We start from the raw sequence: 114,170 nt of genomic DNA, 5'->3' as shown, positions 1-114,170 counted from the left end.
CAGCCCTCGCCCTCCAGCTCGCCCTCCGTCTCCAGGAAGATCTCGCGGAGCGCTTCGATCGCGGCCGGATCGGGCTCGGCCCACATGCCGCGCGACTCCGCCTCCAGGAGGCGCTCGGCGATCCCGTGCAGCGCCCAGGGGTTGGCCTCCTGGAGGAACGCGCGGTTCTCCGGGTCCAGCACGTAGGCCTGGGTGAGCTTGTCGTACATCCAGTCGGCGACCACGCCGGTGGTGGCGTCGTACCCGAAGAGGTAGTCGACCGTCGCGGCGAGCTCGAAGGCGCCCTTGTAGCCGTGGCGGCGCATCGCCTCGATCCACTTGGGGTTCACGACCCGCGCCCTGAAGACGCGCGAGGTCTCCTCCACGAGGGTGCGCGTACGCACCGTCTCAGGGCGGGTGGAGTCGCCGATGTACGCCTCGGGGGCCGTGCCCCGCAGCGCCCGTACGGTGGCGACCATGCCGCCGTGGTACTGGAAGTAGTCGTCGGAGTCCGCGATGTCGTGCTCGCGGGTGTCGGTGTTCTTCGCGGCGACGGCGATGCGCTTGTACGCCGTCTCCATCTCCTCGCGGGCCGAACGGCCGTCCAGACCACGGCCGTACGCGTAGCCGCCCCACACCGTGTAGACCTCCGCGAGGTCGGCGTCGGTGCGCCAGTCGCGCGAGTCGATCAGCTGGAGCAGGCCCGCGCCGTACGTCCCCGGGCGGGAGCCGAAGATACGGGTGGTGGCGCGGCGTTCGTCACCGTGCTCGGCGAGGTCGGCCTGGGCGTGTGCGCGTACGAAGTTCTGCTCGGCGGGCTCGTCGAGGCCCGCGACCAGGCGTACCGCGTCGTCCAGCAGGCCGATGGTGTGCGGGAAGGCGTCCCGGAAGAAGCCGGAGATGCGCAGCGTGACGTCGATGCGGGGCCGGTTCAGCTCGTCGAGCGGGACGGGCTCCAGGCCGGTGACGCGGCGGGAGGCGTCGTCCCACACGGGGCGGACGCCGAGCAGCGCGAGGGCCTCGGCGACGTCGTCACCGGCGGTGCGCATCGCGCTCGTACCCCACAGGGACAGGCCGACGGAGGTGGGCCAGTCGCCGTTATCGGTGCGGTAGCGCTCCAGGAGGGAGTCGGCCAGGGCCTGGCCGGTCTCCCAGGCGAGGCGCGAGGGCACGGCCTTGGGGTCGACCGAGTAGAAGTTGCGGCCGGTCGGCAGGACGTTGACCAGCCCTCGGAGAGGCGAGCCGGACGGGCCCGCCGGTACGAAGCCGCCCTTCAGGGCGTGCACGACGTGGTCGAGCTCGGCCGTCGTGCCGGCCAGGCGCGGGACGACCTCGCGGGCGGCGAAGTCGAGGATGTCGGCGACCTGCTGACCGTGGTCCGCCGCGACGTCCGCCACCGCTGCCGGGTCCCAGCCTGCGTCCTCCATCGCCTGGACCAGCGCGCGGGCCTGCTCCTCGGCGGCGTCCGCGGTCGTACGGGTCGCCGCCGACTCGTCCAGGCCGAGCGCCTCGCGCAGGCCGGGCAGGGCGGAGGTACCGCCCCAGATCTGGCGGGCGCGGAGAATCGCGAGGACCAGGTCGACGCGCGGGGCGCCGGTCGGCGCGCCGCCGAGCACGTGCAGGCCGTCACGGATCTGCGCGTCCTTGACCTCGCACAGCCAGCCGTCGACGTGCAGCAGGAAGTCGTCGAAGCCGTCGTCGTCCGGGCGGTCCTCCATGCCCAGGTCGTGGTCGAGCTTGGCGGCCTGGATCAGCGTCCAGATCTGCGCGCGGATGGCGGGCAGCTTGGCCGGGTCCATGGCGGAGATCTGCGCGTACTCGTCGAGCAGCTGCTCCAGGCGCGCGATGTCGCCGTAGGAGTCGGCGCGGGCCATCGGCGGGACGAGGTGGTCGACGAGGGTGGCGTGGACGCGGCGCTTGGCCTGGGTGCCCTCGCCCGGGTCGTTGACCAGGAACGGGTAGATGAGCGGCAGGTCGCCGAGGGCGGCGTCGGGGCCGCAGGCGGCGGAGAGGCCCGCGTTCTTGCCGGGCAGCCACTCCAGGTTGCCGTGCTTGCCCAGGTGGATCATGGCGTCCGCGCCGAAACCGCCGTCGTCCTGGGTGGCCGCGATCCAGCGGTACGCGGCCAGATAGTGGTGCGAGGGCGGCAGATCGGGGTCGTGGTAGATCGCGATCGGGTTCTCGCCGAAGCCGCGCGGCGGCTGGATGAGGATCAGCAGGTTGCCGCGGCGCAGGGCGGCCAGCACGATGTCGCCCTCGGGGTCGCCGCCCTGGCTCACGCGGCTGCGGTCGAGGAACATCTCGCCGGGCGCCGGGCCCCAGTGCTCCTCGACGGCCTTGCGCAGCTCGGCGGGGAGCGTCGCGTACCAGCGCTTGTAGTCGGCGGCCGGGATGCGGACGGGGTTACGGGCGAGCTGCTCCTCGGTGAGCCAGTCCTGGTCGTGGCCGCCGGCCTCGATGAGCGCGCGGATCAGCTCGTCGCCGTCGCCCGAGACCAGGCCCGGGATCTCCTCCTCGGGCCCGAAGTCGTACCCCTCCTCCCGGAGGCGGCGCAGCAGCTCGACGGCGGAGGCCGGGGTGTCCAGGCCGACCGCGTTGCCGATGCGCGAGTGCTTGGTCGGGTACGCGGACAGCACGAGCGCCACACGCTTGTCGGCGGGCGCGATGTGGCGCAGCCGGGCGTGGCGTACGGCGGTGCCGGCGACCCGCGCCGCCCGCTCGGGGTCGGCGACGTACGCCGGGAGGCCGTCCTCGTCGATCTCCTTGAAGGAGAACGGGACGGTGATCAGACGGCCGTCGAACTCGGGCACGGCGATCTGGCTGGCCGCGTCCAGCGGCGAGACGCCCTCGTCGTTCTCCTCCCAGTCGGCGCGCGAACCGGTCAGGCAGAGCGCCTGCAGAACCGGTACGTCGAGGCCGGTGAGGGCGCCCGCGTCCCAGGACTCGTCGTCGCCGCCGGCCGAGGCCGTGGCGGGCTTGGTGCCGCCCGCCGCGAGCACCGTGGTGACGATCACGTCGGCGGCGCGCAGCTCGTCGATCAGCTCCGGCTCGGGGGCGCGCAGCGAGGCGACGTACAGCGGCATCGGGCGGCCGCCCGCCTCTTCGACGGCGCCGCACAGCGCGTCCACGAAGGCGGTGTTGCCGCTCATGTGGTGGGCGCGGTAGTAGAGCACCGCCACTGTGGGGGCGTCCGCGGCGACGTCCTCACGGGCCGTGCGCTCCAGCGGCCCCCAGGAGGGCGCGGCGGCGGGCGGCTCGAAGCCGTGGCCGGTGAGCAGCACGGTGTCGGAGAGGAAGCGGGCCAGCTGCTCCAGGTTGGCCGGGCCGCCGTGCGCGAGGTAGGCGTGCGCCTCGGCGGCGATGCCGACCGGGACGGTCGAGGCGGCCATCAGCTGGGCGTCGGGGGCCTGTTCGCCGGTGAGCACGACGACCGGGCGGCCGTCGGCGAGCAGCTGGTCCAGGCCCTCCTGCCAGGCGCGGATGCCGCCGAGGAGGCGTACGACGACCAGGTCGCAGCCGTCCAGCAGGGCGGGCAGCTCGTCGAGGTCGAGCCGGGCGGGGTTGGCGAAGCGGTACCCGACCGGGCCGCCGGCCGCGCGTGCGCTGAGCAGGTCGGTGTCGGAGGTCGACAGGAGCAGGATCTGACGGGGAGCGGCCTCCCCGGACTGCGGATCTCCGGACTGCGAGTTCCCGGTCTGCGGGACGGTCTCGCCGGACTGGGGGGCGTTCTCCCCGGACGTGGGCAGCATGCGGCGTCGGGCCTTCCTCGGGGTCCGCGCCCCGGGCGGTGTCGGAATGGATCTCCCCTGCTCAGGCGGGCCGAGAGCAAAGGAAAGGGAGTTCCTGGCTCACCCGGCCGCCGGGGCCGGGCTCACAGTGGCGGGACCGCGCCGGATTCGCACCGGGCTTCCTCCCCTTGTCGCCGTCGCCGGCGATGGTGACGGACCGGATGGTCCGCCGTGAGCATAGTAAGGGCCACCTCCCTGGCGTGGGGCGGACGGCCGGGACGGGGTCGGTATGCTCGCCGCCATGCCCACGGCGACCAACCCACCATCCCGGGACGAACCCCCCATACGGGTTCGCGGTGACGCCTGCCCGGGCACGCTGCGGCTGCACGCCGCGGACGACGGCGCGCTGGCCCGCGTGCGCATCCCCGGAGGCGTGCTGACCGCCGGTCAGGCGGACGCGCTCGCGGTGGCGGCGGAGCGCCTCGGTGACGGCGCACTGCACCTCACCTCGCGCGGGAACGTGCAGGTGCGAGGCCTGGACGGCGACTGTGGCGGGGATCTCGCCGCGCTGCTCGACGCGGCCGGACTGCTCCCTTCGTACCGCCATGAACGGGTCCGCAACATCGTGGCCACGCCGCTCTCCGGGCTGGACGGATCGGGCCGTACGGACGTCCAGCCGTGGCTTCGGGAGCTGGACCGGCTGCTCTGCGCGAGCGAGGCCGCGACCGGGCTGTCCGGGCGCTTCCTGTTCGCCCTGGACGACGGCCGCGGTGACGTTTCCGCGCTCGGCCCGGATGTGACATTGGTCGCCCTGGCCGGCGGGGACGCACTGCTCTTCGTCTGGCAGGCCCCGGCGGCACTGCGGGTGACCGGCGCGTACGCGGCCCGGGCCGCGCTGACGGCCGCCGAGACCTTCCTGGAAGCGGCGGCGGCGAGCGGCACGAAGGCGTGGCGGGTGAGCGATCTGCCTGGAGGCGGTGACGCCTTCGGGAGCGATGGCTTCGGGAGCGGTGGCTTCGGGAGCGCGGGGTCGCTGCTCCGGGAGACGGCTCGGCGCCTGGAGGCGGCCGGCGTCCCCGTGACGCATCCGGTCGCGGCGGGCCTCCCCTCGGGGCCCGCGCCCGCCCCGGGGACGGTGCACGGCCCCGGTGGCACGGCGGCCCTCTCCGTGGTCGCCCCGCTGGGGCGGCTCACGGTGGCGCAGTGGCGGCACCTGGTGGCCGCGGCCCGCGAGGACGGCAGCGGCGAACTGCGGCTCACCCCCTGGCGCGGCGCGGTCCTGCCCGGCTTCGGCCGCGCCCGCGCCGCTGACCGGCTCGCCGGGCTGGCGGCCGCCGGGCTGATCACCGACCCGGCGTCGCCCTGGTACGGCGTCGGTGCGTGCATCGGCCGCCCCGGGTGCGCCAAGTCACTGGCCGACGTACGGGCGGACGCCGCCACCGCGCTGGGTGCGGGTGGCGGCCGGGCCGTCCACTGGTCCGGTTGCGAGCGCCGCTGCGGCCACCCTCAGGGTGAGTGGGTGGACGTCGTCGCCACCGGAGACGGGTACCAGGTATCGCTGCGCGGTGAGGGGCTGCGTACTGTCGTGGACGGCGCCCCTCACATGAACGAGTCTTCACACGTCAACGGGTCACCGGGTCGCGTGGCGGAGCCGGAGGACGTGGCGGGGGCCGACGACCTTGCCGTCGCCGTGGCGGCAGCGCGCACGACCACAGCGACCACAGCGACGAGATGAGCGAGAGCACAGTGTTCGACTACGAGAAGGACGGGGCGGAGATCTACCGCCAGTCCTTTGCCACCATTCGCGCGGAGGCGGACCTCGCGGGGCTGCCCGCCGACGTCTCCCAGGTCGCGGTGCGGATGATCCACGCCTGCGGCATGACCGACCTCGTGCGCGACCTCGCCTTCAGCCCGGAGGTCATCGGCCGGGCCCGGGCCGCGCTGCGGGCCGGCGCGCCCGTCCTGTGCGATGCGCAGATGGTCGCCAGCGGCGTGACCCGCAAGCGGCTGCCCGCCGACAACGACGTGGTGTGCACCCTGTCGGACCCGGCCGTACCGGAGCTGGCCGCCAAGCTGGACACCACGCGCAGCGCCGCCGCGCTGGAACTGTGGCGCGACCGGGGCCTGCTGGAGGGCTCGGTGGTGGCTGTGGGCAACGCGCCGACCGCCCTGTTCCGCCTGCTGGAGATGGTCGCGGAGGGCGCGCCGCGCCCGGCGGCCGTCCTCGGCATACCGGTGGGCTTCATCGGCGCCGCCGAGTCGAAGGACGCCCTGGCGGCGAACGCGCTGGGCCTGGACTACCTGGTGGTGCGGGGCGGCGCGGCGGCGGCAGCGCGATGGCCGCGGCCGCCGTCAACGCGATTGCGAGCACCGCGGAATGAGCACCCCGACGGAAGGCGCCGCCATGAGCACCGGGGCCGCCGGGCACATCGAGAACAGCGGGGGCACCGAGGCCGCTGAGAGGGCCGTGGGCGCCGGGAAGCTGTACGGGGTCGGGCTGGGTCCCGGCGACCCGTCCCTGCTGACCCTGCGGGCCGTGGAGGTCATCTCGGAGGCGGACGTGGTGGCGTACCACAGCGCCCGGCACGGCCGGTCCCGCGCCCGGGCGATCGCCGAGCGGTACCTGCGGCCCGACCACATCGAGGAGCTGCTGCGCTACCCGGTCACGGTCGAGACGACGGATCACCCCGGCGGCTACCGGGGCGCCCTGAACGACTTCTACGAGGAGGCCGCGGCCCGGCTGGCGGCGCACCTCGAAGCGGGCCGCACGGTCGCCGTACTCGCCGAGGGCGACCCGCTGTTCTACGGCTCGTACCAGCACATGCACAAGCGGCTCGCGCACCGCTACCCGACCGAGGTCGTCCCCGGGATCACCTCGGTGAGCGCCTCGGCGGCCCGGCTCGGCACGCCGCTCGTCGAGGCCGAGGAGACCCTGACGATCGTGCCCGGCACGCTGCCCGAGGACGAGCTGACGGCCCGGCTGGCCGCCGCCGACTCGGCGGTCGTGATGAAGCTCGGCCGTACGTTCCCGACCGTGCGCCGCGCCCTGGAGCGCGCGGGCCGGCTGGCGGACGCGCGGTACGTGGAGCGGGCCTACATGGACGGCGAGCGCACCGCGGCGCTGGCGGACGTGGACCCGGAGTCGGTGCCGTACTTCTCGGTGGCCGTGCTGCCGTCGCGCGTGGACACGGGGCCCGCGGTCCCGGCCCCTGAGGGCGGCGAGGTGACGGTCGTCGGTACCGGACCGGCCGGCGCCCCCTGGCTGACGCCCGAGTCGCGCGGCGCCCTGGACAACGCCACCGACCTGGTCGGCTACACGACCTACCTGGACCGGGTACCGGTACGGGCGGGCCAGCTGCGGCACGGTTCGGACAACAAGGTCGAGTCCGAGCGTGCCGAGTTCGCCCTGGACCTGGCGCGGCGGGGGCGGCGGGTGGCCGTCGTCTCGGGCGGTGACCCCGGGGTGTTCGCCATGGCGACCGCCGTCCTGGAGGTGGCCGCACAACCGGAGTACGCGGACGTGCCCGTACGGGTGCTGCCCGGGGTGACCGCCGCGAACGCCGCGGCCGCCCGCGCGGGCGCCCCGCTCGGCCACGACTACGCGACGATCTCGCTGTCGGACCGGCTCAAGCCCTGGGAGGTCATCGCCGAACGGCTGGGCGCCGCGGCCTCGGCCGACCTGGTGCTGGCGCTCTACAACCCCGGCTCGCGCAGCCGGACCTGGCAGGTCGGCAAGGCCCGCGAACTGCTCCTGGAGCACCGGGCGCCGGACACCCCGGTGGTACTCGGCCGCGACATCGGCGGCCCCGAGGAGAGCGTCCGCATCGTACGGCTGGCCGACCTGGACCCGGCCGAGGTCGACATGCGCACGCTCCTGATCGTCGGCTCCTCGCAGACGCAGGCCGTACGGCGCGGGAACGGCGAGCAGCTCGTCTGGACGCCGCGGCGGTACCCGGAGGGCTGACGGCGCTGCCGCCGCGCTCCGGGGCCGGGGCCGCGCGCCTCACGCCTCCGTACGGAAGGCCCCGCCCAGGTGCTCCGCCAGCCAGTGGGCGGCCTGTCCGGGGTCGTCCACCACGGGGACGCCGGCCGGGGCCGCCGGGCGGCGGACGACGACCACCGGGACACCGGCCTCACGGGCGGCGGTGAGCTTGGGCGCGGTGGCCGCTCCCCCGCTGTCCTTGGTGACCACGACGTCGATCCGGTGCTCGCGGAGCAGCGCCCGCTCGCCCTCCAGGGTGAACGGGCCGCGGTCGAGCAGCACCTCCATGCGGGGCGGGCACGGCCCTTCGGGCGCGTCGACGGACCGCATGAGGAACCACAGGTCCGTGAGGTCCGCGAAGGCGCCCAGCCCCATCCGGCCGGTGGTGAGGAAGACCCGCCGGCCCAGCTCCGGGAGGAGTGCGGCGGCTTCCTGGAGTGATCCGGCCGGGTGCCAGTCGTCGCCGTCCCCGGGGACCCAGCCGGGCCGGCGCAGCGCCAAGAGGGGAACATGGGCCATGCCCGCGGCCGTCGCCGCGTTGAAACTGATCGTTCCGGCGAAAGGATGGGTGGCGTCGATGAGCACGTCCACCTGGTGCGCGCGCAGCCACTGGGCCAGCCCCTGCGCACCCCCGAAGCCGCCGATGCGTACTTCGCCCGGCGGCAGCACGGGGCGGGCGACGCGGCCCGCGAGGGAGGTCGTCACGCGTACGCCGCCGGCGAGCGGGCCGTCGGCCAGCACCGCGGCGAGACGGCGGGCCTCTGTCGTACCGCCGAGGATCAGTACGTGCGTCGCGGTGTGCATCGGGTCCTTCCATGAGTGAGGCGAGTGGCGGGCGCAGCGCCCAACTCAAGCACACCGGTCTGCGGCCCGGCTGGACGACCGGTGCCTGCGCCACGGCGGCGGCCACCGCCGCCTACACCGCGCTGCTGACCGGCGACTTCCCCGACCCGGTGACGATCACGCTGCCCAAGGGCCAGACCCCGGCCTTCGCGCTGGCGGTCGAGGAGCTCACCGAGGACCGGCCCGGGGAGGCGCCCGGAGGGCCTTCCGGCGGGCCGTCCGGGCGGCGTGCCACGGCGGGCGTGGTCAAGGACGCGGGGGACGACCCCGACGTCACCCACGGCGCACTCGTCCGCGTCACCGCACGCGCCCTGCCGCCCGGCTCCGGTGTCGTCTTCAAGGCCGGGCCCGGCGTGGGAACGGTGACCCGTCCCGGGCTCCCCCTGGACGTCGGAGAGCCCGCCGTCAATCCGGTGCCGCGCCAGATGATGCGCGACCACCTGGCGCAGGTCGCCGCGCGTCACGGGAGCGGCGCTGCGGACGTCGAGCTCACCGTGTCGGTGGACCACGGCGAGGAGATCGCCCGCTCCACCTGGAACCCGCGGCTCGGCATCCTGGGCGGCCTGTCGATCCTCGGGACGACCGGCATCGTCGTGCCGTACTCGTGCTCGGCGTGGATCGACTCGATCCGGCGCGGCGTGGACGTGGCCAGGGCGGCCGGGCGTACGCACGTGGCCGGCTGCACCGGCTCGACGTCCGAGAAGACGGTGGTGGCCGAGTACGGCCTGCCCGAGGACGCCCTGCTGGACATGGGCGACTTCGCGGGCGCGGTACTGAAGTACGTCCGACGGCACCCGGTCGACCGGCTGACGGTGTGCGGCGGCTTCGCCAAACTCTCCAAGCTGGCCGCCGGCCATCTGGACCTGCACTCGGCGCGCTCCCAGGTCGACAAGGGCTTCCTCGCCGAACTGGCCCGCCGCGGCGGCGCGGACGAGGCGCTGGCCACGGAGGTGGCCGCCGCCAACACCGGGCTCGCCGCGCTGCACCTGTGTACGGCGGCCGGGGTCCCGCTGGGCGACCTGGTGGCGGCCACCGCCCGGGACCAGGCCCTCGAAGTGCTGCGCGGCGCCCCCGTGGTGGTCGACGTCCTCTGCATCGACCGCGCGGGCAACGTGGTGGGGCGCAGCACTCCCCGCTGAGGCTCGGCACACGTGGCGGCTCGGCACACGTAACGGCTCAGCACACGTGGCGGTCGCGCTCCGGCGAGTACAGGTGGCTGTCCCGGAACTGCTCGGCGCCGAGCGTGCGGCCGACGATGATGACGGCCGTACGGACGATCCCCGCGGCCTTCACCTGGCCGGCGATGTCCTCCAGGGTGCCGCGCAGCACGACCTCGTCGGGCCGGCTGGCCATCGCGACCACCGCGGCCGGACAGTCCGCCCCGTAGTGCGGCAGCAGCTCCTCGACGACGCGGTCGGCGTACCGGGCGGCCAGGTGCAGCACCAGAAGGGCGCCGCTGCGCCCGAGAGTGGCGAGGTCCTCGCCCTCGGGCATCGCGGTCGCCTGCTGCGCGATACGGGTGAGGATCACCGTCTGGCCGACCGTGGGCACGGTCAGCTCCCGCTTGAGCGCCGCGGCGGCCGCCGCGAACGCCGGGACGCCGGGCACCACCTCGTACGGCACCCCCGCCGCGTCCAGCCGTCGCATCTGCTCGGCGACGGCGGAGAAGACCGACGGGTCGCCGGAGTGCAGCCGGGCCACGTCGTGCCCGGCCTCGTGCGCACGGAGCACCTCGGCGGTGATCTCGTCGAGGTTCAGCTGCGCGGTGTCCACCAGGCGTGCGTCCGGCGGGCACTCGGCGAGCAGTTCGCGCGGCACGAGGCTGCCCGCGTACAGGCAGACCTGGCAGGCGGCGAGCGTACGGGCACCGCGCACCGTGATCAGGTCGGCCGCACCGGGGCCCGCGCCGATGAAGTACACGGTCATCTGTCGTCTCCTGGAAGTGCTTCGTAGTCGTCGGTGCCGTCAGGTCCTTCGGGGCCTTCGGTGCCTTGGGCACCCGCGGCTCCTCCGGACCCACGGCCGGGCCCGGCCGCCGTCCGGGGAGCGCCACCGGCCCCCGCCGGTTCGGCCCAGGTCCCTGCCGCAGGGACGCCGGCGTCCCGGGCCGGCCCCGGAGCCTTGCGTACGGCCCACTGCGTGACCGGCATGGCCTGCCGCCAGCCGGTGAAGCCGCCCACCGGCACGGCGTGCGCGACGGCCAGCCGTACCAGCTCGCCGCCGTGCCGCCGGTACCAGTCGGCGAGCAGCGCCTCGGACTCCAGCGTCACGGTGTTGGCGACCAGCCGGCCGCCCGGCGGCAGCGCCGCCCAGCAGGCCGCGAGCAGCCCGGGACTGGTCAGCCCGCCACCGATGAAGACCGCGTCCGGGCTCGGCAGCTCGGCCAGCGCCTCGGGAGCGGAACCGGTGACGACCCGCAGGGCCGGTACGCCGAGCCGGTCGGCGTTGCGCCCGATGCGCTCGGCCCGTACGGGGTCGCGCTCGACGCAGACGGCGCGGCACGAGCGGTGCGTCCGCATCCACTCGATGGCGATCGAACCGGAGCCGCCGCCGATGTCCCACAGCAGCTCACCCGGCTCCGGCGCGAGCGCGCCCAGAGTGGCGGCACGAACATGACGCTTCGTCAGCTGTCCGTCGCTCTCGTACGCGTCGTCGGGCAGTCCCGGTACGGCGCCCAGCCGCAGTGCGTCCGGGGCGCGGCGGCACTCCAGGGCGATGACGTTCAGCGCGTCCCCGGGCGGGTGCTGCCAGTCCTCAGCGGTACCGGCGACGACGCGCTCCCGCTCGCCGCCGAGCTGTTCGAGCACCCGCATCCGGGTCGGCCCGAAGCCCTGCTCACCCAGCAGCCGGGCGACCTCGGCCGGGGTGCCGGGGCCGGCGCTGAGGACGAGCACCCGCCGGCCGTCGTGCAGGGCGGCGGTCAGCTGCGCGGCCGGCCGGCCGACGAGCGTGACGACCTCGGTCTCCTCCACCGGCCAGCCCAGCCGGGCGCAGGCGTAGGAGACGGAGGAGGGGTGCGGCAGGATGCGCAGCGCGTCGGTCCCGACGGCTCCGTCGCCGAGCACTTCGGTGAGCGTCCGCCCGATGCCGTAGAACATGGGGTCGCCGCTGGCCAGCACCGCGACCTTGCGGCCGGCGTGCGCCGCGAGCAGCCCGGGCACGGCGGGCCGCAGCGGGGTCGGCCAGGGCACCCGCCGCCCCGCGCATTCCGCCGGCAGCAGGTCCAGCTGGCGCGGCCCGCCGATGAGCACGTCCGCGTCCCGCAGGACGTCCCGTGACGCGTCGGGGATGCCGGCCCACCCGTCGGCTCCGATCCCGACGACGGTCACGACCGGTGGCGTGGGGGGTGGGGACGTGGCGGGGGTCACAGCCGGCTACCTCGGAGTTCGAGCGGATTCGGAGCCGCACTCTACTGGCCGCGCACGGCGGGCCGGTGGCCGCCTCCGGCCGGATCGCGGACGGTACGGCTGACATGCCCGTGACGAGAGTTTTCCACAGGCGAACAGGCAGCCCGGCGGGATGTCCCACGCCGGGCGCAGAATGGGTCGCATGACTGACGAGACCACTGCCACCACCGAGTCCATGCCGGACTGGGAGAAGCGCTTCCGGGCCCCCCGCGTCGGGCTGCCCGAGTGGGCCGAGGACGCCCCCGAGCGCTCCCTGTTCGTGTCGAACGCCACCGGCACCTTCGAGCTGTACGCGTGGGACCGGACCAGCGGTGCGCAGCGCCAGGTCACGGACCGGCCGAACGGCACGACGGACGGGACGCTCACTCCCGACGGCGAGTGGATCTGGTGGTTCTCGGACACCGACGGCGACGAGTTCGGCATCTGGATGCGCCAGCCGTTCGGCGGCGGCGAGGACGAGCCCGCCGCGCCCGGCCTCGCCCCCTCCTACCCCGGCGGGCTCGCCCTCGGCCGGGACGGCACGGCCGTCATCGGCCGCTCCACCGACGAGGAAGGCTCGACGATCCACGTCGTCCGGCCCGGCCAGGACCCGGTGGAGATCTACCGCCACCGCGAGTCGGCCGGCGTCGGCGCCCTCTCCCACGACGGCTCCCTGATCGCCATCGAACACACCGAGCACGGTGACGCGATGCACTCCGCGATCCGCGTCGTGCGCCCCGACGGCTCCACCGTCGCCGAGCTGGACGACACCAAGGGCGGCACCGAGGAGCTGGGCCTGTCGGTGATGGGCTTCGCGCCGGTCGACGGCGACGCCCGGCTGCTCGTCGGCCACCAGCGCCGCGGCCGCTGGGAGCCGATGATCTGGAACCCGCTGACCGGCGAGGAGACCCCGCTCGCCCTCGAACTGCCCGGCGACGTCGGCGCCGACTGGTACCCGGACGGATCGGCCCTGCTGGTGGAGCACGAGTTCCAGGCCCGCGGCGAGCTGTGGCGGTACGCGCCGGAGGACGGCGAACTGACCCGCGTCGAGACCCCGACGGGCACGGTCTCGGGCGCCACGCCCCGCCCCGACGGCACGGTGGAGTTCCTCTGGTCCTCCGCGGCCCAGCCCCCGGAGGTCCGCTCCACGAGCGGCGCGGTCGTCCTCGACCCGCCCGGGATGAAGGCCCCGGGCTCCGTCCCGGTGACGGACGCCTGGGTCGAGGGTCCCGGCGGCCGCATCCACGCCCTGGTCCAGAAGCCCGCCGGCGAGGGCCCCTTCCCGACCGTCTTCGACATCCACGGCGGCCCGACCTGGCACGACAGCGACGCCTTCGCCTCGGCGCCGGCCGCCTGGGTGGACCACGGCTTCGCGGTCGTACGGGTCAACTACCGCGGCTCGACGGGGTACGGCCGGGAGTGGACGGACGCGCTCAAGCACCGCGTCGGCCTGATCGAACTGGAGGACATCGCCGCGGTCCGCGACTGGGCGGTGGAGTCCGGCCTCGCGGACCCGGCCAAGCTCGTCCTCTCCGGCGGCTCCTGGGGCGGGTACCTCACCCTCCTCGGCCTCGGCACCCAGCCCGACTCCTGGGCCCTCGGCCTGGCCGCCGTCCCCGTCGCCGACTACGTCACGGCGTACCACGACGAGATGGAGGCCCTGAAGGCGATGGACCGCACGCTCCTCGGCGGCACGCCCGAGGAGGTGCCGGAGCGCTTCGAGGCGTCCTCCCCGCTGACGTACGTGGACGCGGTGCGCGCCCCCGTGTACATCTCCGCCGGGGTGAACGACCCGCGCTGCCCCATCCGCCAGGTGGAGAACTACGTCGACCGCCTCAAGGACCGCGGCCACCCGCACGAGGTCTACCGCTACGACGCGGGCCACGGCTCCCTCGTGGTGGAGGAGCGCATCAAGCAGCTCCGCCTGGAACTGGACTTCGCCCGCCGCCACCTGGAGGCCATCTGACCAGCACCTGAGAAACCACGAGCACGCTGCACCGCGGCCTGAGACGCCACGGCCGCGGTGCGGGCGGCCGGAGCTGCGGAACGGTGATCAGGGCTGAGGCGCGAGACCGCCGCCTCCAGCCCACGGTCCGAGCTGAGCTTCAGTGGAGGGGTGGGAGGGGTGGGGGCGGGGGGGGAGGCCCCCGGGAGGCCCCCGGGAAGGCGAGGACGCTTCCCTCAGGACCGCGAGGTGACGCCCGGCTCAGCCGCCCCCGTCGTCTCCCCTCCGACCTGAGTGTCCGATCCCACCTGAGTGCCCGATCCCACCTGAGTGCCCGATCCCACCTGAGTGCCCGATCCCACCTGAGTGCCCGGGCGCGTTGCCGGGCCGCCCGGTTCATCCGTCGGGATGCCCGGTTCATCCGTCGGGATGCCCAGGGCCGCGTCGCGGGCGGCTTCGGATTCGCGGCGGAAGAGGCGGAACCACATGAAGAGCACGAAGCCCGCGAAGACGAACCACTCGCCGGTGTAGCCGAGGTTCTGGAACGCCTTGAGGTCCAGCCCGCTGCCCTCGGCCGCGGTCGGCGGTACGGCCTTCAGCGGGGCCTGGGCGTCGGAGACGGTGACCCACGCGTCGTACACGTCGTACGGCACGATGTTGACCAGCGACGCCGCGCTGATCATGCCGAGCTGGCCCTTCGGCAGGCCGCCGCCCGTCTGCGCGCCCTGCGTGCCCTGGTTCTCCGAGGCCTGCAGCGCGCCGGTGACGGTCACCTCACCGCGCGGCGGCGCCGGCACCTTCGCCGCGTCGGCCTTCGCGTCCGCGTCGCCCGGCAGCCAGCCGCGTACGACCGGCAGCGCCTTGCCGCCGTCCGTACGCAGCATGGTCAGCACGTAGAAGCCGGTCCGTTCGCCGAGCTTCCGGTCCGGGACGAGCAGCTGATGACCGGTGTCGTAGTGCCCGGTCGCGGTGGCGCGCCGGCCCGAGGTGTTCTTGTCGACGGGCAGTAGCTCGGTCACCGGGCGGGCGGCCGCGGCCTCGGCGTCGGCCGCCCGGTGTTCCTGCTGCTGGTGCGTGTCGACTCGGTCCTCGAAGCGGCTCAGCTGCCAGCTGCCCATGAAGACGCACACGGGGATCGCCAGCAGGACGAAGACGTTGATTCCCCACCATCGCGGGGTGAGCAGGAACCGGTACACACCATCAAAGGTACGGGCACGTGCCTCGTACCCGGACGGCGGGCCCGTATCCGCCGGGCCTCGCGGCTCGTGCACCGCACCGCCCGCGTTCGCCTGCTGCCGCCCCGGCAGGGCGCCGGCTACTGCCCCGGCAGGGCGCCGGTCCGGTAGATCGTGCCGGCACACGCGTCGTTGATCGTGGTGGATGCCGCGGACGGCTCGCCGGCCTCCGGGGTGTGGCTGACCGCCACGCTGGCCGCCTGCGTACCGCCGTCTCCGGGGCCCTCGCTGCCGCTGCCCGCCTGGTCGCCGCCGCCCTCGGCGGAGGAGGTGTTGCTCGGCTCACCGGAGCCCGTCCCCTCCGACGTGCCGGGCGTCGGGGTACCGGGGGTCGCGCAGCCCGAAGGGCCGCCGCCCTCCGCCGGGATCCAGGCGAACTTCACCTCGTACGCCTCGCCGGGCTTGAGCACGATCCGGCCGGGCACCGCGGCCGGGTCGGGCAGGCCGGAGGCGGCGTCGCCCGTGGTGTGGTCGACGACCTGGACGCGCGTCGGGTCGGCGCTGCCCTGGGCTGCCGCGGTCACGCTGCCGCCGCCGTCGACGGAGCAGGTCGTGGCGGAGACGTTGACGATCCGGAGGGCGCCGTAGACGCGGCCCTCGGCGTCGGGCGCGGCGGAGCTGGCGCTGCCGTTGCCGAGCTGTGCGCGCAGGCAGGCCGGGGAGGTGACGTCCATCGTCGCGGCCGGGTCGGCGGCGGGGCCGCCGGACTGCTCGGATGCGCCGTCCTCCGCCTTGTCCTTGTCCTTGCCGGTCTTCTCGCCGTCCTTGTCGTCCTTCTTGCCGTCCTTGCCGGCCGGGCGGTCGCTGGGGTGCCGGGCGGTGCCGCCGTGCGTGCCGCCGGTCGTGACGTGCGCCCGGGAACTGCTGGCGGCGTTGGCCTGGCGGCCGGAGGTGTCGTCCCCGCCGTTCGCGACGTGCAGCATGGCGGGCATCGCCGTACCGCCGAAGAGCAGTACGGCCGCGGCGCCGACCACGGCGTGCCGGCGGCGCCTGCGCCGGGCGGGCACCGCGCGGCGCAGGTGGTCGAGGGAGTCGGGGGACGGCTCCAGGTCCCGGACGGCGGACTGCAGGAGGTTACGCAGCTCCTCCTCGCCCGGCCCGCCGAGACCGCCACCGGGCCCACCGGGCTCACCGGTCCCACTGAACCCACCGGGCTCACCGAACCCACCGGGCTCATTCGGGGAACCGGACCCGGCGGGAACGGACCCACTCGCGGAACCGATCCCGGCGGAACCGGCCCCGCCATCTGCGGAACCGTCACCCCCCGCCCCCGGGCCGTCGTCCCGCTCGGAGCCCTCCATGGCACCGTTGTCATTCGGCGCGCCCGTGTCCTGGGGTGTGTGCTGCTGCGGCTGCCCGTCCTCCGGGCGCGCCGTTCCGTGCGGGCCCGTCGAGCCGTCGGAGCCGGGCTCGTACGGGCCGTACTGCTTGCTGGTCATGCCGGAGCCTCCATGGCGACGCGCAGCGCCGCGATACCCCGTGAGCCGTACGCCTTCACCGAGCCGAGCGATATGCCCAGCGTCTCGGCGACCTGTGCCTCGGTCATGTCAGCGAAGTAACGCAGCACGAGGACCTCGCGCTGGCGCCGCTGCAGACCACGCATCGCCTTGATCAATTGGTCCCGCTCCAGCTGTTCGTACGCGCCCTCCTCGGCGCTCGCCATGTCGGGCATCGGCTTGGACAGCAGCTTCAGCCCGAGGATGCGGCGGCGCAGAGCGGAGCGGGAGAGGTTGACGACCGTCTGCCGCAGATAGGCGAGGGTCTTCTCCGGGTCGCGTACGCGTCCGCGCGCCGAGTGCACGCGGATGAACGCCTCTTGGACGACGTCCTCACAGGACGCGGTGTCGTCCAGGAGCAGCGCGGCGAGACCGAGCAGGGAGCGGTAGTGCGCTCTGTAGGTCTCGGTGAGGTGGTCGACTGTGGTGCCCGCTGCCATCGCCTCGTCAGCGTTCCCGTGCGGGGACGGCGCCTGCGAGGGGCGCGCGGCGGGCCAGGGCGCGATCACCGGCATGCCACCGGGGATGCGAGTACGCGACGGCCGCGCCACAGCTGTGCCGCCTGTGCCCCCTGGGCCGATCGCGATGCCGAGTACCTCTGCCACGCCTGTTGGACACGCTTCCCCCCGTCAGGGTTGTACGCGCAAGGCACCGTTTTTGGCGATGCGTTGAATGCCCTCATGCGTACCAGCTCTTCCTTGATGCCCCATATTGCCCGTGCCCATAAGGGCGGTATTACGCACTTACCGCGGCCCTCGTGAGGCCTTCGCCGTACGCCGTGAGGGCGCGTCGCCGAACCGTGCCGTGCCGAACGCCCAGGAAGGGCGGCGACAAAGACGCTCCCCGCGCGGCTGCGGTTGCAGCACGACGGGGAGCGAATAGTCGAACAGGACATCGACCCAGACCAAGCGACCAGGGCCGACGGACCGCTCACAGGACTTTCACAAGTAGTCCTCGAATTATTACCCACCCGGCGCGGACTTGGGGAGTGGGTTCCTTAAGTCTTCAAGCACCGCCGGCCGGTACACCGCCAACCGGTACGCGGCCGAACACCGCCGGCGGACGAGACGTGGAACTCCGGCCGACCGCTCAGCCGCCCGCCAGCTCCGCCGCGACCACCTCGGCGATCTGGGCGGTGTTCAGCGCCGCGCCCTTGCGGAGGTTGTCGCCGCACACGAAGAGCTCCAGCGCGAGCGGGTCGTCCAGGGACCTGCGTACCCGGCCGACCCAGGTCGGGTCCGTGCCGACCACGTCGGCCGGTGTGGGGAACTCGCCCTCCTCCGGGTCGTCGCACAGCACGACACCGGGCGCGGCGGCCAGGATCTCGTGCGCCCCGGCCACCGTGACCTCACGCTCGAAGCGCGCGTGCACGGTCAGCGAGTGCGTGGTGATCACCGGTACGCGGACGCAGGTCGCGGTCACCCGCAGCTCGGGCAGGCCGAGGATCTTGCGGGACTCGTCGCGGACCTTCAGCTCCTCGGAGGACCAGCCGTCCTCCCGCAGGGAACCGGCCCACGGCACGACGTTCAGCGCGACCGGCGCGGGGAACGGCCCGAGGTCGTCACCGACGGCCCGCCGCACGTCCCCGGGCGTCGTGCCCAGCTCCGTACCGGACGTCGCGGAGAGCTGGCTGCGCAGGACGTCGACGCCGGCCTTGCCCGCTCCGGAAACCGCTTGGTACGAGGAGACGATCAGCTCGCTCAGCCCGTACTCGGCGTGCAGCGCGCCCAGCGCGACGATCATCGAGAGGGTCGTGCAGTTCGGGTTGGCGATGATGCCGCGCGGCCGTGCGCGGGCGGCGCGCGCGTTGACCTCCGGCACGACCAGCGGGACGTCGGGGTCCATCCGGAAGGCGGCGGAGTTGTCGACGACCACCGCGCCCTTGGCGGCGGCGACCGGCACCCACGTCGCCGAGACCTCGTCCGGCACGTCGAAGAGCGCGATGTCGATGTCGTCGAAGACCTCTTCGGCGAGCGCGAGGACCTCGGTCTCCGCGCCCCGTACGGTCAGCTTGCGCCCTGCCGAGCGGGGCGAGGCGATCAGCCGTACCTCACCCCAGATGTCGGCACGCTCGGAGAGGATGCCGAGCAGTACGCCGCCGACGGCGCCGGTCGCGCCGACCACGGCGAGGTTCGGCTTACGGGCCGCACGGTCGTCCGCGCGGCCCGCGCGGGCCGCCGCCGTCGGGATACCGTCCGCCGGCGGCGCCCCATGGGCCGGTGCCGGCAGCCCGTCGGCCGCCGGCATCAGCCCATCAGACGGTGTCATCGGCCGGTGCCGCCATAGACCACGGCTTCGTCGGAATCGGTGTCGAGACCGAACGCGCTGTGGACGGCCTGCACGGCCTCGTTGACGTCGTCGGCGCGGGTGACGACCGAGATGCGGATCTCGGAGGTCGAGATGAGCTCGATGTTCACACCCGCGTTGGACAGCGCCTCGAAGAAGCCGGCGGTGACGCCGGGGTTGGTCTTCATGCCGGCGCCGACCAGCGAGATCTTCGCGATCTGGTCGTCGTAGCGGAGCGAGTCGAAGCCGACCGACGGCTTGGTCTTCTCCAGCGCCGCGATGGCCTTGCGGCCCTCGGTCTTCGGCAGCGTGAAGGAGATGTCGGTCAGGCCCGTCGACGCGGCCGAGACGTTCTGCACGACCATGTCGATGTTGATCTCGGCGTCCGCGATGGCCCGGAAGATCGTCGCGGCCTCGCCCGGCTTGTCCGGTACGCCGACGACCGTGACCTTCGCCTCGGAGGTGTCGTGCGCGACGCCCGAGATGATCGCCTGCTCCATCGGCTGGTCCCCTTGCGGTTCGTTGCTGACCCACGTACCCCGAAGCCCCGAGAACGAGGACCGGACGTGGATCGGGATGTTGTAACGGCGTGCGTACTCGACGCAACGGTGCAGCAGCACCTTGGAACCGGAGCTGGCCAGCTCCAGCATGTCCTCGAACGAGATCCAGTCGATCTTGCGGGCCTTCTTCACGACCCGCGGGTCGGCGGTGAAGACGCCGTCGACGTCGGTGTAGATCTCGCAGACGTCCGCATCCAGGGCTGCGGCCAGCGCGACGGCGGTCGTGTCCGAGCCGCCGCGGCCCAGCGTGGTGATGTCCTTCTTGTCCTGGGACACACCCTGGAAGCCGGCGACGATCGCGATGTTGCCCTCGTCGACGGACGTCTTGATCCGGCCCGGCGTCACGTCGATGATCCGTGCCTTGTTGTGCACGGAGTCCGTTATGACGCCGGCCTGGCTGCCCGTGAAGGACTGCGCCTCGTGACCGAGGTTTTTGATCGCCATCGCCAGCAGGGCCATGGAGATCCGCTCTCCGGCGGTCAGCAGCATGTCGAACTCGCGGCCCGAAGGCATCGGGGAGACTTCCCCCGCGAGATCGATCAGCTCGTCCGTCGTGTCGCCCATCGCGGAGACCACTACGACAACCTGGTTGCCGTTCTTCTTGGCCTCGACGATTCGCTTGGCAACGCGCTTGATGCCCTCGGCATCCGCAACGGATGAGCCGCCGTACTTCTGCACGACAAGGCCCACGTGTGCTCGCTCCTCGCAACTGTCTGTCGGATCCCCGTGGCCTGCGGATGCCGCAGGTCTGCGGGCGTTTCCGGACCCCTGGGTTCAGGGGCCATGCGGTCGGCTCAGTCTATCGAGCAGGCGGAATCCGCCTCGCCAATACCACATCGTGAGACACATTGCTCGCTACCTGATCGAAACGGTCAGCGTGACGGTCGTGTCCGACCGCAGCGCCCACCGCCCTGACCCGGTACGAGCCGTCCCGTGTCCTTCTTCCGAGTATCTCCCGAAACGGCCGGCGTGGCGCCCCGTCGCGCCCGCTCGGCTGGCCACCTGCCCGCTCCGGGCAAGAGCACACGGAAACCACCCGGAAACGTAAGCCAGCTCACAGGGCGTGCGGCGTTACGCACCGACGCCCGAGGGCACGCCGGGCCGCACGTGCCCGCACTGACGACCGGACTCCGGCGCCTGGCGCTCAGGCCTCGGCGCCTGGCGCTCAGCCCTGACGCAGGCCGAGCGGCCCGGCGATCTCCGCCGCCATGACCTTCCCGGCCTCTTCCTCCAGGTCACCCCCGCCGTCGACGCCCGTGTCGGTGTCCAGGCCGTCCAGCTCGTCCAGCGGCTGGTCCAGGCGGACGTGCGCGACCAGCGACTGCAGGGCGCGCAGCGCGGCACTCGCGGTGGGCCCCCAGTTGGACAGGTACGAGAACTGCCACCACCACAGCGCCTCGGTGATCCGCCCGGCACGGTAGTGCGCGAGGCCGTGCCGCAGGTCGGTGATGATGTCGGCGAGGTCGTCGGAGATCCGGCAGGCCACCGGCGCGCTGCGCGGTACGTACGGGTCGAACAGCTCGTTGTAGACGTCCACCGGGTCCAGCAGCGCAGCGAACCGCTCCCGCAGCTCGTCCACGTCCGGCTCGGGGCCGATGTCCGGCTCGTACCGCTCCTCCGGGACGATGTCCTCGTGGGCGCCCAGCCGGCCGCCGGTCAGCAGCAGCTGCGAGATCTCCAGCAGCAGGAAGGGCACGGCGCTGCCCGGCTCGTCTCCGCGGGCCACTTCCGTGACCGCCACGATGAAGCTGTCGATCGAGTCGGCGACCTGTACGGCGAAGTCGTCCGGGTTCTGCGAGGCGTTGTGCAGCGTGGGATCAGACATCGAGAAGTCTCCGTCCTTCGAAGGCCCGCCCGAGCGTGACCTCGTCGGCATACTCCAGATCGCCCCCGACCGGCAGGCCGCTGGCCAGGCGCGTCACCTTCAGACCCATGGGCTTGATCATGCGCGCGAGGTACGTGGCGGTGGCCTCGCCTTCCAGGTTCGGGTCGGTGGCCAGGATCAGCTCGCCGACGGTGCCGTCGGCGAGCCGGGCCAGCAGCTCCCTGATCCGCAGGTCGTCCGGGCCCACGCCCTCGATGGGGCTGATCGCCCCGCCCAGTACGTGGTACCGGCCGCGGAATTCCCGCGTCCGCTCGATCGCGACGACGTCCTTGGGCTCCTCGACGACGCAGATGACCGAGGGGTCCCGGCGCGGGTCACGGCAGACCTGGCACTGCTCGTCCTGCGCGACATTGCCGCACACGGCACAGAACCGGACCTTGGCCTTGACCTCCATCAGCGCGTTCGCCAGCCGGCGGACGTCGGTCGGCTCGGCCTGGAGGACGTGGAAGGCGATCCGCTGCGCGCTCTTGGGACCGACGCCGGGCAGCCGCCCCAGCTCGTCGATCAGGTCCTGGACCACGCCTTCGTACACGGAACGCTCTCTCCCTTGTCCGCCCTGCTCCGTACGCTAGTTGCCCTCCCGCCCGAAGGGGAGGTCTCGGTCCCCCGGAGAGGGGACCTGCCGGAACTCTTGGCCTGCCGGCCTTCCGGTCTTCTTCCGTTCTTCCCCGGCGGAGCCTTCGCCCCCGGCGGAGTCTTCGCCCCCGGCGGAGCCTTCGATTCCGGCTCTCGGGAAGCGGGCCGGCTCCCCGCTGGGGGAATCGGCCCGGCTGTCCGTCGGAAGGGGAGGCCTCAGAAGGGCAGGCCGGGGATGCCGCTGCCGCCGCCGAGGCCCTGCGCGAGCGGTCCCAGCTTGTCCTGCTGGAGCTTCGCGGCCGCGGCGTTGGCGTCCTGGACGGCGGCGATCACGAGGTCGGCGAGGGTCTCGGCCGTCTCCTCGGGCGACGCCGCCTCCGGGTCCACCGCCTTGGGGTCGATCTCCAGGCCCTTGAGCTCGCCGGCGCCGGTCACCGTCGCCTTGACGAGACCACCGCCCGCCGACCCCGACACGGGCGTCTGCGCCAGCTCCTGCTGGGCCGCCGCGAGGTCCTGCTGCATCTTCTGGGCCTGCTGGAGCAGCTGCTGCATATCGGGCTGACCACCGGGGATCACTGCGGACTCCTGCCGTACGACTACAAATGGGTGCGGTAGCCCGAGCCTACGTGCTCCGGCAGCGTGACGCCCTACGTCGCGGGGAGGAGCACGGGTGTACGTCTCCGCCGCGCCCCCGGGACGCTGCGGCGATTACGGAAAGCGACACATCGGGGCACAACCGTTACGTTCCGTACGGCGGGCCGGGCGCCTGTGCAGCGGCCGGTCAGTGCCTCATCCGCCTCGTCCTCGTCCTCATCCGCCTCGTCCTCGTCCTCATCCGCCTCGTCCTCATCCGTCTCGTCCTCAGCGCCTCATTCGTTGTTGTACTCCTCTATGACCGTCGCGCCCAGCTCGCGGACGATGAGGTCATAGCCGCTGAGGGCGGAGTCGACGAGGTCGGCGTCGTCCTCGGCCGGCATGTCGTCCTCGATGGACACCGGCGGAGGCTCCGGCTCGCGGTACGCGGGCTCCGCGGCAGGGCTGCTCTGCGCCTGCTGCGCCCCGGCCGAGGCGGCCACGGCCTGCCGCGCCCGCTGCGCGCCCTGGCCGCCGCCCTGGTCGGGCGTGCCCTGCGCGGGCGGCGCAGGAGCCGCTGCGGGCTGTGGCGGCGCGGCCGGGGCGCCGCCACCGGCGTATCCACCGCCGCCGCTGCCTCCGCCGAAGCCCCCGCCGGGGCCTCCGGTGCCGCTGCCGCCGAAGCCACCACCACCGCGCGGGGCCGGACCGCCGCTCGGCGGGTTGGCACCGCCCGACGGGTCGATGATCGCCTCGACCCGCCACTGCACGCCGAACCGCTCGGCCAGCGCCTCCCGCAGTACGTCCTCACTGCCGCCGTTCGCGAAGCTGTCGCGCGCACCGGCGTTGGGGAAGCCGACCTGGAGGGTCGTGCCGTCGAACCCGGCCACCTGGGCGTTCTGGCTGAGCAGGATCCAGGTGAAGCGCCGCTTGCCCTTCACCGCCTCCAGGATGTCCGGCCACATCGCCCGTACCTGCTGCGTCCCCTGGGCATTGCTCTGCCCGCCGCCACCCGGCGCGCCCCCGCCCTGCTGGGCCGCGGGCTGCTGCGGCGCCGCCTGCTGCGGGGCGGACGCCTGCCGGCCGTACGACGGCTGGTCGCCGGGCTGCCGGCCGGGCGCGCCGCCCTGGCCTGCCTGGCTCCCGGGCGCGGCCGCGGTCGGCCAGCTGCCGGGCCGGCGACCACCGGCAGCGCCGTTCTCGCCTCCGTCCCCGGCAGGCCCGGCGGCACCACCGGAGCCGCCCGCTCCAGCAGCTCCACCCGGTCCGCCCGCACCGCCCGGTCCGCTCGCGCCACCGGGCCAGGCACCCGGCCGCCGCGCCCCGGCACCGGCCTCCTCACCGGTCCCGGTGGCCCGCGCGCCGTCACCCGGCGTACGGCCCGGCTGCTGCGTACCCGTAGGCCATGCGCCCGCCGGAGCGCCGCCACCGCCCTGCTGGGCGGGCCCCGCCGCCGCGTCGGAGGCATCACCGGGCCCGGCTCCGGCACCGGCACCCGCGCCGGGCATCCCGCCGGCCGCCGGCCGGCCGGCCCCGGCGTCCGCGCCGACTCCAGCGCCCGGGGGGCCACCGGCCGGGCCACCTGCCCCACCACCGGCCGGGCCGGCCCCCTGGCCGCCGCCCGCACCGCTCATCGCGCCGCGCACCGCTGCCCGCGCCGCCGCGGGCCCGCTCGGCCCCGCCGGCACGCCCGGCGCCGCATGGGCGTCGGGCCCGGGCACGTACCCCGCAGCGGGCTCGCCGCCGGACTGCACGACCGGCATTCCGGCCGCTCCGGGAGCGCCATCCGGCATGCCGCCGCCGAGCGCCGCCACCCCGACGCCGCGCTCCAGGCGGTCCAGCCGCGCCTGCACCGAACGCTCGTCGTCGTACGCGGCGGGCAGCAGCACCCGCGCACAGATCAGCTCCAGCTGGAGCCGCGGCGAGGTCGCCCCGCGCATCTCCGTCAGCCCGGAATTGACCAGATCGGCCGCGCGGCTGAGCTCCGCCGCGCCGAAGACGGACGCCTGGGCCTCCATCCGCTCCACGACATCGGCCGGGGCGTCGATCAGCCCCTTCTCCGCCGCGTCCGGCACCGCCGCCAGGATCACCAGGTCGCGCAGCCGCTCCAGCAGGTCGGCAACGAACCGCCGCGGATCGTTCCCGCCCTCGATCACCCGGTCGACGACCTCGAAGGCCGCCGCCCCGTCGCCCGAGGCGAACGCCTCCACGATCGAGTCGAGCAGCGACCCGTCCGTATAGCCGAGCAGAGCCGTGGCCATGGCGTATGTCACACCGTCGGCACCGGCCCCCGCCAGCAGCTGGTCCATCACCGACATCGAGTCACGCACCGACCCGGCACCGGCCCGCACGACCAGCGGGAGCACACCCTCCTCGACCGGGATGTCCTCCCGGCCGCACACCTCGCCCAGGTAGTCCCGCAGCGTCCCCGGCGGCACCAGCCGGAACGGGTAGTGGTGCGTACGCGACCGGATCGTCCCGATGACCTTCTCGGGCTCGGTGGTCGCGAAGATGAACTTCAGATGCTCCGGCGGCTCCTCGACCACCTTCAGCAGGGCGTTGAAGCCCGCCGAGGTGACCATGTGGGCCTCGTCGATGATGTAGATCTTGTACCGGCTGCTCGCGGGCCCGAAGAAGGCCTTCTCGCGCAGCTCACGCGCGTCGTCCACACCACCGTGCGACGCGGCGTCGATCTCGATGACATCGATCGACCCCCGCCCGTTACGGGCGAGATCGACACAGCTCTGGCACTCCCCGCACGGCGTCGGAGTGGGACCTTGCTCACAGTTGAGGCAGCGCGCCAGGATCCGCGCGCTGGTCGTCTTGCCGCAGCCGCGCGGTCCGCTGAAGAGATACGCGTGGTTGACGCGGTTGTTCCGCAGGGCCTGCTGCAGCGGGTCGGTCACGTGCTCTTGCCCGATGACCTCGGCGAAGGTCTCGGGGCGGTAGCGGCGGTACAGCGCAAGGGATGACACGCATACGACGATATCGGCCCGCACCGACAACGGGCCCCGCCGACGGAACCCGGCGGGCAGGGACCAGCCGCCCCGGAAACGCGAACGCCCCCCACGCACCCGCCAGAGCCGACCTACCCTTGCTGCCTTCCGGCCCTGGGGGAGTTCAGTCAGATAGCGCCACGTGAGGGGCTGCGCCCACAGTACCTGATCCGGCACCCCGGAAACGACCCTCACCCCCCACCCGGACCCCCGGCCGATCACCACCCGGGGATCGAGTTCGCGAGCACTCCCCCACGTCATGTAATGTCTTCCGCGGAGGATTCGCCTAGAGGCCTAGGGCGCACGCTTGGAAAGCGTGTTGGGGGCAACCCCTCACGAGTTCGAATCTCGTATCCTCCGCCAGTGCCTCACCGGGCACGCATCGAAGGGCCCCACCGTTCGCGGTGGGGCCCTTCGACGTTCATGGCGACGTTCCCGGCCCGCCGCGATGTTCCCGGCCCGCCGGTCCGCTCCCGAAGTGGCGTTTGGCGCGTTGCTCCCGGGGCACGCAGCCAGGGCGTTTCGGTGATGCTGCAGAACCACCGAAATGTAGGCGCCGGGTGGTTGAGCCGACAGCTACCCGGTGCCGCCGCAGCGGACCGCGCACGGCAGCACGGCCCTCGGCCCGGTGCCGTCCGTGCACCGGGCACGTGTCCGCACCGTCTCCCCGGACCGCCGTCCCACGAGAGAGCCGACACCGCACCAGGGGCACCGGGCAGGGCGCTGTACTCCGGTGTGGACGCTGCGGCCCGAAGAAGATGCGGTCGTTCGTGCGCGTCGTTCCGGGGTCAGCGGGCGCGCCGGCAGCGGGCAGGCCGCCGAACCCGCTGGTGAGCGGCGCCGGGCCCGAAGAGAGGTACCGGCACACGGGCACGCCGCAGGGAACGGGCGACGCCGCCCGTCCCGGAAGCCGCTACCGGAAGGCAGTCTGCGTCTTCGGAGCGGCGTGGGCTTGCGCGCTTCCGGGCGGGTATGGGGCACACACCCCGGGCGAACCGGGGCCCGGTCGGTCGTTCAGAGGGGGAACTCAGGATGACAACACCGCCTGGAGATTGTGTCGTACTCGACATTCCGCAGGGTCTGCGGCTGGATCTGCTGGGACTCGTCGTCGAGGTCGGCCGAGTCCGGATCGTCGCTGACCGGTCAGGTCTGCTCGGCAACCTCATCGCCTCCCTGACCTGTGGCGGTGCGGGCGCCGCACAGAGCCTCGAGGCGATGGCCCACATGCTCCGGTCCCTGCCGGACGGGCCGGCCGGCGAGGCGGGCGCCCGACGCAGTACACCCGAGGAGCAGCCCGCCAGGCCCGAGGAGCAGCCGGGCTGACCGCTTCCCGGAAAGCAGCACGGGGGCAGAAATGTTCGACGCGGCGGCCGGGATTTCGAGCCTGCCGCCGAGAATTCCGGCAATATTTCCGGGCTCCGGCGGAACCCCCGTGCTACGGTTGCCGGCAGTTGCAGTTGTGGTTCCCAAATACTTCAAGTGCCCTCGCCGTCCCAGTACGGCGGGAGCACTTTTGTATTTCTCCGGCATGTTTCCGGGCGGGGCATCATCGCGGCGACGCGGAGCCCGCGCAGTGTGGGCTCCGGGCACTGCACCCGAAGGAGATATGACATGGCCACCGGTACCGTGAAGTGGTTCAACGCGGAGAAGGGCTTCGGCTTCATCCAGCAGGACGGCGGCGGCGCCGACGTCTTCGCCCACTACTCGAACATCGCCACCCAGGGCTTCCGCGAGCTGCAGGAAGGCCAGCAGGTGACCTTCGACGTCACGCAGGGCCAGAAGGGCCTGCAGGCGGAGAACATCCTCCCCGCCTGACGCCGACGCGCACGGCGAAGCCGGGACCGCACCGAGGTGCGGGTCCCGGCTTCCGCGCTTTCCTGGCACCATTGCGTGCATGCGCTGCGGTGACGACCGCCGCAGCAACAGCGCGCTGAAGACGGCGAAAAGCAGCTCCACTCGCATGCCCGGCGATGTCCGCCTTTTTCGAAGCAGTGGCTTTATTCACGCACGCTTCCGCCTTCTGTCGCCAGTCCTCCGAACATCCTCCGGCCTCCCGGAATTCGCGTCGGTCGGCGTGCCGTTCGGCCGTACGTCGCGTAGCGCGTCGCCGAGGAGTGTGATGCCTTCGGTGAGGGCGGACGTGGTGGCGGCGGCGTATCCCATCACCAGCCCGGGGCGGTACGCGCGTTGCCGGTGCCAGGACAGGGGGTGGACCTTGACGCCACGGGCGAGCGCGGCGGCGGCGAGGTCGGTGTCCCTGAAGTCCGGGCCGCCGTCGAAGGTGACCATCAGGTGCAGGCCCGCCGCCGCGCCGTGTACGACCGCGCCCGGCAGCCGTGACCTGATCGCCTCGATCATCGCGTCCCGGCGGCGGCGGTGGCGTCTGCGCAGCAGCCGCAGGTGCCGTTCCAGTTCGCCCGACTCCATCAGCCGGGCCAGTACCAGTTGCGGCAGTGCGGCGTTGCCGAGGTCGGCGAACCGCTTGGCGTCCACCAGCGCGTCCCGGTACCGCGTCGGCGCGAGCATCCAGCCGACCCGCAGTGCGGGTGCCAGCAGTTTGGACACGCTCCCGGCGTAGCAGACGTGTTCCGGGAGCATCGCCCGCAGCGCGGGTGCCGGAGGCCGGTCGTAACGGTGCTCGGCGTCGTAGTCGTCCTCGATGATCAGCCCGCCTTCGGTGGCCCAGCTCATGAGTTCCCGGCGCCGCTCGCCGCCGAGCACCACTCCGGTCGGGAACTGGTGCGCCGGGGTCAGCAGTACCGCCCGGGCGCCGGTGGCGCGGAGCGCGTCGACGCGGATGCCGTCGGCGTCGACCGGGACGGGCGGCGTCGCCAGCCGGCCGTCCCGCAGGTGCTGGCGGGCCCCGAGCGAGCCGGGGTCCTCCACCGCCACCTCGTGGCTGCCGTCGTCGCGGAGCACCTGCCGGAGCAGGCCGAACGCCTGGGCGGTGCCCGCGACGACGAGGACGTCGCCGGGGTCGGCACGGATGCCGCGGTTGCGGGCCAGCCAGTCCGCGACGGCCCGGCGCAGGGCCGGGGTGCCGCGCGGATCGCCGTATCCGAAGGCCGCGGCGGAGAGACCGCTCAGCACGGACCGCTCGGCGCGCAGCCACGCCGCGCGGGGGAACGCGGTCAGGTCCGGCAGGCCGGGCGTGAGGTCGACGCGCGCCGGAGCCCCGCGCAGCGCGTCGAAGACGTCCGCACCGGGGGCGTCGGTGAACAAGCCGGCGGGGTACGAACTGCCGGTGGCCGTACTGCCGGTGGCCGTACTGCCGGCAGTCGGGTCACCCGTCGACGAGCTGCCCGAAGCCCGGTCAGCAGGGAAGGGAGCCGCGGACGAGGGCGCCGCGGATGAGGGCGTCGTGGCGGGCTGGACGCCCACCGGGGCCGCCACCACGACCGTGCCGCCGCGCCCCCGTCCCTCGACGTGCCCGTCCTCGCTCAGCCGTCGGTACGCCTCCGTGACCACGCCCCGGGAGACCCGCAGGTCGGCGGCGAGTACGCGGGTGGCGGGGAGTCTGCAGCCCACCGGCAGCCGGCCGTCGGCCACGGCCTGCCGCAGCCGCCCGGCCAGCCACTCCGACAGCCCGCCGGGCGGCGCCTCGCCGATGTCGAGCTGCAGGAAGTCGGCGCCCGGACGCCCGGGTTCGCGGGCTGCGCCATCGCCCGTTACGGACCGGTCAGGTACTCCCCCATTGGACCTGTGCATCGGTCCATTGTCCGACGAGGGTGAGGACGTCAACGGATCACGGATCACAGATCACAGATCACGGATGACTGATGACGGATGCCACGGAGAAGGAGGCGGACCGTGACCACGGTCGAGGAACGCGCTTACGTCCACGGGTACTCGGAGCGCGAGGCCCGGCGGCTGACCGACCAGGCGGAGGTGCTGGCGGCCCTGCTGCACCACGGGACGGCGTATCCGGCGGGCAGCCGGGTGCTGGAGGCCGGCTGCGGTACCGGCGCGCAGACCGTGCACCTGGTCACCCACAGTCCGGGGGCCCGCATCGTCGCCGTCGACCGGTCCGCTGACTCCCTCGCCCAGGCCCGGGCCCGCCTCGCGGCCCGGGCACCGACGGCGGCGGTGCAGTGGCGGCGCGCCGACCTGCACCGCCTTCCGTTCGCCGACGGCGCCTTCGACCACGTCTTCGTCTGCTTCGTGCTGGAGCACCTGGCCGACCCGGCGCGCGTGCTGGCCGGGCTGCGCCGCGTGCTGCGTCCCGGCGGCACGCTCACCGTGATCGAGGGGGACCACGGCTCCGCGGTCCTCCACCCCGACAGCCCGCGTGCCCGCGCGGCGATCGACCAGCAGGCACGGCTCCAGGCCATAGCCGGCGGCAACGCGCTGATCGGCCGTCAGCTGGCCGCACTGCTGGCGGCGTCCGGGTACGAGGGCATCGACGTCGAGCCTCGTACGGTCTACGCGGACCACACGCGTCCCGCCCTCGTGGAGGGGTTCACCCGCAACACCTTCATCGCGCTGTTCGACGCCGCACGTGACCAGGCGGTGGCCACCGGGCTCAGCACGGCCGAGGAATGGGACCGGGCCATGGCCGACCTGCGCCGGGTCGCGGACGACGGCGGCAGCCTGCTCTACACGTTCTTCAAGGCCACCGCCTTCGCCCCCGCCGCCTCGGGTGATTGCAGGAGTGCCGCCGTCACCGGGTGCTGAGGGGCGGTGAGGAGCTGTTCCGTGGGGCCTTGTTCCGCGAGGCGGCCGGTGTCCAGGACGGCGGTGTGGGTGGCGAGGGCTGCGGTGTCGCGGTCGTGGGTGATCAGGATCAGGGCCAGGTCGGGGCGGGTGCGGAGGAGGTCGGTGAGGAGGGTGAGGAGGGCCCGGCGGGTGAGGGTGTCCAGGCCTGAGGTGATCTCGTCGCAGATCAGTACGCGGGGGTGGGCGAGGAGGGCGCGGGCCAGGGCCGCGCGCTGGAGTTCGCCACCGGAGAGCTGCTGGGGGTGGCGGCGTACGAGTGCGGCGGGGAGGCCGAGCGTCGCGAGGGTGTGCTCCGCCTCGGTGCGGGCCGCCGCGGTGGGTAGGCCGCGCAGCCGGACGGCGGTACGGGCCACCTGGTCCAGGACGGGCCGGTGTTCGTCGAAGGCGGCGCGGGCGTCCTGGAAGACGTACTGGACGGCGGCCAGTTGCTCACGGGTGCGGGCCCGGAGGCTGCGCGGGAGGGCCGTGCCGTCGAGCAGTATCTCGCCGTCGTAGGCCCGGTGGAGGCCGGCCACGCAGCGGCCGAGGGTCGTCTTGCCGCTGCCCGACCGGCCGACCACGGCCAGGCACTCGCCGGCGCTGAGGGTGAGGCCGGGGAGGTGGAGGACGGGGGTGCGGTGGTGGCGGGCGGTCAGGGAGCGGATGCGGAGGAGGGGGGGCGTCGGGGGGCAGGGGGCCCTCGGCGGCTTGCCGGGCTGCGGAATCATCGTCGGGGGTACTGACAGCCGCGGGTGTGCTCTCCGGGGGCGGTGCTTCGGACGTGAAAAGGTCGCGGATCCAGGGGTGCTGGGGTGCGAGGCGGAGCTGGTCCGCCGGGCCGGATTCCAGGACGCGGCCGGCGCGCATGACGTGGATGTCGTCGGCGAGGGCGCGGACGACGTCCAGGTCGTGGCTGAGGAGGAGAACGGCGATGCCCTGGCGGGCCAGCGCGGCGAGCTGTTCGACGATGCGGCGCTTGGTGAGCGCGTCCTGGCCGGTGGTCGGTTCGTCGGCGACCACCACCCGGGCCCCGGTCAGGAGGGCCTGGGCGAGGACGAAACGCTGCTGCTGACCGCCGGAGAGCTGGTGCGGGTACCGGCGCAGCAGGGTCTCGGCGTCACCGAGCTGGGCATCGGCGCAGGCGCGCAGGATGCGTTCGGTGACGGCCGTGCGGCGGTCCCTGCGGGGCAGGTCGCGTACCTGTGCGCGGGCGATGTCGCGGAGGAGGGCGTCGACGCGGCGGGCGGGGTTGAGGGCCGCGGCGGGGTGCTGGGGGACGTAGCCGACGAGGCCGTCCGGTACGCGTACCTCGCCGGTCACCCGGGCTCCCTGCGGATACTCGCCCAGCAGCGCCAGCCCGGTGGTCGTCTTGCCGCTGCCGGAGGCGCCGACGAGTGCGGTGATCCGGCCGGGGTGGAGGCGGAGGCTGACGCCGTCGACGAGGGGGCGGCCGGTGCCGTCCGCACCGGTTCCGTTCCCCGGGTCGTCGATCACCACCCGCAGGTCCACGATCTCCGCGACCGGTGCGTCCGCGGCGTACAGCGAGGTGGGCGTGGCGCCGTTCACGAGCGGTTCTCCTTCCGTGCCGGCCACCGTCTGCGGCGGGCCGCCGTGCCACGCGCCCGTCCGGTCAGTGCCGCGTCGAAGAGCAGGTTGCCGCCCATGGTCAGGGCGACGATCAGGAGGGCGGGCAGGACGACGGCCCAGGGCTGGACGAAGAGGCCCGTGCGGTTGCGGTCGACCATGACCGCCCAGTCGGCGGCGTCCGGGGCCACGCCGACGCCGAGGAAGGCGGCGGTGGCGACGAGGTACAGGACGCCGGTCAGCCGGGTACCGGCGTCGGCGGCGAGGGTGCGCAGGGCCGAGCGGCCGACGTAGCCCACGGCCATCCGCCACCACGTCTCGCCCTGCATCCGCAGCGCCTCGACGGCGGGGCGGGCCGCCGCCTCGGCCGCGGTGGCGCGGATGATGCGTGCCGCGTCCGGGATGTTGACCAGGGCGACGAGCAGCGCGAGCCCCACGGCACCCGGTGCGAAGACGGCCGCGACGAGGAGGATGAGCAGCAGGGACGGGATCGCGAGGAGCACGTCCAGGGGGCGCATCAGGAGGTCTTCGAGCCAGCCGCGGTGGGTCAGCGCGCTGATCAGGCCGAGCGGCAGGGCCACCGCGTACGCCAGGGCCGTCGCGGAGAGCGCGGTGAGGACGACGGTGCGGCCGCCGAGCAGTACCTGCCGCCAGACGTCCCGGCCGACGAAGTCGGTGCCGGCCCAGTGCCCGCCGCCGAGGGTGAAGGAGGCGGCGCGGGGGCCCGGTTCACCCGCGACCAGCGGACCGAGGAGGGCGATCAGCAGGGGGACGGCGACAAGGAGGAGGCCGAGGAGGAACCGCCCCGGGCGGGGCACGCGCGCGAGGCGCCGGGCGGGAGCCGGTGTACGTACGGAGGAACTCACGCGGCCACCCCCGCGCGCGGGGCGAAGCGGCGGGCCACCAGGTCGGCGGCGAGGTTCAGGACGACGGCGGTGAGACCGAAGACCACCGCCAGGCCCTGGATGACGGGGACGTCGCGCTCCGCGACGGCGTTCATCAGGACCGTGCCCAGGCCGGGTATCACGAAGAGGGCCTCCACGACGATGACGCCGCACAGCAGCCAGTCGATGGTGCGCGCGAGCTGCTGGGCGGCGGGCGCGACGGCGTTGGGAAGGGCGTGCAGGTACCGGATGCGGGCGCCTGCGATGCCGTACCGGCGGGCCTGTGCGGCGTACGGGGACGCCAGCGCGTCGATCATGCCGGCGCGCACCAGCCGGGCCAGCGAGCAGACCGGCCGGGCGAGCAGCACCAGGACCGGCAGGACCAGCGCCTCGGGGTGCGCGAGCAGGTCGCTGCCGTAGCCGACGGCGGTCGGCGGCAGCCAGCCCAGGCGCAGCGCGAAGACCGTGACGAGGAGGACGCCGAAGGCGAACTCCGGTACCGCGTAGACGCCCAGCGTCACCGAGCTGACGAGGCGGTCGGCGAACCGGCCCTCGTGGCGCGCGGCGAGGACGCCGAGGCCGACGGAGACCGGTACGAGCAGGGCGACGGTGAGGGCGGCGAGCAGCACGGTCGGACCGACGCCGTTCGCGAGGTACGTGACGACGGGGCGCCCTGAGGTGAGGGAGGTGCCGAGGTCGCCGTGGAGGAGGCCGCCCGCCCAGGCGGCGAGGCGTTCGTGGGCCGGCCGGTCCAGGTGCAGGGCCTCGCGGATCGCCGCGATGCGCGCCGGGTCGGGCTGGTCGCCGGCGAGGGCGACGGCGGCGTCGCCCGGCAGCGCCTCGGTGAGGGCGAAGACCAGCAGGACGACGGCCACGGTCTGGCCGGCGCCGAGCAGCAGCCTGCGGACCACCCAGGACCGCAGGCCGGTGCCGCGCGCGCCCTTGAGGGCGCGCGCGGCTTCGGGGGCTCCGACGGCGGTCACGCCAGCCACACCTTGTCGAAGCGGGCCCAGTGCAGGGTGTTGGCGGGGGCCTGGTGCGTGACGCCGCGGACGTTCCTGGCCGTGCCGAGGATCCAGTCGGCGAAGCCCCAGACCAGGAAGCCGCCCTCGGCGTACAGGCGGCGCTGCATCCGCTCGTAGACGGCGGCCCGCTCCTTCTTGTCCTTGGTCGACTGGGCCTGCTGGTAGAGGGCGTCGAAGTCCTTGTGGTGCCACTGGGTGGCGTTGGTGGTGGAGTCGGTGAGGAGGCGCTGGGAGATGTGGGACTCGATGGGCATGGCGCCGGAGCGGTAGCTGGCGAGCGTCCCGGAGTCCAGGGTGTCGGCCCAGTAGGTGTCCTTGCTGCCCGTCCGCACCTTCACGTGCACCCCGGCCTTGGCCGCCTGGTCGCGGAAGATGGACGCGGCTTCGGTGAAGCCGGCGGCGACGTCGGAGGTGTCCAGGGTGACCTTCAGGCCGTCGGCACCCGCCTTCTTCAGCAGGTGGCGGGCCTTGTCCAGGTCCTGGGTGCGCTGCGGCAGGCCGTCGGCGTAGTACTCGTAGCCCTTGCCGAACAGGTCGTTGCCGATCTCGCCGGCGCCGGACAGGGCGCCCTCGACCAGCTCCTTGCGGTCGGCGATGAGGAAGAACGCCTCGCGGACCCGCTCGTCGTCGAACGGCGCCCGGTCGGTCTTCATGGCGAACGCCTGCATGGCGCTGTTGCGCAGCCGGACGATCTCTATCTGCCCCTTGCCCTCATGGGCGCGGGCGGTGGTCGGGGTCAGTTCGTGTGCGTACTCGACCTGGCCGCCGAGGAGGGAGTTGACGCGGGCCGACTCTTCGTTGGCGACCACGAACTCCAGGCGGTCCAGGTACGGCGCGCCGTCCCAGTGGTCGTCGTACCGCTCGACGACGGTGGAGCGGCCGGGCTTGAAGGAGACGAAGCGGAACGGGCCGCTGCCCACCGGCTTCTTGTCGAACTCACGCGCGCCCTCGGGGACGATGTACGCGCCGAACGCCGCCATCACGTTGGGGAATTCGGCGGTGGGGCGCTTCAGGACGAACTCGACCGTGCGGTCGTCGACGGCCCGGCTGGCCTTGAGGTCGATGGGTTCCAGGGACGCCTTGGCGCGGAAACCCTCCTTGGGGTCGGCGATGCGGCGGTAGCTGTAGAGGACGTCGGCGGCGGTCACCGGCTTCCCGTCGTGGAAGGTGGCCTTGCGCAGCTTCACCCGCCAGCGGCTCAGGCCGTCGTCGGGCTCCCAGGAGGCGGCCAGCCGGGGCTGCGCCGAGAGGTCGTTCCCGTAGTCGGCGAGCTTGTCGAAGAGGGCCTTGGCTCTGGCGGCGTCGGCGAAGAGGTTGGTGCGGTGCGGGTCGAGGGTCTCGCTCGCGCCGCCGCCGGCGAACGCGGCCCGCAGCGTGCCGCCGCGCCGGGGCCTGCCGCCGCCCGCGGCGGCACCGGAGCCGCCGGGGCCGCCGCAGCCGGCCAGCGCGAGCGCGCCGAGCCCGGCCACGCCGCCGGCGGCTGCGAGGAATCCCCGGCGGCGCAGGCCGGGGAAGCGGGAGTCGTCGAGGGGAGCAGGGGGCATGGCGGTGTCCTTCGGGTACGGGGTACGCGGTACGAACGGGTTCGGTCAGGCGGTGTGCGTCAGCCGGGCGACGACGTGCAGCCGGTCGGCGTCCAGGCACCTCCCGGGGTCGTCGCCCTCCTGCCAGGCGGGCTCCGTGCGCGGTCCCGGTCCGTCGTGCAGGTCCAGTACCTCGAAGCCGTGCGCGGCGAGGACGTGGCGCAGCTCCTGGGGGAAGAGCAGCCGCCACGCGGAGCGCTGCTCGTGCGGCGGGGTGCCGTCGTCTGCGGTCCACACGCGGGTACGGCGCAGCAGCTGCGCGGCGCGGTCGACGGTGAGGGTGGTGGTCGCGGTCCAGGTGGTGCCCTGCCAGGTGAAGCCGCTGGTGGTCGGCGCGTCGAGGAGTTCGGTACGGCCGAGGAAGAACGCGCCGTTGCGCATCTCCGCGACGAGCAGTCCGCCCGGTGTGAGGCTCCGCCGGCAGGACGCGAGGAAGCCGTCGAGGTCGTCGTTGGTGTGGCAGTACAGCAGGGCGCTGTCCAGGCAGACGACGGCGTCGAAGGACCGCTCGGGGAAGCGGAAGCGGCGCAGGTCGGCCCGTACGTACGAGGGCCCGGGGTGGTGCGTGCGCGCGTACGCCAGCATCGCTTCGGAGAGGTCGGCGCCGACGACGGAACGGCCCACGCGGTACAGGTACGCGGCGTCCCGCCCGGTGCCGCAGCCGATGTCCAGGACGCGCGGCCCGGCGCCGTGGCGGAGCAGGCAGTCCTCGGCCCAGCGGCCGGCCAGCCGTTCGTCGTCGGGGAACCGGGCCTCGTACAGCTCGGGGTTGTCGGTCAGGAGGTTGCGGGCCGACGGGTCGTCGACCGGTCGGGTGCCGCTGTGCACGGCGGTTCCTCTCATGAGCGTCACGCCGCCACCCCCACGGCTCCGGCGGGCGTACGGTCCGGCAGTCCGCGCAGCCGGTGCAGCCAGGCCACCCCCGCGGCGGACAGCAGCCCGAACGCCAGGCAGCACGCCCACGGCAGCCAGGCGGCGCCGGTGTGCCCGCCGGTGTCCATGGCCCAGCCGACGACGGTGTTGCCGACGGCGGCGGCGATGCCCGAGACGACGTAGAAGAGGCCGAAATAGGTACCGGTCAGCTCGGCGCGGCCGAAGTCGGGGATCAGTTCCATCACGAACGGCTGGGCGATCATGACGCCGAGGTAGAGCAGCAGCGCCCCGGCCAGTACGGGCAGTGCGCGCAGCACGGCGACGCCTACGCTCCCCGGCGGCCCGGTCAGGCCCGCGACGGCCATCGGCGGGACGAACGCCAGACCCATCAGGCCGAGTCCGGCGGCGACCCAGCGGGCCCGGCTGCCACGCGCCTTCAGGGCGCGGGTCAGGCGCAGCTGGAGGGTGAGGTTGGCGACGGTGCCGACGAGGAAGACGAGGCCGGCCGCGCCGTCGAAGCCGGTGGCCCGGCGGGCGCCGTCGGGCAGCAGCAGGTACAGCTGGTTCTCCATGGTGAACATCCCGACCATGGCCAGCGCGAAGGCCAGGAAGACACGGTTGCCGACGACCTCGCGCCAGTCACCGAGGACGGAGTTCTTCGTGGGCACGACGGAGCGGGCGGGCAGCACGGCGGCCTGGGCCGCGGTCAGTACGGCGAAGATCGCGGCGGCGGTGAGCGCGGAGGCCCGGAAGTCGACCAGCAGCAGGGCGCTGCCGAGCAGCGGGCCGACCAGCGCGCCGGTGGTCGCGAAGACGTTGAACAGCGCGAACGCCTCGGCCTTCCGCTCCCCCGCCTCCTGCGCGAGGTAGGCCCGTACGGCCGGGTTGAACAGCGCACCCGCCAGTCCGCTGAGGACGGAGGCGGCGAGCAGGACGGCCAGTCCGTCGCCGAGCGCGAAGAGCGCGAAGCCGACGGTGCGCAGGGCGCAGCCCGCGATGATGACGCCGCGGGCGCCGAGCCGGTCGGCGGCCGAGCCGCCGATGAGGAACAGGCCCTGCTGGCTGAGGTTGCGGACGCCGAGGACGATGCCGACGACCGCCGCCGACATCCCCAGGTCCTCGCCCAGGTGCACGGCGAGGTACGGGATGAGCAGGTAGAAGCCGGTGTTGACGCCGAGCTGGTTGACCAGCAGGAGGCGGATGGCGAGCGGGAAGCCGCGCATCTCGTGCCAGATCTTCGTCACCGGGGCACCTCCGCGGCGGGACCGGCCGGGTCGGGTGCCGGGTGCGGCAGGTCGGCGCCGGGTACCGGGCGTACGCCCAGGCCCGGTCCGCGGCCGGCCCGTACGGTGCCGTCGGTGCCGCCGATGCCGGTCCAGGGGTCGTGGGCGAGCAGCAGGTGGCCGTCGAGGTCGGCCCAGCGGGCGCGGTCGGCGAGGTGGACGGCGGGGGCGAGCCCGAGCGAGCTGGCGGTCAGGCAGCCCAGCATCAGGTCGGTGCCGCTGCCCGCGAGCAGTCCGGCGATGCGCAGGGCGGCGTGCACGCCGCCGCACTTGGCGAGCTTGACGTTGATGCCGTGCACCCGCCCGGCCAGCCGCCGGGCGTCCTCGAAGCCGACCGCGTCCTCATCGGCGACGACCGGCAGCGGGGAGCGCTCGGCGAGCCGGGCCAGCGCCTCCGGGTCGCCGGGCGCGAGCGGCTGCTCGACGGCCTCGACACCCAGCTCGGCGTACCGGGGCAGCAGCGCGGTGGCTTGTGCGGTGGTCCAGGCGCCGTTGGGGTCGAGCAGCAGCCGGGCGTACGGCGCGGCTTCGCGCACCGCGCGCACGCGCTCCAGGTCGTCCTCGGGGTCGGGCGAACCGGCCTTGACCTTGATGACGGAGAAGCCGTGCCGGGCCAGCCGGCCGGCCTCCTCCCCGGCGGCGCGGCGGGAGCCGATGCCGATGGTGCGCGCGGTCGCGGCCCGCGGCGCTTCGTGGGTGCCGAGGAGCCGGTGCACGGGGGTGTCGGCGCGCTTGCCGACGAGGTCCAGCAGGGCCGACTCGACGGCGGCGGTCACGGCGGGCGGGGTGCCCGGGGCCGGCAGCTCCCCGGCGCGGAGCGCGTCGAGCGCCGCTTCTGGGCCGTCGAAGCGGGCGAGCTCCAGCGCGGTCTCGCTGAGCAGCCGGCCGATGGTGTCGGCGTCCAGGCCGTAGTAGACGCTGGCCACGGCCTCGCCGTAGCCGCGCTGTCCTTGGTGTTCGACGGCGAGCCAGACGGCGTCGCGGGCCGCCATCGTCGAGCGGGAGATGCGCAGCGGCTCGGTGAGCCGGAGCCGTACGGTGCGCTGGCTGAGCTTCACGGGGTCCCTTCCCAGGGGGTGGTGCGGGTGGGGGTCGGGGCGGGGGACGGGGCGGCGAGCGGGTCGGTGACCGTCCGGCAGCGCGTCCATCCGGTGGCCTCGGCGGCCCGCGGGTGCGGGATCTCGACGGGGCGGGTGGCGGCGGTGGCCAGGTCGAGTCCGTGCGCGGTGGCGAAGTCGTCGTCGTAGACGGTGCCGAGATAGCGCTGCGGCCCGTCGGGGAAGACGGTGGCGACGACCGCGCCCGGGTGGACGCGCGCCGCCCAGGCGGCGACCAGGGCGACCGCGCCGGTGCTCCAGCCGCCGCTGACGAAGTTGCCGGCGGCCAGCCGGCGGCAGGCGTCGGCGGACTCGGCCGGGCCGACCCAGTGCACTTCGTCGAACGCGTCGTAGGCGACGTTGCGCGGGTGGATGCTGCTGCCGAGGCCGCGCATCAGGCGGGGCCTGGCGGGCTGTCCGAAGATCGTGGAGCCGGTGGCGTCCACGCCGATCAGCCGCAGGTCCGGCCAGTGCCGGCGCAGCGGGCCGACGATGCCCGCGCTGTGGCCGCCGGTGCCGACGCTGCACACCAGGACGTCGAGATGGTCCAGGTCGGCGGCGATCTCGGCGGCCAGCGAGGCGTACCCGGCGACGTTGTCGGGGTTGTTGTACTGGTCGGGCCAGTACGCGTCGGGCAGTTCGGCCCGCAGGGCACGCAGCCGGTCCAGCCGCGCGGCCTGCCAGCCGCCCTCGGCCGCCGGGCGGTCCACCAGCTCCAGCCGGACGCCGTACGTACGCAGCAACTGCCGCATCGACGGCTCCAGTTCGGTGTCCCCGACCAGGACGACGGGGTGACCGAGGGCCTGTCCCGCGAAGGCCAGGCCGATGCCGAGGGTGCCGGAGGTGGACTCCACGACCGGGGCGCCGGGCCGGAGTTCGCCGCGCTCCTTGGCGCCCAGCAGCATCGACACGGCGGCGCGCGCCTTCATGCCGCCCGCGGCGAGCCCTTCGAGCTTGGCCCAGAAGCCGGGGTGCGGGCAGGGCAGGCCGGTGGTGATCCGGGCGAGCGGGGAGCGGCCGAGCAGGCCGAGCAGGTGCGGGTTGGCGGTGGTGGGCAGGACGGCCGTGGTCATGCGGCGGCTCCGGAGGCGGCGGCGCGGCGGTCGGCGGCGGCCGTCGTGCCGGCGTACCGGTGGACGGTCCCCGGCCCGCCGTCCAGCCAGAAGAACGGGTACGGCTCGGCGCACACCGCACTCACCCCGGCCCCGAGGAACCGCGGCAGTACGGCACTTCCGGTCTGCGCGAACATCACGAGCGGTGTGCCGTGCGCGGCGGCGTGCGCGCGCAGCGCCTCGAAACTGCCGTTGCCCAGCGTCATGCCGGACGCGAGCACCGCGTCGCAGCGGTCCAGCTCGGCGAGCGCGTCGGTGACGACCGGCTCGCCCCACTCCGTCGTCCCGCCCTTGAGGTCGCACGGCACGTACGCCAGGCCGCGCTCGCGCAGCGCCTCCAGCAGCGAGTTGACGACGCCGACGACCAGGACGCGCGCGCCGGGCGGCGCGTCGATCAGCTCGACGACGGCCCGCGCCCGGGCCCGGGACTTCTCCAGCGAGCTGCCGGCGGGCAGCGGGAAGGGCCGGGCGCCGCTCGCGGACTCGTGCGGCAGGACGTGCATCAGGTACGCGTCCAGCGCCGCCACCCGTACGGGCAGCAGCTCGTGGCCCAGCAGCGTGGCCACGTCGGCGCCGACGCAGGCCTCGACGGCCGCGTCGGTCAGCGCGCCGGGCTCCACCGCGCAGGAGCCGACCGCCGCGCCCAGCCGGAGGCTGAGCACCTCGTTGCGGTAGCCGCCGCTGCGCCCGGCGTGGCGTACGGCCTGCCGGGTGCTGAAGGCCACGGAGATCCGCAGGCCTGCGGGGTCGGGCCCGTACGCACCGGCCAGGACACCGGCCACCAGGTCGTCGTAGGAGGCGGCGGTACAGGGACCGTCGGCCGCGGGGCTCATCGGGCCGCCACCCGCGGGCGCAGCCCGGAGAGCAGCTCCTCGACGCGGGCACGGGCGCCCGGCCCGTCCGGGTCCCCGGCCATGACGTGGCCCAGGTACTCGTTGTTGCTGCCCGCCGCCTTCACGGCCTTCCCCGGCTCGGCGAGCTGGAGTTCCAGCACGCCGTCCGCCTCCCGTACGGCGTCGCCGCCGTCGACACCGTCCAGCACGCCCGCTTCCTCCGGTACGAGGAAGCCGATCGCGGCGCTGCGCAGTCCGGTGTCCCGTACGGTCAGGTCGGGCCGGTCACCGAGCGCGACGTCCACGCAGGCCGCGGCCACGTCGATGCCGGAGACATGGCGGATCAGTTCGGTGATGCGGTTGCCGGCCGGGCGCGGGTTGACCTCGACGACGCGCGGGCCGCCGGGCGTCAGCTTGATCTCGGTGTGCCCGACGACGCCGTCCAGACCGAGGGCCTTGAGCGCCTGCACGGCCGTGTCGGCCGCCGCCTCCGCGTCGGCGGCGGAGAGCGCAGCGGGGAACATGTGCCCGGTCTCGATGAAGGCCGGCGCGCCGCCCACGCTCTTGTCCGTGACCCCGACGACGTGCGTGCTGCCGCCGTGCGTCACGGTCTCCACGCTGACTTCGGGACCGGTCAGCAGCTCTTCGAGCAGGACGACGGGTGCCCGGCGCTGGCCGCGCGCGTTGACGGGGAAGTCCTCGACCGCGCGGTAGGCGCGCTGCAGCTCCGCCTCGTCCGCAACCTGGCGTACGAGCATCCCGGCGCACAGGTCCACGGGCTTGAGCACCAGCGGGTAGCCGATGTCCGCCGCGGCGGCGGCCGCTTCGGTCCGGTCGGCGCAGACCGCGAACCGCGGCTGGGGCAGTCCGGCCTCCGCGAGCACGCGGCGGGTGGCGTCCTTGCGGCAGGCGTTCTCGACCGCTTCCGGGGCCGGACCCGGCAGGCCGAGATGGCCGGCGATCCGGGCGACGGTCGGCAGGTAGTAGTCGCAGGACGTGATCACGCCGTCGAAGCCCAGCGCGGCGTGCAGCCGCTCGGCGTACGGCAGCAGCGTGTCCAGGTCGTTGGTGTCGGCGGTCAGCACGTTGCGGGCGCCGAGCAGCGGGTGGGCGGTGCCCTCGGGCGCGCTGCGCAGGTAGTGGTGCAGGTCGCGGGTGAGGAAGGTGAACTCGTGCCCGCCCTCGCGGATCGCGCGCGGCAACAGCCTGCTCATCGCTCCGACCCAGCTCTCGACCATCAGCAGATGAGCCACGATTCCCCTTTTCCAGCGGTGAGTTGCGGTCGTCGGCCGTGCCGGACCCCCGTGCTCGGAAGAGCCGTCCGGCTTGACCGCCCCACACTGTAAACGATAATCGTTTTCAAGTCACCCGATTGCGCGGTGTCCCCGCCACTGCCCTGAATGCGAGATCTGTGACCACCGTCGTCCGCCGATCCGGCCTGCTGTGCGCCCTCGCGGCCACCGCCGCCGCGGTCCTGCCCGCCGCCCCCGCGCATGCCGCCCCGCCCCGGCCGCCCGGCCTGCACTTCGGCGCCTGCCCCGACTCCGTACCGGACCCGCCGGCCCCCGACCGCGTCGAGTGCGGCGAGCTGAGCGTGCCGCTGGACCACGACCACCCCGAGGGCCGGCACATACGCATCGCCGTCTCGCGCGTACCGGCCTCAGGCCCGGCCGCCGAGCGGCGTGGCGTCCTGCTGGTGAACCCGGGCGGCCCGGGCGGCTCCGGCCTCCCGTACGCCGTCACCAAGCGCGCCAAGCTCCCCGAGAGCGTGCGCCGTTCGTACGACGTGATCGGATTCGACCCGCGCGGCACGGGGCGCAGCGCGCCCGCCGACTGCGGCCCGATGGGCGGTCTCTTCGACGCGCCCGGCCAGGACCCGGTGCCGACGGACCCGGCCGCCGAGCGCGGCTACCTCGACTCCCTCCGGCGCACCGCCGGCGACTGCGCCACCGGGGTCGGCGACGCCCTCCCGCACCTCTCGACCACCGAGACCGCCCGCGACATGGACGCGATCCGCGCGGCCCTCGGCAAGCGGAAGATCGGCTACCTGGGCGTGTCCTACGGGACGTACCTCGGCGCCGCCTATGCCGCCCGATTCCCGCACCGGGTCGGCCGGATGGTGCTCGACAGCGTCGTCGGACCCGAGGACTGGTACGACTTCGACCTCCGGCAGAGCCGGGCCCTGCTGCGGCAGCGCGACACCTTCTTCGGCTGGGCCGCCGGACACGGCAAGCGCTTCGGACTGGGCGGCAGCGCCACCGAGGTACGCGCCGCCTACCAGCGCGCCCGCGACGGCCTCGCCGCCCGCCCCGTGGCCGGCTTCGGCGCCGCGGAGTTCGACCGGGCCGTGTACCGGGCGCTCGGCCGTACCGAACGCTGGGCGGGCCTCGCCGACGGCATCCGCGGCTACCTGCGGGACGGGGACGTCGAGGCGCTCCGCCCGGCCGAACCCTTCGACGGCGCCGACTCACGCACCTACGAGGCCGCCAACCGCACCGTCAAGTGCGCCGACGGCCCCGGGCCCACGCCCGCGCGCGTGCTCACCGACCTGCGCCGGATGCGGCGGCTGGACCCGCAGCCGGTACTCACCGGAATGGAGGCACCGGTGTGCGCGTACTGGCACCACCGGCCCACCCACCGCACCGCGCTCGGCAGCCCCGCGGCACCGCCCGTCCTCCTGGTCGCCTCCGAGCACGACCCCGTCACGCCGATCGCGGGCGCCCGCGCGATGCAGCGGCGGCTGCCCGGCTCCCGGCTGGTCACCCTGCACGACGACTACTCCCATGGGGTGTTCGCCAGCCGGGGCAACGCCTGCGTGGACGGCGCGGCTGCCGCGTACCTGGTGGCCGGGACCGTACCGTCGGCCGACGTGCACTGCACCGGCCCCGGCCTCCCGACGCCCTGACCCCCGGAAAGCACGGAAACTCATGACTGTCACCGACAACCGGCGCGCCGCGGCGCCCGGCGCCTCCCCGTACACCATCCGGGCCGCCACCCCCGCCGATGTCGCGGGCGCCCGCCGCGTCATGCTCGACACGCTCTACCGGGAATTCGACTACGGCTACGTGCCCCAGTGGCACCACGACATCGTCGACATCCACGCGACCTACCTCGACGACCCGCGCCACCTGCTGCTCGTCGCCGTGCACGAGGGCGAGGTGGTCGGCACCACCGGCATCCGGTCGGCGGGCCCCGCCCATCCGCCGCACCCCCGCTGGCTCGCCGACCGCTACCCGTCCGGCTCCACCGCCCAGCTCGTCCGCGTCTACGTCGACCCGGCCCACCGGCGGCACGGACTGGCCCGCACCATGGTCCGGCAGGCCTGCGCCTTCGTGGCCGACACCCCCGGATACGCCCGTATCTACCTGCACACCAACGTCAAGGTCGAGGGCAGCGGCGCCTTCTGGCGCAGCCTGGCGGACGAGGTCTTCGACGCCCGCGCGACGGGCGAGCACGGGCCGGGTGTCGAGACGGTCCACTTCGAGATCCCGATGCCGGCCCGGACGCCGGTGACCGCCGAAGGCTGACGCCCTCCCGCTTCCCCTCCCGTGTCGCCCGCCGGCTCCGGTCCGGGGCGGTCGGGAGGGGGCGAAACCGGCGTCCGTTGGACAGACAAGTGGTGCAGTGTGCACTGGAGTTGACCAATCCCGGTCGGTTGCCGCCGCTTCTCCGGGGAATGCCGACCGGCCGGTACCGTGGGCCAGGGCCGGAGCGGTGGAGTCAGGTGTACCTGCACCGGCCGGTCACCGATGCCCGTACCCCGCCCCGCGGGGCAGGCCGGCGGCCTCCGGAGGCGAGGCCCCGGAGGTCCACTTCGGAGGCGGGGCTCATGCGGGAGTCGGAGTACTCGGAGTACAGCGGGCCGGACACGCTCACCGGGCGGCACGCGGCGCTGACAGAGGTCGACGCACTGCTGCGCCGCACACGACTGGTGACCGTGACAGGCCCGGGCGGCGTGGGGAAGAGCGCACTCGCCGGGGCGCTGGCACGGCGCTCGGCGCTCGTCCCGGAGGCGGTCGTGGGCCGTACCGACCTGACGGCGCTCGACGGTCCCGAACTGCTGCCGCACTGGCTGGCCCGCGCGCTGCGACGCGACGGCCACCCCGGGAAGCCGCAGCTCGCGGCGCTGGCCGAGTCGCTGGGCGACGGCCTGGCGCTGCTGGTCGTGGACACCTGCGAACGCCTGGCCGGACCGTGCACCGAGATCTTCGCCGAACTGGTCGACGCCTGCCCCGGCCTGCACGTACTGGCCACCAGCCGCATCCCGCTGGAGACTCCCGGACGGTACCCGCTGCCCCCCGTCCCGCCGGAAGTCGCGGCCGGGCTGTTCACCGCGTACGCCCGGCAGCTGGGCGCCCGGGGGGAGACGGCGCCCGGCACGGTCCGGCGCATCTGCGCGCTGCTGGACGGCCTGCCGCTCGCCGTACTGATCGCGGCGGGCCGCCTGGCCCACTCCCCGGCCGACGACGTCCTCTCCTGCTTCGCCCGGGCCGAGAACATCCTCGACCTGCCCGCCACCGTCCCCGGTCTGCCCGGCCGCCACCGGACGCTGCGCGACTCGCTCAGCTGGAGCCGCCGGCTCTGCACCGCCGACGAGCGGCTGCTCTGGGCACGGTGCAGCGTCTTCCCCGGCGGCTTCGAGCTCGCGCACGTACTGGAGGTGTGCGGCGACGGCCTGCTGCCGGCCGGCCCGCTCGCCGGGGCCCTCACCGGACTGTCGCGGCAGTCGCTGATCGAGCCGGTGCCGGAAACCGGGGGCACCGCCTTCCGGATGCCGCGCGCCACCCGGGCGTACGGGCGGCAGCAGCTGGGCCGGTCGGGCGAGGAACGCGAGTTCGTGAACCGCTTCCTGACATGGTCGCTGCGCCATTCCTGAGCCGGCCGCGCGGCCCGCGGAGCTTCCGGAGTGTCCAGTTCCTGATCACCGGTGCACTTCTGCGACGTGCTTCTTTCCGAGAGAATTCGCGATATGCACACCCTGTGCATCGTCCGGTCACTAGGCTGTTCGACTTCAGCGCAGCCAGCGGGCAGGCCTTGTCATGCCGAAGCTTCCTCCGGCCGGACGCGCCCACACCGGCGTACCGGCCGCACCACCGCCCGGCACACGCCTGAGGCTGCTTCGAGGAACGTTTCCGCTGTTGCTGGCCGCCCTGTGCGCCACGCTGGGACGGACGCTGGACCTCGAACTGTTCCTCCTCCCCCTGATGCCCGCCGTCGCCGCACTGCCCGCGATCGGCCGGCCGAGCATGCGCGCCGTGCCGGCCGCCGGGGCCGCCGCGCTCGCGGGCGTCGGGGTGCTGGGCTGGGGAGCCCGACCGGTGAACGTGGTCGCGGCGCTGGCCGGCGTGCTGGCGGTGACCGCGCTGGTCCGTACCGCCGCCCGCCGCAGCCGCCGCCAGGAGACCAAGATCGCCCGGCTCGGCCGGCTCGCCCAGGTGACCCAGGCGGCGGTGCTGCCCCGGCCGCCCGAGTCGGTGGGCGGGGTCCGGCTGGACGCGCGGTATCTGGCGGCCACCCCCGGCGCCACGGTCGGCGGGGACATCTGCGGCGCCGAGCGCACCCCCTTCGGCGTACGGCTGCTCATCGGCGACGTGTCGGGCAAAGGGCTGGACGTGGTCGCGACGGCAGCCGAGACCCTGCACATCTGGCGGGAGCTCGCGCACCACGAGGCCAGCCTGGCGGGCATCGCGCTGCGCATGGACACCTCCGTCACCCGCATCCACCACCACGACGGCTTCGTCACCGCGCTGCTGATCAACGTGTACGACGACGGCCGGGTCGAGCTGCTCAGCTGCGGCCATCCGCCGCCCCTCCTGGTACGCGGCGGCCGCGCTTCCTGGCTCTCCGGGCTGGACGCGACGGCCCCGCTGGGGCTGATGCGGATGGTGGAGGACCGGTGCCCCACCGCGGTCGTCCACCCGGCGCCCGGCGACTGGCTGCTGCTGTGCACGGACGGGGTGGCCGAATGCCGCAACCCGGACGGCGAGTTCTATCCGCTCGCCGAACGCCTCACGTCCCTCTGCGGCCGCGAGCCGACCGTCGTCCTGGACGCCCTCGAAGCCGACCTGGCGCGCTACCGGGACACCGGCTCCCGCGACGACGCGATGATGCTCCTCATCCGGCCACCGAACCGGCAGCCCTCCGCGTGAGTCACGGGCACCGGCCTCCCGGCGCGCATCAGCCGGTCTCCGGCGGCGGTGCGGGGCGGGCGCCCCGGCCGGGCACGGTCAGCCGGTCTCCGGCGGCGGGGGCGGAGTGGGCGCCCCGGCCGGCGGGGCGATCTTCGGGTAACCGGCCGTGGCGACCGGAGCCGCCTCGGCGGGCACCGCGGCACGGGGCAGCACGGCGTCCCGGCGGGCGCCCGGGTCCCAGCCGGTCTCCACCACCCGCCTCTGCACCAGCACGGCACCGGCCAGCACCACCGCACCGACGGCCAGCATCAGCACGACGGCACCGGCACCGCCCACCTCGGCCGCGTTGCCGATCAACGCGCCGAACCAGCCGAAGTCGGCGTCGCCGAAGGTGGTGTTCTCCTCGCCGAACGCGCCGAGCACCTTCAGGAGCAGCGCGGGCAGGAAAGTGATCAGGACACCGTTGACGAAGGCACCGAGGGCCGCGCCGCGCCGGCCGCCCGTCGCGTTCCCGTACACGCCGGCCGCGCCACCGGTGAAGAAGTGCGGCACCAGCCCCGGCAGGACCAGCGCCAGGCCGAACCACGGGTGGAAGAGCGCGGAGAGCAGCCCGAGGCTGACCAGACCGCCGAGGAAGCTGCAGAGGAAGCCGATGAGGACGGCGTTCTGGGCGTACGGGAAGACGATCGGCGCGTCCAGGGAGGGCACCGCACCGGGCACGACCTTCTTGGCGATGCCCTGGAACGCCGGGACCAGCTCGCCGAGGATCGTCCGCACGCCGAACAGGATGACCGCGACCGCGATGCCGAACTGCAGGCCCTGCATGACGGACTGCATGAGGTAGTTGCCGAGGCCGGTGGCCACCGCCCCGCCGTCGGTCGCGAAGGCCTTGAACGCGGTGACCCGGCCCGCCTTGGCCAGGAAGAGGACCGCCAGGATCACGTAGATCAGGACCATGGACAGCGCCGTGGCCACCATCGAGTCACGCAGGAAGCGCAGCCCCTCGGGCAGCTTCATGTCCTCCGTGCTGCGGCTGCGCCTGCCGACCAGCTGCCCGGTCGCGCCCGCCGCGATGTACCCGGCGGTGCCGAAGTGGCCGACGGCGATGGTGTTGTCACCGGTGACGCGCTTGGTCCACGGGTGCGCGAAGGCCGGCATGGCGACCAGCAGGATGCCGAGCAGCACGCCGCCGACCAGCACCACCACCACGGAGGACTGCTTCGCGGTGGCCAGCACCACCGTCAGCAGGGTGGCCATGAACAGCATGTGGTGGCCGGTCAGGAAGACGTACCGGAGCGGGGTGAAACGGGCCAGCAGCAGACTGACCCCGAAGCCGACGATCATCAGCCAGGCCACCCGGGCGCCGAACTGCGCCTGTGCGATGCCGACGATCGCCTCGTTGGTCGGGATCACGCCGTGCGCGCCGGTCGCGCCCTGGATCATCTCGCCCAGCGGAGCGAGGGCCGCGACGACCAGGTCGGCGCCGGCCCCGATCAGCAGGAAGCCCAGCGTGGCCTTGATGGCGCCGCCGACGATCTGCCCGGCGGACTTCTTCAGGGCGATCAGGCCGGTGGCCGTGATCAGGCCGACCAGATACGCCGGCTGGCTGAGGACCTCGTTGACGAGGAACTCGGCGATCGACACGAGCCAGTGCATGAAAGAAGCACCCTTCGTTACTGGACGTCGTAGGTGTCGCGGAGGATGCGGTCGACCTCACCCGTACTGGTGAAGTTCTCGACGACCTTCACGGGGACGCCGACATCGCCGAGCGTCCTGGCGATCTCGCCCGAGGTGAGGATGGCGACGGCCTCGCCCGCCTTGCCCTTCGCGGAGATGGTGTCGGTCGCCTCGACGCTGACGTACTTCGACCAGCCCCAGCGGTCGAGCACCTGCTCCAGGGTGTTCTTCAGGAAGAGGCTGGTGCCCAGGCCGTTGCCGCAGACGGTGAGGATCTTGTGCACGGAGGTGCTGCCGCCGGCCGACTGCCGCTCCGGCGACTGGCCGGTCTCCGCCGACCGTCCGGGTCCCTGCGACCGTCCGGGCTCCTGCGACCGTCCGGGCCCCGGCGACCGTCCGGGCTCCGCCTCGTACTCCGGCGTCTCCGCTGACGGCGAGGGCCGCTCGGGGGTTTCCGGTCCTGCCAGTACCGCGCGCAGCGCCTCCGGTGTCCGCGCCGCGCGCAGCGCCCGCTCGGTCTCCGGGTCACCCAGCAACCTCGCCAGCGCGGCCATCGCCTCGGTGTGCGCCCCGGAGTCCCGCGCCGCGAGCCCGACGACCAGGCTCACCGGATCGTTCGACTCGTGACCGAACTCCACCGGCTCGGCCAGCCGCACCCACGACATACCGGTCTCCAGTACCGCAGGCGAGGGGCGGGCGTGCGCGAAGGCGAAACCGGGAGCGATGACGATGTACGGCCCGTTCTCCTCGACGTTCTCGATCATTTCCGTGGTGTACTCGCCGGTGGCGGCACCCGTCGCGACCATCAGGTCACCGGCCGCCCGCACCGCCTCCCGCCAGTCCGCCACCGTCACGTCCAGCCGCACGGCATCGGCAGGGATCAGTTCGCTCAGTGTCGGCATGGACGGGATCGTCGCACGAAAACGCTTGCCCGGATATGCGGTGCACGGCGCCGGAAGGGATCATCGGAACATGAACGTGAGGATGCGGGTCGCGCAGCAGGAGGAAGCCGACGAACTGCTCGGTCGCAGTCCGCTCGCCGCTCTGGTGGGCATGCTGCTGGACCAGCAGGTCCCGATGGAGTGGGCGTTCACCGGCCCGTACACCATCGCCCGGCGGATGGACGGCGACGACCTGGACGCGCACGCGATCGCGGCCCAGGACCCGGAGGCTTTCGAGGAGCTGCTGGCCCGCAAGCCGGCCGTGCACCGCTACCCGCGGTCCATGGCCAAACGGGTGCAGCAGCTGTGCCAGTACCTCGTCGAGCACTACGACGGCGACGCGGAAGCGGTCTGGCGGGACGCCGGGAGCGGCGCCGAGCTGCTGAAACGCCTCAACGAGCTGCCCGGCTTCGGCAAGCAGAAGGCCCAGATCTTCCTGGCCCTCCTCGGCAAGCAGTTCGGCGTGCGCCCCGAGGGCTGGCGCGAGGCAGCCGGCCCGTACGGCGAGGAGGACGCCCGCCGCTCGGTGGCCGACATCACGGGCCCCGCATCCCTCGCCGAGGTCCGCGCCTACAAGCAGGAGATGAAGCGGGCGGCCAAGAAGGCGGCCGGCAAGTAGCCGGCCGCCCGGGGGCCGGCGGGCCTGGGGCCGGCCGCGGTTCAGGCTTCGGGGGTGGCCGCCGCCCGGGCCGCCCAGCGCTGCTCGACCCCGGACAGCCGCCAGTAGGCGATCGCCGCCGCCCAGACGACGACGAAGATGCCGACGATGAGATAACCGACGTTGTCCAGGTTCAGCCCGGAGATCCAGTCGGTGACCGCGTCCGTGAGCCCGAGCTTGTCGTGCAGCACGCTCACCAGCTCGATGGTGCCGATGAAGAAGGCCACCACGATCGACAGCCCGGTGATGGTGAGGTTGTAGTAGACCTTGCGCACCGGGTTGGCGAACGCCCACTGGTAGGCGAAGTTCATGAACGTGCCGTCGAGCGTGTCGAACAGGCTCATGCCGGCCGCGAACAGCAGTGGCAGGCACAGGATCGCGTACCAGGGCAGACCTGTTGCGGCCCCGCTGCCGGCCATCACCATCAGCGTGACCTCGGTCGCGGTGTCGAAGCCGAGGCCGAAGAGGAAGCCGAGCGGGTACATCTGCCCCGGGCGGGAGATCGACTTGGTGAAGCGGCCCAGTACGCGGTTCATGAAGCCGCGCGAGTCCAGCTGCCGCTCCAGCTCGGCCTCGTCGTACGTCCCGGCCCGCATGGACCGGAACACCCGCCAGATGCCGGCCAGCGCGACGAGGTTCAGGGCCGCGATGAGGTACAGGAACCCGCCGGAGACGGTGGTGCCGACCGTGCCGAGCACCTGGTGCGTGCGGGAACCGTCGTCCAGCAGCGTCCCCGCGATCGCCGCGCCGCCCGCCACCAGGGCGGCCATCACGACGACCACGCTGGAGTGCCCCAGCGCGAACCAGAAGCCCACCGACACCGGCCGCTTCCCGTCGGCCATGAGCTTGCGGGTGGTGTTGTCGATCGCGGCGATGTGATCGGCGTCGAAGGCGTGCCGCATGCCGAGGGTGTACGCGGTGACGCCGAGGCCGACGCCGTAGACCTGGGTGCCGATCGTGTAGTGGTTCGGCACCACCAGCAGGAGCAGCACGCCGAAGGCGATGACGTGCAAGCCGGCTATGACGGCCAGCAGACCGGCCGTGCGGACCGTGTCCCGCCGCTGCCAGCGGAACTGCCGCAGCTCGGGGGGCGTGGGGGTTGTGGGGGTATGAGTGGGCACGGTCATGCGGCCGTCACGCTCCAGCACCTCGTGGAATCCGTTCGTGAGATGCCGTGGCCGGTCTCCTGGCTTACGGGGTACCTCCGTGCTCGTCGAGACGCTTCTCGCCGAGAGCCGGAGGAGGGCGCGTCCGGCCCGGCCTTCCCGTCCGCGCCCGGCGGACAGTGGCCCCCACGCGCACAGGTCACCCGGCGCGCGGGAAGGGTCGGAAACTCCCCGATCACAGTGGCGAGGGCCGCTCCGGAATCGGACCCGAAGGTCTTCACCGGTCTTCCCGAACACCACGGCCGGGTCACTCTAACCCCGCTGTTCTCCGGGGGCCCCCTTCCCCCCCACCCCCCACCCCCGCCCTCCCCGCGCTGCGTGCCCGGCTCAGCCCCCCGCGTCCTGTCGCTCGGCGGTGTCCTCGCTCACCGGGGCCCGGTCCGCCGGCCCCTCCGCTGCCCAGCTCCCGAGCAGCCGCAGCGACTCCGCCGAGGCCGAACCGGGCTCCGCGTTGTAGACGATCAGCTGCTGGTCCGGGTCGGCGGGCAGCCGCAGCGTCTCGTACGACAGCGTCAGCGGGCCGACCACCGGGTGGTGCAGCCGCTTCACACCGAACCCCTTGTCCTGCACGTCGTGCGCGGCCCAGAGCTGCCGGAACTCCTCGCTCTTGACCGACAGCTCCCCGATCAGCGAGGCGAGCTGAGGATCGTCGGGGTGACAGCCCGCGTCCATCCGCAGAAAGGCGACGATGTCGGCGGCCTTGCTGTCCCAGTCGACGAAGAGGTCCCGGGACTCGGGGTCCAGGAAGACCTGCCGGGCGATGTTGCGCCGCTCCGGCGGCATCGCGGCGTAGTCCCCGAGCAGCGCGCACGCCATGCGGTTCCACCCGATGACGTCCAGGCGGCGGCCCGCGACGTACGCCGGTATGCCCTCCATCGCGTCCAGCAGCTGCTGCAGCGCGGGCCGCACCCGCTGCGGGCGCCCGGCGCCGCGCGAGCGCTTGGCCTTCGGCTTGACCAGGTGGTTGAGGTGCGCCCGCTCCGCGCTGTTGAGCCGGAGCGCGCCGGATATGGCGTCGAGGACGGCGGTGGAGACGTTCTCCCCGTGGCCCTGCTCCAGGCGTACGTAGTACGCCACGCTCACTCCAGCCAGCTGCGCCAGCTCCTCCCTCCGCAGCCCCGGCACCCGGCGCCGCCCGCCGTGCCGCGGCAGTCCCACGTCCTCGGGCTGCAGGCGTGCGCGGCGGGTGCGCAGAAACTCGCTCAATTCGGTGCGCTGGTCCATATGGCCAGTATCCGCGTCCGGCCGACAACCCGTGGTGGCCTGTGGACAACTCTGCGAAACCGCAGGTCGCGAAGGTGACACTGCCATTGGTACCAACGGCGTTCGTACGTAAACGGGGGGTCTGGCTCCGCTTCTGCTCCTCACGCAGGCTCGATGTCATGACACACACCTCTGTCACCGCGTATGCAGCACCCGCGCCCAAGGCACCCCTGGAGCGCACCACCATTCCGCGCCGTGAGCTCGGCGCGCACGACATCCTCATCGAGATCAAGTACGCGGGGATCTGCCACTCCGACATCCACCAGGTCGACTCGGACTGGGGTCCGGGCACCTTCCCGATGGTCCCGGGCCACGAGATCGCCGGCGTGGTCGCCGCGGTCGGCCCGGAGGTCACCCGCCACCAGGTGGGCGACCGGGTCGGCGTCGGCTGCATGGTCGACTCCTGCCGGGAGTGCGACAACTGCAAGGCCGGATTCGAGCAGCACTGCACCGGCGCGCTCGGCCCCGTGATGACGTACAACGCCACGGGCCGCGACGGCGAGCCCACCTACGGCGGCTACTCCACCCACGTGGTGGTCACCGAGGACTTCGCCGTCCGCATCCCCGACGGCCTCGCGCTGGACGTGGCCGCGCCCCTGCTGTGCGCCGGCATCACCGTGTACTCGCCGCTCGCCCGCTGGGGCGCGGCCCCCGGCAAGAAGGTCGCGGTCGTCGGGCTCGGCGGCCTCGGCCACATGGCCGTGCAGATCGCCCGCGCCAAGGGCGCCGAGGTGACCGTCCTCAGCCAGTCGCTGCGCAAGAAGGAGGACGGCCTGAAGCTGGGCGCCTCCGACTACCGCGCCACCTCCGACGCGGCCACCTTCGAGGAGCTGGCCAACAGCTTCGACCTGATCATCAACACCGTCTCGGCGGACCTGGACCTGGGCGCCTACCTGGGCCTGCTCCGCACGAACGGCACGCTGGTCCAGGTCGGCGCGCCCGAGCAGCCGCTCCGCGTACCGCCCTTCTCGCTGATCCAGAACAACCGGGCGATGGCCGGCTCGTCCATCGGCGGTATCCCCGAGACCCAGGAGATGCTGGACTTCTGCGCGGCGCACGGCATCGGCGCGCAGATCGAGGTGATCTCCGCCGAGGAGATCAACGACGCCTACCGGCGGGTGCAGGCGAGCGACGTCCGCTACCGCTTCGTGATCGACGTCTCGACGATGTGACCCGCCGGGGCCTGGTGACCGGCGACTGGTAACCGGTGACCGGCGATCGGTGACCGATCGGTGACCGGGTGCTCGCGTCCGGCCCGCCGTGTCCGCCGTGTCCGCCGCGACCGCCGCGTACGTACGGAGCCGGGTGGCTGCTCGACAGCTGCCCGGCTTCGTCGCATTTGGGGGTGGATAGGAGGCGTTAGCCGGACGTTAGCGGACCAATAGCGCCACCGGACAGAGTGGATGTCGTACCGGGCGGACCGGCCCGGTACGCAGCACCACAGCCACCCATCAGGTACCGCAGACACCGAACACGGGGGAATCACCATGCCGAAGAAGACCGTCAAGGCCGCCGTCGCCTCGCTCCTCGCCGTCGGCGCCCTGGCAGCGGCCGCCGGCCCGGCCCTGGCGCAGACCGCCCGCCCGGCGCCCGCCGCCAGGATCGCGCCCTGCACCGCGTCGGCGCTGAAGCTGGAGGCCGGCACGGTCAGCCGTCCGATCAACCACGTCCTGATCACGGCCACCAACACCTCGAAGAAGACCTGCGACTTCTCCGCCGAGACCTACCCGCTCCTGCGGCTCCACAAGGACCAGCAGGCGGTCACGCCGGTCGTCGAGGACTCCCAGCCGCAGGCCGTGGTCACCCTCGCCCCTGGCGAGAAGGCCTACGCGGGTCTCACGCTCTCCGCCGCCGACTCGCCGGAGAAGGGCTTCAAGACCGGCAGGATCGAGGTTGCCGTGGCCAAGGACACCGCCCTCGAGCCCGTCACCGTCAAGGGTGGCCCGGTGTTCATCCAGCCCGCCGTCGCCCAGGTGACGTACTGGCAGGACAACCCGGCCGACGCCCTGGTCTGGTGACGCCCTCCCGGCCGGGGAACCTCCCCCGATCCCCGGCCGGACCCCGTAACACCGCGCCCCGGCGGCCCGGTTCGCGGCGGGTCCCGCTCCGCCGCACTCGGGTGACACCGGGGCTTTGGTCCCCTGGCGCCGGTTAAGACTGGTTCGTACCCGTGCGACATGGCTGCGCCCGAGGCCGGGTGACCGGTAGGCTTTCCGTGTGATCTTCAAGCGCATCGGAAATGGGCGGCCGTACCCCGATCACGGCCGGGAGAGCACCCGCCAGTGGGCGGATGTGGCCCCGCGCCCGGTACGCCTTGACCAGTTGGTCACCACCAAGCAGCAGCTCGACCTGGAGACGCTGCTCGCGGAGGACTCGACCTTCTACGGCGACCTGTTCGCGCACGTCGTGAAGTGGCAGGGCGATCTGTACCTGGAGGACGGGCTGCACCGCGCGGTACGGGCGGCGCTCCAGCAGCGCCAGGTGCTGCACGCCCGCGTCCTCGAACTGGACTGACGGCCCGTTCTCAGCACCGCCCCGACGGGCCTGTCCGCGATCCGGACGGACGGCCTCGGCAATCGGCGCCGACCTCGGCCCTGAGCCTTACGGTGCGTGGCATCGGCGCCCGGTATTAGCCCTTTCGGGTCAGCTCTCGCGCCACGAACAGATCATTTAATAGGCAGAGCGCCATGGCCGCACTACGCTGCGGCCATGAGCATGCTGACGCCCCCCGGCATGGGCGGTAAGAAGTACCGCATCACGGGCGACAGGTATCCGAGGATGCGCCGTCCCCGTCGTGATCGCAGGATCGTTATGGCGGTCGTGGCCTCGACCTGCGTGCTGGGCGTCGGCGCCTGGGGTGCCGTGCAGCTCATCGACGTCTTCACCGGCAACAGCGCCAGCGCGCAGGCCGCCCAGGAGAAGCCGAAGTGCCCGCCCGGCCAGGACGGCGGCAAGCCGCGGAGCACCGCGAAGCCGCTGCCCGAGCCCAAGGCCGTCAAGGTCAACGTGCTCAACGCGACGACCCGCAGCGGGCTCGCCAAGAGCACCGCCGACGCGCTCAAGAAGCGCAGCTTCACGATCGGCGACGTGGGCAACGCGCCCGCCGCCTACGACAAGAAGGTCAAGGGCACCGGCGTACTGCTCGGCGCCCCGGCCGCCACGGACAGCTCCTTCAAGGTGCTGGGCACGCAGGTGGCCGGGGTCGAGCGGAAGACCGACACCCGTAAGGGCGGCGAGATCGACCTGATCATCGGCGACAAGTTCAAGGCCCTGGCGAAGGAGAAGGACGCCAAGGCCGCGCTCGCCGCACTGACCGCCCCGCCGAAGGAGAAGCCGGGGACGCCCAAGTGCTGAGCGCGGGCGGCTCGGCCGCCTGCCCCTTCGGGGCCGGCGGGCTCAGCGGGCTCAGCGGGACGACTGCCCCGCCGGGATCAGCAGGTCGACCGCCCCGTCGGGACCGGCCCGTTCGTACGACCAACCCGTTCGTACAACCAGCGCGTTCATAGGTCAGCGCGTCGTACGCTCAGCGCGTCGTACGCTCAGCCGGCCGTTCCGTACATGCGGTCGCCCGCGTCGCCCAGGCCCGGGACGATGTAGCGGTCCTCGTTCAGCCGCTCGTCGACCGCGGCCGTGACCAGCGTCACCGGCGTACCGGCCAGCTCCCGCTCCATGACCTCGACGCCCTCGGGCGCGGCCAGCAGGCACAGCGCGGTCACGTCGTCGGCACCGCGCTGGATCAGCTCCTTGATCGCCGCGACCAGCGTGCCGCCGGTGGCGAGCATCGGGTCCACGACGTAGATCTGCCGGCCGGAGAGGTCCTCCGGCATACGGGTGGCGTACGTCTGCGCCTCGTACGTCTCCTCGTTGCGGACCATGCCCATGAAGCCGACCTCGGCCGTCGGCAGCAGCCGCACCATGCCGTCCAGCATGCCGAGCCCGGCCCGCAGGATCGGCACCACCATCGGGCGGGGATGGGAGAGCCGGACGCCGGTGGTCGCCGTCACCGGGGTCTCGATGTCGACCTGTTCGGTGCGCACATCGCGGGTCGCCTCGTACGCGAGCAGGGTGACCAGCTCGTCGGCGAGACGCCGGAAAGTGGGGGAATCGGTGCGCTTGTCGCGCAGAGTGGTGAGTTTGTGCGCCACCAGCGGGTGGTCGACGACGTGGATCCGCATGACATCGACACTAACCGAGGCCAGGCCCCCGGGCGCCCGCCGGTGGCCGCTCGGCACCGGACGCACCGTGCTCCGGGAGCTCGTACGGACCCGGACGGATCACCGTACGAAGATCGGCCGGCCACGGCCGGCCCCTCGGCCAACGTCAAACGATTCGCATCAACCCACCACTTCGGGGGAAAGTGGGCACAGACGCCCGGATCGCCGGCCGGCCTCCGGGCGAGGACCTCGGCCCGAGGCGGTGTCGCTCATGCCCGACCAGAAGAACCGTCAGGACGTACGGCAGAACCGTCAGCCCCGTCAGCCCCGCCAGGACGCACGGCCCGAAGGCACCACGGCCCCGTCCAGCCCTCCCGGGGGCTCCTCCCGCCCCCCACGCCCGGCCGCACGCAGGCCCGGAGCCGCGCGCGGCGCGGCGAGAGGCGAGGGCGGCGGCACCAGACCCGACCGTCCCGCGGGGCGGGCCACGGGCGGCGGCCGGGAGACCGGACCGCCGGGCGGGGCGGGGGACCCGGAGGCCCCTGAGAACCCGGCGGACACCACGGAACCCCGCCTCGACGACACGGCGCAGAAGGTGGCCATGGACGCGCGGACGGCCGGCGGGGAGGCCGAACCGGACGCGGCGCGCCGCCGCCGGCGTGCGCAGTTCCTCCGCGAGCTGAACGAGGCCAAGGAGCTGCGCGACCGCGTACAGCCGCGCCGCGCCCGTGCCGCCCGGATGCGGCAGGCGATGCGCATGCGCACGTTCCGCTGGTAGCGCAATCGCGCGGGCGGCGCCTTACGGATCACGGCCGCGCCCTTCCGCACGCTTCACCTCAGCGTGCGCCACCGCCCGTTCCGCGGCCTTCGGCTCACCGTCCGGCGCGCTCATCCGCCCGCCGTCCGGCCCGGTCACCGGCCTGTCTGCGCGGCGCGCCGTGCCCCGCACATGCTCCGTACGTGCCGCATACGGGCCACTTAGGGACTGCATTCGGGCCACGCGCACACCGGCGTCCCGGGCCGCGCAGACACCGCGCCCGCGGCCCCGTACCGATCGGCCCCTGACCCCCGCGCCCGCCCCGTACACGGCCCGTAGGAGGCAGATCCGGTCCCGCGGCGGCACCCGTACGGCCCCCGTACGGACCGGATCTCGCAGAACCAGGCCACGACGCAGCGTCGAAGACCCCGCGCGAACGCGTTGTTTCTGCCACGATTCCGATGGGGCGGGGACCCCGGGCGCATGCGCGTCCGCCCTCGCCCGGCCCGGATACGCCTCTGACCAGTGGGAGAGTCACGGTGTACTTCGCCGCACTGCTCGCGCGCACCGAAGACGGGTGGGAAGCGAGCGATACAGAGCTCGACGATGTGGAGACGCTTGCCGACCTGGCCGACCTGGCCCGGCAAGCGGCGGTCGACGACGACACGGTGGTGGCGTTCATCGAGCAGGAGGGCGCGTGGTTCGGCGTCGTCCGGGTGGACGGCGAGGAAGACCCGCGCGTCTTCGTGTCGAACGCCGCCGCCGCGTCCCGCAGCTCGTACGGCGCCATGCTGACCGACGAGCTGACCGGCAGCGACGAGGAAGCCCCGGAGGACCTCGACGATCTGACCAACCTGGACGGTACGGAAGACGGTGAGCCCGAGGGCGCCGAGGACGACACGGAGGCCGCCGCCGACGACCCGGTACCCGCCGGGCCGCTCGGCGACGTCGACCTCCTCGACGACCTCGGCGTCACCGGCAAGGACCTGCTCACCTTCGACAGCAACGGTGACGCGCTGGGCGAGATCGCCGACGCGCTGGGCTGCACGGACGTGCTCGAGGCGGTGCGGTGACGACCGGGGAGCGGCGCACCACGGGCCGCTCCCCCGTCCACCCACCGCGGGGCCGTCGCGGGCCTGTGCCCGCCTGCCCTGAGCCCGCCGGCCCTGTGTCCCTCCGCCCCGGGCCGGCCTCCGCCTACCCCCGGTGCGGGTGCCGGCACCGGCACCGACTCCGGCATGGTCACCGACACTGTTGTCATGACCGACGCACAGCCCGCCCCGGCCCCGGTGGCCCCCGCACCCGATCCGTTGCGCGACCCGTGGGCCGCGCCCATGCGGCAGGCCCTGGGCGAGGCCGCGCTCGCCCCCGGGACCGGAGACGTCCCGGTGGGCGCCGTCGTGCTGTCCGCTGACGGCCGGGTGATCGGTACCGGCCACAACGCACGCGAGGCCACCGGCGACCCGACGGCCCATGCCGAGGTACTCGCCATCCGGGCAGCGGCCCGCACGCTCCAGGAGGAGGCGCGCGCGGCCGGTACCGGCGAGGGGCGCCGCGGTACCGACTGGCGGCTGACCGGCTGCACCCTCGTGGTCACGCTCGAGCCGTGCACGATGTGCGCGGGCGCGATCGTGCTGTCCCGGGTCGACCGGGTGGTCTACGGCGCCCGCGACGAGAAGGCGGGCGCGGCCGGCTCCCTCTGGGACGTGGTACGTGACCGGCGCCTCAACCACCGCCCCGAAGTGATCACCGACGTCCTGGCCGACGACTGCGCGGCGCTCCTCACCGACTTCTTCCGGCACCGCTGAGGGCGCCGCTGAGGACGCCACTGATAGCGCCACTGAGGGCGCCGCTGAGAGCGTGACCACGCCCCCGTGGAGCGCGATTCTCCGGGGCTGCACCCCCGCCACCCCGAACCGATTTCGGCGCACGGCCCCTCATGGGCTAGGCTCTGCCTCGGTAGCGTGTCCGAGCGGCCGAAGGAGCGCGCCTCGAAAGCGCGTGAGGGGGCAACTCCTCCGTGGGTTCAAATCCCACCGCTACCGCTCGCACGAAGGGCCCGACTCTCGGAGTCGGGCCCTTCGCCGTTTCCGGGCCCCATGGCCCGCACCGCTGCCGGGAGGAGCGCGGTGCGAACCCCGCAGCGGGGCCCGGTCCCCACCCCGCGGACTCCTGCCAGATCCGCCGGGCTTCACCGTCCAGCCTGCGGCCGCGCCCCCGCTCAACGGGCCGCCGAACGGCCCCGATCGGGAGGACTTTCGTCCCTGACGCCACCCGCAGGATCCCGCGGGGCCGCCCCTGAGGGAGCGGAGGTGGCCTGGACACGGCTGCTGCCGTGGGGCCGGTGTGGTTAAACTCGCCCGACCGCACCGGGCGGGAACCGCCGGTGAAAGCCGTAGGGGAGACGGGACGAATGGTGGAAACGAAGAAGATCGCGCTGTATGTGGTCGTCGTCTTCGTCCTGTACACGATCGTCACGTCCCCCACCCGGGCCGCCGATCTCGTCCAGATAGGGTTCGAGGGCATCTCGGACGCCGCCCAGGGCGTCGGCCAGTTCATGACCTCACTGATCCAGTAGCCGGCCTACGGACGCAGGCCGCAGCCCCCCCCCCCCGCAGCCCGCACCCCACAGCCAGTCGGCAGTCAGCCGGCAGTCAGCTGGCAGTCAGCCGGCAGGAACGACCCAGCGGCCCTCGGGGCCCCGTCCGGCGCTCCGCAGCGCCCGCGGTACTCCGCCGCCCCCGGAGCTCCCCCTCTGCCCGCACACGCCCCGCACGCCCGCGCGCCGCAGCATGGCCCGCACGCCCGTACGACGCACCCACGGAGGTCCGCCCATGATCCGCCACCTGGTCCTGTTCAAGCTCAACGAAGGTGTCGAGCGCGACGAGCCGCGGGTCGCGGCCGGCGTGAAGGCCTTCCAGGAGCTCGGTGACCTCATCCCCGACCTGGAGTTCTGGGAGTGCGGCTGGAACGTCACCGACCGCCCGATCGCGTACGACTTCGCGATCAACTCGGCCGTCGCCGACAAGGACGCCCTCACGCGCTATCTGGAGCACCCCGCCCACCAGGCGGGTGTCCGCCAGTGGGCGGAGTTCGCCACCTGGGTGATCGCCGACTACGAAATCTGACCCCCGGCCCGAAGCGTCCCGGAGACGCCCGGAGCCGCCCGCAGCGGCCCGGAGACACCCGGACCGCGACACCGCAGGGCCGGAGCCCCGGTGGCGTCTCCCGCGCCCCGCTCCGGCCCGACAGCGCCCCTCGTCCTTACAGGCGGGGGGTTTCTTCATGCCCGGCCTCCCACCGAGGGCCCCGGCAGGAGGCCGGTGGGCGCCCCGTACCGCCCCGCCCGCCGTCAACGCACCACCCGACCGTCCCCCGCTCACCGACCGCACGCCCCGCCAACTGCCGCCCAACACGGCGATATGCGGTGCTTGCACACAGTGCACATGTCTTGTGATGCTATGACCGCTTTTGCCGGATGAGTCCGTTACCGCAAAGCCCAGAGCCCAGTCCGACACAAGCCCAGTCCTGCCAAGGGGAGGCGTGAACCGTGACGGCCCGTACTGCGCCGAAGGCGCCATCCCGCCAGAGCAGGAGTGCGGACACCCGGGCGCTCACGCAAGTCCTCTTCGCCGAGCTGGCCGGGCTGGAGCCGGGCACCCCCGAGCACGCCCGGGTGCGGGACGCACTGATCGAGGCCAACCTCCCCCTGGTCCGTTACGCGGCCGCGCGCTTCCGCAGCCGTAACGAACCCATGGAGGACGTGGTCCAGGTCGGCACCATCGGGCTCATCAACGCGATCGACCGGTTCGACCCGGACCGCGGCGTACAGTTCCCCACCTTCGCCATGCCGACCGTCGTCGGCGAGATCAAGCGGTACTTCCGGGACAACGTCCGCACGGTCCACGTACCGCGCCGCCTGCACGAGCTGTGGGTACAGGTGAACGGCGCCACCGAGGACCTGACCGTGCTGCACGGCCGGTCCCCCACCACCGCCGAGATCGCCGAGCGCCTGAAGATCGGCGAGGAGGAGGTCCTGGCATGCCTGGAGGCGGGCCGCTCGTACCACGCGACGTCCCTCGAAGCCGCCCAGGAGGGCGACGGGCTCCCCGGCCTCCTCGACCGCCTCGGATACGAGGACCCGGAGCTGGCCGGCGTGGAACACCGCGACCTCGTACGCCACCTCCTGGTCCAGCTTCCGGAACGCGAGCAGCGCATCCTCCTGCTGCGCTACTACAGCAACCTCACCCAGTCGCAGATCAGTGCGGAACTGGGCGTGTCCCAGATGCACGTCTCCCGGCTGCTCTCCCGGAGCTTCGCCCGGTTGAGATCCGCAAACAGGATCGACGCCTAACCAGGACGAGGTACGGTCACCCCGGCAGCACCACTCCTTCCTGCAGGGATATGTCGACATGGCGCTACAGCGTGTTGCCGACATGTGACATTCTGCAGGAACCGCGTTTGCCGTGGCGCCGCCTCCGGTATTCAGGTGGAGGCTGAACTCTTCGCTCCGCATGGGGCAGAGGAGGCGCAGCGGCGACCCGACCGCGACCTCAAGGGGGTGGCATGTCCGTAGAACTGGGCAGCTCGAAGGTGCTCCCCGCACCAGCACCGGAAGTGCATGACGACGACGCCCTCAACACCCGTACGCTTTCCCGCTCCCTCTTCCTGCGGCTTGCCACACTCGACAAGGACAGCGTGGAGCGTACGTACGTCCGCGACACGCTCATCGAGCTGAACCTCCCGCTGGTGCGCTACGCGGCTGCCCGCTTCCGCAGCCGTAACGAACCCATGGAGGACATCGTCCAGGTCGGCACCATCGGCCTGATCAAGGCGATCGACCGGTTCGACTGCGAACGGGGCGTGGAGTTCCCGACGTTCGCCATGCCCACCGTCGTCGGCGAGATCAAGCGCTTCTTCCGTGACACGTCCTGGTCGGTACGGGTCCCGCGCCGCCTCCAGGAGCTGCGCCTGGCCCTCACGAAGGCCAGCGACGAGCTGTCCCAGAAGCTCGACCGCTCCCCCACCGTCGCCGAACTGGCCGCCTGCCTCGGCGTATCGGAGGAGGACGTCGTCGACGGCCTCGCGGTGGGCAACGCCTACACCGCCTCCTCGCTCGACTCGCCGTCCCCCGAGGACGACGGCACCGAGGGCTCCCTCGCGGACCGCCTCGGCTACGAGGACAGCGCCCTGGAGGGCGTCGAGTACCGCGAGTCCCTCAAGCCCCTCCTGGCCAAACTCCCGCCGCGGGAACGCCAGATCATCATGCTCCGCTTCTTCGCGAACATGACGCAGTCCCAGATCGGCGAAGAGGTCGGCATCTCCCAGATGCACGTCTCCCGCCTCCTCACCCGCACCCTCGCCCAACTCCGCGACGGCCTGACCACGGACTGAAGACGCGACGCCCCCCGGGCACCAGGGACCCGTCCCGGCCCGGGGCACAGACATGCCCGCACACCCTCCCAGGAACGGCCGCACCCCATCCCACCCGACGCCCCGTCAGCCACACTGGCCCGATGCGACGGACGACATGGGGCGCGTCGGCGGGCATGTTGCTGTTACCGGGAGCCCTGGTGGCCACCGGCGGCGGCCACGATGACGCCCAGGGCTACGTCACAACGGGCCCGGCGGACGGCCACGACTCCCCGACGAAGCCGTACCCCCACCGGCGACGTCCCGCTGCCCCCCTTGGACACCCCTCGGACGGCACCACCGCCCGCGTGAGTTCGCTGCGGAGGTCATCGAGCGCGGGGAGTTCGAGTACGCGTGGGGGCAAGCGGCTCGGCCGGACCGAATGACGGTCGAGTAGGGGCGGTTGACGAGCGCTCCGCTGGTGCGCTCGTATCCGCTGTGCGTGTGGCAGCAGCGGGGTGTCAGCCGTACCAGGTGATGTTGCAGATGTAGATGCACTCGTGGCGGGGTACGGCGAGGAAGCTGATGAAACCGCGGCCACCCAGGATGTCGAACTCCCGCAAGCCGCCCTCGCGGTCGATCGGCCTGCCTACCTTGACCGCGTCGCGCCCCAGCGCGGCTAGTTCAGTCGCCAGGCGCTCCACCTCCGCTGTCGCAGCGAGCGGCAGTCCTCCGGCGACGTAGTCCTTGCTCGGGTTGTAGTCCCACGTCCAGTCGCCGTGGGTCATAGCCCGGCCTCTTTCTCCGCCGCCTCGCGGATCCGGTGGATCTCGGCGATGGCCTCTGTGGGGTCCTGATCCCCCGCATCGACGATCCGCTCCAGATCACGGAGACGGGCGGCACGTTCGGGGTACCGCTCGATCGCGATGAAGACGGCCCAGGAGTGGACGAAGGCGCGGAGAGGGGCGAGGCTCTGCGCCTGCTGAGCGTTCGTCGTCGCCTCGAAGAGGTGCTGGGTGAGGGCAGGCACCCTGCTCGGCGCGATGCGGGACACGGCGGCCCGCAGAGCGTCGGGCGTGAGGTCAGGCATCGGGATCAGCGGCCCGTGCGGGCCGTCGGGCTGCGCGCTCACGGTGTCCTCCAGTGCGGCGGGTGCGTCCATACGTTAGCGGTCGGGCCGGCGGCCCGGGCCTGGAGCGGAACACCGACGAGCCGAGGCGCGCACGGCTTGCCCCTCGGACGGTGCGCCGGCACGGTGGCGTCCCGGCTCAGATGGCGGTTACTCACGGGCGGCGGGCCTGCCCTCCTCGCACCAGTTCTTGGCTACGAAGGAGCCCATGCCGGGCGTTGTGACGATGAGGGCCTCGGCGCGCAGAGCTGCGGTGACCTAGCGGACGGTTACCCGGGCGATGCCGAACTCTCGCTCCAGTTGGACCTAGGAGATGCGGTAGTGATGCGGGTACTGACCGCTGGTGATCCGCTGTCGTAGCGCTTCGGTGATCTGTACCCACTCGGGGCGGGTCGGGTCGAACTGGGGTGGGGGTGGTCACACGTTCGTCGGCTCGCCCGTGAGGTCTTCCGGGAGGGGCTGCGAGACGAAGGAGCCCGCACCGTGCCGTGTGTGGATCAGCCCCTCGGCTCGTAGGCCTCGGTGCACCTTCCGCGAGGTGGTGGTGGCGATGCCGAACTCCGCCGACAGGTCGAGTACGGATGGCACGCGTGTGCCGGGGGCGTAAGCGCCGTCCGCGATGCGTCGGCGGATCACATCGGCGACCTGCCGCCAGCGGGGGCGGTCCGGTGCGAAGTCCATCACGGGCTGGACGGTACTTCTTCAAGGTGCACGGAAGCGTTTCTTCAGAGCGACCTTCACCCGTCGTGGGGACTCTTGGCCAGCTTCTCCTTCGCGTCCTTCGTCACGAAGGAGCCCATGCCGACCTGTGTCTGGATCAGCCCCTCCGCACGCAGTCCGCGGTGGACCTTCTGGCCGGTGGACGTGGCGATGCCGAATTCCCCCAGCATCTCGGCCACTGACGGCACTCGCGTACCGGGTGGGTAGGTGCCGTCCTCTATGCGCGCGCGGATGATCCTTGCCACTTGGCGCCATCGCGGCTCGTCCGGTGCAAACTCCATCACCGGACCAAGGTAAGCAGTCGCGCCATACCACGCGATACGTAGCTACGGTGCCTAGGCAACCTAGGGGTAGCAGACTGCACTAGAGCTGAGCACTCAAAGCCCCGGCGGTCGCGGCAACGACCCCGGGGCGTGGTCAACGCCACCCCTGAAGAGGAGCGCCGACATGCGTCACCGTATCGTCCGGGCCGTCGCGTGGCTGGGAGAACTGTTCTCCCGGCCCGTTACGGCGGCCAGCCACTCCCGTACGGCTTCCCGTAGCGGAGGAACGACCAGCACCCCTCCCCGACCGTCGCCCCCACCTCGCCCGCTCGATGAGGTCATCGACGGGGACGAGTCCCGGCTCGTGCGGCCGTATCTCGTGGCCTGTGAGTGGCACGCTCGGGAGCGGGCCTCGCGCCTCTTCGCAGTCGATGGCGGCTTCTCGGTGTACGCGTCATGAGCGCGCCGGAGCGATTGCGGCTGTTGCCGTGGGCCGGGGCCGACGGGCAGCCCTGTTATCTGGCGGGCGCGGCGGATCGCAGTGGGTACGTGGCGCGGCTGGCCGATGAGATGGAGGCCGTGCAGCTCAGGGTCGGGATGCGGCTGACGGAGCGGGCCGAGGAGTTGCTCGGGGAGCCTGGTTCCGCCGTCCGGCCCGAGGTGCGCCCCGGCGAGGTGCGAGCGCTTGCGTACGCGCTCAGGGAGGCGCTGCGGGATGCGTTGCGGATCGCGGAGAGCCGGGGTGGGCGCGGAGCCCCGTGACCACACCAGCGTTCCGAGGGGATTGAAGAAGGGCTTCTCCCGGAGCAGGTGCCGGTGGCCGGCAGGCGTCCGGGAGAAGCCCTGAGTCGTACGGGAGCGGAGAGGGGACGGGGCGAGGGGGCCGTGCCCCCTCGAGAGGAGGGCCTCAGCCCAGGGCCAGCCACGCCGCGGCTGCGACGATCACGATGGCGACGACCACGCCGATGATGATGCCCGCGCGGGGACCCGAGGAGGACTGCTGGGCGGCCGCGGCGGCGCGGCGGGACTGGGGGGCGCCCTCGTCGACGAAGGCGCGGAACATCTGGGTGCTGCCGGCCGGGTCGTAGTTGCCGTTGCCGTCGGGCGTCTGCGGGTTGTTCGCCATAGGGCGAGACCCTAGCGAACCGGCGGGTAGGGGGTCACCCCCTACCGTTCAGGAGGCACTGGTGTCCTCGGGGCGGCGGACGGCGAGGGGCAGCCGGTCGGAGCGCCGCAGAGCCCCCGCGGGGGCGCGAGGGGGCGCGTATGCCCTTGCGAAGGTGCCCGCACACCCGTCTGACCTGCGCTTTTGCCCGCCATAGCCGCATCCTTGACTCGTGCACGGTACATCTTTTTGGTTTCCTTTACCCCGTGAACCCCAGATTCGTTTGCCTGTGGCAACCAAATGATCCTATGGTTGCCTCAAGCAACAAAAGATGTGTGGAGGTGCCCATGGCAGCGCAGGGTCAGTACCAGGAGCTGGCCAGGCAACTCACCGCCATCGGCGCTGTGAAACGCGAACTCGGGCGCATCCTGCCTCACGACTGCCCGCCCGCCTCGGTAGGCGTGCTCACGATCCTCGACCGGTACGGCGAGATGCGGATGAGCAAGCTGGCCGAGCTGTTGATGATCGACATGTCGGTGACCAGCCGGCACGTCGCCCACATCGCGGAGCGCGGCTGGATCGAGCGGGAGCCCGACCCCCTGGACAAGCGCTCCAGGCTGCTGCGACTGACACCCCGTGGACGGGAGCTCCTCGCCGAGCTGGCCGTCCGCTACACAGACTCCCTCGCCCGGTACCTCGACGACTGGTCCGACGACGACGTCGGCCGGCTGAACGAGCTGCTCGCGAAGTTGCACGAGAGCTTCGGCGACTGCCGCACCCGGGCGGGACACGACCACACCACCCGTACATCAGCAGGATGAGAAGGAATTACATGGCTACAACCACACCAGCCGGTGTGCGGGGCGGCCACGCCAAGCACGGAGGCGGCGCGGACGCCTCCGCCGGAGCCGCCATGACGCACCGTCAGATCATGGAGGCGCTGTCCGGGCTGCTGCTCGGTATGTTCGTCGCCATTCTTTCTTCGACGATCGTGTCGAACGCGCTGCCGCAGATCATCCACGATCTGAACGGCGGGCAGAGTGCCTACACGTGGGTCGTGACGGCCTCGCTGCTGGCCATGACGGCGACCACCCCGCTGTGGGGCAAGCTGTCCGACCTGTTCAGCAAGAAGCTGCTGGTGCAGCTCTCGCTGATCATCTACGTCGGCGGCTCGGTCGTCGCCGGTCTCTCGCAGAACAGCGGCATGCTGATCGCCTGCCGTGTCGTGCAGGGCATAGGCGTGGGCGGTCTGTCCGCCCTGGCCCAGATCGTGATGGCCGCGATGATCTCCCCGCGTGAGCGGGGACGGTACAGCGGTTACCTGGGGGCTGTTTTCGCCGTCGCCACTGTGGGTGGGCCGCTGCTCGGTGGTGTCATCACCGACACCTCGTGGCTCGGGTGGCGCTGGTGCTTCTACGTCGGCGTGCCCTTCGCGGTGATCGCGCTGATCGTGCTGCAGAAGACCCTGAAGCTCCCCGTCATCAAGCGCGAGGGCGTCAAGGTCGACTGGGCGGGTGCCTTCTTCATCAGCGCGGCGGTCTGCCTGCTGCTGGTGTGGGTGACCCTGGCCGGTGACAAGTACGACTGGATGTCCTGGCAGACCGGTGCCATGGTCGGCGGTGCCGTCGTACTCGCGCTGATCTTCATCCTGGTCGAGACGAAGGCGGCCGAGCCGATCATCCCGCTGCGGCTGTTCCGCAACAAAACGATCACCCTGGCCTCGCTGGCCTCGCTGTTCGTCGGTATCGCGATGTTCTCCGGCACCGTGTTCTTCAGCCAGTACTTCCAGCTGGCGCGCGGCAAGTCGCCGACGATGTCCGGCGTGATGACCATCCCGATGATCGCGGGTCTGTTCATCTCCTCCACCGTGTCGGGCCAGGTCATCACCAAGACCGGCAAGTGGAAGGCGTGGCTGGTCTCCGGTGGCGTGCTCGTGACCGCGGGTCTCGGCCTGCTGGGCACGATCCGGTACGACACCGAGTACTGGCACGTCGCGATCTTCATGGCCCTGATGGGTCTCGGCATCGGCATGATGATGCAGAACCTGGTCCTCTGCACGCAGAACCAGGTGGCCCCGCAGGACCTCGGCTCCGCCTCGTCCGTCGTCACCTTCTTCCGCTCCCTCGGCGGTGCGGTCGGTGTCTCGGCGCTCGGCGCGGTGCTGGCAACCCGAGTCACGCACTACGTCAAGGACGGCCTGGCCGACCTCGGGCCGGCCGGCGCCAAGGCGGCGGCCCAGGGCGGTACCGGTGGCGGGGGCATCCCGGACCTGGACGCCCTCCCGGCGCCCCTCCGGACGGTCATGGAGAGTGCCTACGGGCACGCTGTCGCCGACATCTTCCTGATCGCCGCCCCCTGCGCGCTGCTCGCCTTCCTTCTGACGCTTTTCATCAAGGAGGTCGCCTTGAAGACCAAGGGTGGACTGGCACAGTCCTCCGACGACGGCTCGGACGCCTCGGCGCCCGAGAGCACGACGGCCGCCGCCACGCCGGCCGCCGCCGCGGCCCCGGCCGCCGCTTCGGCCGCCTCGACCGAGGAGCTGGAGCCGGCCCTGGTCGGCGCCCCGTCCGTCGCCCCGGACGAGCACGCCCCGTCCTGGGCCCAGGCCCAGCCGGCCGCGGCCGCCCAGGCCCAGCCGCTGGCTGCGTACGCCTCCGCCGGTGGCACCGGCACCCCGGAGGGCCCGGCCATCACCGGCTTCGTCCGGAACGCCGACGGCCAGCCGGTGGCGCGCTCCGCCGTCACGCTGATCTCGCTCAGCGGTCGTCAGCTGGGCCGCTCGGTGGCCCAGGCCAACGGCTCGTACGTGCTGAACGCCCCCGGCGCCGGCTCGTACGTCCTGATCGCGGCCGCCGACGGCCACCAGCCGCAGGCGTCCACGGTCGTCGTCGGCGACCAGCCGCTCGGCTACGACATCCTGCTCAGCGGCACCAGCGGCCTGCGCGGCCAGGTCCGCAGCGTGGTCACCGGCGAGCCGGTGGACGGCGCGATGGTCGTGGTCACGGACATCCGCGGTGAGGTGCTGGCGACCGGCAAGACCGGCGGCGAGGGCACCTTCGCCTTCGACGAGCTGGCCGCCGGTACGTACACCGTCGCGGTGAACGCCACCGACTTCCGGCCGACCGCACAGCCGGTCGAGGTCAGCGGCCAGGGCATCACCCGCGTCGAGATCGCACTGCAGTCCGGCGCCCGCGTCCAGGGCGTCGTACGGGCCGGTGCGGACCGCCGTCCGCTGCCGGACGCGCGGGTCACGCTGGTCGACGCGGCCGGCAACGTGATCGCCACCTCCACGACCGGTGAGGACGGCGCGTACGCCTTCACCGACCTGGACACCGGCGACTACACGGTGATCGCCAGCGGGTACCCGCCGGTGGCCAATGCGCTGTCGGTGGACGCGAGCGGGATCGACGGCTACGACGTCGAGCTCGCCCACCCGGGCGACTGACACCGCTACGGCGGTAGAGCCAACGGGGGCCGGGGCATCTCGCCCTGAGAGCACAGCCCCGGCCGGGGGCGCGCGTTGAGCGGAGACGCGCCCCGGGCCGGACCACGGGCCCCGGCGGCGGCGGGCATTCAAAGGCAGGGGACGGCCTGCCCGCCGCCGGCCGGGGCCCACATGTACCAAGCACGACATCGGGAGTGGGTATGAGTTCGACAGGCGCGGGCGTTCGGGCACAGGTCCGGACACGCGACGGCTGGGCGGTCAAGCACGCGGTGCTGACGGTCACGGACATGACGGGCACGCAGGTCCTGCGCGCCACGGCCGACGAGGAAGGCGTCGTGCGGGACGCGACGCCGCTCCAGCCCGGCCCGTACACGGTGATCGTGACGGCCGTGGGCTACGCGCCGGTCGCCTCGACCTCCATCGTGACGGCGAGCGGCCGGATGGACGTCGGCAACGTGACGATGGCCCGCCAGGGCGGGGCCGAACTGCCGCCGCCCGGACCGTGGACGATCGACCCGATGCACTCCTCCGTGGCCGCGGCCGCGCAGCACCTGGGGATCTCCAGCGTGCGCGGGCGGTTCACCGAGTTCGCGGGCCGCATCGACATCGCGGAGGACGTCGAGAAGTCGCGCGTCGAGGCGGTCATCAAGGCTTCGTCGATCGACACCGGCAACGGCATGCGCGACAGTCACCTGCGCAACTCCGACTTCCTCGACGTGGAGACCTACCCGGAGCTGACCTACCGGTCCACGGGTCTCGAGGCGGCCGGCCCGGACCGCTGGACCGTGCACGGCGACCTCTCGCTGCACGGCGTCTCGCGGCCGGTGGACCTGAACCTCTCGTACCTGGGTACGGGGCCGGACCCGTGGGGCGGCACGCGGGCGGCGTTCAGCGCCACCGCCGAGCTGCACCGCGAGGACTTCAAGATGAACTACAACCAGGTCGTCGCGGCGGGCATCGCCGCCATCGGCACCACCCTGCGGGTGGAGCTGGACATCCAGGCGGTGCAGGGGGACTCGCTGCCGATGGCGGGCTGAGCGCCCGCGCGCACCGCTCCGGCCGGTCGATCACTCCCGACGGCCGGCCGGGTACGAACAGGGGAAAACGGGCGGCGGCCGCTCCTTCGCGAGCGACCGCCGCCCTTTCGTGTGCGGGCCCTTCCTGTACGAGCCTGTACGAGCCCTTCCTGTGCGGGCCCTTCCTGTACGGGGTCCTTCGTATGCGGCCGGGGCCGCCTGAGAGACGGCCCCGTCAGGGCGTGCGGCCCCGGTCGCGCATCGCCTCGATTCCGGCGATCTGCACGTCCAGCGCGAAGGCGAAGTCGCGCTCGCGCATCTCGCGTACGCCGACGCCCTGCTGCAGCTCCAGCGACCTGGCGGACATCTCCATGGTCTCGGCGAACTCGGGGCGGTGCTGGACCGCCCCGATGACCTCCTGGAACTGCTCGTCCAGCGTCTTGCCGGTCTCCTGGCTGCGCTGCTCGTGCAGCCCCTCGATCGTGCTGAAGCCGTAGACGAACTGGAAGATCGCGCCCAGCGCGCCGGAGGTCTGCTCCGGGCTCAGCCCGCTGCCCTGCATGACCCGCAGCGTCGCGTTGGAGAACGCGATCGCGTGCGGGCCCACGTTCAGGTACTCCCCCAGCAGCCGCGGCGCCCAGCGGTGGGTGACCAGCACCTTGCGGTACTCGGCGGCGAGGTGGCGCAGATGGTCCCGCCAGTCCCGCTCCGGGTCGCTCTCGTCCGGCAGCTCGATCTCGCCGGCCACCGCGTCGATGGCCAGCTCCAGCAGGTCGTCCTTGGTGTCGACGTACCAGTAGACCGACATCGCCGTGACGCCGAGCGCGGCGGCCAGCCGGCGCATCGAGAACTTCGCGAGCCCCTCCGCGTCCAGCAGCCGGACCGTGGTCTGAACGATCTTGTCCAGGTCCAGTCCGGCCGGCTGGTCCGCCTTCCGCTTCAGCGGAGGACGTTCGGTCAGCCAGACACTCTTACGCGGCTTGCCGGCGCGTTTGCCCGTCGCTGCCATGGCCCGCCCTCCCTCTTCGCTGAACTGGTCATGCGCGGTCCTGCCGCCTCGATGCTATTCCGCTTCGGCACGGGGGCGCCCCGCGCGTCCGCCGGTCTCCGGCGCGGCACCCGGAGCCGGTACCGCGGCCTCTCCGGCCACCGGGGCGGCAGTGGCGTCCGGCGTCATGGGCTGCTGCGCGGCGGCCCGTTCGGCGCGCTCGGCACGGCCGAGCAGGACGCCGGCGACCACACCGCCCGCGAACACGGCCACGGCGCCGACCAGTTGGCTGGTCTGGATGCCGGATGCGAAGGCGTCGCGGACGACGGCGCGGTCGGCATCCGTACGGGCTGCCGCAAGGGCGGCGGGCAGCGAGCCCGCACCGGCCGCGACCGCCGGGAGCAGCGCGGTGAAGCGGGAGTTGAGGACCGCGCCGAGCACGGCGACGCCCAGCCCCTGGCCGCACTCCATGAGCGTGCCGTTGACGCCGGCGCCGACGCCCGCCTTGGCGGGCGGGATCGCGGACATGATGGCGTTGGCCATGGCGGGCATCGAGAGCGCGACGCCGATGCCCATGACGATCAGTCCGGCGAGCATGCCGGAGTAGGAGTGGGCGCCCAGCAGCGAGACGGCCGCGAGACCGCCCGCGAGCAGCGTCATGCCGACGGCTATGGTGCGCGGCGTCCCCATCCTGACCATCAGCTTCCCGGCGATGCCGGAGAAGTTCAGGACGACGGCGGTCAGGGCGAGCGGCGCGGTACGCAGCCCGGCCTCCAGCGGCTCGTACCCGAGTACCAGCTGGAGGTGCTGGGTGAGCAGGAAGATCGAGCCGCCCATGCCGAACGCGACGAGGATGCCGCCCGCGACGGCGCCGACGAACTTGCGGTCGCGGAAGAAGTGCATGTCCAGCATGGGGTGCGGGGTGTGCAGTTCCCAGCGGGCGAAGGCGGCGAGCGCGAGGACGCCGATGACGGCGGAGCCCAGTACGCGGGCGGAGAGCCAGCCGTGGTCGGGCCCGGAGATGATCGCGAAGACCACGCAGACCATGCCGATCATGGACAGCAGGGCGCCGGGCAGGTCGGGGCGGTCACCGGAGGGGTTCTTGGACTCCGGTACCAGCTTCAGCACGGCGATCAGGCCGAGCACCGCGACCGGGAGGTTGATCAGGAAGATTGAGCCCCACCAGAAGTGGTTCAGCAGCGAGCCGCCGAGGAGCGGCCCGGCGGCGAAGCCGAGGGAGTTGACCGCGCCCCAGATGCCGATCGCCTTGGGCCGCTCCTCGTCGTCGAAGATCTGGACGACGACGGCGAGGGTGGTGGTCAGCAGCAGCGCGCCGCCGATGCCCATGCCGGCCCGGGCGGCGATCAGCTGGCCCGCGGACTGCGCGAAGCCCGCGCAGACCGAGCCGAGGCCGAAGAGCACCAGGCCTGCGGCGAGCATCTTCTTGCGGCCGTAGCGGTCGGCGGCGTTGCCCGCCGTGAGCAGCAGGCCGGACTGGACCAGCGAATAGGCGTTGATCATCCACTGGATGTCGGCGGTGGTCGCGCCCAGTTCCTTGTTGAGGGAGGGGACGGCGACGTTGAGGACGGTGTTGTCGAGGACGACGGTGAGCTGGGCGAGGCAGATGACGCCGAGGATGATCCAGCGCGCGGGATGGCGCGGCGGGCTCTCGGCGGTGGCGGCAGCGGAGGCCACGGAGGACATGCAGGCTCCCTGTACGGATGTGAGCGGGTGGCTTACACCGTACAGGGACCTCTTATACGCCGTACATTTCCTGTCCGGGCGGCCGGGTCCGGAGCACCGGCCGCCCCTCAGCCGTTACTTCTTCGGGCTGGTCAGGTCGTACAGCGTGGTACTGCCGACGGTGACCTTCTCGTAGTTCTTCTCGACCCACGAGGTGATCTTCGAGGAGGTGCCGGAGTTGCCGCCCGGGCCGCCCATGCCACCGCCCAGGAAGTAGTGAATCTTCCCTTCCTTCACGTACTGCTCGAACTGCGCGAGCGTCGGGGACGGGTCGCTGCCGTTGAACCCGCCGACGGCCATGACCGGCTTCTCGGTCGCCAGCTGGTAGCTCGCCGCGTTCTGCGAGCCGACGGAAGCGGCGACCCAGGTGTACTCGTCGGCGTCGGCCAGCAGCCTCGCCTCCACCTCCGCGCTGACCTGGGCGCCGTTGAGCAGGCCGCCCATGCCGCCACCGCCTTGCATGCGGCCGCGCTCGGCGCCGCCCGCGCCGCCGGGGCCGGGCCGCTGGTTCGCGCCACCGGGGAACGGCTTCATGCCACCGGGCTGCTGCCCACCAGGTTGCCGGCCGCCGGGCCCGGCCTTGGCGTTGCCCTGTCCGCCCGGCATCCCCGGAGGCCCGCCCTTGCCACCGCCGGGGCGGCCGCCGCCCGGGCCGCCCATGCCGCCCGAGACCGACGGGCCGGCCGTGATGATCGAGCCGGTGTGCGGGGTCGTCACCGTGTTCAGCGTGTACGCGACCGGCCCGGCCAGCGACGTCACGAGGCCCAGCCCCGCGGCGCCCACCGCCAGCCGCCGGCCGGCGCCGGACGTCCCGCGGCCGAAGACCGCCAGCGCCACCGCCGCGAACAGCCCGCCGATCAGGACGGTCCAGCGCAGCCACGGCAGCCAGGCCGGCGACCGGTCGAGCAGGACGTACGACCAGACCGCCGTGACCGCGGCCGTCAGCGCGAGCACCGACGTGGCGGCCCCGGCAGGCCGGGCGTGCCGCCGCTGCCACAGCACCGCGGCGCCCATGCCCACCAGCGCCGCGATGTACGGAGCCAGGGCGATGTTGTAGTACTGGTGGAAGATCCCGGACATGAAGCTGAAGGTCGCGAAGGTCATCAGCAGGGCGCCGCCCCAGACCCAGAACGCGTTCCGCTGCTGCGCGGCCAGGTCGTCCGTCGCGCGACGGGCCTTCCCCAGCACGACCAGCCCGGCGATCAGCAGCAGGAACGCCGCGGGCAGCAGCCAGGAGATCTGGCCGCCCATGTCGGAGGAGAAGAGCCGGCCGATGCCGGTCGCACCCCAGCCGCCACCGCCACCGGGGCCGCCGCCACCGCCGACGCTGCCGGTCTCGTTGCCGTTGATCCGGCCCAGGCCGTTGTAGCCGAAGGTCAGCTCCAGGAAGCTGTTGTTCTGCGAGCCGCCGATGTACGGGCGGGAGGACGCCGGCCACAGCTCGACGATCGCCACCCACCAGCCGGCGGAGACGACCAGCGCGAGCCCGGCCAGCAGTGTCTGGCCGATCCGCCTGCGGACGGTCGTGGGCGCGCAGGGCAGGTACACCAGCGCCAGCGGCGGCAGGATCAGCCAGGCCTGGAGCGTCTTGACGAGGAAGGCGAAGCCGAAGCAGAGCCCGGCCAGCACCAGCCACTTGGTGCGCGCGTCCTCCAGGGCGCGCAGCACGCAGGCGATCGCGCAGACCATCAGCAGGCACAGCAGCGCGTCGGGGTTGTTGAAGCGGAACATCAGCGCGGCGACCGGGGTGACCGCCAGCGCGCCGCCCGCGAGGAGCCCGGCGCCCGCGCCGAAGCGGCGGCGTACGGCCGCGTACAGCACGCCGACCGTCGCGACGCCCATCAGCGCCTCGGGCACCAGGATCTGCCAGGCGCCGAGGCCGAAGAGCTTCACCGACAGGGCCATCGGCCACAGCGCGGCCGGCGGCTTGTCCACGGTGATGGCGTTCGCGGCGTCCGAGGAGCCGAAGAAGAACGCCTTCCAGCTCTCGCTGCCGGCCTGGACGGCCGCCGAGTAGAAGGAGTTGGCGTACCCGGAGGCGCCCAGGTCCCACAGGTGGAGCACGGCGGCGACCGCCAGCAGGAGCAGCAGCCCGGGCCGGGCCCAGCGCGGGTCGCCACGTCTGGCCTGGTCGGTACGCGGCTCGTGCGGCGCGTCCGTCCGCGGAGCCTCGTACAGGGATGAGGCGGTCATCGGGAGCTCCCGGATTCGGTGCCGGCGTCGTGCGCGGGCGTGGTGGTGCCCGGGAAGACCCAGGCGCGGAAGAGGAGGAAGCGGAGGACGGTCGCCGCGAGGTTCGCGGCGATCAGCACGGCCAGCTCGGTGCCGTGCGAGGGGGTGCCGGACGCGGCGTTCAGGGCCGCCAGTGAGCCGCTGGTCAGCGCGAGGCCGATGGCGAAGACGACCAGGCCCTGCGCCTGGTGGCGGACCGCGCGGTCGCGGCCCCGCACGCCGAAGGTGAGCCGCCGGTTGGCGGCGGTGTTGCCGAACGCGGAGACCAGCAGGGCCAGCGCGTTGGCGGCCTGCGGCCCGACGCCGAGCCGGAAGAGCGAGTACAGCAGGAGGTACGCGACGGTGCTGAGCGCGCCGACGACGCAGAAGCCGACCAGCTGGCGGGCGAGCCCGCCCGGTACGCCGGTCAGCTGCCGGTCGCGCGGGTCGTCGCCGAAGGGCCGGGCCAGCCGGTCCAGCGGCAGCGCTCCGGTGGCCAGCGCGCGCCCCACCCGCCACACGCCCTTGAGGTCGTCGGTCGCGGTCTTCACGATGTGCACGGTGCTGTCCGGGTCGTCCACCCAGTCCACCGGCACCTCGTGGATGCGCAGCCCGGCCCGCTCGGCGAGGACCAGCATCTCCGTGTCGAAGAACCAGCCGGTGTCCTCGACCATCGGCAGCAGCCGCTGCGCCACGTCGCCGCGGATCGCCTTGAACCCGCACTGTGCGTCGCTGAACCGGGCGGCCAGCGAGCCGCGCAGGATCAGGTTGTAGCTGCGTGAGATGAACTCCCGCTTGGGCCCGCGCACCACCCGCGAACTGCGGGCCAGCCGGGAGCCGATGGCGAGGTCGGAGTGGCCGGAGATCAGCGGCGCCACCAGCGGCAGCAGCGCGTTCAGGTCGGTGGACAGGTCCACGTCCATGTACGCGAGCACCGGCGCGCTGGACATCGACCAGACGGTACGCAGCGCCCGGCCGCGCCCCTTCTGTTCCAGCCGTACCGCCGTGACCTCGGAGATCTCGTCGTCGAGCCGGGCCGAGACCTCCGGCGTCGCGTCGGTGCTCGCGTTGTCCGCGATGGTGATCCGGAAGCCGTACGGGAACGTGCGGGTCAGGTAGTCGTGGAGCCGCCGTACGCACGGTTCGAGGTCGCGCTCCTCGTTGTAGACCGGGATCACGACGTCCAGGACGGTCGTGGTCCGGCCGGGGCGCAGGTGCTCGCGCGGCGGCAGGGAGCCCAGCGGGACGGGGGCCGGTACGGGTCCTGGGGCGGGGGCCTGGGAGTGGCCCGGGGCCGGAGTGAAGCCCGGGGCCGGCTGTGTCGTCGTCATGGGAACGACGTTCGTCGGCCCCGCTGTCACCACCGTGTGGTGAGCCTGTGCCCTGCCTGTGAGTCCTCGGCGGGGCCCGTGTCCTGGGCCACGGCAGGCTCCGCACCAGGTGTTTCGGCAGGCAGCCGGACCGTGAAGACGGTCCGGCCCGGGGCGCTGTCCACGCCCACGTCGCCGCCGTGCGCGGCCACCACGGCACGCACGATCGCCAGGCCCAGGCCCGTGCTCCCGGCGGCCCGCGACCGCGAGGCGTCGCCCCGCGCGAACCGCTCGAAGACGTGCGGCAGCGTCGCCGCCGGGATGCCGGGCCCGTCGTCCGCGATCTCCAGCAGGACGGACGGGCCGTGCCGGGCCACCCTCGCGGTGACCGTCGTGCCCTCCGGCGTGTGCGTACGGGCGTTGGCGAGGAGGTTCACCAGCACCTGTTGCAGGCGGGCCGCGTCGGCCCGTACCAGTGCCGGGGAGTCGGGGAGTTCGAGCCGCCAGCGGTGTCCCGGGCCGGCCGCGCGTGCGTCGCTGACCGCGTCCACGACCAGCGGTGACAGGTCCGTGCTCGCGTACGACAGCGGGCGTCCCGCGTCCAGCCGCGCGAGCAGCAGCAGGTCCTCCACCAGCCCGGTCATCCGGGTCGCCTCGGACTCGATGCGGCCCAGCGCGTGCCGGGTGTCGGGGCCCGGCTGCTCGCGGCCGCGCCGGGTCAGCTCGGCGTAGCCGCGGATCGAGGCGAGCGGCGTACGCAGCTCGTGGCTGGCGTCGGCGACGAACTGGCGTACCCGTGTCTCGCTCTCCTGCCGTGCGGCCAGTGCCGAACCGACGTGCCCCAGCATGCGGTTGAGCGCCGCGCCGACCTGGCCGACCTCGGTACGCGGATCGGCCTCGGCGGCCGGCACCCGCTCGTGCAGCGCCACCTCGCCCTGGTGCAGGGGGAGTTCGGAGACCCGGGTGGCGGTGGCGGCGACTCGGCGCAGCGGGCGCAGCGCGAGGCCGACCATCGAGGCGCCCGCGATGCCCGCCGCGACCAGCCCGGCGGCCGTCACACACACCTCGACCAGGATGAGCGTGGTGACCGTGTCCTCGACCTGGGTCATCGGGAGGCCGATGACCACCTGGCCGTCCTTGGTGGACTCGACGCGGTAGTCGCCCAGGCCGGGCAGGGTAGCGGTGTGCGGCCGGCCGTCCCGGGGGACGTCCTCCAGCGCCTGGAGCTGCGCGCCGTTCAGCTTGTCGAGATGCTCGGCGGGCACGCGGCTCTTGGAGTCGTTGTTCTTCGCGCCGTCCTCGATCCCGCCGTCGGGTGTGACCCGGCCGCCGACGGTGCCGATCGGCTGGCCCGGCAGGGCGACGAAGTCCAGGCTGTGCTGCTGCATCGGGTCGTGCCTCGCGACCGGGCCCTGGGTGCGCCAGGCGGACTCCTGCAGCTGGTCGTCCAGCTGTCCCCGCAGGTAGGAGTGGAGCACGATGGTGGTGACCGTGCCGATGACGGTCGCGACCACGGCGATCAGCGCGACCGCTGCCACCACCAGCCGGGTACGCAGGGACCACGGGCGCCGGCCGGAACTGCCGCCGGAGGTACGGGACATGAGGGGTCCGCCTACTCGCCCGGCTTGATGAGGTACCCCGCGCCGCGCCGGGTGTGGATCATCGGGCTGCGGCCCGCGTCGATCTTCCGGCGGAGGTAGGAGATGTAGAGCTCGACGACGTTGGCCTGGCCGCCGAAGTCGTAGCTCCACACCCGGTCCAGGATCTGGGTCTTGCTGAGCACCCGGCGCGGATTGCGCATCAGGTACCGCAGCAGCTCGAACTCGGTCGCCGTGAGGTGGATGTCCACCCCGCCGCGCGAGACCTCGTGACTGTCCTCGTCCAGTACCAGGTCGCCCACCGTGAGCACCGACTCCGACCGGAGGGCCGCGGCACCGGCCCGGCGCAGCAGTCCGCGCAGCCGGGCGACCACCTCCTCCAGGCTGAACGGCTTGGTGACGTAGTCGTCGCCGCCCGCGGTCAGCCCGGCGATGCGGTCCTCCACGGCGTCCTTGGCCGTGAGGAAGAGAACCGGCACGTCGGGCAGGTCGCGGCGGAGCCGGCCCAGTACGGTCAGGCCGTCCATGTCGGGCAGCATGACGTCCAGGAGCACCGCGTCCGGCCGCCACTCGCGCGCGGCCCGCAGCGCGCTCGCGCCGTCCCCGGCGGAACGGATGTCCCATCCCTCGTACCGCAGCGCCATCGAGAGCAGGTCGGTGAGCGACGCCTCGTCGTCGACGACGAGCACGCGCACCGGGCTCCCGTCGGGGCGCAGCAGTTCCGGTTGCTTCTTCACGGAGGGCGGCGATCCGGCAGTGGCAGTCATACCGGCAAGCCTGGCCGCGGCCTCTGAGAGCCCCCTTTCCGGAGTCTGTGAAATTCCTGAGAAACGCAGGTGGACAGGGCAGGGCAGGGCCCGACCGGCTGGGCCGCCCCCCGCGCGGTCCAGCCGGTCTCACGGGGAAAAGCATGGCAGGCACCACTGACAATCGGCCCCGCGCGACGGGGGCGAGCGCCGGGCACCCTCAGAGACCCAGCAGCCGGGCCGCGTTGCCGTGACAGACCCCGCGCAGCCAGTCGTCCCCCAGCTCCACCCGCGTCAGTGCCTCCAGCGCATGCGCGTAGCCGTAGGGGATGTCGGGGAAGTCGCTGCCGAAGAGGATCCGGTCGCCGAGGTCCGCGAGCCGTCCGCGCTCCTCCCGCGGGAACGGCGCGGCCCGCTCGGCTGCCCCTCCGGCGCCTTCAGAACAACCCCTCCTGCCGTCCCTCGTCCGCGGCGCTCCCCGCCCGGACCACGTCCGCCGTCGTCACCTTCCCGGCCGCAGCCCGCAGCACCCGTCCGGACAGCAGCCGGGCGTCCACGACCACCACCGGCACCGCTTCCCCGCCCTGCCCCTCCTGCCCCAGATACAGGTCGGCGCCCGCCGCCGCCACGACCTGGCCCACGATCTCCTCCCCCGCCCGCAGCGCACGGACCTCCCCCGCGGCCCCCGGCTCCGCCGGAATGCGGTCCAGCCCGAACACCTCGGAGTGGTCCACGTACGCGTACGGCGCGGCCCGCAACGCCTCCGGCCAGCCCGGCAGCGACCGGGCCTCCTCGTGCAGCGCGGCCAGCGCGGCGGCCCGCTCGGCGGCCGGCGGCAGCGCCCGCCGAGCCGCCCGCTTCTCCGCCTTCCCGAACCGGTCCCGCACCGCCAGCGCGCTCCCCAGCAGCGCCTCCGCCCGGCGCGCCGCCATCAGCGGCCCGCGCCCCAGCCAGGAGTACCCGACCGCGCCCTGCTCCAGCAGCCGCGCCGCGCCCCGTTCGGCAGCGGTGATCCCCACCTTCAGCAGGCCGGGCCCGAAGTACGCCAGGTAGACGCCGTACGGGCGCGGGTCGTCCGCCATCGTGTCGGCGGCCACCGACCGGGAACGGTCCAGCCGCGCGCAGTCGGCGCACTGGTCGCGCGCGCCCGCCCCGTCGAGCACCGCCGCGTGCGGACAGAGGATCCACCGCCCGGCCCGCCGCACACCCAGACAGCGCCGCTCGCCCTCGACGGCGAACGCCAGCGGCTTCCCGGCGGGCAGCGCGCTCCGCCGCTCCTCGCCCCGCTCCGGGTGGTACCAGCCGAGCCCGAAGACACCGCCCGACCACCGCGGTCCCGTGCACCGCCACATCGTCCCCGCCCCCTTCACGCCATGGCCGCGGCCTTCTCCGCGCCTTCGGGGCCCGCGCCGGGTCCCCGGAACGTGCTGCGGTACCGGCTCGGCGAGACACCCAGCGCCGCCTGGAGATGCTGCCGCAGCGACGCGGCCGTACCGAACCCGGCGTCGGCCGCCACCCGGTCCACCGACAGGTCCGTGTCCTCCAGGAGCTGCCGCGCCCGCTCGATGCGCTGCTGCGTGAGCCACTGCAGCGGCGAGAGCCCGGACTCCTCCCGGAAGCGCCGGGTGAAGGTCCGTACGCTCATCGCCTCGCGCGCCGCCAGCTCGCGCAGGGTGAGCGGGCGGTGCAGGTTCTCCAGCGCCCAGGCCCGCGCCGCGCCCGTCGTGGCGAACTGCCGGCTGGGCACCGGCCGCTGGATGTACTGGGCCTGCCCGCCCTCCCGGTGCGGCGGGACGACCGTGCTTCGCGCCACCGCGTTGGCCACGCCCGAGCCGAAGTCGCTCCGCACCATGTGCAGGCACAGGTCCACCCCCGACGCCACACCCGCCGAGGTCAGCACGTGGCCGTCCTCGGTGTAGAGCACCTCCGGGTCCAGGCGCACGGCCGGGAACAGCCGCCGGAAGTCCTCCGTCGACCGCCAGTGGGTGGTGGCCCGCCGTCCGTCCAGCAGGCCCGCCGCCGCCAGCACGAAGGCGCCCGTGCAGATCGAGGCGACCCGGGTGCCGGGCCGGATGCGGTCCAGCGCCGCGGCGAGCGGCGTGTCGAGCCGCCCCTCCTCCGGCGTGTAGTCCTCGTGCGCGGCCGGCACGACCACCGTCCGCGCCTCGGCCAGCGCCTCCGGGCCGTGCGCCACGTTGATCGTGAAGTCCGCGTCCGTCCGCACCTCACCGGGTTCGACGGCGCAGGTCACCACCTCGTAGAGCCGTTCCCCCGCATCCGATGCGGCCTGCCCGAAGACACGGTGGACGATGCCCAGCTCGATCGGCAGCATGCCGTGCCGCACCAGTACGGCGACCCGGTGCCGCCCGTCGTCCGCGAAGACACCCATGGCCCGATCCTTGCACACCCTGGCCATCAGGCCACTCGATACGGCGGAACCGGTCTCGGAAGATCGTGTTCATGAAGGTTCTCTGGCTCTTCGCCCACCCCGAACCCCGCTCCCTCAACGGCTCTTTGAAAGACGAGGGCGTCCGCGCACTGAAGGCCGATGGCCACGAGGTACGCGTCTCCGACCTGTACGCGATGAAGTGGAACCCGGTCGTCGACGCCGACGACTACGGCCACGACCGCACCGAGCGCCTCGACGTCGCCCGCAGCTCCCACGAGGCGTACGAGACCGGCCGCCTGGCCCCCGACATCGCCGCCGAGCAGGAGAAACTCCTCTGGGCCGACGCGATGATCGTCCAGTTCCCGCTGTGGTGGTACGGGATGCCCGCCATCCTCAAGGGCTGGTTCGACCGGGTCTTCGTGAAGGGCTTCGGCTACGGAGTCCAGGGCGAGGACGGCCGGACCCTGCGCTACGGGGAGGGCCGGCTGGCCGGCAAGCGCGCCATGGTCGTCCTCACCGCCGGCGCCTTCGAGCCCTCCCTCGGCCCCCGCGGCATCAACGGCAGCCTGGAATCCGTGCTCTTCCCCCTCCAGCACGGCACCCTCTGGTACAGCGGCATGTCCGTACTGCCCCCGCTCCTCGTCCCCGCGGCCAACCGCGTCTCCGACGACCAGTACGCCACCGCCGCCGACCGGCTCCGCGACCGCCTCCGCACCCTCGCCACCACCCCACCGCTCCCCTACCGCACCCAGAACGGCGGCGACTACGACGAGGACCTGGTGCTACGCCCCGGCCTGGCCCCGGACCGCACGGACCTCACCATCCACCAGCACCCCTGACGTCGGCGCCGCCCGAACGCACCGAAGGCCCCGTCGATCTCTCGACGGGGCCTTCGTCATGCTGTGCGCTCGGCAGGATTCGAACCTGCAACCTTCTGATCCGTAGTCAGATGCTCTATCCGTTAAGCTACGAGCGCTCGGCTCCCCGGCGGTCTTGACCACCGGTCGGCGTTGCGGGACCACTTTACATGACCTGCGCGGGAGCTCGCTCCGGGCGCCCGCCGCACGACTTTCGTGATCACGCCACGAGAAAACCCCCGTCCGGGGTATCCGGCGGGGGCTTCGTCATGCTGTGCGCTCGGCAGGATTCGAACCTGCAACCTTCTGATCCGTAGTCAGATGCTCTATCCGTTAAGCTACGAGCGCTTGACTTCCCGGCGGTCTTGACCACCGGTCGGCGTTGCGGGAACAACATTACATGAGCTGGGCCGCAGCGCGAAATCCATTAGCCGAACCCCGCCTGACCTGCGAAAACGACGAAGCCCCGACCTGCAGGTCGGGGCTTCGTCCCTTACGGCGGAGGCGGAGGGATTTGAACCCTCGATGGGCTTTAAGACCCAAACCGCATTAGCAGTGCGGCGCCATAGACCGGACTAGGCGACGCCTCCACGCAACGCCACCCGCGCGAACGCGATGTGGTGTGTGCAGATGATGGCACAGCTCAGCGTGCTGTCACCAATCGGGTCCTACGGTACTAGGCGCGTGGGCCGCTGGGCAAAGCGCTTCCGGCGCGGGCGAGGGCCCGGAGAACCAGGCAGTACGCAGCGGAGTCGTGCGGTTGCGCAACGTACGGCGGAGTGGAGCGTTAAGAGGGACGAGGGGCCCGTCCCTTGCCGCCCCCGTCCCACGACCACCCCACGCCCTGGAGAGTCCGATGGCGCTGCGCCGTATCGCCGTTCTCGTCCTGTCCGCCGCCACCTGCGCCCTCGCGCCGGGCCTCGCCGCGCCCGCGGCCGGCGCCGTCACCCCTTCGGAGCAGGTCCGGCAGGCGCCGATCCCGCTGTCGAAGGGCGGCGACCACCTGAGGGTGACCGTCACCGGGTCCGGCGACGCCGGGCTGGACGGCACCCACGAACTGAAGTGCCACCCCACCGGCGGCGACCACCCCAAGGCGGAGGACGCCTGCCGCGCGCTGGACAAGGTGACGCGCTGGGGCAAGGACCCCTTCGCGCCCGTCCCGTCCGGCACCGCCTGCACGATGCAGTACGGCGGCCCCGTCACCGCGCACGTCACCGGCCGCTGGGCCGGCCGTCCGGTGGACGCCACCTTCAAGCGGGACAACGGCTGTGAGATCGGCCGCTGGGACAAGCTCGTCCCCCTGCTCCCCTCCGCCGCTTCGTGAAGAGCTCCGGCGAGCAGGCCGGAAGGCGACGTCAGAGGCGGGAAGCGGAGCCGGGAGCGCCGGAAGAGCGGCGTCCGCTTCCCGCGGAAACCGGCCGGGTTTCGTGACCAAGTAGGGCGCCAGATCAGGACGCGGGGCACATGTCGGGCGTGCGCCGAGTCGCACAGGGCCGTGGCATTACCTCCTCGTCATCCGCCTCCGCGTCCCCTGCCGGTGCCCGTAGACTCCCTTCCAGTGACACGCCACGGTGGGTTTCAGTCACACACCACCGGTGGGTGTCGGCAAGATGCGGTCGTCAGGGAGGAAGCGTCGTCGTGAGCAGCAGGCCATCCCGAGGCGCTGCTCGCCTCGCAGCCATACTCGACGCCTTGCCCGACGCGTTGCTGCTGGTCAACTGCAACGGCACGGTCGTCAACGCCAACACCATCGCCTTGGAGACCTTCGAGGCGCCGGGTACGGCCCTCGTGGGCCGCGGTCTGCTGGACCTGCTCCCGACGTTCGACTCCAAGCGCATCCCCGGCTCCATGCGGCGCCCCGACGACGCCGCGCACCAGGGCGGGCGGCAGAAGCCGACGCGGATGGTCGCGCGGCGCACGGACGGCACGGAGATGCTGGTCGAGGTGACCAGCGCCAACCTGGAGGACGGCCGTACCCCGTACGAGTCGGCCTTCGAGGCGGCGTACGCGGACCACCGCACCGGCTACACCGGCGACGAGCTGCTGATGCTCGTCGTCCGCGACCTCTCCGGGCAGCTGGACATCGAGAGCGAACTGGCCCGCCAGCAGCGCCAGACGGAGATGATCCTGCGCGCCGCCGCCGAGGGCGTCGTCGGCGTGGACGCCGAGGGCAAGGTCGTCCTCGTGAACCCGTCCGCCGCGCAGATCCTCGGCTACCGCGCCAGCGAACTGGGCGGCAAGGAGCTGCACCCGCTCATCCACCACTCGCGCCCCGACGGCACCCCGCTGCCCTGGGCGGAGACCCCGCTCGCCGACACGCTCAAGTCCGGCCGCAAGCACCGGGTGCGCGCCCAGGTGCTGTGGGCCAAGGACGGCCGCGCGGTCTCCGTCGACCTGACGACCGCGCCCGTACGGGACGGCGACCAGCTCGTCGGCGCCGTCATGACCTTCACCGACCGGCGCCCCATGGACGCCATGGCGGCCCGCCAGAGCCAGCTGCTCGCCGTACTGGACCGGTCGCTGCGCGGCCCGCTGGAGGAGCTCCGTACCGAGCTGGGCACCCTGGCGTCGGACCCCGCGGGCCAGCTCTGGCCGGAGGCCAACCAGGTCCTGCACCACCTCACGGCCGGGTACAGCCGGATGACGACGCTGGTGGACAACGTCCTGAGCTACCAGCAGCTCGACGCGGGCACGGAGAAGCTCCAGCGGACCGAGGTCTCGCTGGACGCGGTGGTCGCCGCCGGCGTGGAGGGCGCGGTCGAGCTGATCGGACCCGGCCGCGCGCAGTTCGCGGTGCACGCGCCGCCGATCGAGGCCGAGGTGGACCCGGCCCGGCTGGCACAGGCGCTGTCGCACCTGATCGCCGATGTCGCGGGCGTGGACTCGACGGGCAACACGCCCGCGGGCGCCGCACCGGTCGGCGACTCCACGATCGTGGTCGCCGCGGCCCAGCGCGGCTCGGTCGTACGCATCGAGGTGCGCGGCCCGTACAGCGGCGGCGACCCCGTGCACGGCCCGATCGTGCGCGGCATCGTCCGGCTGCACGGCGGTGTGCTGCAGACGCACGAGGTGCCGGGCGGCGCGGGCGGCAGCGCGTACGTGCTGGAGGTGCCGGTCAAGGCGGACGGCTCGCCGGTGCCGGCCGGGCAGCAGGCGGGCGGCACCGACGGGACGGCCGAGATGCCTGCCTCCGGCGGCGCCGGGACCGAGACGCCGGCCGGCGGCACGGACGGCGGCACGGCCGGGGGCGGCCGCCGACGGGCCCGTGGCGGCGCGAGCGGCGCCGACGCGACGGCCGCCGGCACGGCGCCGGGCCAGGCGGGCGACCGGACTTCCGGGGGCGCGGGCCAGGGCCGGCGTGCCCTGCCGGGCGCGCCGGGCGGCGCGGACGGTGCGCCGGGCGCCGGTACGGACGGCCGCGGTACGGGCGACAGCACCGGCGGCACCCCGGTGGACCCGCGGGGCAGGACCGGCGTACCGGGCACCGAGGCCGTACCGCCGGGCGGGCGGCGGCGGGGCCGCCCCGAGCCGGAGTCCGCCGGCGGCGGGCTGCCCGCACTGCCGGCCGCGCCCGGTACCGGCGGCGAACAGCCGGGCCAGGGGCAGCAGCCGGGCGGCCGCCGGGCGCGCCGGGCGCTCTCCGACACCGCCGGACACGCGCTCCCCGGCCAGCTGCCGCCGCACGCCCCGGGCCAGGGCCAGGGCGCGCCGCGTCAGGCGACGCAGGGCGGGCCCGAGCAGCAGCACGCACAGTCGTCCGCGAGCGCGCTGACCCCGGCCGCCGGGCCGGGCCGCCCCGCTCCGGGGCAGCCGAACGGCGGTCCGGGCCAGGAGCGGCCCGGCGGTCAGGGTCCCGCCGGGCTCAGCCCCGCACACGCCGGCGGCGCTCCGGCCGCACCCGCCGGGCAGCAGGGCCCGCGTACGCCCTTCGCCCTGCCGCCCGCCGCCGCCGACCAGCACCCCGCCCAGGGCCCGCAGGCCCCGGCCCAGCCGCAGCCCGGCGGGCAGCCGCTGCCCGCACTGCCCGCTCCGGGCACGCAGGCGGCGGGCGCCCAGGCCCCGGGTGCGCAGCCGTCGGATGCACGTGCGGCCGGGCAGGCGCCCGGTACGCAGGCCCCCGGCGCGCTCCTTCCCGACCAGGCAGCACCGGGCGGGCCCGCCGGTCCTGACGGCCCGGTACCCGCTGGGACCGGCAGGCGCCGTGCGCGCCGGGCCCCCGAGGAGACCCCCGAGGCCGCTGGGGCGCCCGGCGGCTCCGCCGTACCCAGTGGCGCGCTGCCCGCGGCGCGCGGTGCCGCGGCCGGGCAGACCGGTCCGGCCGGCGGTGGCGAGTGGGACGCGCCGACCGGCCGCCGCCGGGCGCGCCGGGCCGCCGCCGAGGAGCGGGCCGCGGCCGCGATGGCCGACTCCGAGTCCACCGGTACGTTCGTGGTGGGCGCCGGGGGCCAGGTCACGCACCCCGAGGACGATCCCGCGGCGGCCGCGACCGCCGCACCCACGGGCCGCCGCCGCGGCCGCCCCGCCGAGGCCGCCACCCCGCCCGCCCAGGAAGCCCGCACGCCGGAGGCCCAGGGCCTTGAGGCGCAGGGGCCGGGACACCAGGGGCAGGGGACTCCGGCACCGGGGACACAGGCGCCGGGGACACAGGCCCCCGGTACGCACGCCGCACAGGCGCAGGGCCCGCAGACGCACGCCGTGCAGGCGGCCGAGGACGGCCGTCAGGGCGAGGCCGCGCAGGGCACCGGCCAGGGCCGCCCCCAGGGTGGCGGCGCGCACGTGCCGTCCGTACCGGGGCCGCGCCGGTCGGCGCCCGGTGAGCAGGTGCCCGGCCGGCCGGACGCGGCGGGCCGCCCCCTGCCCGCACCGGAGGAGGAAGCGGGACCGGCGGCCGGGCAGTCGCACGGCCGGGCGTTCAGCGTGCGCACGCTCGGACAGGGCGTTCCCTTCGCCCAGCAGATCGCCGACCAGCACCAGCCGAACGGCCATCCCGGACAGCAGGCGCAGCCGGGGCAGCCGGGGCAGTCCGGTCAGCAGGGACAGCCCGGACAGCAGGGCCAGCAGGGCCGCCACGGCCAGCCCGGCGCTGGCGGTCCGTCCGCCACGGGCGGCCGGGCGGTGACGGGTGGCGCTCCCGGTGACCCGAACGCCACCAGCGGCGCCAACGGCACCCTCGGCGGTGCGGGCGGTGCCGGTTCCGGCCGCCGCCGCAAGCTCGCCGCGCCGCCGCAGGACGACGAGCGCGGTACGGGCTCCGGTACGGGCTCGGGCACGGGTACGGCTACGGGTACGGGCTCGGAGATGGTCCCCGCCGCCCGCGCTCCGCAGGGCGCGCAGCCGCAGCCGCCGCTGATGGAGTCCACCGAGGGCCGCGCGTTCGCGATCTCCGCACCGGACGAGGGCCAGGAGGGCCCGGAGCCGCTGGACGGCCCGAACGGCGCCATAGAGGTCGTCGACCACCAGCCGCCACCCATGGACGACGAGCTGCCGCCCGAGCCGCTGGACAACCCGCGCCGGCTGCTGGTGTGGCCGGCGCCGGACCCCTCGACCCAGCAGGCGCTGAGCGACCGCGGCTACCGCCCGGTGATCGTCAACTCCCGCGAGGAGGTGGACGCGCAGATCGCGGCGTACCCGGCCGCGCTCTTCGTCGACCCGCTGACCGGGCCGATCACCCGCAAGGCGCTGCAGTCGCTGCGGCAGGCGGCGGGCGCCGCCGAGGTCCCCGTCCTGGTGACGGCAGGCCTGGGCCAGGCGACCCGGGAGGCGGCGTACGGCGCCGACCCGGCCGTACTGCTCAAGGCGCTCGCGCCGCGCGACAGCGAGCAGCATCCGCCGCGGGTGCTGCTGATCGAGGAGAACGACGCCGTCGCGGGCGCCCTCACCGCCTCGCTGGAGCGGCGCGGCATGCAGGTCGCGCGGGCCGGGGCGGACGCGGACGCGGTCAGCCTGGCCACCCAGGTCCGGCCCAACCTCGTGGTGATGGACCTGATGCAGGTCCGCCGCCGGCGGGCCGGGATCGTGGACTGGCTCCGCGCGAACGGGCTGCTGACCCGCACCCCGCTGGTCGTCTACACCGCCGCCAGCATGGACCCGGCGCAGCTTCCGCGGCTGGCGTCGGGCGAGACGGTGCTGTTCCTCGCCGAGCGGTCCACCAGCCCGGACGTACAGGGCCGGATCGTCGACCTGCTCGCCAAGATCGGCACGAACTGACCGGATCGGCGCGAACTGACCGGATCGCCATGAACTGACCGGAGCCGGCGCGCCTCCCGGTGGCCGGGCCGGCCACCGGCCACCGGCCGACTCACGGCTTGCCGATCGCCCTCACGGCTCGCCGACAGCCCTCACGGCTTACCGACAGCCCTCACGGCTTGCCGATGATCTGCCGTACCGTCGTGCGGACCGACTCGCGCAGCCGGGCCCTCGCCTCGTCCGTGTCGCCGACCAGGATGCGCCGCATCTGCGGCATGGCCGTGTACCAGGCCGCCACGCCGAGCAGGATGAACGCCAGGTCGCGGGGCGGCAGGGCGGTGCCGATGGCGCCGCGCCGCTGGGCGTCGGCGAAGACCTCGGCCTTGCGGTCCCAGTGCGCGGTGCGCTCCTCCTCGCGCGGGATGGCGCCGGTGCCGTACTCCAGCCCCTCCCACATCAGCAGCCGCAGCAGCTGCGGGTGGGTGTCGTGGTACTCCAGGAGCCGGTCGACCCAGGCGTCCGGATCGTCCGCGTCGACCGGCATGTTGCGGGCGTGGTCGACCAGCCGCTTCTCCAGGACCTGCGCGAACAGCTCGCTCTTGTTGCCGAAGTAGGCGTAGATCAGCTGCTTGTTGGCCCTGGCCTCGCGGGCGATCCGGTCGATGCGGGCACCCGCGATGCCGTACGCGGCGAACTCGGCGGCCGCCGCTTCGAAGATGCGGGCCCTGGTGGCCGCGGGGTCCCTCGTCCCTGTCATGGAATCAGCGTAACCAACTGTTTGGTTGACACGGTGCGTGCCCGTGCCGAGACTGACAAGGACTTACAACCAACCAGTTGGTTGCTATCGGGGAGGAAGCCACCGCCGCATGTCCACCACACCGTCCGCCACCGCCCCCGTAACGCCCTCCGCCGCCGCGGGGCGCGGAACGCCGGCCACCGCACCCCGCGGCCGCACCGGGCCGCCACCCGGCCTGCTGCTCGCCGTCATCTCCCTGTGCACCGCGGTGACGGTCGCCAACATCTACCTCGCCGCACCGCTCCTCGGCCTGATCGCCCGCGGCTTCGGCGTCCCCGCGGCCGGCGTCAGCTGGATCACCGCGCTCTCCCAACTGGGCTACGCCATCGGCCTGCTGTCCTTCGCGCCGCTCGGTGACACCGCGAACCGGCGCCGGCTGATCGCCGTGCTCTCCGTCGTCACCGCCGCCGCGATGACCGTCGCGGGGCTCGCCCCGGGGCTGCCCGCGCTGGGCGCCGCGCTGCTGGTCGCCGGCGCCACGACCGTCATCCCGCAGCTCCTGGTGCCGCTGGTCGCCGAGCGGGCCCCGGCGGCGCGCCGCGGTCTGCACGTCGCGGCCGTGGTCGCGGGGCTGTTCACCGGCATCGTCGCGGCCCGGGTGGCGGGCGGCCTGGCCGGCCAGGCGTACGGCTGGCGCGCCGTCCTCGTCGGCTCGGCCGTACTCACCGTGCTGATCGGCTCGGTGACCGCCGCGCTGCTGCCGCCCGAGCGGCGCGAGGTCTCCGGTGCGCTGCTGACCCGGATCGGCCGGGGCGTCGCCCAGGTACCCGGCATGCTGCTCTCCTCCGCCGACCTGCGGCGGGCCTGCCTGCGCCAGGGCGGACTGTTCGGCGTGTGGAGCGCGCTGTGGACGGCGGTCGTCCTGCTGCTGACGGGCGCGCCGTACCACTTCTCGACCGCGACCGCCGGGCTCTTCGGCCTCTTCGGGCTGGTCTCGGCGATGGTGTCGCCGCTGGCCGGCGGGCTGATCGACCGCTTCGGCAGCGACCGGGTGGTGTCCGCCGCCTACGTACTCGCACTGCTCTCCGTGCCGTTCTTCCGGCTCGGCGGGCACCAGCTGTGGGCCCTGTGCGTGGCGGCCGTACTGGTCCACGCCGGCCTGGTCTGCGGCCAGGTCGCCAACCAGACCCGGGCCCTGACGTCCACCGGCTCGCCCGCCACGGCCAACACCGCCTACATGGTCGCGGCCTTCTTCGCCGGCGCCCTCGCCTCCGCGCTGACCGGCCCGGTCTACGCCCACTGGGGCTGGCCCGGCGTCTGTGCCCTGGCCCTCGTCTGGCTGGCCGCGGGCCGCTTCGTACCGCACGGCCGCACCCGCGGCTGAACACCTTCCCGCGGCGGGCACCTTCCCGCGGCGGGCACCTTCCGGCGGTGGCCGGGCCGCGGTACGCCCGGTAAGCCTGCGTTACGGGCCGCGGTACGCCCGGAAAGCCTGCGTTACGGGCCGCGGTACGTCCGGGGCGGGCCTCCCGGACGTACCGCTCCGCCGCTCAGCCCAGCTCTGTGACGTCCAGCCCGCCGTCCGCGTACTGCTTCCGCAGCACCTTCTTGTCGAACTTGCCCACGCTCGTCTTCGGGACGGCCGGGATGACCGCCCAGCGTTCGGGGAGCTGCCAGCGGGCGATGCGGCCCGCGAGGAAGTCCTTCAGCTCCTCGTAGCCGGCCGTGGCGCCCTCCTTCAGGACGACCGTGGCCAGGGGGCGCTCGCCCCATTTCTCGTCCGGTACCGCGACCACGGCCGCCTCGGCGACGTCCGGGTGGGCCATCAGATGGTTCTCCAGCTCGACCGAGGAGATCCACTCACCGCCCGACTTGATGACGTCCTTGGCGCGGTCGGTGAGGGTGAGGTAGCCGTCGGGCGTGATCGTGCCGACGTCCCCGGTGCGCAGCCAGCCGTCCGGGCTGAACTTGTCCTCGGGGCGGAACGCCTCGCCGTCCGCGCCCCCGTAGTACGCGCCCGCGATCCACGGTCCGCGTACCTCCAGTTCACCGGCCGACTCGCCGTCCCAGGGCAGGTACTCGCCACCGGGTCCGGCCAGCCGCGCTTCCACGGTGGCCGGGAAGCGGCCCTGCGTACAGCGGTAGCGCCACTCCTCCTCGCCGGTCACGCCGGCCGGCGGGTGCGCGACGCTGCCCAGCGGTGAGGTCTCGGTCATGCCCCAGGCGTGCACGACGCGGATGCCGTGCCGGTCCTCGAAGGCCTTCATGAGAGAGGGCGGACAGGCCGAGCCGCCGATGATCACCGTGGCCAGGCACCGTACGTCGCGCTGGGTGGCGTCCAGTTCGGCGAGCAGCCCCTGCCAGATGGTGGGCACCGCGGCGCCGATGGTGGGCCGTACGGTCTCGATCATCTCGGCGAGCGGGGCCGGCTGGAGGAAGCGGTCGGGCATCAGCAGCGAGGAGCCCGCCATGAAGGCGGCGTGCGGCAGCCCCCAGGCGTTCACGTGGAACATCGGGACGACCGGGAGCGCGATGTCGCGGCCGGTCATGGCGAACGCCTCGGCGTTGTTGACGTGCATCGAGTGCAGGTAGAGCGAACGGTGGCTGTAGACCACGCCCTTGGGGTCGCCGGTGGTGCCGGAGGTGTAGCAGAGCGCGGCGGCCTGCCGCTCGTCGGTCTCGGGCCAGTCGTACGTCTCGGGGCGCCCGGCCAGCAGCTCCTCGTAGTCGTGCACCCGCGCGGCGGTGCCCGCCAGGACGGAGCGGTCGCCGGGGCCCGCGACGACGATGTGTTCGAGGGTGGGCAGCTGCGGGAGCAACGGGGCGAGCAGCGGCAGCAGCGAGCCGTTCACGAGCACGACCCGGTCGGCCGCGTGGTTGACGATCCAGACCAGCTGCTCGGCGGGCAGCCGGAGGTTCAGGGTGTGCAGGACCGCGCCCATGGCGGGGATCGCGAGGTACGCCTCCAGGTGGACGGAGTTGTTCCACATGAGGGTCGCGACACGCTCGTCGCCGCGTACGCCCAGTGCGTCGTGGAGGGCGTGGGCGAGCCGCGCGGCCCGCGCGCCGGTCTCGCGGAAGGTCTGGCGGTGCGGCTCGCCCTCCCCGGTCCAGGTGATCACCTCGGACCTGCCGTGCACGGTGGCCCCGTGCGTGAGGATGCGGGTCACTGTCAGCGGTACGTCCTGCATCGTGCTCAGCACCGGGGCCTCCCGAAGACCGGTTACGGGCGAGTAGATTTCCGCTGATTCTGCTGCCGTACCGGTCGGTATGTCACTACCGCGCGGGAAAAACAGGCGTGTCTCCCATCACGGTGCTGTACCGCTGACGTGCGGAATCGCCCCGGGGGAACGCCCGGACCCGCCCGGAGCCGCCGGGCCCTCGGGCCGCCCGCGCCAGATCCTCAGGCCGCCCGCGCCAGATCCTCAGGCCGCCCGCGCCAGGTCCGGGTCCTCGCGGAGCTTGGCCAGCGCGCGGGAGACGGCGCTCTTGACCGTGCCCACGGAGACGTCCATCACCTCGGCGGTCTGCGCCTCGCTCAGGTCCTCGTAGTAGCGCAGCACGACCACGGCCCGCTGCCGGTCCGGCAGCCTGAGCACCGCCCGCCACATCGCGTCCCGCAGCACCTGCCGCTCCGCTGGGTCGGAGGCCGGCACGGGGCCCGGCTCGGGCAGCTCGTCGCAGGCGTACTCCTCGATCTTCCGCTTGCGCCACTGCGAGGTGCGGGTGTTCACCAGCGCCCGCCGCACGTAACCGTCCAGCGCCCGGTGGTCCTCGATGCGCTCCCAGGCCACGAAGGTCTTGGCCAGCGCGGTCTGGAGGAGGTCCTCCGCGTCGTTGGGGTTGGCGCTGAGCGAGCGGGCCGCACGCAGCAGCGCCGGGCCCCTGTCCCGTACGTACGCCGCGAACGACGGGAACGACGGGAGGGAGGGGCGCGACGAGAGCGACGGGAGCGGCGACGGCGGCGGGACCACCGCGGCGGTCGAAGCGCCCTTGCACACTGGCGTGGTCATGTCTTCCACGCTAGGAGCGCGGGCCCGGCCGGGGATCGGTCCAAGGTGCCGAAGCGGCCTCCGCCTCAGGTTGTACGGGTGGGGCTGACCCCACCTCCTCAGGGCGGAGCGCGCTCCCGCCCCCGTCAGGGTCCGCGCGCCGGAGCCCTCCTGGCCGGAGCACCCCGGCGGAGCGGCCGGTCACTGGATCACCGCGACCGGGGCGTCCACCCAGTTCCGGTCGATCCGCAGCTTGCGGCCGCCGTGCGACTCCAGCACATGGCCCGCGTACTGGTGGATCCGGCGGTTCGGGTGCCAGGCCTTCTCCGGCAGCCACTTCTCACCGTACGCCGAGGGCGGGACGCGCCAGCGCGCGAACCACATCACCGACGGCAGGTCGGTGTAGCCCTTCGCGCGCGCTTCCGCCAGGTGCCGCACACCGGAGTTCGCGCTGCTGTAGAAGCCCGCGATGTAGCCGAAGCGGCGTACCTCGCGGCTCCAGGAGCGGACGAAACGCAGCGTGACGTCCTTGCAGGACCGGTTCTTCAGGTCGTACGCCTCGATGTCCAGGTAGAGCGGGCTGCGCGGCATGATCCCGTACGCCCGGGCCCGCTTCACCGCCACCCTGGCCTCGGTCATGCCCTGCTGGTACGGATCGGGGCCGATGGCGTACCGCCGCTTGTGCTTGTTCTTCACGCACGGCGCCTGTCCGCCGAGGTAGACGGGCAGCACCCGCCAGCCGGCCCACTTCGCGCCCTGGAACCACTGCGGGCTGAGATTGTGCTGTTCGGGGCAGGCCCGGCCGTGGCCCGCGAAGTAGACGCCGATGGCCCGGTAGCGGGTGCCGCTCCAGGCCCGCAGCGAACTGACCGCGGGAGCCTCGCAGGTGTCGATCCCGAACCCCTTGTAGAGGTACGGGCCGGTCGCCGGGGCCTTGGCGGCGGCCTCGGTCGGAGCCGCCCGGCGCGGGGACACGGCGGCACCGTCGGCGGCCGCGGGGGCGGCCTCGGCCTCGGCCCGGCCGGCCCCGGGAGCCGCCGTCGTCCGGTCGTCACCGGCCGGGGCCGGAGCCAGCCAGGACGGGAGCAGCACCGCCAAGGCCACGGCCAGCCCGACGGCCGGCACCAGCGCCAGGAAGGCGATACTTTTTGCCGATTTTGTCCATCTCATACCGTGAGTGAAAAGGCCCCGCGGCAGCACCCGCTGCCGGACACGCCAGGGGCGTCGCCCGTTCAGCCGGATGCCGGTTCTGCGGGTCGGCCGTCCGCAGGGCCCCGTCCGCTTCGAACGGCAGCGGACCGGCCCCTTCAGGCGCGGGTGGCCGGGGCCTGCCGGGGGAGACCGGCCCCTTCAGGCGCGGTCCGCGCCCAGGACCAGGCCCGGGGTGGGGACGCCCGTACCGGCTGTGACCAGCACTGGGACGCGCCCGGCACCTGGTTCACGGACGTACCGCGGATCTACCGGACACCCTCCGCGATGCCGTTCATACCGTGCAGGTACGCCTCGCCCAGCTGCCCGCCGCGCGTGTTGAGCGGCAGTGCATCCGCCGCGACGAAGTCCGCCGCCTCCCCCGGCGCGCAGAACCCGAACTCCTCCAGCCGCATCAGCACGAACGGCGTGAAGTGGTCGTACAGGATCCCCACCTCCACCTCATGCGGCGCCGGCCCGCTGCCCCGCCACAACTGCCGTGCCACCACGCCCACTTCCGGCAGCCCGGTCAGGTCGTCCCGGTAGTAGCTCGTCATCTGCTCCTGCGCGCGGCCCGCGCCCTGCGCCGCCGCGGCGCTCACCGCGGGCGGACACCGCAGGTCACGGGCGCGCTCGGCGGAGGTCACCACGATCGCCTGCCCGCCGTCGGTCTCCTGGCAGCAGTCCAGCAGCCGCAGCGGCCCGGCGATCCAGCGCGATGCGGCGTGCTCGGCGACCGTGAACGGGTTGCCGTGGAAGTACGCCGCGGGGCGGGTGGCCGCGTACTGTCGTCCGGTGACGGCCACGTGCCCGAACGCCTCCGGCGTCAGCCCGTACGCGCGCAGGTACCGCTGCGCCGCCATGGCCACCCAGGAGGCGGGCGTGAGCAGCCCGAACGGCAGGTTCCAGCCGAGCGCCGCGCCCTCCGCCGACGGCTCGCGCCGCTGGACGCCCGCGCCGAAGCGGCGGCCGGAGCGCTCGTTGAACGCGCGGTAGCAGACCACCACCTCAGCGACGCCGGTCGCCACCGCCCTCCACCAGATCCGGCCGAGCCCACCCACAATTCAGCGGAACCAGCCTCCATCCGCGCGGAGTCGCCCCCAAGTACCGCCCCTTACCCCTGCGCACACACCAATGAGCGGTTCCTGACTGCTCGTCAGACACCGCTCACTGTCAAGGCACGAGAACGGGCGGCCGGCTCTCCCCAGGACCGGCCGCCCGTCGTCCTCAGGCCACCCGCCAGGGCACCCGAGGGGTCATCAGAGGACTCACCGGAGGACTCACCAGAGGTTGGTGAAACTCACCGTGGCATTGTCCTGATCGATGTGGGTGAAGCCCGGCCCGTTCACGCTCGCGGTGTTGTTCTGGTTGGACGCCCCGTCTCCATTGGCGACCTGCTGGGTCGTGGTGGAGTTGCCGTTGTTGTCGTTCCCTACGCCGGTGCCTTCCTGGCTCGCCGACACCGCCCCCGATCCACTCGACGCGAACGAGCCGTTGTCCGCGTACGAGACCCCGGCGAACAGGGCCGCTGCGAGCGGCAGAGCGGCTACGGCGGCGATGGTGCGAGCGGTACGGATGCTTGCCATGACTTTCCTCCTGCGGAACCACTTGGACGGGTATCCCCTGGGTGGTTGGCCGACCCCCCCGGGCCTCTTGCGTTACGACGTCGCGCCCCAGAACTGCCCAAGCGACGCACCCCGAACCGGCACCCCCCGCCGATTCCCCCGCAAGCGTGACCCTCCCCCGTCAAACGTCCCCATTGCCCCACACCAGGTGGTGCACTCGCCCCCGATCACCACCAAAGCCCCACCACCCACCGCCCCCGCACAAGAGGCACCCGCTCAACGCAGGCCCCCCTCCTCACCTGCGACATCCATCTCGCCAGCCGCGGAGGCTGTGGGAGGTCACCCCCAGTGGCATTGCCGCCATGACAGCTTTCAAGGTGCCCGGCGCGTGCCCCTGGAGAAGGAGAAAGATCACCGAGAACCCTCTGGTCCTGGCTGCGGCCGTCGCTGAACGCGTGGTAGAGCCCGTACCGCTTGAAGCTGTCGCCACCGCTAATCACAGCTTCGTGAGAAACGACATCGGTCCATTCGGCGAAGTTGATCGCCCGCTGACCGTCTGACGTCAGGTGAACGTGCGCCGCGAGCAGGCCCGGCGCCGGCACGACGGATCCCTCCACGTCGTCCGCTGCTACCTCACTCACCACAAGACAGAAGCCCCCGACCGAATTGCCGGTCAGGGGCCGTCTAGGTGCGGAGGCTGTGGGATTTGAACCCACGGTGGCGTTGCCGCCACGACAGTTTTCAAGAGAAGGCTGCTTACCGGGCTTCTATGGTCACTGACCAGATACTTCGCACGTCCGGACTTGACCATGCCGCGGTCTGGGCCACACATGGTCCACAGTCGCCCGTGACGCAGCCGACTCGCGAACGCGCCCATTCGGCTGCCTCCGACTCAGAACCGGCAGACTTACAGCGAGCCGTACCAGCCGTGATCCGGGCGTTTTCCTCAACGTGGCCTGCTCGGGGGGCACCTGGGGGAATTGGTCCTCTCCTGGCCCTCTCCGCCTGCGGATCGTGTACCGACGGAAGCCCCCACCCAATCCGAGCACCCCTCGCGCTTCCGCTGAATGTCACACGTTGTCGTCGAGATCGTCCCGCGCCATTTCCGTGGCTTCCTGACCCGCGTGTTCGAGATCGATTGTTGTAGTTGCGGTATCCAGTTGCTGTACAGGCTCAAAGTCCTTACGGGCACGGGCCAAGCCATCGCGGGCGTTGAGGATGTCGGGGTGGTCGGGACCGAGCACACGCTCGCGATCCGCCAAGACCCGCTCGCGCAACTCAAGAGCCTCCCCCGCCCGGCCAGCCTCAAAGTAGGAGACGGCGAGGTTATTGCAGGCCCTGAGCGTGTCGGGGTGGTCGGGACCGAGCACACGCTCGCGATCCGCCAAGACCCGCTCGCGCAACTCAAGAGCCTCCCCCGCCCGGCCAGCCTCAAAGTAGGAGATGGCGAGGTTATTGCAGGCCCTGAGCGTGTCGGGGTGGTCGGGACCGAGCACACGCTCGCGATCCGCCAAGACCCGCTCGCGCAACTCAAGAGCCTCCCCCGCCCGGCCAGCCTCAAAGTAGGAGATGGCGAGATTGCTACGGACGCTGATGGTGTCGGGGTGGCCAGGACCGAGCAGGCGCTCGCTGTCGACCAAGACCCGCTCGCCCAGCTCAACGGCCTCCCGCGTGCGGCCAACATCACTGTAAAAAAGGGCAAGGTTATGGCGGGCGTTCAGGGTGTCGGGATGGTCCAAACCGAGCAGGCGCTCGCGATCCGCCAAGACCCCCTCGCACAGCTCAAGGGCCTCCCCTGCGCGGCCGGCCTCGCTGTAACCAAGGGCCAGGTTACTGCGGGCGTTCAGGGTGTCGGGATGGTCCGAACCGAGCAGGCGCTCGCTGTCAACCAGTAGCCGCTCGTACAGCTCAAGGGCCTCCGGCGTGCGGCCGGCCTCGCCGTAGGAGACGGCGAGGTTGTTACGGGCGCTGAGAGTGTCAGGGTGGTCGGGACCGAGCACACGCTCGCGATCCGCCAAGACCCCCTCGCGCAACTCAAGAGCCTCCGCCGCGCGACCAGCATCACCGTAGGAGACGGCGAGGTTGCTGCGGGCGATGAGAGTGTCGGGGTGATCGGGACCAAGCACACGCTCGCGATCCGCCAAGACCCGCTCGCCCAGCTCAACGGCCTCCCGCGTGCGGCCAACGTCACCGTAGGCAAGGGCGAGGTTGTTACGGGCGATGAGAGTGTCGGGGTGGTCGGGACCAAGCACACGCTCGCGATCCGCCAAGACCCCCTCGCACAGTGCAAGAGCCTCCTGGAAGCGGCCGGCATCACTGTAGGAGACGGCGAGGTTGCTGCGGGCGGTGAGAGTGTCCGGGTGATCGGGACCCTGAGCCTCTTGGCTCTGGCGCAGAGCCCTTTCGTCGTACTCGACTGCCTGCTCGTAAAGGCCCACTGCTGTCAGGCTGCTGCTGACCTGGTAGACACACTGGTGTGTGGTGGGTTCCCACAGGCAGAGGGAAGCATGGTGGCCAAGCACCATGGCGTTGGCGCGTAGGGCTGCGGCTAGATCTTGGTCGTAGTGATCGAGATCGGGCCAGAGCGCGAGGATCGCGTCAGCCGCAGTCCGGGCCATCACGCGCAATCCCTGGGGCTGGATCGCCTCGCGTATGGCCCGAGCGGTCAGGGCATGGACACGGATCGGTGCCTGGGCGGTGTCCTGTGCGATGAGAGCGTAGGTGCGCAGGCACTGCAAAGCGGCCTCGATGTCGTTATCGCTGACTGAGGGCTGGTGTCTACGCAGCCAGCGACGCCGACCGGGGCGTGACCTGAGCAGGTAATCCCTCACGGGCGGTGTGGTCCACAGGTCGGCGGGGTGGCCGAGTGGATCCAGGAGGGAGATGAGCTCCAGAAGCGGGCGAGCGAGGCGGGTGGTATCGGCGGCCTGCACGGCGTCGAGGGAGACCAGCAGAGCCGTGGTGACGGGGCGTCCGTAACCCTCGGTGTCGGCGTTCGCCGGCAGGAGATCGCTCAGCTTGTTGCCGGTATCGCGGAAGCGGTCCAGGTACTCGTCGATGCCGCACCGTTTATTGATCATGTAGGCCGCGGCGTGGCCAAGGGCCAGAGGTAAGCGACCGAGTTCCTCAGCCAGCGGGTCAACCTTTTCGGCGTCGTAGAGGTGAGGGTGCCCTGCATCGGTGAGGCGCCGACGGAGGTAGGCGCGGGCTTCCTCGAGGCTGTAAAGATCCAGGCGGATCAGTTTGCGGCCCTGGCCACTGAGCAGGGCATCGCTGCGCCGAGTAGTGGCAAGGACCCAGCCGTTTCGATGGTTGCCGTCGGGCCACCACGGATCGACGGCTTTCGGATCGGTGATGTCGTCCAGCACGATCAGCCAGCGCCGCTCGGTGGTGGGCAGCCAGGCCAGGAACGCCTCGGCCGCAGCGGCGATGTCGCCTGTGGCCTCTCCCGCAAGGCCGAGTCGACTGGCGGCATCAGCATAGGCGGTGATGATCTGGTCGGACTCGGTGGCATTCGCCCAAACCAGCAGATCCAAACCACTGTCCGTCGACCGCTCCTGATCACGCAGCTCTCGGGCCAGGGCGGCGGCGAGCTGGCTCTTGCCGACTCCGCCGTCACCGGCCAGAACCTGCGAGAGCACCACGCTGCCACTCTCGCGGCGGGCCTGAGTGATGGACTCACGGACCAAGGTGCGCGGCTGAAAAGCTGCGGCCAGCCGCGGGACGGTCCCCACCCATATCGGCCACTCGACTTCATGCTCTTTCGCTGGCGCCATTTGGATCACGTCGCCGGTGACCTGAGTGATGTTCCCCCGCGTGCGGGCGCTCTGTCTCATGCGGCGTTGTGCCAAGCCCTCATGCACTACTGCAGTCCCCCTTCAGGCGCGGTTACCGCCGACCTGGTCAATGTCGCCCCCACCACGCGCCTTTTGCCGGATGCTCTCCCGCAAGGCACGACGACGAGTCGTCGGCACTGCACCTCGGTCGCCCGCCGTCTGCTTGATGTTTCCCCGCCCACGGGCCGTCTGCGACACGGTGCGCATTGGGGGGCTACTCGCCGGGCCGGTGCCAGCCTGGGAAGCCCACCAACTCAGAGCCGCCAGAACACCAGCCGCGAATACGCCCGCGACGGGGCCGATGACATCCCAGGGATCATTGCCGCCATCGGACAGCATCGCCCAAGGCACCGCTACAACGAGGAACGCCGCGATCGAAGCGGCCACCGCCACAGCCCACCGCGCTACTGCCTGCATCCCATCCCCCGACGACCATCCTCGCCAACAGTCCCGGACACCATGCTGGCACACAGCACCCCGCCTGCACGCACACATGCAAGACACCGCACGCGAAGACAGCAGATACTTGACCACGCAGCCGGCAGAGCCGTTCGCCTGGGGCCTCCCTCCGGCGGCATCCTCATAGCCGAAGGCTGATAGGTCCACGCGGGGCCAAGAGCTTTGAGGACCGCTCCACCACCGATTTCCGAAAAGAGCCAGCTTCGATGACCTGACTGCCGACAGGCGAGCGCCCTCAGGTCAGGTGCGAGCGCTTCGCCTTGGGCCATTTTTGTGGTTCTGTAAGTACACTCGGGCCCGCAGGATCCGCACATTCAACTGCTTCGCGGCCAGAAACGTGACCAACCGGAGACGCAATGGATAGTGCAATTCATCACCGCTGGTTGCGGGCCGTCGAGCGGGACATGCAGCAGGAGTACTTGAGACTGCACGAAGCTGCCCGATCGGACCCTCAGCGCGCTGGACACGGGGGCGAGGGAACCTGGAAGCGCATGCTCACAGAGTGGCTTCCCCCGCAGTACGAGGTAGCAACAAGGAAGTACATCCTCCCGGAAAAGCCGGATGGGGATGTTTTCGAGACCGACTTGGTGGTCTTCCGTCCCAACTACCCTCATGCATTGAGGGCTCGGGAAGAAGTCCTGGCGAGCGGTGTCGCGGCCGCCTTCAGCGTAAAGCTGACGCTTAACCGCGAGGGCATCAGAGACGGATTCGAACGCGCTGCGAAGATTCAGCAGGGAAACAAGCCCAGAACCGGATCTCCGAGACAGGAGATCACTGGGCCTTTCCCCGTAGGGCTTCTCGCACATTCACATTCATGGAGAGGAGGTGCGCCGACGCAACAAATGAAGGTATACACCACCTGCATAGAGATGGGCGAGAAATATGCCACCCACCCGCGCGACATCATGGACCTTCTATGCGTCGCCGACCTGGGGGTGTGGTGCACTTCCCGAATGCCCTTTTGCCCTCCTGAAATGATTCACCATTTGGCCCCGGACGAAGCAGAGCGACATGAACATGGCGCAGCCATGAGCTGCATCATGCGGATGGGGATGGACAATTCCCCGACGGTGGCTGTACTGATTGCCAATCTATACGCGCGCCTCGCCTTGACAGATCCAACGATGCAACCCCTCGCAGAGGGTTTCAACGCTTTTGGTGAATCCAGCGGCGGAGGCACTCCTCGCTTCTGGGACCTGGATGCGACTTTCACCGAAAAGGTGAAATCGAGCCTGATCACCGGCGTCAGGGAGGACCAGGACGACAACTGGAGAAAATTTTACTGAGATAACCTCTACGACAGCGAGATGAGGGCCAGTTGGTGGGATCGGGGGGACACTCGTGGCCCTGATCCACATCCTGACCAGCGCGCCTACGTTTGCTTTCTGAGCGGGCCGACTCGACGTCAGTGACGCACTGAGCCGGGGCCGCTTGCCAGTCGCGACCTGGCCCCGGAGGTGTCTCCGCGGCTCACGCGGTTTCGAGCAAGTGGCGACCGTCGTGGGCACGTACATGAGGGGCCGTGGCGGCGTTCAAAGCGTCGAGAACGCGCACCGCATAGACCTCGGCCATCCTCGCCTCGACCTCAGTAGGAGTCAGCGACGAACAAGGCCCCACCTAACCGGGCGGGGCCTTCACCTCACGCATGACAAGAGCGGCCCGCGTCTCGCCAAAGGGTGGGCCGCTCTCGTCTGCCAGAACTCCCCAGAGAACTGGAGACCTCCAGCATGACCCACCCCACCGACATCGGGCGAGCCTCCGGCAGGAGCCCGCGTGGCGAAGGGGGCGCCGGCAAGTGAGCGCCCCGCCCCCGCCCCGCTACGACAACGTCCGCGCCCTACCCAGCGTCCCGGAGCCGCGGACCGACCGGACGCCGCCGCAGAACCTGGAAGCCGAGCAGTCCGTCCTGGGCGCCATGCTGCTCTCGGCCGAGGCCATCGCCGAGGTGGTCGAGACGCTCGACTCCGGCGACTACTACCGGCCCGCCCACGAGACGATCCACCGCGCGGTCTGCGAGCTGCACGACCAGGGCCAGCCCGCCGACCCCATCACCGTCGCCGACCACCTGGCCAAACGCGGCGATCTCGGCCGTGTCGGTGGCGCCTCCTACCTGCACACCCTCATCCAAGCAGTGCCGACCACGGCCCATGCCGAGCACTACGCCGAGATCGTGCGGGAGAAGGCCGAACGGCGCCGCCTGATCGAAGCCGGCATGCGCCTGGTCCAGGCCGCCTCCTCCGCGGACACCGACACCGACCAGCTCCGCGCGGCCGTGGCCCAGCAGGTCACCGAACTGACAGCCCGGCCCAACGACACCGCCAGCACGGACGTGACGCCGTCCGGACCGCCCAACCCTTCTACGACCGGCAGCCGGGCCAGCACCGCCCCCACCGGCCCGGCCCCACCCCGCACCCGGACGTCTTCTGCGGCTGGGTCGGCGAGACGGTCCGCGCGCTGGACCCCACCACCGAGGCCGACCCCGTCGCAGTCCTCGTGAACCTGCTCTCCGCGGCGGGCGCCATCATCGGCCGCCGCCCACACCTGATGATCGGCAACGACCGGCACCCCACCCTGCTCTGGGCCCTGACCATCGGCCCCACCTCCTCCGGGCGCAAGGGCTCGGCGACCTCCACCGCGAGGCGGGTGCTGGCCGAGGCGCTGCCGGACTTCTTCGGCCCCGAACACACCCCGCGCGGGCTGAACTCCGGGGAAGGGCTGATCGAGTACGTGAGGGACGACGACAGCGAGGAGGCGTCACCCGCCAGCTTCGACAAACGGCTGTGGGTGGTGGAGTCGGAATACGCCGTCACCATGAGCCGCGGCCGCCGCGAAGGCAGCTCGCTGCCCGGCGTGCTGCGGCAGGCCTGGGACGGGGACTCGCTCGGCTCGATGATCCGGGACTCGCTCAAGGCGACGGACCCGCACATCGCGATCCTGGGCCACATCACCCCAGAGGAGTTCCGGGCCAAGATGCAGGACTCGGAGATGGCCGGCGGCACCTACAACCGCTTCCTGCCGATCTTCTGCCACCGCAACCTCATCCTGCCCGGCTCCCGCGGCGCCAGCCCCGAGCTGGTGGCCAACCTCGCCGCCGGCTGGCGCACCGTCCTGGACGACGCCGCCCGCGTGGAACAGGTGAAGTTCAGCCCAGCCGCCTGGGAGCTGTACTGCGACCAGGTCTACCCGGCCCTCAGCGACGACTCCGCGGGCGGCGTCATCGCCCAGTTCACCGCGCGGGCCGCCCCGTACGTCCAGCGAGTGGCCATGGTCTACGCCCTGTGCGACCACACCGACACCATCTCCGAAGCCCACATGCGCGCCGCCTGGCAGCTCCTCAACTACGCCCGCGCCTCCGCCGTCCACCTCCTCGGCGACACCACCGGCGACCCGAAGGTCAACAAGCTCGCCGAGGCCGTCCGCGCCGCCGGGCCCGACGGGCTGACGGCCGACCAGATCCGCCGCCTGTTCAAGAACAGCACGCGTGCGGAGCGGGACCGGCTCGCCGCGGAGCTGCTCGACCTGCCCGGCTACGCCCGCCGCCAGAAGGCCACCGGCGGCCGCCCGACCACCGTCCTGACCTACGTGGGCTGAGGGCGGTAAGGGCGAAAAGGGCGATAAGCCTGCTGACCTGCGGAAACGGCGGGGCGATAAGGGGTGCGATAAGCGGGGCGGTAAGTCAGCCGCTCCGCAGGGCCGGGACTTATCGCACCCCTTTCCGCACCCCTTATCGCCCCCATGAAAGCCCAGGTCAGGTGGCTTATCGCCCTTACCGCCCTTATCGCCCCGCCAGCAGCCAAGAACCAATACCGTCACCGCACCGCAGAGGAGACACCAAGGTGTCAGCCCGGAAGACGCTCAAGCTCCACGAAGTCCTCGAAGAGATCGACATGAGCCGTGCCGCCTTCTACCGACTGCGCGCCCGCGGCCAGGCTCCCAAGATGTACAAGCTCCCGAACGGTCAACTGCGCTGCCGCCGAAGCGACCTGGACGCCTGGTGGGAGAGCTGCGAGCAGCCCACCGCCGCCTGACCCTCCCGCCGTTCCACCAGGGGCCCGCCGACACGGTTCGGCGGGCCCCTCTCAGTACGGAGCCCCATGCCCCTGACCTTTGAATTCACCATCTACACCATCCGCGAGAGGGCGGACCGTCCCAAGCCCTTTCAGCTCCGCTGGAAAGTCGGCCCGCGCCCCCACTCCAAGGCATTCAAGACCAAGACGCTCGCCGATGGCAGGCGGGCACAGTTGATGGCCGCAGCTCAGCGCGGTGAGATGTTCGACGTGGAGACCGGGCTGCCGCAGTCCGAACTCCGAGCCCTGGTGCCACAGACGACCTGGTTCGACCACGCCAGGGACTACGCCAGGATGAAGTGGAAGCGCTCCTCAGCGAAGAGTCGTGCCGCACGTGCCGACGCACTCGCTACCGTCACGCCTTCCCTGGTGCTGGACATGAAGGGGGCGCCCAAGCCCGACGTCCTACGCCGCGCGTTGTCCTGCTGGGCCTTCAACTTCTCGGATCAGCAAGGGGAGCCGCCGGCCTCTATCGCGTCAGCCCTGGAGTGGATCGCCAGGAAGTCTCTTCCGATGGCTCGCCTGGAGGAGTCCGACATCGTGCGGGCCGCGTTGGAGGCATTGAGTATGAGGCTGGATGGGAAGACCGCTGCGGCGAACACGATCACGCGGAAGCGAATGGTCTTCAACAACGCTCTGCGCTACGCGGTCGAGCGGAAGCTGTTGCCGACCAACCCGCTGCAGTTCGTGGACTGGAAGCCGCCGGAGACGGACGACGAGATCGACTGGCGGTACGTGCCCAATCCCCGGCAGGCGAAGGCTCTTATCGGCGCGGTGGGCGAGCTGGGCCCCCGTGGTGAGCATCTTCAGGCGTTCTTCGGCTGCGGGTACTACGCGGCCACCCGGCCGGCGGAAGCCATGAACCTGCGGAAGTCCGACTGCACGTTGCCCGCGACCGGCTGGGGCTCTCTGCTGCTCTCCGGCAGCTCGCCCCGCGCGGGGTCCTCCTGGACGGACGACGGCAAGTCGTACGACGAGCGCGGCCTGAAGCGGCGCGCTCGGACGGCAACGCGGGACGTGCCCATCCCGCCCGAGTTGGTGAAGCTCCTGCGGGACCACCTGGCGCGCTACGGCACGGCCCCGGACGGCCGACTGTTCCGGGCTGCGCGGGGCGGGGTGCTCCTCACCAAGGAGTACGCGGAGGTCTGGAAGGAGGCTCGGAAGGCCGCCCTCTCGGAGCAGCAGGTGAAGACGCCGCTCGCGGACGTGCCGTACTCACTCCGGCACGCCGGCGTCTCGCTGTGGCTGGCGTCCGGTGTGGACCCCACCGAGGTCGCCCGGCGCGCCGGACACAGCGTGGCGGTGCTCTACCGCTTCTACGCCAAGGTGCTGGACGGGCAGCGTGACCAGGCCAATGAGCGGATCGAGCAGGCACTTCGCGAGGCCGAGTGAGCCGGATTCTGGTCCACGCCTGGTCCACACGGGCTGATCCAGAGCGGTATATGGCGGCTCTGGGTGAGACAGGGTGAACGCAAAGAGGGGTGCCCGCATCGGCTGGGCACCCCTTCTGACCAGCTACTTTGCTGACCTGGGCGGAGGCTGTGGGATTTGAACCCACGGTGGCGTTGCCGCCACGACAGTTTTCAAGACTGTTCCCTTAGGCCGCTCGGGCAAGCCTCCCCGCGGCACCGGTCGGCGGGTGACCGACGGTGGCGCGGGGATCAGGGTAGCGCGTCAGTTGTTTTCGTGCGTTGTCAGAGCGCGTCAGTCGGCCTGCGGGCGTCCGCCCGGACCACCGAACCCGTGCCCGTTCGTCACGTCCGCCGGCCTCTCACCCGTTCGTCGTGTGCGCCGCACCAGGCCCGTCCGTGGCGTGCGCTGCCCCAGGCCGCCCGTCGCGTCCGCTGCCCCAGGCTCGTCCGTGGCGTGCGCTGTCCCAGGCCGCCCGCCGCGTGCGTCGCACCAGGCCCGTCCGTGGCGTCCGCCGACCCAGACCGCCCGCCGCGTCCGCCGCTTCGGGCCCGTCCACATGGCGTCCGCCGACCCAGGCCCCCCGTCGCGTGCGCCGCACCGCCCCAGGCCCGTCCGTCGCGTGCGGCGGGTGGGGGTCAGTTGTCGCCTACGCGTTGGCCGAGGGTTACTTCGGCGGTGTGTTCCTTGCCGTCGCGTTCGTACGTGAGGGTCACCTTGTCGCCGGGGTTGTGCTGCCAGATTTCGCTGATCAGGGTCGGGCCGCTGTCGATGGCCGTGTCGTCGAGCTTGGTGATCTTGTCGCCCGGCTTGAGGCCGGCCTTGTCGGCCGGGCCGTTCTTGGTGACGGCGTCCGTGCCGCCGTTGCCGCGCTCGGCGATCGTCGCGCCGTCGCTGTTCTCCCGCATCCCGACCTGCACGCCGATCTGCGGGTACACCGGCTTGCCGGTACGGATCAGGTCGTTCGCGACCCGCTTGGCCTGGTCGATCGGGATGGCGAAGCCGAGGCCGATCGAGCCCGCCTGGCTCTCGCCGCCGCCGAACGGATCGCTGCTGCCGCTGCCCGCCGACTGGATCGCCGAGTTGATGCCGATCACGTTGCCGGAGGCGTCCATGAGGGGGCCGCCGGAGTTGCCGGGGTTGATCGACGCGTCCGTCTGCAGCGCGGACATGTACGAGGCGTTCGAACCGCCGCCGTCGCTGGACGCCACCGGGCGGTCCTTGGCGCTGATGATGCCGGTGGTCACCGTGCCGGACAGGCCGTACGGGGCACCGATGGCGATGGTCGCGTCGCCGACCGCGACGTTCGCGGACTTGCCCAGTGGGAGCGGGGTGAGCTTGGCGTCGGAGGGGTTCCTGAGCTTTATGACGGCGACGTCGTAGCCCTCGGCGCGGCCCACGACCTCGGCGTCGTACTTCTTGCCGTCGGAGAACGTCACCGAGAGCTTGCCGCCCTCCGCCGCGCTCGCCACGACGTGGTTGTTCGTGAGGATGTGGCCCTGCTTGTCGTACACGAAGCCGGTGCCCGTGCCGCCCTCGCCGCCCGCGCCCTGCGCGTCTATGGTCACGACGCTGGGCAGCGCGCGCTGGGCGATACCGGAGACCGAGGTCGGCTTGCGGTTGAGTGCCTGGGGGTCGCCGGAGGCGGAGACGGTCGTGGACGACGTGTCGTTCTGGCCGGCGGCCCAGTAGCCGATGCCGCCGCCTACGCCGCCCGCGACCAGCGCTGCGACCAGTACGGCGGCGATCAGGCCGCCGCGGCGGCGCGGCCTGTCGACGGGCGGGCCCACGGGGGCGCCCCAGCCGCCGCCACCACCGCCGTACGGGGGCTGTGGGGGTGCGCCCCAGCCACCTGCGCCTGCGCCTGCGCCTGCGCCGACGCCGGTGCCGGTGCCGGTGGGGTAGGGGGCGCCACCCTGAGGGGCGCCTCCGTGGGGGGCGCCTCCGTGGGGGGCGCCGCCATGCGGGGGCGCGTCGTGCGGAGATCCGCCGGGCGGGATGCCGCCGCCGGGCGGGACGGCGGCGAAGGCTGCGGTGTGCTGCGGGTCCTGCGACCAGCCGGGGCCGGGGGCAGGGCCGGAGGCGGGAGCCGGGTCGGCGCCCGCCCCCGCGGGAGCACCCTGCGGCGCGGGGGCGGCGGAAGCCTCGTGCGGCTGCGCCCCTGCGGCTTCTTTGGCACGAGCCTCGTGCGGCTGCGCCCCGGGCGCCTCGTCGGCGGGCGCGTTCTGGTGGGGGGGTGGGCCCGGGGCCCACCGACGGGGCGAAATCCGGGCGGGGTGGTGCGTGCTCGGGGGTGTGCGGAGTCTGCGCGCCGGACGCGGGCGCGGCCGACCCCTTGGCCCCGGCGGGCGCCTGCGGCTCCGCCTCCGGCGGGACGGCGGCGCCCTCGTTCTCGGTGCTCACAGCTCTCTCCTCAGCTTCCTGACCGTGCCGGCCCGATGACGGGGCCGGCATGTTCGAGCGGTGCGTGGCGTATCGGCTTGACGGTGACATGTCGGCGTGACGTTATACAGGAGTGTCCGGTTCAAGCCTTTCCCACAGGCCGTCAGGGCACCGTAAGCCGAGGCTGTGACCTTGCCATCATCCTTTATCCCGGACATTTGCGGCGCATCCCCTGGTAATGCTTCAGGTGACGCCGCTGACCAGCACCGGCGACCATCAAGAGCACCAACAAGGGCAACAAGGGCAACGAGGCCAACCTGAGCAACGCGCGCGACCAGAACGGCACGAGCGCGACCAGAACGGCCACCATGAAACCGTACGGAACCGGTACGGGTTCCGGCACCGACCGGACGGCCCGCCATCCCACGATGGCACGATGACCCGGTGACCACTGCGCGCCCGGCATCAGGTGTCCGTCCCGGACCACCCGCCATTTCCGTCGTAGCACACCGTGGGGCGTCCGAGGACGCTCCGGAGCACACCCTGGCCGCGTACCGGAAGGCCATCGAGGACGGCGCGGACGCGCTGGAGTGCGACGTCCGGCTGACCGCCGACGGCCACCTGGTGTGCGTGCACGACCGCCGGATCAACCGCACCTCCAACGGGCGCGGCGCCGTCTCCACCCTGGAGCTGTCCGATCTGGCCGCGCTGGACTTCGGTTCCTGGAAGGACGACGCGGCCGGCGAGGCACCTGACGGCCGCCATCCGGAGCTGGGCAGCGTCCACGAGGCGGCGGGCGACACCGAACGTACGTCCGTACTCACCCTGGAACGGCTGCTGGAACTGGTCGACGACGCGGACCGCCGCGTGGAACTGGCCATCGAGACCAAGCACCCGACCCGCTGGGCGGGCCAGGTCGAGGCGCGGCTCGTCGAGCTGCTGGAGCGGTTCGGGCACACCAAGCCGGCGCCCGGCACGCCGCCCGCCGTCCGCGTCATGAGCTTCTCGGCCCGCTCGCTGCAGCGCGTGCGGGCCGCCGCGCCGGCCGTGCCCGCCGTGTACCTCATGCAGTTCATGACCCCGCGGCACCGCGAGGGGCGCCTGCCGCGAGGCGTACGGATCGCGGGACCGAGCATCCGTATGCTCCGCGCGCACCCGGACTACGTGGCCAAGGCGCACCGCGCGGGGCACGAGGTGCACGTGTGGACCGTGAACGAGGAAGCGGATGTGGCGCTCTGCCGCGAGCTGGGCGTGGACGCAATCATCACGAACCGCCCCAAGCAGGTGAGGAATCAGCTGAACCCGGCTTAAGGGGTGAGGGTCGCAAAGACGGCCGCGGAGTGCCCAGGTCGCCACTTCGGACACCTTCTCCTCACGGGGAGTGCACCGGCGCATTCAGCCCGTATCTGATCGATACGAGTGCGTCACCGCATGCGGATTGGCCGGTTTCCGGTCCATCGCAATGGGGCATTCATCCCGTGGCGTGGGGCAAAGGAGGTCTCGGGGGTGGCGTTGGTGGTGGCACAGGAGGTGCCGACGTCGTCGACCATGGCCGTACCCCATGGTCCTGCGGGCGTGGGTTCGGCCAGGCGGCGTATGCGCGATGAGCTGCTGACAAGCGGAGTTCAGGACACGGTCGTCGATGATGCCGTACTCATTCTTTCCGAATTGCTCAGCAATTCCTGCAGACATGCGAGTCCCCTACGCGCGGAAGGGTCCCCGGACGGCGAAGCCGATTCGGTGCGGGCCGCTTGGCGCATCGACGCGCGGGGTCAGCTGACCGTTTCGGTCACCGACGGCGGGGGCCCGACCCGACCACTTCCAGCCACTCCCTCGGTGACCGCGCGCGGCGGCCGGGGACTGGCCATCATCCGCTCGCTCGCCAAGGACTGGGGCGTACGGGACGGGCACGGCGAGGTCACGGTCTGGGCGACGCTGTCGCTGCACGACGCGTTCGCCACGCGCATGGACCTGGCGGCCGGCCTACCGGCCGAGCTGAGAAGCGCCCTGGCGGAACTGGACGAACCGGCTTAGGGCGGAGCGGGCCCCTTCACGGTTCACGGCAAGGGCTGTTCGCCGTACGGCCTTGGTCGATGCGCCTGCCGTGCCCGTGGTGCACGCTGCATCCGTGATGCACGCTGCATCCGTGGCGCAGCGTGCATCCGTGGTGTCCGGTGCATTCGTGGTGCTCGGTGCACCCGTGGTGCCCGATGCACACCCGTGGTGCCCGATGCACCCGTCGCGCCTGTCGTACCCGTCGTCCCGTCGTCCCGTACGGCTCCGACCGCACAGCCCTGCCCGTACACGGACGCCCGTACAGAGACGCCCGTACACGGACGCCCGCACAGGGACACCCGCACAGGAGTACCCGTACAGGGACACCCGTACAGGAGCACCCGTACAGGGACGCCATGTCGCTTCCCCGGACGGCGACCGGCACAGGGCCGGCGGCCGGAGGCGGGGCGTTGGCGTGGCACATGCCCTAGGCTCGCGCCGATACGCGTCGGAACGACTCGGAACGACCAGGAGAACCCCTCGCCATGGGCAAGAAGCGCCGTCCCCAGACCAAGGCCGTCACCCCGCAGATCACGGACGGCGAGGTGCCCGTCGTCGGCGCCCGCGAGCCCTGCCCCTGCGGGTCGGGCCGCCGTTACAAGGCCTGCCACGGGCGGGCCGCGGCGCACGCCGTGACCGAACTGGTGCAGCGCCCCTTCGAGGGCCTGCCGGGCGAGTGCGACTGGGTGGCGCTGCGCGAGCTGGTGCCCGCCGCCACCGCCGAGCTGTCCCTGAAGGGCGGGCTGCCCGAGGGCGTGCCCTCGGTGACGCTGGCGACCGTACTGCCGATGGCCTGGCCCGCGCTGCGCCGCGACGACGGTTCGGTCCTGCTCGGCCTGCAGAACGACACCGCCTCCGGTGACCTCAGCCGCGACCTCGCCGACACCCTCCAGCGGGCGCTGGCCGCCGACCCGGGCACCCCGGTCGCGGCGGGCCGGGCCGCCGCCGACGGCCCGCGTCTGCAGGACCTGCTGGATCCGGCCGCGCCCTTCGAGCCCACCGTGCACTCCGGCTTCGAGTTCTGGATCGAGGACGCCGAGAACGCCACCGGCGAGGTCGCCGCCTCCTTGGAGCGGGCCAACGCCGCCGCCATCCCCACCGCCCGCCTGGCCGGCCTCACCGGCGCGTACTGGTGCGACGCGGGCGAGAAGAACCACCTGCGCTGGGTGATGGACCACCCCGAGGAGAAGCTGCTGGACGCGCTCGCCCGGCTGCACGCCGCGGACGCCTCCTCGCTGGGCGAGGGCACGCGGCTGGTCGGTTCGTTCCGGGCGCACGGTCTGGTCGTACCGGTCTGGGACCTGCCGACGGACCTGACGGCCGAAGAGATCACCAAGCCGGCCACGGAGTTCGGCGAGCGGCTCGCGGAGGCGCTCGCCTCGGACGCGCCGCTCACGCCGGCCGAGCGCCGGGCGCGCGGCGGGCTCACCAACCGTCAGGTGACGCTGAGCTGACAGTGACCGCGCCGGAAACGTTTGCGGTGACTCCCGTCACATCCGCCGTACCCACCGGTAAATAAGCGTCCGGAATTCCGCGATCGAATTTGCGAACGGCCGATCTCTTGTTACCGTTCTAGGAGCCCGGTCGCTGGTGCATCCCCCGTCGCCAGCGACCGGGCGCTTCCATGTCCGGACGCGGTCCGGGCTCGGTCCGAGCCCAGCTGTCTTCGGATGCGCTCAGCGGCCGGTACCCGCCCCGGGCGGCGCGGAGTTGCTCCCCGCCCGCAGCAGCAGCCGGTCACCCCGTACGTCCGCGATCTCCGCGACCGCCGCGTACGGCGCGCTCCCCCGTACCGTCGCGCCGGACGGCGTCGCACAGCTCCCCGGCTCGTTCGCCGCCGGCAACGTGCAATGCGTCTGTACGGTCCGGCCGTCGGGGCGCATGAGGGTCAGCACCGCGCGCAGGGGCTCTCCCGAGGTGTTGCGGTAGTACATGACGGCCTTGGTGCGGCCGTCGGCAGCGCCGTCGACGGAACCGTTCGTGGTCAGCACGCAGGTCTGTGCCTTGATGCCGTGGCGCGAAGTGACTTCGGGGCCGCAGCGAGCGGTACGGCCGTCTTCGCGTCCCGCGCCCGCGTCGAGGCCGAGGCCGGTGAGCAGGTCGCCGCGCTCGCTGCCGGGCCGGCCGTCGTCCCGCGCGGGACCGCTCGCGGGGCCGCTCCCCGCGGAGCCCGGGCGGCCGGGCAGCGGGGCGTCCTGGGCGGAGCCACGCGGCGTGCCCGGCGGCCGCTCGCCGTCCTGGGCGGCGGTGGCCTGCCCGACGACGTTCCCACGGGGCTGCGCCGAAGCGGACGGCTTGGCCGCGGGTGCCGGGTCCCCGGGCCCGGACGGGCCGGCGATGGCGGCGGCCAGAGGCAGCGTGAGAGCGAGCGCGATGGTGCTCGCGAGCGCGATCATGCGGACGTTCGACTCGCGAACCATGGGACCCACCTGCGGTTGAGAGTCCGCGGCCGCCCCGGTGACCAGGGGCCGCTCACAGGCTCTGACTTAGGCCTTCGGGGTGCCCGGTGGGCCTCCGCCACGAATGCGGAGAGCCGCCGGGCACCCCGAACGGCTTGACGGTGGGCCGAACATATCGGGGACGGGGCGCCCTGTCGGGGGCCGCGCACCCGTTTCCCATGGATGGACGCTTGACTCACACCCGTACGAGTGAATCTCCCGCGCGCCGTATCGCCGATGGGGCCCACCGGAAGGGGGACAGAAGCAGGGAGAGAAACAGGGAGAGAAGCAGGGACAGGGGAGACAGGGGGCAGGGGGACAGAAGGGCGGAGGACAGGAGAGCGGGGCTCACGTCGCGCCTGCGTAGGGTCGGTCAGTACGCGAGTCGGCTGCCGCCGCCCGGGGCGCCGGCGCTCGCCTCCACCAGCGCGTCCACCACCGTGGCGACGTCCGGGAGCCAGGGCGCGCCGGAGCGCTTCGTGGAGGCGCGCGCGGCCGGCGGGCGCTCCCAGCGCACCTTGCCCGCGCCGGTCTGCGACGGCGGTAGGACGACATAGCCGCCCTCCCCGTGGAACCGCAGCGAGCTCGGCACCAGGTCCTGCGCGTACAGCAACTCCCCCAGCTCGGGCAGGGAGTACGGCGCGACCAGCAGCGTCCAGCGGGTGGGGGTGGCCACCACCGGGCCGACCGCCACACCCGTGCGGTCCAGCTCGGCGAGCGCCCGGGCACCGGCCACGGCCGGCAGGCTCACCGCGCACGGCGCCTTGCCGCCGGTGGCCAGCACGACCGGGGCGTCCGGGCGGTTCGTCCACCACCAGCGCACCATCCGGGCGTCGGTCGTGGCGGCCAGCAGGCCGGGGTCGAAGGGGTGCGCACCGGGCACCGCACAGTCCGGGTCGGGGCAGCCGCAGGGTCGCGTCTGCTGCGCCCCCCGGGCGGCAGGCTGCGCCCCCCGGGCGGGCCTGCCGCCCGAGCGGAGGCCGACGCCGGGGAGTACGGGCCAGTGCCACTCGGTGGCGCACTGGAGCGCCGCGCCGAGCAGTGCCGACCGTCCGCCGCGCCGGAGCTGGAACTTGCGTCGCCTTCCGAGGATCTCGCGCATGAGCGCTCGTTCCTTTCCGTAAACGCCGAGGGTCATGTCCATCGCACTACATGCCGGTTCATGCCGCTGTGGTTCATGCCGCTGTGCGGTGCGCCGCCGCACCGGGCGCGGATCACACCACGTAGATCATTCGTCACTGCGCGTATAAGGCAGCGCATCACGCCGTACGCCGAGCGTGGAACATGGCGGGGGGTGGCGCGCGCATGGCGCTTGCTGTCCTGTGGTGCAATCCCGCCACGTGGGGGTGCGGCCCGGTCGTCACCGCGTAAGACGCCCGCGCCCTTCGGAGAGTTCCGGCACGGCCCCAACTGGCCCCGCACCTATCCGAGTACGTACCCCCATGGTGGAGATGACGCGCTGTTGATCGCCGTCAGTCGACCGCAAATTGACCTTCAAGGGGCTATTTTTCGGCCAATCTCTTCGCCACACTGACACCATAATCCTCACCAGGGCAGTGCTGGACACGCAACATCGCTGCGTGTACATGTGTATCCCATTGATAGCGGAGCAGCATGACATGGGGGTTTGCGATGCTATTGAGCGAAATCAACTGGCGGGCAAATAAGACAAATGCCCGTACACCACCACCGCGAACCTCCCAGGCCGACGGCCTCACCTCGGACGATGCCCGGATCTACGTAAGCCGCAGGCCATGACGGCCCCCCACGCCCCGAAAGTGGCCGGAATCGAACCCAC

Annotated in this window: 91 protein-coding genes, 6 tRNA genes, 1 other RNA gene, 5 pseudogenes and 2 riboswitches (2 of these 105 running past the window's edge); of the genes and pseudogenes, 44 read left to right on the top strand and 59 right to left on the bottom strand. The window is 72.7% G+C overall.

Annotation, left to right across the window (positions count from 1 at the left end):
- Window positions 1-3,728 carry the 5' portion of a cobaltochelatase subunit CobN gene (gene cobN, locus AAC944_RS19955; RefSeq protein ID WP_368396363.1) on the bottom strand. 1 nt of this gene lie to the left of the window's left edge, so only the first 3,728 of its 3,729 coding nucleotides appear in the window; it begins with the start codon at window positions 3,726-3,728; its stop codon straddles the left edge of the window (only 2 of its three bases are visible, at window positions 1-2).
- A gap of 88 nt (window positions 3,729-3,816) precedes the next feature.
- Window positions 3,817-3,892, bottom strand: a riboswitch (cobalamin riboswitch).
- A 104-nt stretch (window positions 3,893-3,996) separates the two neighbouring features.
- Between cobN and cobG the strand changes: the two genes are divergently transcribed.
- The 3 genes and pseudogenes from cobG (at window position 3,997) to AAC944_RS19940 (ending at window position 7,671) form a co-directional block, all read left to right on the top strand.
- A complete protein-coding gene (gene cobG, locus AAC944_RS19950) occupies window positions 3,997-5,442 on the top strand; it encodes a precorrin-3B synthase (RefSeq protein WP_030615765.1) in 1,446 nt (481 codons plus the stop codon).
- Window positions 5,439-6,088, top strand: a pseudogene (locus tag AAC944_RS19945) (precorrin-8X methylmutase). Before cobG ends, AAC944_RS19945 begins: the two are co-directional and overlap by 4 nt.
- Window positions 6,089-6,111: 23 nt before the next feature.
- Complete coding sequence (locus AAC944_RS19940) at window positions 6,112-7,671, top strand: precorrin-2 C(20)-methyltransferase (RefSeq protein WP_078888603.1); 1,560 nt, start codon at window positions 6,112-6,114, stop codon at window positions 7,669-7,671.
- A 39-nt stretch (window positions 7,672-7,710) separates the two neighbouring features.
- Here AAC944_RS19940 and AAC944_RS19935 read toward each other — a convergent pair whose 3' ends face one another.
- Window positions 7,711-8,493, bottom strand: a complete 783-nt coding sequence (locus AAC944_RS19935) for a cobalt-precorrin-6A reductase (protein WP_030615756.1) — start codon at window positions 8,491-8,493, stop codon at window positions 7,711-7,713.
- An 11-nt stretch (window positions 8,494-8,504) separates the two neighbouring features.
- Here AAC944_RS19935 and AAC944_RS19930 point away from each other — a divergent pair, with 11 nt between their 5' ends.
- Window positions 8,505-9,671: a cobalt-precorrin-5B (C(1))-methyltransferase gene (locus tag AAC944_RS19930; RefSeq protein ID WP_030615753.1), complete on the top strand. Its 1,167-nt coding sequence runs from the start codon at window positions 8,505-8,507 to the stop codon at window positions 9,669-9,671.
- Window positions 9,672-9,708: 37 nt separating this feature from the next.
- On the opposite strand, the gene cobM is transcribed toward AAC944_RS19930, so the two are convergent.
- Both cobM and AAC944_RS19920 read right to left on the bottom strand, forming a co-directional pair.
- Window positions 9,709-10,458, bottom strand: a complete 750-nt coding sequence (gene cobM / locus AAC944_RS19925; protein ID WP_030615751.1) for a precorrin-4 C(11)-methyltransferase — start codon at window positions 10,456-10,458, stop codon at window positions 9,709-9,711.
- Entirely contained in the window at window positions 10,455-11,900 is a 1,446-nt protein-coding gene (locus AAC944_RS19920) for a bifunctional cobalt-precorrin-7 (C(5))-methyltransferase/cobalt-precorrin-6B (C(15))-methyltransferase (protein ID WP_051871824.1), read from the bottom strand. The genes cobM and AAC944_RS19920 overlap by 4 nt, the downstream gene beginning before the upstream one ends.
- A gap of 181 nt (window positions 11,901-12,081) precedes the next feature.
- On the opposite strand from AAC944_RS19920, the gene AAC944_RS19915 reads away from it, so the two are divergent.
- Complete coding sequence (locus AAC944_RS19915; RefSeq protein WP_078888602.1) at window positions 12,082-13,884, top strand: S9 family peptidase; 1,803 nt, start codon at window positions 12,082-12,084, stop codon at window positions 13,882-13,884.
- A gap of 215 nt (window positions 13,885-14,099) precedes the next feature.
- Here the strand turns inward: AAC944_RS19915 and AAC944_RS19910 are convergent, their stop codons facing one another.
- From AAC944_RS19910 to ffs, 10 genes are all read right to left on the bottom strand, one after another.
- A complete protein-coding gene (locus AAC944_RS19910; RefSeq protein ID WP_078888601.1) occupies window positions 14,100-15,059 on the bottom strand; it encodes an SURF1 family protein in 960 nt (319 codons plus the stop codon).
- 119 nt (window positions 15,060-15,178) lie between these two features.
- The gene (locus AAC944_RS19905) at window positions 15,179-16,537 is read right to left on the bottom strand and encodes a hypothetical protein (protein WP_368396361.1); all 1,359 of its coding nucleotides are present in this window, start codon (window positions 16,535-16,537) and stop codon (window positions 15,179-15,181) included.
- Window positions 16,534-17,109, bottom strand: a complete 576-nt coding sequence (locus AAC944_RS19900; protein ID WP_030615737.1) for a SigE family RNA polymerase sigma factor — start codon at window positions 17,107-17,109, stop codon at window positions 16,534-16,536. Before AAC944_RS19900 ends, AAC944_RS19905 begins: the two co-directional genes overlap by 4 nt.
- Before the next feature lie 574 nt (window positions 17,110-17,683).
- Window positions 17,684-18,841: an aspartate-semialdehyde dehydrogenase gene (locus tag AAC944_RS19895; RefSeq protein ID WP_078888599.1), complete on the bottom strand. Its 1,158-nt coding sequence runs from the start codon at window positions 18,839-18,841 to the stop codon at window positions 17,684-17,686.
- A gap of 17 nt (window positions 18,842-18,858) precedes the next feature.
- Window positions 18,859-20,130 carry an aspartate kinase gene (locus AAC944_RS19890; RefSeq protein WP_030615732.1) on the bottom strand — a complete coding sequence of 424 codons (1,272 nt, stop codon included), beginning with the start codon at window positions 20,128-20,130 and terminating at the stop codon, window positions 18,859-18,861.
- 475 nt (window positions 20,131-20,605) lie between these two features.
- Window positions 20,606-21,265 carry a DUF5063 domain-containing protein gene (locus AAC944_RS19885; RefSeq protein WP_030615729.1) on the bottom strand — a complete coding sequence of 220 codons (660 nt, stop codon included), beginning with the start codon at window positions 21,263-21,265 and terminating at the stop codon, window positions 20,606-20,608.
- The gene (gene recR / locus AAC944_RS19880) at window positions 21,258-21,857 is read right to left on the bottom strand and encodes a recombination mediator RecR (protein WP_030615727.1); all 600 of its coding nucleotides are present in this window, start codon (window positions 21,855-21,857) and stop codon (window positions 21,258-21,260) included. The genes AAC944_RS19885 and recR overlap by 8 nt, the downstream gene beginning before the upstream one ends.
- Before the next feature lie 260 nt (window positions 21,858-22,117).
- Window positions 22,118-22,477, bottom strand: coding sequence for a YbaB/EbfC family nucleoid-associated protein (locus AAC944_RS19875; protein WP_078888598.1), 360 nt, complete (start codon window positions 22,475-22,477; stop codon window positions 22,118-22,120).
- 293 nt (window positions 22,478-22,770) lie between these two features.
- Window positions 22,771-25,449, bottom strand: coding sequence for a DNA polymerase III subunit gamma and tau (locus AAC944_RS19870; protein ID WP_030615723.1), 2,679 nt, complete (start codon window positions 25,447-25,449; stop codon window positions 22,771-22,773).
- A gap of 77 nt (window positions 25,450-25,526) precedes the next feature.
- Window positions 25,527-25,625: signal recognition particle sRNA small type (gene ffs, locus AAC944_RS19865), an RNA gene on the bottom strand.
- A 120-nt stretch (window positions 25,626-25,745) separates the two neighbouring features.
- Here ffs and AAC944_RS19860 point away from each other — a divergent pair.
- The 3 genes from AAC944_RS19860 to AAC944_RS19850 all read left to right on the top strand — a co-directional run bounded on the left by AAC944_RS19860 (window position 25,746) and on the right by AAC944_RS19850 (window position 27,285).
- Window positions 25,746-25,833, top strand: a tRNA-Ser gene (locus AAC944_RS19860).
- A gap of 669 nt (window positions 25,834-26,502) precedes the next feature.
- Window positions 26,503-26,793: a hypothetical protein gene (locus AAC944_RS19855; RefSeq protein WP_030615721.1), complete on the top strand. Its 291-nt coding sequence runs from the start codon at window positions 26,503-26,505 to the stop codon at window positions 26,791-26,793.
- Window positions 26,794-27,081: 288 nt separating this feature from the next.
- A complete protein-coding gene (locus tag AAC944_RS19850; protein WP_030615718.1) occupies window positions 27,082-27,285 on the top strand; it encodes a cold-shock protein in 204 nt (67 codons plus the stop codon).
- Window positions 27,286-27,471: 186 nt separating this feature from the next.
- On the opposite strand, the gene pdxR is transcribed toward AAC944_RS19850, so the two are convergent.
- A complete protein-coding gene (pdxR, locus tag AAC944_RS19845) occupies window positions 27,472-29,178 on the bottom strand; it encodes a MocR-like pyridoxine biosynthesis transcription factor PdxR (RefSeq protein ID WP_078888597.1) in 1,707 nt (568 codons plus the stop codon).
- A 102-nt stretch (window positions 29,179-29,280) separates the two neighbouring features.
- Here pdxR and AAC944_RS19840 point away from each other — a divergent pair, with 102 nt between their 5' ends.
- The gene (locus AAC944_RS19840; RefSeq protein ID WP_030615712.1) at window positions 29,281-30,144 is read left to right on the top strand and encodes a methyltransferase domain-containing protein; all 864 of its coding nucleotides are present in this window, start codon (window positions 29,281-29,283) and stop codon (window positions 30,142-30,144) included.
- Here AAC944_RS19840 and AAC944_RS36545 read toward each other — a convergent pair.
- The 10 genes and pseudogenes from AAC944_RS36545 to AAC944_RS19785 form a co-directional block, all read right to left on the bottom strand.
- Window positions 30,066-31,707 (bottom strand): annotated as a pseudogene (locus tag AAC944_RS36545) (ABC transporter ATP-binding protein). The gene AAC944_RS19840 and the pseudogene AAC944_RS36545 overlap by 79 nt on opposite strands.
- 20 nt (window positions 31,708-31,727) lie before the next feature.
- Entirely contained in the window at window positions 31,728-32,615 is an 888-nt protein-coding gene (locus AAC944_RS19825; RefSeq protein ID WP_078888596.1) for an ABC transporter permease, read from the bottom strand.
- A complete protein-coding gene (locus AAC944_RS19820; RefSeq protein WP_051871821.1) occupies window positions 32,612-33,616 on the bottom strand; it encodes an ABC transporter permease in 1,005 nt (334 codons plus the stop codon). The genes AAC944_RS19825 and AAC944_RS19820 overlap by 4 nt, the downstream gene beginning before the upstream one ends.
- Entirely contained in the window at window positions 33,613-35,202 is a 1,590-nt protein-coding gene (locus AAC944_RS19815) for an ABC transporter substrate-binding protein (protein WP_030615700.1), read from the bottom strand. The genes AAC944_RS19820 and AAC944_RS19815 overlap by 4 nt, the downstream gene beginning before the upstream one ends.
- Window positions 35,203-35,247: 45 nt before the next feature.
- On the bottom strand, window positions 35,248-36,069 hold the full coding sequence (locus AAC944_RS19810) for a class I SAM-dependent DNA methyltransferase (protein ID WP_368396359.1): 822 nt from the start codon (window positions 36,067-36,069) through the stop codon (window positions 35,248-35,250).
- Between the two features lie 20 nt (window positions 36,070-36,089).
- Window positions 36,090-37,337 carry an MFS transporter gene (locus AAC944_RS19805; protein ID WP_030615694.1) on the bottom strand — a complete coding sequence of 416 codons (1,248 nt, stop codon included), beginning with the start codon at window positions 37,335-37,337 and terminating at the stop codon, window positions 36,090-36,092.
- A gap of 17 nt (window positions 37,338-37,354) precedes the next feature.
- Window positions 37,355-38,455: a dipeptide epimerase gene (locus AAC944_RS19800; RefSeq protein WP_030615691.1), complete on the bottom strand. Its 1,101-nt coding sequence runs from the start codon at window positions 38,453-38,455 to the stop codon at window positions 37,355-37,357.
- On the bottom strand, window positions 38,452-39,567 hold the full coding sequence (locus AAC944_RS19795) for a PLP-dependent cysteine synthase family protein (RefSeq protein ID WP_030615688.1): 1,116 nt from the start codon (window positions 39,565-39,567) through the stop codon (window positions 38,452-38,454). The genes AAC944_RS19800 and AAC944_RS19795 overlap by 4 nt, the downstream gene beginning before the upstream one ends.
- Window positions 39,564-40,439, bottom strand: a complete 876-nt coding sequence (locus AAC944_RS19790) for a Rossmann-like domain-containing protein (protein WP_051871819.1) — start codon at window positions 40,437-40,439, stop codon at window positions 39,564-39,566. The genes AAC944_RS19795 and AAC944_RS19790 overlap by 4 nt, the downstream gene beginning before the upstream one ends.
- A complete protein-coding gene (locus tag AAC944_RS19785; RefSeq protein ID WP_030615682.1) occupies window positions 40,436-41,692 on the bottom strand; it encodes an ATP-grasp domain-containing protein in 1,257 nt (418 codons plus the stop codon). The genes AAC944_RS19790 and AAC944_RS19785 overlap by 4 nt, the downstream gene beginning before the upstream one ends.
- Window positions 41,693-41,850: 158 nt before the next feature.
- Here AAC944_RS19785 and AAC944_RS19780 point away from each other — a divergent pair, with 158 nt between their 5' ends.
- The 4 genes from AAC944_RS19780 to AAC944_RS19765 all read left to right on the top strand — a co-directional run bounded on the left by AAC944_RS19780 (window position 41,851) and on the right by AAC944_RS19765 (window position 46,588).
- Entirely contained in the window at window positions 41,851-43,344 is a 1,494-nt protein-coding gene (locus tag AAC944_RS19780; protein ID WP_030615679.1) for an alpha/beta hydrolase, read from the top strand.
- 22 nt (window positions 43,345-43,366) lie between these two features.
- A complete protein-coding gene (locus AAC944_RS19775) occupies window positions 43,367-43,966 on the top strand; it encodes a GNAT family N-acetyltransferase (RefSeq protein WP_030615676.1) in 600 nt (199 codons plus the stop codon).
- A 302-nt stretch (window positions 43,967-44,268) separates the two neighbouring features.
- The gene (locus tag AAC944_RS19770; RefSeq protein ID WP_051871817.1) at window positions 44,269-45,315 is read left to right on the top strand and encodes an ATP-binding protein; all 1,047 of its coding nucleotides are present in this window, start codon (window positions 44,269-44,271) and stop codon (window positions 45,313-45,315) included.
- Window positions 45,316-45,577: 262 nt separating this feature from the next.
- Window positions 45,578-46,588: a PP2C family protein-serine/threonine phosphatase gene (locus AAC944_RS19765; RefSeq protein WP_051871816.1), complete on the top strand. Its 1,011-nt coding sequence runs from the start codon at window positions 45,578-45,580 to the stop codon at window positions 46,586-46,588.
- Window positions 46,589-46,666: 78 nt separating this feature from the next.
- Here the strand turns inward: AAC944_RS19765 and ulaA are convergent, their stop codons facing one another.
- Together ulaA and AAC944_RS19755 are read right to left on the bottom strand one after the other, a co-directional pair.
- Window positions 46,667-48,226 (bottom strand): PTS ascorbate transporter subunit IIC, encoded by a 1,560-nt coding sequence (gene ulaA / locus AAC944_RS19760; RefSeq protein ID WP_030615668.1) that lies wholly within the window; start codon window positions 48,224-48,226, stop codon window positions 46,667-46,669.
- A gap of 17 nt (window positions 48,227-48,243) precedes the next feature.
- Window positions 48,244-49,149: a PTS sugar transporter subunit IIAB gene (locus AAC944_RS19755; protein ID WP_030615665.1), complete on the bottom strand. Its 906-nt coding sequence runs from the start codon at window positions 49,147-49,149 to the stop codon at window positions 48,244-48,246.
- 70 nt (window positions 49,150-49,219) lie between these two features.
- On the opposite strand from AAC944_RS19755, the gene AAC944_RS19750 reads away from it, so the two are divergent.
- Window positions 49,220-49,807, top strand: coding sequence for an HhH-GPD-type base excision DNA repair protein (locus tag AAC944_RS19750; RefSeq protein WP_030615662.1), 588 nt, complete (start codon window positions 49,220-49,222; stop codon window positions 49,805-49,807).
- A gap of 41 nt (window positions 49,808-49,848) precedes the next feature.
- Here the strand turns inward: AAC944_RS19750 and nicT are convergent, their stop codons facing one another.
- Both nicT and AAC944_RS19740 read right to left on the bottom strand, forming a co-directional pair.
- Complete coding sequence (gene nicT / locus AAC944_RS19745; RefSeq protein WP_030615659.1) at window positions 49,849-50,973, bottom strand: Nickel transporter NicT; 1,125 nt, start codon at window positions 50,971-50,973, stop codon at window positions 49,849-49,851.
- Between the two features lie 32 nt (window positions 50,974-51,005).
- Window positions 51,006-51,268: riboswitch (cobalamin riboswitch) on the bottom strand.
- 71 nt (window positions 51,269-51,339) lie between these two features.
- A complete protein-coding gene (locus AAC944_RS19740; protein WP_037772297.1) occupies window positions 51,340-52,236 on the bottom strand; it encodes a helix-turn-helix domain-containing protein in 897 nt (298 codons plus the stop codon).
- Window positions 52,237-52,394: 158 nt separating this feature from the next.
- On the opposite strand from AAC944_RS19740, the gene AAC944_RS19735 reads away from it, so the two are divergent.
- From AAC944_RS19735 to AAC944_RS19720, 4 genes are all read left to right on the top strand, one after another.
- Window positions 52,395-53,447, top strand: coding sequence for an NAD(P)-dependent alcohol dehydrogenase (locus AAC944_RS19735; protein ID WP_030615651.1), 1,053 nt, complete (start codon window positions 52,395-52,397; stop codon window positions 53,445-53,447).
- A gap of 315 nt (window positions 53,448-53,762) precedes the next feature.
- Window positions 53,763-54,293 (top strand): DUF4232 domain-containing protein, encoded by a 531-nt coding sequence (locus AAC944_RS19730; protein ID WP_030615648.1) that lies wholly within the window; start codon window positions 53,763-53,765, stop codon window positions 54,291-54,293.
- Window positions 54,294-54,492: 199 nt separating this feature from the next.
- A complete protein-coding gene (locus AAC944_RS19725) occupies window positions 54,493-54,789 on the top strand; it encodes a type II toxin-antitoxin system VapB family antitoxin (protein ID WP_004943146.1) in 297 nt (98 codons plus the stop codon).
- A gap of 195 nt (window positions 54,790-54,984) precedes the next feature.
- The gene (locus AAC944_RS19720; RefSeq protein ID WP_438272744.1) at window positions 54,985-55,629 is read left to right on the top strand and encodes a LytR C-terminal domain-containing protein; all 645 of its coding nucleotides are present in this window, start codon (window positions 54,985-54,987) and stop codon (window positions 55,627-55,629) included.
- A gap of 185 nt (window positions 55,630-55,814) precedes the next feature.
- On the opposite strand, the gene upp is transcribed toward AAC944_RS19720, so the two are convergent.
- Complete coding sequence (upp, locus tag AAC944_RS19715; RefSeq protein WP_030615641.1) at window positions 55,815-56,450, bottom strand: uracil phosphoribosyltransferase; 636 nt, start codon at window positions 56,448-56,450, stop codon at window positions 55,815-55,817.
- 250 nt (window positions 56,451-56,700) lie between these two features.
- Between upp and AAC944_RS19710 the strand changes: the two genes are divergently transcribed.
- The 8 genes from AAC944_RS19710 to AAC944_RS19675 all read left to right on the top strand — a co-directional run bounded on the left by AAC944_RS19710 (window position 56,701) and on the right by AAC944_RS19675 (window position 62,580).
- On the top strand, window positions 56,701-57,207 hold the full coding sequence (locus tag AAC944_RS19710) for a hypothetical protein (RefSeq protein WP_078888614.1): 507 nt from the start codon (window positions 56,701-56,703) through the stop codon (window positions 57,205-57,207).
- Between the two features lie 518 nt (window positions 57,208-57,725).
- Window positions 57,726-58,259 carry a tRNA adenosine deaminase-associated protein gene (locus tag AAC944_RS19705; protein WP_030615638.1) on the top strand — a complete coding sequence of 178 codons (534 nt, stop codon included), beginning with the start codon at window positions 57,726-57,728 and terminating at the stop codon, window positions 58,257-58,259.
- Between the two features lie 186 nt (window positions 58,260-58,445).
- Window positions 58,446-58,994: a tRNA adenosine(34) deaminase TadA gene (gene tadA, locus AAC944_RS19700; RefSeq protein WP_051871847.1), complete on the top strand. Its 549-nt coding sequence runs from the start codon at window positions 58,446-58,448 to the stop codon at window positions 58,992-58,994.
- Window positions 58,995-59,144: 150 nt separating this feature from the next.
- A tRNA-Ser gene (locus tag AAC944_RS19695) sits at window positions 59,145-59,231 on the top strand.
- A 368-nt stretch (window positions 59,232-59,599) separates the two neighbouring features.
- Window positions 59,600-59,764, top strand: coding sequence for a hypothetical protein (locus AAC944_RS19690; protein WP_181138704.1), 165 nt, complete (start codon window positions 59,600-59,602; stop codon window positions 59,762-59,764).
- A 256-nt stretch (window positions 59,765-60,020) separates the two neighbouring features.
- Window positions 60,021-60,314: a Dabb family protein gene (locus tag AAC944_RS19685; RefSeq protein WP_030615632.1), complete on the top strand. Its 294-nt coding sequence runs from the start codon at window positions 60,021-60,023 to the stop codon at window positions 60,312-60,314.
- 422 nt (window positions 60,315-60,736) lie between these two features.
- Window positions 60,737-61,540, top strand: coding sequence for an RNA polymerase sigma factor SigF (locus AAC944_RS19680; protein WP_030615628.1), 804 nt, complete (start codon window positions 60,737-60,739; stop codon window positions 61,538-61,540).
- Window positions 61,541-61,752: 212 nt separating this feature from the next.
- Window positions 61,753-62,580, top strand: coding sequence for an RNA polymerase sigma factor SigF (locus AAC944_RS19675; protein WP_030615626.1), 828 nt, complete (start codon window positions 61,753-61,755; stop codon window positions 62,578-62,580).
- Between the two features lie 479 nt (window positions 62,581-63,059).
- Here the strand turns inward: AAC944_RS19675 and AAC944_RS19670 are convergent, their stop codons facing one another.
- The 4 genes from AAC944_RS19670 to AAC944_RS19655 form a co-directional block, all read right to left on the bottom strand.
- Window positions 63,060-63,326 (bottom strand): hypothetical protein, encoded by a 267-nt coding sequence (locus tag AAC944_RS19670; protein ID WP_030615623.1) that lies wholly within the window; start codon window positions 63,324-63,326, stop codon window positions 63,060-63,062.
- Complete coding sequence (locus tag AAC944_RS19665) at window positions 63,323-63,670, bottom strand: DUF6247 family protein (protein ID WP_030615622.1); 348 nt, start codon at window positions 63,668-63,670, stop codon at window positions 63,323-63,325. Before AAC944_RS19665 ends, AAC944_RS19670 begins: the two co-directional genes overlap by 4 nt.
- 414 nt (window positions 63,671-64,084) lie before the next feature.
- Window positions 64,085-64,348 carry a GntR family transcriptional regulator gene (locus AAC944_RS19660; protein ID WP_030615619.1) on the bottom strand — a complete coding sequence of 88 codons (264 nt, stop codon included), beginning with the start codon at window positions 64,346-64,348 and terminating at the stop codon, window positions 64,085-64,087.
- Between the two features lie 56 nt (window positions 64,349-64,404).
- Window positions 64,405-64,668: a GntR family transcriptional regulator gene (locus AAC944_RS19655; protein ID WP_030615617.1), complete on the bottom strand. Its 264-nt coding sequence runs from the start codon at window positions 64,666-64,668 to the stop codon at window positions 64,405-64,407.
- Window positions 64,669-65,106: 438 nt separating this feature from the next.
- Here AAC944_RS19655 and AAC944_RS19650 point away from each other — a divergent pair, with 438 nt between their 5' ends.
- Window positions 65,107-65,412, top strand: coding sequence for a hypothetical protein (locus AAC944_RS19650; RefSeq protein ID WP_030615615.1), 306 nt, complete (start codon window positions 65,107-65,109; stop codon window positions 65,410-65,412).
- A gap of 145 nt (window positions 65,413-65,557) precedes the next feature.
- Here the strand turns inward: AAC944_RS19650 and AAC944_RS19645 are convergent, their stop codons facing one another.
- Window positions 65,558-65,776, bottom strand: coding sequence for a hypothetical protein (locus AAC944_RS19645; RefSeq protein WP_030615612.1), 219 nt, complete (start codon window positions 65,774-65,776; stop codon window positions 65,558-65,560).
- A gap of 326 nt (window positions 65,777-66,102) precedes the next feature.
- Here AAC944_RS19645 and AAC944_RS19640 point away from each other — a divergent pair, with 326 nt between their 5' ends.
- From AAC944_RS19640 to AAC944_RS19630, 3 genes are all read left to right on the top strand, one after another.
- The gene (locus AAC944_RS19640; RefSeq protein WP_030615608.1) at window positions 66,103-66,576 is read left to right on the top strand and encodes a MarR family winged helix-turn-helix transcriptional regulator; all 474 of its coding nucleotides are present in this window, start codon (window positions 66,103-66,105) and stop codon (window positions 66,574-66,576) included.
- Between the two features lie 92 nt (window positions 66,577-66,668).
- Entirely contained in the window at window positions 66,669-69,200 is a 2,532-nt protein-coding gene (locus AAC944_RS19635; protein WP_490368283.1) for an MFS transporter, read from the top strand.
- A 200-nt stretch (window positions 69,201-69,400) separates the two neighbouring features.
- On the top strand, window positions 69,401-70,237 hold the full coding sequence (locus AAC944_RS19630; protein ID WP_030615602.1) for a YceI family protein: 837 nt from the start codon (window positions 69,401-69,403) through the stop codon (window positions 70,235-70,237).
- Between the two features lie 214 nt (window positions 70,238-70,451).
- Here AAC944_RS19630 and AAC944_RS19625 read toward each other — a convergent pair whose 3' ends face one another.
- The 9 genes and pseudogenes from AAC944_RS19625 to AAC944_RS19585 form a co-directional block, all read right to left on the bottom strand.
- Window positions 70,452-71,225, bottom strand: a complete 774-nt coding sequence (locus AAC944_RS19625) for a TetR/AcrR family transcriptional regulator (protein ID WP_030615599.1) — start codon at window positions 71,223-71,225, stop codon at window positions 70,452-70,454.
- Between the two features lie 54 nt (window positions 71,226-71,279).
- Window positions 71,280-72,908, bottom strand: a complete 1,629-nt coding sequence (locus AAC944_RS19620) for an MFS transporter (RefSeq protein WP_078888592.1) — start codon at window positions 72,906-72,908, stop codon at window positions 71,280-71,282.
- 114 nt (window positions 72,909-73,022) lie between these two features.
- Complete coding sequence (locus tag AAC944_RS19615) at window positions 73,023-75,140, bottom strand: mannosyltransferase YkcB-related protein (RefSeq protein WP_030615592.1); 2,118 nt, start codon at window positions 75,138-75,140, stop codon at window positions 73,023-73,025.
- Window positions 75,137-76,489, bottom strand: a complete 1,353-nt coding sequence (locus tag AAC944_RS19610) for a bifunctional glycosyltransferase family 2/GtrA family protein (protein WP_438272743.1) — start codon at window positions 76,487-76,489, stop codon at window positions 75,137-75,139. Before AAC944_RS19610 ends, AAC944_RS19615 begins: the two co-directional genes overlap by 4 nt.
- Before the next feature lie 26 nt (window positions 76,490-76,515).
- A complete protein-coding gene (locus AAC944_RS19605) occupies window positions 76,516-78,069 on the bottom strand; it encodes a sensor histidine kinase (protein WP_051871813.1) in 1,554 nt (517 codons plus the stop codon).
- A gap of 11 nt (window positions 78,070-78,080) precedes the next feature.
- Complete coding sequence (locus AAC944_RS19600) at window positions 78,081-78,833, bottom strand: response regulator transcription factor (RefSeq protein WP_030615583.1); 753 nt, start codon at window positions 78,831-78,833, stop codon at window positions 78,081-78,083.
- A 199-nt stretch (window positions 78,834-79,032) separates the two neighbouring features.
- Window positions 79,033-79,233, bottom strand: a pseudogene (locus AAC944_RS19595) (amidohydrolase family protein); the annotation flags it as partial.
- A gap of 16 nt (window positions 79,234-79,249) precedes the next feature.
- Window positions 79,250-80,164, bottom strand: coding sequence for a DUF2797 domain-containing protein (locus AAC944_RS19590; protein ID WP_030615580.1), 915 nt, complete (start codon window positions 80,162-80,164; stop codon window positions 79,250-79,252).
- A gap of 14 nt (window positions 80,165-80,178) precedes the next feature.
- Entirely contained in the window at window positions 80,179-81,228 is a 1,050-nt protein-coding gene (locus AAC944_RS19585; protein ID WP_030615576.1) for a GlxA family transcriptional regulator, read from the bottom strand.
- A 44-nt stretch (window positions 81,229-81,272) separates the two neighbouring features.
- Between AAC944_RS19585 and AAC944_RS19580 the strand changes: the two genes are divergently transcribed.
- A complete protein-coding gene (locus tag AAC944_RS19580) occupies window positions 81,273-82,040 on the top strand; it encodes an NAD(P)H-dependent oxidoreductase (RefSeq protein ID WP_030615574.1) in 768 nt (255 codons plus the stop codon).
- Window positions 82,041-82,104: 64 nt separating this feature from the next.
- Here AAC944_RS19580 and AAC944_RS19575 read toward each other — a convergent pair.
- From AAC944_RS19575 to AAC944_RS19565, 3 genes are all read right to left on the bottom strand, one after another.
- Window positions 82,105-82,177 (bottom strand) — tRNA-Arg (locus tag AAC944_RS19575).
- A 156-nt stretch (window positions 82,178-82,333) separates the two neighbouring features.
- Window positions 82,334-82,406: transfer RNA gene (locus AAC944_RS19570), tRNA-Arg, on the bottom strand.
- 151 nt (window positions 82,407-82,557) lie between these two features.
- A tRNA-Ser gene (locus AAC944_RS19565) sits at window positions 82,558-82,648 on the bottom strand.
- A 266-nt stretch (window positions 82,649-82,914) separates the two neighbouring features.
- Between AAC944_RS19565 and AAC944_RS19560 the strand changes: the two genes are divergently transcribed.
- Entirely contained in the window at window positions 82,915-83,382 is a 468-nt protein-coding gene (locus tag AAC944_RS19560; RefSeq protein ID WP_037772291.1) for an SSI family serine proteinase inhibitor, read from the top strand.
- A 314-nt stretch (window positions 83,383-83,696) separates the two neighbouring features.
- The gene (locus AAC944_RS19555) at window positions 83,697-88,265 is read left to right on the top strand and encodes a hybrid sensor histidine kinase/response regulator (RefSeq protein WP_030615568.1); all 4,569 of its coding nucleotides are present in this window, start codon (window positions 83,697-83,699) and stop codon (window positions 88,263-88,265) included.
- A 151-nt stretch (window positions 88,266-88,416) separates the two neighbouring features.
- Here AAC944_RS19555 and AAC944_RS19550 read toward each other — a convergent pair whose 3' ends face one another.
- Complete coding sequence (locus AAC944_RS19550) at window positions 88,417-89,001, bottom strand: TetR/AcrR family transcriptional regulator (RefSeq protein WP_030615565.1); 585 nt, start codon at window positions 88,999-89,001, stop codon at window positions 88,417-88,419.
- A gap of 109 nt (window positions 89,002-89,110) precedes the next feature.
- On the opposite strand from AAC944_RS19550, the gene AAC944_RS19545 reads away from it, so the two are divergent.
- A complete protein-coding gene (locus AAC944_RS19545) occupies window positions 89,111-90,364 on the top strand; it encodes an MFS transporter (protein ID WP_030615548.1) in 1,254 nt (417 codons plus the stop codon).
- Between the two features lie 166 nt (window positions 90,365-90,530).
- Here AAC944_RS19545 and AAC944_RS19540 read toward each other — a convergent pair whose 3' ends face one another.
- The 5 genes and pseudogenes from AAC944_RS19540 to AAC944_RS19520 all read right to left on the bottom strand — a co-directional run bounded on the left by AAC944_RS19540 (window position 90,531) and on the right by AAC944_RS19520 (window position 95,746).
- The gene (locus AAC944_RS19540) at window positions 90,531-92,183 is read right to left on the bottom strand and encodes a long-chain fatty acid--CoA ligase (protein WP_030615545.1); all 1,653 of its coding nucleotides are present in this window, start codon (window positions 92,181-92,183) and stop codon (window positions 90,531-90,533) included.
- A 222-nt stretch (window positions 92,184-92,405) separates the two neighbouring features.
- Complete coding sequence (locus AAC944_RS19535) at window positions 92,406-92,993, bottom strand: SigE family RNA polymerase sigma factor (protein WP_030615541.1); 588 nt, start codon at window positions 92,991-92,993, stop codon at window positions 92,406-92,408.
- A gap of 180 nt (window positions 92,994-93,173) precedes the next feature.
- Window positions 93,174-94,142 (bottom strand): DUF1906 domain-containing protein, encoded by a 969-nt coding sequence (locus AAC944_RS19530; protein ID WP_030615538.1) that lies wholly within the window; start codon window positions 94,140-94,142, stop codon window positions 93,174-93,176.
- Window positions 94,143-94,322: 180 nt separating this feature from the next.
- Window positions 94,323-95,191: pseudogene (locus tag AAC944_RS19525) on the bottom strand (thiolase C-terminal domain-containing protein); the annotation flags it as partial.
- Window positions 95,192-95,440: 249 nt separating this feature from the next.
- Window positions 95,441-95,746: a hypothetical protein gene (locus AAC944_RS19520; protein ID WP_030615534.1), complete on the bottom strand. Its 306-nt coding sequence runs from the start codon at window positions 95,744-95,746 to the stop codon at window positions 95,441-95,443.
- 341 nt (window positions 95,747-96,087) lie between these two features.
- On the opposite strand from AAC944_RS19520, the gene AAC944_RS19515 reads away from it, so the two are divergent.
- Window positions 96,088-96,285 carry a hypothetical protein gene (locus tag AAC944_RS19515; protein WP_196943021.1) on the top strand — a complete coding sequence of 66 codons (198 nt, stop codon included), beginning with the start codon at window positions 96,088-96,090 and terminating at the stop codon, window positions 96,283-96,285.
- 510 nt (window positions 96,286-96,795) lie between these two features.
- Here AAC944_RS19515 and AAC944_RS19510 read toward each other — a convergent pair.
- Window positions 96,796-99,561: a tetratricopeptide repeat protein gene (locus AAC944_RS19510; RefSeq protein ID WP_368396356.1), complete on the bottom strand. Its 2,766-nt coding sequence runs from the start codon at window positions 99,559-99,561 to the stop codon at window positions 96,796-96,798.
- Between the two features lie 815 nt (window positions 99,562-100,376).
- Between AAC944_RS19510 and AAC944_RS19505 the strand changes: the two genes are divergently transcribed.
- Window positions 100,377-101,306, top strand: coding sequence for a DUF6602 domain-containing protein (locus AAC944_RS19505; RefSeq protein ID WP_368396355.1), 930 nt, complete (start codon window positions 100,377-100,379; stop codon window positions 101,304-101,306).
- A gap of 184 nt (window positions 101,307-101,490) precedes the next feature.
- On the opposite strand, the pseudogene AAC944_RS19500 reads toward AAC944_RS19505, so the two are convergent.
- Window positions 101,491-101,625, bottom strand: a pseudogene (locus tag AAC944_RS19500) (DNA mismatch repair protein MutT); the annotation flags it as partial.
- Between the two features lie 190 nt (window positions 101,626-101,815).
- Between AAC944_RS19500 and AAC944_RS19495 the strand changes: the two are divergent.
- The 4 genes from AAC944_RS19495 to AAC944_RS19480 all read left to right on the top strand — a co-directional run bounded on the left by AAC944_RS19495 (window position 101,816) and on the right by AAC944_RS19480 (window position 105,479).
- Window positions 101,816-102,517 carry a replicative DNA helicase gene (locus AAC944_RS19495; protein WP_051871809.1) on the top strand — a complete coding sequence of 234 codons (702 nt, stop codon included), beginning with the start codon at window positions 101,816-101,818 and terminating at the stop codon, window positions 102,515-102,517.
- Window positions 102,514-103,611 carry a DUF3987 domain-containing protein gene (locus AAC944_RS19490; RefSeq protein ID WP_051871808.1) on the top strand — a complete coding sequence of 366 codons (1,098 nt, stop codon included), beginning with the start codon at window positions 102,514-102,516 and terminating at the stop codon, window positions 103,609-103,611. Before AAC944_RS19495 ends, AAC944_RS19490 begins: the two co-directional genes overlap by 4 nt.
- 245 nt (window positions 103,612-103,856) lie before the next feature.
- Window positions 103,857-104,048 carry a helix-turn-helix transcriptional regulator gene (locus AAC944_RS19485; protein ID WP_030615521.1) on the top strand — a complete coding sequence of 64 codons (192 nt, stop codon included), beginning with the start codon at window positions 103,857-103,859 and terminating at the stop codon, window positions 104,046-104,048.
- A 66-nt stretch (window positions 104,049-104,114) separates the two neighbouring features.
- Entirely contained in the window at window positions 104,115-105,479 is a 1,365-nt protein-coding gene (locus AAC944_RS19480) for a tyrosine-type recombinase/integrase (protein WP_030615518.1), read from the top strand.
- A 141-nt stretch (window positions 105,480-105,620) separates the two neighbouring features.
- Here AAC944_RS19480 and AAC944_RS19475 read toward each other — a convergent pair.
- Window positions 105,621-105,707: transfer RNA gene (locus AAC944_RS19475), tRNA-Ser, on the bottom strand.
- Between the two features lie 428 nt (window positions 105,708-106,135).
- Window positions 106,136-107,764, bottom strand: a complete 1,629-nt coding sequence (locus AAC944_RS19470; RefSeq protein ID WP_368397291.1) for a S1C family serine protease — start codon at window positions 107,762-107,764, stop codon at window positions 106,136-106,138.
- Between the two features lie 559 nt (window positions 107,765-108,323).
- Here AAC944_RS19470 and AAC944_RS19465 point away from each other — a divergent pair.
- From AAC944_RS19465 to AAC944_RS19455, 3 genes are all read left to right on the top strand, one after another.
- On the top strand, window positions 108,324-109,190 hold the full coding sequence (locus AAC944_RS19465; RefSeq protein ID WP_030615512.1) for a glycerophosphodiester phosphodiesterase: 867 nt from the start codon (window positions 108,324-108,326) through the stop codon (window positions 109,188-109,190).
- Window positions 109,191-109,298: 108 nt separating this feature from the next.
- Entirely contained in the window at window positions 109,299-109,913 is a 615-nt protein-coding gene (locus tag AAC944_RS19460; RefSeq protein WP_078888590.1) for an ATP-binding protein, read from the top strand.
- Between the two features lie 506 nt (window positions 109,914-110,419).
- Window positions 110,420-111,388, top strand: a complete 969-nt coding sequence (locus tag AAC944_RS19455; RefSeq protein WP_030615506.1) for a DUF5926 family protein — start codon at window positions 110,420-110,422, stop codon at window positions 111,386-111,388.
- A 222-nt stretch (window positions 111,389-111,610) separates the two neighbouring features.
- Here AAC944_RS19455 and AAC944_RS19450 read toward each other — a convergent pair whose 3' ends face one another.
- Both AAC944_RS19450 and AAC944_RS19445 read right to left on the bottom strand, forming a co-directional pair.
- Window positions 111,611-112,354, bottom strand: a complete 744-nt coding sequence (locus tag AAC944_RS19450; protein WP_030615503.1) for a hypothetical protein — start codon at window positions 112,352-112,354, stop codon at window positions 111,611-111,613.
- A gap of 391 nt (window positions 112,355-112,745) precedes the next feature.
- Window positions 112,746-113,474 carry a bifunctional DNA primase/polymerase gene (locus AAC944_RS19445; protein ID WP_030615501.1) on the bottom strand — a complete coding sequence of 243 codons (729 nt, stop codon included), beginning with the start codon at window positions 113,472-113,474 and terminating at the stop codon, window positions 112,746-112,748.
- Window positions 113,475-114,126: 652 nt separating this feature from the next.
- Here AAC944_RS19445 and AAC944_RS19440 point away from each other — a divergent pair.
- Window positions 114,127-114,170, top strand: the beginning of a protein-coding gene (locus AAC944_RS19440; RefSeq protein ID WP_030615499.1) for a PP2C family protein-serine/threonine phosphatase. Its footprint extends 1,780 nt past the window's final position; only the first 44 of its 1,824 coding nucleotides appear in the window; its start codon is at window positions 114,127-114,129; the stop codon falls past the right edge of the window.

The organism is Streptomyces sclerotialus (genome assembly GCF_040907265.1).
GTDB classification, from domain to species: Bacteria; Actinomycetota; Actinomycetes; order Streptomycetales; family Streptomycetaceae; genus Streptomyces; species Streptomyces sclerotialus.
Note: the sequence above shows the minus strand (reverse complement) of the source record. Positions and strands in the feature narration are given on the sequence as shown.

Excerpts from the sequence above, each read along its gene's own strand:
- upp (WP_030615641.1), bottom strand. The coding sequence starts at position 56,450 with ATGCGGATCCACGTCGTCGACCACCCGCTGGTGGCGCACAAACTCACC.
- AAC944_RS19580 (WP_030615574.1), top strand. The coding sequence starts at position 81,273 with ATGAAGGTTCTCTGGCTCTTCGCCCACCCCGAACCCCGCTCCCTCAAC.
- AAC944_RS19675 (WP_030615626.1), top strand. The coding sequence starts at position 61,753 with ATGTCCGTAGAACTGGGCAGCTCGAAGGTGCTCCCCGCACCAGCACCG.
- AAC944_RS19650 (WP_030615615.1), top strand. The coding sequence starts at position 65,107 with ATGAGCGCGCCGGAGCGATTGCGGCTGTTGCCGTGGGCCGGGGCCGAC.
- AAC944_RS19730 (WP_030615648.1), top strand. The coding sequence starts at position 53,763 with ATGCCGAAGAAGACCGTCAAGGCCGCCGTCGCCTCGCTCCTCGCCGTC.
- cobG (WP_030615765.1), top strand. The coding sequence starts at position 3,997 with ATGCTCGCCGCCATGCCCACGGCGACCAACCCACCATCCCGGGACGAA.
- AAC944_RS19670 (WP_030615623.1), bottom strand. The coding sequence starts at position 63,326 with ATGACCCACGGCGACTGGACGTGGGACTACAACCCGAGCAAGGACTAC.
- nicT (WP_030615659.1), bottom strand. The coding sequence starts at position 50,973 with ATGACCGTGCCCACTCATACCCCCACAACCCCCACGCCCCCCGAGCTG.
- AAC944_RS19930 (WP_030615753.1), top strand. The coding sequence starts at position 8,505 with ATGAGTGAGGCGAGTGGCGGGCGCAGCGCCCAACTCAAGCACACCGGT.
- AAC944_RS19850 (WP_030615718.1), top strand. The coding sequence starts at position 27,082 with ATGGCCACCGGTACCGTGAAGTGGTTCAACGCGGAGAAGGGCTTCGGC.
- AAC944_RS19635 (WP_490368283.1), top strand. The coding sequence starts at position 66,669 with ATGACGCACCGTCAGATCATGGAGGCGCTGTCCGGGCTGCTGCTCGGT.
- AAC944_RS19775 (WP_030615676.1), top strand. The coding sequence starts at position 43,367 with ATGACTGTCACCGACAACCGGCGCGCCGCGGCGCCCGGCGCCTCCCCG.
- AAC944_RS19520 (WP_030615534.1), bottom strand. The coding sequence starts at position 95,746 with ATGGCAAGCATCCGTACCGCTCGCACCATCGCCGCCGTAGCCGCTCTG.
- AAC944_RS19885 (WP_030615729.1), bottom strand. The coding sequence starts at position 21,265 with ATGTCTGATCCCACGCTGCACAACGCCTCGCAGAACCCGGACGACTTC.
- AAC944_RS19600 (WP_030615583.1), bottom strand. The coding sequence starts at position 78,833 with ATGACTGCCACTGCCGGATCGCCGCCCTCCGTGAAGAAGCAACCGGAA.
- AAC944_RS19735 (WP_030615651.1), top strand. The coding sequence starts at position 52,395 with ATGACACACACCTCTGTCACCGCGTATGCAGCACCCGCGCCCAAGGCA.
- AAC944_RS19560 (WP_037772291.1), top strand. The coding sequence starts at position 82,915 with ATGGCGCTGCGCCGTATCGCCGTTCTCGTCCTGTCCGCCGCCACCTGC.
- pdxR (WP_078888597.1), bottom strand. The coding sequence starts at position 29,178 with ATGCACAGGTCCAATGGGGGAGTACCTGACCGGTCCGTAACGGGCGAT.
- AAC944_RS19505 (WP_368396355.1), top strand. The coding sequence starts at position 100,377 with ATGGATAGTGCAATTCATCACCGCTGGTTGCGGGCCGTCGAGCGGGAC.
- AAC944_RS19750 (WP_030615662.1), top strand. The coding sequence starts at position 49,220 with ATGAACGTGAGGATGCGGGTCGCGCAGCAGGAGGAAGCCGACGAACTG.
- AAC944_RS19770 (WP_051871817.1), top strand. The coding sequence starts at position 44,269 with ATGCGGGAGTCGGAGTACTCGGAGTACAGCGGGCCGGACACGCTCACC.
- AAC944_RS19685 (WP_030615632.1), top strand. The coding sequence starts at position 60,021 with ATGATCCGCCACCTGGTCCTGTTCAAGCTCAACGAAGGTGTCGAGCGC.
- AAC944_RS19640 (WP_030615608.1), top strand. The coding sequence starts at position 66,103 with ATGGCAGCGCAGGGTCAGTACCAGGAGCTGGCCAGGCAACTCACCGCC.
- AAC944_RS19590 (WP_030615580.1), bottom strand. The coding sequence starts at position 80,164 with ATGTGGCGGTGCACGGGACCGCGGTGGTCGGGCGGTGTCTTCGGGCTC.
- AAC944_RS19625 (WP_030615599.1), bottom strand. The coding sequence starts at position 71,225 with ATGGCAGCGACGGGCAAACGCGCCGGCAAGCCGCGTAAGAGTGTCTGG.
- AAC944_RS19815 (WP_030615700.1), bottom strand. The coding sequence starts at position 35,202 with ATGCCCCCTGCTCCCCTCGACGACTCCCGCTTCCCCGGCCTGCGCCGC.
- AAC944_RS19915 (WP_078888602.1), top strand. The coding sequence starts at position 12,082 with ATGACTGACGAGACCACTGCCACCACCGAGTCCATGCCGGACTGGGAG.
- ulaA (WP_030615668.1), bottom strand. The coding sequence starts at position 48,226 with ATGCACTGGCTCGTGTCGATCGCCGAGTTCCTCGTCAACGAGGTCCTC.
- AAC944_RS19445 (WP_030615501.1), bottom strand. The coding sequence starts at position 113,474 with ATGCGCGAGATCCTCGGAAGGCGACGCAAGTTCCAGCTCCGGCGCGGC.
- cobM (WP_030615751.1), bottom strand. The coding sequence starts at position 10,458 with ATGACCGTGTACTTCATCGGCGCGGGCCCCGGTGCGGCCGACCTGATC.
- AAC944_RS19660 (WP_030615619.1), bottom strand. The coding sequence starts at position 64,348 with ATGGACTTCGCACCGGACCGCCCCCGCTGGCGGCAGGTCGCCGATGTG.
- AAC944_RS19655 (WP_030615617.1), bottom strand. The coding sequence starts at position 64,668 with ATGGAGTTTGCACCGGACGAGCCGCGATGGCGCCAAGTGGCAAGGATC.
- AAC944_RS19900 (WP_030615737.1), bottom strand. The coding sequence starts at position 17,109 with ATGCCGGTGATCGCGCCCTGGCCCGCCGCGCGCCCCTCGCAGGCGCCG.
- AAC944_RS19605 (WP_051871813.1), bottom strand. The coding sequence starts at position 78,069 with ATGTCCCGTACCTCCGGCGGCAGTTCCGGCCGGCGCCCGTGGTCCCTG.
- AAC944_RS19450 (WP_030615503.1), bottom strand. The coding sequence starts at position 112,354 with ATGGTTCGCGAGTCGAACGTCCGCATGATCGCGCTCGCGAGCACCATC.
- AAC944_RS19905 (WP_368396361.1), bottom strand. The coding sequence starts at position 16,537 with ATGACCAGCAAGCAGTACGGCCCGTACGAGCCCGGCTCCGACGGCTCG.
- AAC944_RS19855 (WP_030615721.1), top strand. The coding sequence starts at position 26,503 with ATGACAACACCGCCTGGAGATTGTGTCGTACTCGACATTCCGCAGGGT.
- AAC944_RS19550 (WP_030615565.1), bottom strand. The coding sequence starts at position 89,001 with ATGACAGGGACGAGGGACCCCGCGGCCACCAGGGCCCGCATCTTCGAA.
- AAC944_RS19455 (WP_030615506.1), top strand. The coding sequence starts at position 110,420 with ATGGGCAAGAAGCGCCGTCCCCAGACCAAGGCCGTCACCCCGCAGATC.
- AAC944_RS19895 (WP_078888599.1), bottom strand. The coding sequence starts at position 18,841 with ATGCCGGCGGCCGACGGGCTGCCGGCACCGGCCCATGGGGCGCCGCCG.
- AAC944_RS19795 (WP_030615688.1), bottom strand. The coding sequence starts at position 39,567 with ATGACCACGGCCGTCCTGCCCACCACCGCCAACCCGCACCTGCTCGGC.
- AAC944_RS19480 (WP_030615518.1), top strand. The coding sequence starts at position 104,115 with ATGCCCCTGACCTTTGAATTCACCATCTACACCATCCGCGAGAGGGCG.
- AAC944_RS19720 (WP_438272744.1), top strand. The coding sequence starts at position 54,985 with ATGAGCATGCTGACGCCCCCCGGCATGGGCGGTAAGAAGTACCGCATC.
- AAC944_RS19690 (WP_181138704.1), top strand. The coding sequence starts at position 59,600 with ATGGTGGAAACGAAGAAGATCGCGCTGTATGTGGTCGTCGTCTTCGTC.
- AAC944_RS19610 (WP_438272743.1), bottom strand. The coding sequence starts at position 76,489 with ATGACGACGACACAGCCGGCCCCGGGCTTCACTCCGGCCCCGGGCCAC.
- AAC944_RS19935 (WP_030615756.1), bottom strand. The coding sequence starts at position 8,493 with ATGCACACCGCGACGCACGTACTGATCCTCGGCGGTACGACAGAGGCC.
- AAC944_RS19755 (WP_030615665.1), bottom strand. The coding sequence starts at position 49,149 with ATGCCGACACTGAGCGAACTGATCCCTGCCGATGCCGTGCGGCTGGAC.
- AAC944_RS19790 (WP_051871819.1), bottom strand. The coding sequence starts at position 40,439 with ATGAGCCCCGCGGCCGACGGTCCCTGTACCGCCGCCTCCTACGACGAC.
- AAC944_RS19710 (WP_078888614.1), top strand. The coding sequence starts at position 56,701 with ATGCCCGACCAGAAGAACCGTCAGGACGTACGGCAGAACCGTCAGCCC.
- AAC944_RS19620 (WP_078888592.1), bottom strand. The coding sequence starts at position 72,908 with ATGTCCTCCGTGGCCTCCGCTGCCGCCACCGCCGAGAGCCCGCCGCGC.
- AAC944_RS19805 (WP_030615694.1), bottom strand. The coding sequence starts at position 37,337 with ATGCGCGGCTTCCCGCTCGCCATCCGCCTCCTGCTGGTCAACCAGCTC.
- AAC944_RS19585 (WP_030615576.1), bottom strand. The coding sequence starts at position 81,228 with ATGGCCAGGGTGTGCAAGGATCGGGCCATGGGTGTCTTCGCGGACGAC.
- AAC944_RS19740 (WP_037772297.1), bottom strand. The coding sequence starts at position 52,236 with ATGGACCAGCGCACCGAATTGAGCGAGTTTCTGCGCACCCGCCGCGCA.
- tadA (WP_051871847.1), top strand. The coding sequence starts at position 58,446 with ATGACCGACGCACAGCCCGCCCCGGCCCCGGTGGCCCCCGCACCCGAT.
- AAC944_RS19535 (WP_030615541.1), bottom strand. The coding sequence starts at position 92,993 with ATGACCACGCCAGTGTGCAAGGGCGCTTCGACCGCCGCGGTGGTCCCG.
- AAC944_RS19615 (WP_030615592.1), bottom strand. The coding sequence starts at position 75,140 with ATGACCGCCTCATCCCTGTACGAGGCTCCGCGGACGGACGCGCCGCAC.
- AAC944_RS19940 (WP_078888603.1), top strand. The coding sequence starts at position 6,112 with ATGAGCACCGGGGCCGCCGGGCACATCGAGAACAGCGGGGGCACCGAG.
- AAC944_RS19630 (WP_030615602.1), top strand. The coding sequence starts at position 69,401 with ATGAGTTCGACAGGCGCGGGCGTTCGGGCACAGGTCCGGACACGCGAC.
- AAC944_RS19530 (WP_030615538.1), bottom strand. The coding sequence starts at position 94,142 with ATGAGATGGACAAAATCGGCAAAAAGTATCGCCTTCCTGGCGCTGGTG.
- AAC944_RS19645 (WP_030615612.1), bottom strand. The coding sequence starts at position 65,776 with ATGGCGAACAACCCGCAGACGCCCGACGGCAACGGCAACTACGACCCG.
- AAC944_RS19515 (WP_196943021.1), top strand. The coding sequence starts at position 96,088 with ATGACAGCTTTCAAGGTGCCCGGCGCGTGCCCCTGGAGAAGGAGAAAG.
- AAC944_RS19510 (WP_368396356.1), bottom strand. The coding sequence starts at position 99,561 with ATGAGACAGAGCGCCCGCACGCGGGGGAACATCACTCAGGTCACCGGC.
- AAC944_RS19545 (WP_030615548.1), top strand. The coding sequence starts at position 89,111 with ATGTCCACCACACCGTCCGCCACCGCCCCCGTAACGCCCTCCGCCGCC.